We start from the raw sequence: 115,343 nt of genomic DNA on the forward strand, positions 1-115,343 counted from the left end.
CTTGCCGTTGGTGCCGACGCAGCAGAGCCCGACCACCCCTACACCCCGGGCGTTGGTCGCCCTCCGGTGGGCGCTCCCGCCTTTGGTGCCGATTTTCGTCGCACACCCCCGCCCCCCACCCGACGCCCACCGTTTTTCGCAGACCATTCCACTTCGCGGCAGCTGGCGCGCTTTCGTTGCCGCCAGAAACCCCCGACAAGAACGGCGTAGGGAGGGGACCTGAAGACGGCCCCTCCCTACTCCTCAATTCGTCATCCCCGTTGGGCACAGGGCGCTTAAGGGCACACCAAAGCCTCCGTGGGTGGGATCCCCCCTATTTCCAGGAAACCATCACTACGCCACCCACGACCAGCCCCGATGCGCGCCTGTGGAAAACCCAGCCTTACGAAGACCGCCCCACTCACGGAGACCACCGACCCGCGGAGACCATCCACTCGCAGAGACCACCGACCCACGGGGGCCACCGCCCTCCGGACCCATCCGAGTTCCTCCGAGTTCCTCCGAGCTCCTCCCGGGCCCATCCGACCCATCCGGGCCCGTCCAAGCCCACCCGAACCCACCCGAACCCATCCGGACCCGACTGAGCCCAACCGAACCTGTCCAAGCCCATCCGAACCCGACTGAGCTCATCCGGCCCGTCCGGGCTCAGTCGTGGAAGACCAGCTCGTCCGGGCCCAGGGCCGTGAAGTCGGTCTCCTCGATGGGGCCGCCCTCGCGGTCGGTCACACGGGGCTCCTGGACCATCTCGATGCTGCCGCCCGACTCGTACCGGACGACGTAGACGCCCTGGTGGCCGCCGTGGTCACCGTCTCCGGAGGCGAAGGGGACGGGGCTGGGGCCCTGCCACTCCTGGGACTCCAGGGCGTCGACGAGCGACTGGCGGGTGAGGTCCTCGCCCGCCGACCTGAGCGCCTGGGCGAACATGACGGCCTGGGTCATGCCGAAGACGTGCGTGTTGGTGATCGTGCCGCCCTCGCCGTACTCCTCGTACACGTCGATGAAGAACCGGGCCCACTCGTCGTCCTCGTCCTCCACGCGCGGCATGTAGCTCGTGATGAGCATGCCGTCGAGGAACTCGTCGGCGGGCACGCCCTCGGCGTCGGTGTCCTGCGTGAACTCCGCCAGCAGCCCCTGGAGGGTGGCGGTGTCGCCGCCGATGCTGGAGACCACCCACTGGGGCTCGTAGCCGATGCTGGCCGCCTCCAGCATGCCGAGCGCGACGAACGCCGGGATGCAGGAGCACACGACCACCTCGGCCCCGGTGCGCTCCAGTTCGGCGATCTGGGCGCTGAGGTCGGGCACCTCGGACTCGTAGTGCTCCCGGGCCACGACCTCGTCGCCGAGGTACTGGTCGAGCCCGGTCTGGGAGTCCTCGCCGACGTCGTCGTTCTGGAACAGGTAGCCGACGCTCTGGTCGGGGAAGTTCTCCGCGATGTACTCGCCCTGGATCTTCGCCTCCTTGGTGTAGTCGGTCTGCCAGCCGTAGGTCAGCGGGTGCTCGTCGGGGTTGTTCCACGCCAGGGCGCCCGAGGACGGGAAGACGTCGGGCACGCCCTCCTCGTTGAGGTAGTCGAGGACGCTGCTGTGCGTGGGTGTGCCCAGACCGCCCACCATCGCGAAGATCTCGTCCTCGATGACCAGCTGCCGGGTCACGTCGATCGTCCGCGCGGGGTCGTAGGCGTCGTCCTCGACCCGGTAGTCGATCTCGCGCCCGTTCACGCCGCCCTGGGCGTTGACGTACTCGAACACGGCGCGGGCGCCCTGGGAGACCGCGAGGTAGCCGGGGGCCGCGGGCCCGGTCAGGGGCTGGTGGGAGCCGATGACGACGGCGTCGTCGGTGACGCCGGTGGAGACGTTCAGGTCGACCTCGGAGCCCTCGGTGACCTCACCGGCGCCGGTGCAGGCCGTCGCCAGCATCGTCAGGGCCAGGGAGGCCGCCAGGGCGGCCCGGGTTCCGCTGCGGTTGCGCATGGGGTTCTCCTTCTCGGGGGTGGGGGGTGGAGCGGTGCCGGGCGGGCGGGCGCCCCGGCACCGACTAGCGGGGTCCGGACCCGGCGGGTCCGAGGCGTGCGGTCAGGCGCTGGAGCGCGCCGTGGATGCCCAGCGGCCAGAAGCGCAGGACGAGGATGAGGACCACGCCGAAGAACACGATCGGGAGGTTGTTCTCCGCGTCGCGGCTCAGGCCCAGGGTTCCGGCCAGGTCGGCGACCCAGACCTCCAGGTAGACGATGGCGACCGCGGCCCACAGCGCGCCCCACAGGCTGCCGATGCCGCCCAGGACGAGGGCCGCGAGCAGGGTCAGCGACAGCGCGAGGGTGAAGGTGCTGGGGGTCGCGGTGCCGAGCACGTAGGCCTGGAGGCCGCCCGCGAGGCCGCCCGCCGCCGAGGCGATGACGAACGCGACCACCTTCGTCGTGCCGACCGGGATCCCGGCCATGGCGGCCGCGGTCTCGTCGTCGCGGATGGCGCGCATGCGGCGGCCCAGGCGGCCGGTGGAGACGGTGGCCAGCACGGCCAGGCCGATCACCACGGCGGTCCACACGACCAGGGCCTTCCACTCGCTGTCGGTGACCAGGCCCTGGAGGAGGGGCGGCGCGCCCGCCGTGCGGATGTTGAGGCCGTTGCTGCCGCCGAGGAGCTCGTGGTAGCGGTGGGTCAGCCCGGGCAGGCCGACCGCGAGGATGAGGGTGGCCCCCGCCAGGTAGGGGCCGTGCAGGCGTGCCGTGGCCGCGCCGACCGCGATCCCGGCGACGGCGGAGACCCCCACGATGAGCAGCAGGTTCACCGCCAGGGGGAGCATGGGCTGGTACAGGACCAGCAGAGCCATCGTGTAGGCGCCGATCATCATGAACGCGCCGTGGCCGAGGGACACCTGGCCGCTGCCGCCGACGAGCAGTTGCAGACCGGCGACGGCCAGCATGGTGTAGCCGACGGCGGCCACGCGCAGCGCGGTGAGGTCTCCGGTGGCCAGCAGCAGCGCGGTGACGGCGGCGAGCCCGAGGGCGGCCAGGAGCAGGTGGCGCAGCGGCGCGGGCAGGGCGCGCCACCGGCCGCCGGAGGCGGCGGACGGGTTCGGGGGGTGGGGGGCGGCGGCGCGCTCCGCGCGCTGCCGGGTGGGTGAGGGCATCGCTACACCTTTCGCGCGGCCGGGCGGGACAGGATGCCGTCGGGGCGCACGCTCAGCACCGCGACGACGATGACGAGGGCGGCGAGGGTGGCCAGCTCGGGCCCGGCGTAGCCGGACACGTAGGACATACCGAGGCCGATGAGCATCCCCCCGAGGACGGCGCCGAACGGGTTGTCCAGGCCGCCGATGACGGCGGCGGTGATGCCGTAGACGAACACGACGTCGAACACGTTCGGGGAGATGAACGGCGGTCCGGCGAGCATGCCCGCCAGGGCGCCGATGAAGGAGGCGATCGCCCACCCCGCGGTGAGCATCAGGCCCACCCGCACGCCGCTGAGCCGGGCGGCCTCGGGGTGGAAGGCGGCGGCGCGCATGCGCAGGCCCAGGGGGGTGAACCGGTACAGGGCGAACAGGAGCAGCGCGACGGCTCCGACCGACACCAGGGCGAACACGTTGGCGGGCGAGAAGCGGCCCACGTAGCTGAACGCGTAGCCGAACCCGTGCTGCTCGTTGCCCCAGACCATCCCGACCAGCCCCTGGACGACCAGGAGGAGGCCGAGGGTGACGATGATGGCGTTGAGCTGGGAGACGCGGGCGATGGGCCGGATGACGAACCGCTCGACCAGCGCGCCCGCGGCCAGGCCCGCGGTGAGCGCGGCGGCGAAGCCGAGCCAGTACGAGCCGGTGAGCTGGGTGACGGTGTAGGCCGTGTAGACCGCGACCAGGGCGAGCGCGGGCTGGGCGAAGTTCACCAGGCGGGTGGCCTGGTAGATGATCACCAGGGACAGCGCCAGCGCCGCGTAGGCCGCCCCGGACGCCAGCCCGTTGAGGGTCAGGTTGATGAAGTGGGTCATGCGGGGACTCCTCTAAAAGCCCAGGTAGGCGTGGCGCGTGCGGTCGTCGGAGAGCAGGTCGGCGGAGGCGCCCCCGACCGCGACGCGCCCCTGGTTGAGGACGAACCCGGTCTCGGTGACCGACAGCGCCCCGGCCGCGTTCTGCTCGACCAGGACGACGGTGAGCCCGGTGCGGTCGCGCAGGTCGCGCAGGAGGGTGAAGATCTGCCTGGTGACCAGGGGCGCGAGGCCCAATGAGGGCTCGTCGAGCAGCAGCACCCGGGGCCGGGCCATGAGGGCGCGGCCGATGGCGAGCATCTGGCGCTCGCCACCGGAGAGGGTGCTGGCGGGCCTGGCGCGCCGCTCGGCCAGGGGCGGGAAGAGCTCCAGGACCTCGCCCATGGCGGAGTCGCGGCGGCGGTCGGACCGCCACAGCCCGCCCAGGCGCAGGTTCTCCTCGACGGTGAGTTCGACGATGACGCCGCCGCCCTCGGGGACGTGGGCGAGGCCGCGGGTGATGACCTTCTCGGCGGGCAGGCGGGTGATGTCCTCGCCGTCGAGCAGGACGCGCCCGGAGGCGGCCGGGTGGAGGCCGGTGAGGGTGCGCAGCAGGGTGGTCTTGCCCGCTCCGTTGGCGCCGAGGACGGCGCACACGCCCTTGGCGGGGACGGTGAGGGACACGCGGTCCAGGGCGCGGACGGCTCCGTAGGAGGCGCTGAGCTCCTCGACGGACAGCAGGGGCGGGGCGGTCATCGGGCGGCTCCGTTCGCGTCGCCGGGATCGGCGGCGGGGGTGTCCGTGGGGGCGGCGGCCGTGGCCCGGGCCGGGGTTCCCGTGTCCCGGCCGGGCGCGTCCGCGGGGGTTCCCGCGTTCCGGGCGGGTGAGTCCGCGGGTGCGTCCGCGGGGGTGCCGAGGTAGGCCTGGGTGACGAGGGGGTCGGCCTGGACCTCGGCGGGGGTGCCGGTGGAGATGACCCGGCCGAAGTTCAGCACGACGATGTGGTCGCAGACCCGCATGACCAGGTCCATGTGGTGCTCGACGAGGACGACGGCCATGTCCCGGCTGAAGCCGCGGATCCGGTCGGCGAGGGCGTCGATCTGCGCTCCGGACAGCCCGCTGGCGGGTTCGTCGAGCAGGAGGAGTTCGGGTTCGCCGACGCAGGCGCGTGCGAGGGCGACCTGCTTCTGCACGCCGTAGGGCAGGGTGGCGGGCAGCCGGTGGGCGTGCTCGGCGACCCCGAAGCGCTCCAGGGCGGCCAGGGCGCGCCCGCGCAGCTCGCGTTCGTCGCGGTGGTGCCGTCCCAGTCCGGTGAGCAGTGAGAACGGGCCTCCGGAGGCGAGGCGGTCGGCCCCGGCGACGACGTTGTCCAGGACCGTCATCATCGGGAAGAGGTTGAGGCCCTGGAAGGTCCGGGCGATGCCGGCGCGGGCGAGGTGGTGGGGGCGGCGGCCGGGCGGCGGGGCGCCCTTCCAGGTGATGGTCCCGGCGGTGGGGCGCAGGACGCCGGACAGGACGTTGAACAGGGTGGTCTTGCCCGCTCCGTTGGGGCCGATGAGGCCGACGACGGACCCGGGCGCGACCCGGAGTCCGACGCCGTCGAGCGCGGTGAGGCCCCCGAAGCGCACGGTCACCCCGTCAGCGCTCAGGAGGTGCTCCGTTGCGGTCGTCGTCATGGGCTGCCTTTCTCTTCGACCGGAGGCGTACCGACCAGTTGGTATGAGGGGGGTGTCCGGCGGCGCCTCGACCGTCGGCCCGGGGTCAGTTGAACAGGCGGGCCAGGTCCACGCGGGACCTGATGTTGAGCTTGCGGAAGATGCCGCGCAGGTGGTGCTCGACCGTGCGCGGGCTGATGAACATGTGGGCGGCCACCTCGCGGTTGGTGGCCCCCTCGGCGACCAGACGGGCGATCTGCTGCTGTTGCGCGGTCAGCTCGCTGGTGGAGACGGGGTCGGGGCCGCGTTCGGCGGTCCCGATCGCGCGCAGCTCGGCGCGGGTCTGGCGCACCCACAACCGCGCCCCGAAGCGTTCGAAGGACTCCAGCGCGTTGTACAGGTGCTCGCGGGCCCGGCCGGGCAGGCGGGCCCGGCGCAGGTGGGCGCCGAACAGCAGCTGGGTGCGCGCGTGCTCGACGTCGTCGTCGCCGCCGACCCGGTGCAGGGCCAGCGCGTTCTCGAAGTGGTCGCACGCCTCGTCGCCCGCGGCCAGCAGACCCGAGCCCCGGGCGGCCAGCGCCAGCGTGCTCGGGCTGCCCACCGACTCGGCCCAGCGCCGGTACCCGGCCAGGGAGGTGCGCGCCCACTCGGTCTCGCCCATGCGGGTCGCCGCCTCCACGAAGTGCGGGGCGGTGAGCAGCCGCATGGTGGGGTGGCCGTGCCCCGGGGCGGCGTGGACCAGGGCGCGCAGCCGGAAGAACGCCTCCGCGGCGTTGCCCCGGGACAGCTCCAGGACGGCCAGTGCCCACGCCGACAGGGCGGCGGCGAGGCCGAGGCTGTTCTCCCCCGCCTGGGCGGCGACCGCGCGCGCCCGGATGCGGCAGGTGTCCACGTCTCCCTGGATGGCGGCGATCATCGCCAGGGAGGCCAGGTGCTGGGTGGCCCACACGGTCTGGCCGGTCTCGCGGGAGATCCGCAGACCGGTCAGGGCGGTCCCCGCGGCCGAGGGGAAGCGCCCGCTCCAGAACTCGGAGAAGACCAGGAAGCCCAGCGCGGCGGGCAGGGTGGCCCGTTCGCCGCGCAGGCGGCCGACCTCGACGGCGCGCGAGGTCACCGAGCGCACGAACGGCGCGTCGCCCAGGCGCAGGCCGCTGATGCCCGCCCAGACCAGCTCGGAGGGTTTGGCGATCGCGGCCAGCCCGGTGGCCTCGCGCAGCAGCGGGGTGGAGCCGGGGTAGTCGCCGCGGAAGGAGACCGCGCACCCCTCCAGGAAGGACGCGACCATGCGCATCGGCGCCGGGTCGTCCGGGCGGACCAGGGGCAGGGCCAGTTCGGCGGCCCGGCCGTGGCGGACGGCGTCCCCGGCGAGGGAGGCGGCGTCGGCCGAGCGCACGAGGGCGCGCAGGGCCAGGAAGCGGTCGTGGGGGATGAGTTCGCGGCCTACGGTGAGCAGGCGTTCGGCGACGTCCATGGCGTTCTCGCCGCGCATGGCGATCTGGGCGTCGATGAGGTCGGAGGTCGCCCGCCGCCGGTCCGTCACCGCCAGGGGACGCGCCCGCGCGAGCAGCCGGGTGGCGCGCGCCGAGCTCCCGGCCATGTAGGCCTCGTAGGAGGCCGTGTTCAGCCGGCAGGCGCGCTCGTCGGGGTCGGGGCACAGGTCGGCGGCGCGCTCGTAGGCGTGGGAGGCGGCGAGGCGGCCCTCGATCCGCTTGACGCGCCGGGCGGCGGCGGTGGCGGCTTCGGCGAGCCCGGCGTCGGGCGCGTCGGCCCCCGAGGCGGTGTGGCGGACGAACTCCGCGGGCGAGAGTGCGGGGTCGCACGCGCGGGCCAGGGCCCGGTGCGCGGCGCGCAGCCGCCCGGCGGGGGCGTCCTGGGCGATGGCCTCGCGCGTCAGGGGGTCGGTGAAGACGACGGTGTCGCCCTCCACCCGCACCAGGCCGCGCTCCTCGGCGGGTTCGAGGTCGGTGACGGTCGGTCCGGGGCCGGTGGCGTTCGGTCCGGGATCCTCGCAGGCCTCCAGCAGCCGGTGGACGCGGGGCTCGTCGCCGAGGGCGGCGAGCAGCAGCAGGTGGCGGGTCCGCTCGGGGAGATCGCGGTAGGGGGCGAGGAAGCCGGCGCGCAGGCGGCCGGGCAGGCGCGGCGGGTCGGGGAGGGGTTCCTCGCCCAGGAGCTGGGCCCGGGACAGCCCCCGCAGGAGGCCGAGGACGGCGGCGGGGTTGCCGTGGGCGGCGCGGACCAGGGCGGAGCGCACGGCGGTGGCCGGGGTGACCGGGGCCCTGTCGGTGAGGATGTCGTGGACCGCCCGCTCCTCCAGTGGTGCGAGCGGGAGTTCGGTGACACCGGGGACGAGGGCGTCGGGAGGGGGTTCGGCGTCGGCCTCGGGCACGCGGGCCCCGGCGGGCTTGCCGCGGCCCTCGCGCGCGGTGAGGACGGCGGCGACGGGGGTTCCGGCGAGGCGCCGCGCGACGAAGGCCAGGGCGTCCAGCGAGGGCGCGTCGAGCCGGTCGGCGTCGTCCACGCACAGCAGGAGGGGGCGGTCGGCCGCGGCGCGGGAGAGCAGTTCGACCAGGCCGGTGTAGAGGGCGAGCCGGTCGGCGTCGGCGACCGCTCCCCGGGTCAGGGCGTCGCGGAGCAGGCCGCGCCGGGGCTCGGGAAGGCGCTCGGTCTCCTCCGTGAGGGGGCGGAGGAGGCGCTGGAGCCCGGCCAGGGGCAGGCCCGCCTCGTCGGCGACCCCGTCCGCGCGGAGCACGGTGAAACCACCCGCGGACCCGCTCAGGTGCTCCAGGAGCGCCGTCTTGCCGCGCCCGGGGCCTCCGGAGAGGAGCAGGGAGGCGCCCCGGCGGGACCGCGCGTCGTCCAGGGCGTCGGAGAGGGCCCGCTGCTCCGTGTCGCGACCCCGGAGGCGGGTGACGGGGGGTTGTGTGTTCCTGCCAGCCACGTGCACACATTCGCACAGCGGGCCCCCGACGCGGCAGGTGCGGGCGACCACACTGGTCGTTTCACCGATGCTCACCCGGAGTCGCACGCGACGTGCGTGACGGGCCTGGGTTGGGGTACTCGCGGTACCCACGGGACGGATGCGCGGGCAGGGCATCACGGTGCCCACCTGGGTTTCCGTGGTCGGGGAAAGTGACGGGGCTCACCCTCCCGAGGGGGTCCCGCGCCGCCCCGGCTCCCACGCGGGCCGGGAGCAGGGTTATCAAGCCGTAACGTGCGCACAACGACACACCCGCGATACCGGCAAACGGGACAAAAGATCACATGGATAGCTTTTTATCTTCTTCAGGACACTGTCGCGACCGCCCCCGACGGGGATATCCAGTCCGGGACGCCCCGTGAGGGAACGCCCCTACGGCAGGGAGGGACCGACGCCCATGGAGAACCGCTCCACGGCAGCACACGACACGCGGCGGCCGGTGTCCGCCGGCACCCGCACCGGCAACCGCACCGTGCCCCCGACCTTCGGCGTCGAGGAGGAGTTCTTCGTCGTCGACCCCGGCACCCGCCTCATCCTGTCGCGGGCGCCCGAGGTGCTCGCCAACACCCGCGTCCTGGGCGACCACCTGTGCGGTGAGTTCTCCCGCGCGCAGGTGGAGGCCAACAGCCCGGTGTGCGACGACGCGGGCGAGGCCCTGCGCTTCCTGCGCGCGGCGCGCGGGGAGCTGGACCGCGCCGCGGGCGCGGCCGGGCTCGCCGTCGTCGCCTCCGGCACCGCCGTCCTGGGTGATCCGGCCTCGGTGGGGACCAGTGAGGGGCGCCGCTACGCCGACATCACCGCGCACTTCGGCGCGCTGCGCGAGTCGCACGTGGTGTGCGGCTGCCACGTGCACGTGGGCGTCCCCGACCGGGAGACCGCCGTGGCCGTGGGCAACCACCTGCGCCGGTGGCTGCCGTTCCTGGTGGCGCTGTCGGCGAACTCGCCGTTCCACGCCGGACGCGACACCGGCTACTCCAGCTGGCGCACGGTCGCCTGGAACCGGCTGCCCTCGGCCGGTCCTCCCCCGTTCCTGCGCTCCCTCGCCGAGCACGAGCAGGCGGTGCGGGCGCTCTCCGACTCCGGGGCGATCCTGGACCGGCGGATGGTCTACTGGGACGTCCGCCTCTCCGACCACCTGCCCACGCTGGAGATCCGGGTGAGCGACGTGGCCGCCACCGCCGAGGAGGCGCTGCTGCTGGCCCTGTTGGTCCGCGGCCTGACCGGTCGCGCGCTCGCCGACGTGCTCTACGGGGTCCCCGCGCCCGCCATCCCCGACCAGGCGCTGCGGGCCGCCGTGTGGCGGGCCGCCCGGGACGGGTTGGAGGGCGTGGTGCCCGACCCGCTGACCGGTGAGGCGCTGCCCGGGCACGCGGCCTCCGAACGGCTGCTGCACGCCGCGCTGCCCGGCCTGCTGGCCAACGGCGACGCCGACCTGGCCTCCTCGCTGCTCGACCGGGTGCGGGCGGCCGGGAGCGGGGCCGCCCGCCAGCGCGCGGTGTACGCCCGGCGGGGCAGACTCGCCGACGTGGTGGACCACCTCGTGGTCCAGACCAGGGAGGGCCTCGTCTGAGGAGGGCGGGCCGTCGTTGTCCACAGGGGCTACCGCCCGCCCCGGATCCGCGGTTTCCTGGATACGGGGGGTCCCCAGGGCCCTCCCACGTCGTGCTGCCCGCATCCGGCCACCGGCTCCGGCAGCCCCGCCCGGCAGCCGCTCCCGGAGGCCGCCCGGAGCGCCCGAAGGCGGCCGGGACCACCGCTGCGCCCCGGAGCGCCCGAAGGCAGCCGGGGCTACCGCCGGGCCAGCTCCTCCGGGCCGCCGTCCCCGCCCGCCACCTCGGCCATGGTGGGCGGGTTCGCCCCCTCCCGGGTCACCGTGACCGCGGCGACCGAGACCGCGAACCCCAGCAGGGCCTCCAGGTCCGCCTTGTCCAGTCCGGCGAGGCGGGCCCGCGGGTCCTCCCCCAACCGGTCGTGGCGGTCCAGCCAGTTCAGCAGGGCCCCCATGAAGGAGTCGCCCGCGCCCACGGTGTCGGCCACCTCGGTCCTGGGCGCGGCCACCGCCACCTCCTCGCCCCGGCAGACCGCCAGGGCCCCGTCGGCGCCCATGGTCACCACCACCAGCACCGGGCCCAGCGCGGCGACGGCGTGGGCCGCCCGGACCGGGGACAGGTCCGGGTACAGGAACGCCAGGTCCTCGTCGCTCGCCTTCACCAGGTGCGCCTGCGCGGCGTGGCGCAGGGCCAGCGCCCGCGCGGTGGCGGGGTCGCCGATGACGTCGTGGCGGATGTTGGGGTCCAGGGTGAGCGTCACCCGCCCGCGCCCGTGCTCGCGGCGCAGCATCGCCTCGATCAGGGTGGCGCCGGGCTCGCGGAACAACGCTATCGACGCGGCGTGCAGGGCGCGGACCCCCGGTTCCAGCTCCTCGGGCAGCTCCCCCGTCCGCCAGCGCCAGTCGGCGGCGTCGTCCATGCGGAAGTCGTATCGGGCCGACCCGTCCTGGCCGAGCGTGGCCAGGGCCAGCGCCGTCGGCTCCCGGGCCGGGAGCAGTCCCGCCGGGTCCAGCCCCTCCCCGAGCAGGCGCTCGCGGATCAGCTCGCCGAAGCCGTCCGCGCCGATCCGCGCGAGCAGCCGGGTGGGCGTGCCCAGCCGGGCCGCCGCCACCGCCGTGTTGGCCGGACCGCCGCCGGGCGCCGCCTTGAGCACGTCGGGGCCGTGGGACGTGGGCAGCAGGTCCATGACGTTCTCGCCCACCACGACGAGGCGGGGTGAGGATCCGGCCGCCGCGGCCCCTCCGGCCGGGGCGTCCTGCGCGTCCCCTGTGTTGTCGGCGGTCACGCGTTTCCTCCGGAGTCGTGGTCAGTGCCGGGCAGGAGGGCGGCCGCGATGGAGGCCGACAGCCCGATCTGGGGCAGGAGTGCCGCCTGGTAGGCGTGGTAGACGTCCGGTTTGCCCGGCCACACGCTCGCGGCCGGGCGGTTGTCCGGGTCCAGTTCGTGGTGCCAGCTGCCGCGTTCGCGGTCCACGTGGTACCGGTCGGCGTAGGCCCACCAGCGTTCGTGCAGGTCGGCGTAGGAGGCCACGCCGGTGTGCTCCCCCAGCGCCCAGGCGGCCATGGCGGCCTCGGCCACCACCCAGTGCATGCGCTCGCGCACGACCGGCCGGTCCTGCCAGTCGAGGGTGTAGACGAACCCCTCGGCGCCGTCGACGGCCCAGCCGCGCCGGACGGCGTGGTCGAACAGCGCCTCGGCGTCGGTGCGCAGCCACGCGGGGACGGGGTCGCCCGCACGGCTCAGCGCGACCTCCAGGTGGACCAGCAGGCGCGCCCATTCGAGCAGGTGGCCGGTGGTGCTCCCGAAGGGCCGGAAGGGGTGGTCGGGCTGGTCCCGGTTGTAGTCCGGGACGGGCTTCCAGTCGGAGGTGAAGTGCTCGGGCAGGCGCCAGTCGTGCTCGGCGGCCACGCCGTGGATCAGGCGCTCGGCGATGGAGAGCGCGCGGCGGGCCCACACTGCGTCGCCAGTGGCGTCGGCCGCGGCCAGGAAGGCCTCCACGGCGTGCATGTTGCTGTTGGCGCCCCGGTAGTCCTCGGTGGCGGTCCACCCGCAGTCCCAGCTCTCGCGCAGGGCGCCCGCGGACTCCTCCCAGAAGTGCTCCTCGACGACCCGCAGCGCGTCGTCGAGCAGCTCACGCGCTCCCGGACGACCGGCGAGGGTGGCGCTGGAGGCGGCCAGGACCACGAACGCGTGCTCGTAGGCCGACTTGCGCGGCAGCTCATGGGAGCGCTCCCGGGAGGTGTTCCCCCCGGTGTCGTCCGGCACCCGGTCGAACCAGCCGCCGTCCCGGGCGTCACGCAGGGGGCCCGTCGCCAGGGCCGCCACACCGTGGTCGGCCAGCCGTCCGGCGTCGGCCTCCCCCCGCAGGTGGGCCAGGGAGAACACGTGCGTCATCCGCGCGGTGATCCAGGCGGCGGCTGGCCGGTCCCGCTCCACACGCCCGTCCGCGTCGAGCCAGCCGAAGCCGTCGGACACGGCGGATCCCGCGGCGAAGCCGTACAGCCGCCGCTCCTCCTCGCGCAGCCACTCGGGCAGGCCCGGGGCCGGTCGTGTCGATGGTGTCAATCCACTGCCTCCTCAAGGCGTCGGTGAGCGGGTCCACGGTATCCCGCGAACTCGACACCGCGGTAGACCGGGGAGCCCGGTCAACAGAACACACCATCGCTCCCGAGACAGAACATTCCGGACACACGGCTCCGGAGGGGAGGCCGAAAACCGGGTGCGCCGCCCCACCCCTTCTGCCAGAGTCGCCCCGGCGCCGCCCGGACCCACGGCGGGGCCGGCTCCCCGTCCGTCCACGGCAGAAGGCAGGCCCGCCATGGCCCACTCCGGTTCCTCCCCCGAACACCCCGACCGGGACGCCCTGTCCCGCGACCCCCTGCCCCTGCGCGGCAGGACAGCCCTGGTCACCGGCGCGAGCAGGCGCGGCGGCATCGGCTACGCCGTCGCCCGCCGCCTCGCCGCGTACGGCGCCTCGGTGATGGTCCACCACCACCAGCCGCACGACGCGGAGCTGCCCTGGGGCAGCGACGACCTCACGGCCGTGCTCGACGGCGTGCGCGAGGTGCTCGGCGACCCCGCCGCCCGCGTGGCCGACGTCGGCGCGGACATGGCCGACCCCGACGCGCCCCGGCGGGTGGTGGAGGCGACCGTGGCCGAGTTCGGGCACCTGGACGTCCTGGTGGCCAACCACGCGCGCAACGGCGGCGACGCGACGCTGGCCGAGGTGACCCTGGAGATGCTCGACGGGCACTGGGCGGTCGACGCCCGCGCGCCGATCCTGCTCGCCCAGGCCTTCGCGGCGCGGCACGACGGGCGCCCCGGCGGCCGGGTGCTGTTCATGACCTCCGGGCAGATCCGCGGGGCGATGCCCGGCGAGGTGGCGTACGCGTCGGCCAAGGCGGTCCTGGCCCAGATCACCCCGACCGTCGCCGCCGAGCTGGGCCCGCGCGGTATCACCGTGAACGCCGTCGACCCCGGCCCGGTGCAGACCGGCTACATCGACGAGGACCTCATGCGCCGCGTCCTGCCCGGCTTCCCGGCCGGGCGGGTGGGCCTGCCCGACGACCCGGCCAGGCTGCTGGCCTGGCTGACCACCGACGAGGCCTCGTGGGTGACCGGCCAGGTGATCAGCACCGACGGCGGTTTCAGCTGCTAGGGCGTGTTCGGCGGACACGTACCCTGCTGCGCGAAGGGCAGCATCCACCGGACACGCCCCGGGAACCGGGCTCAGTCCCGGGGACCGGGTTTGGTCACCCGCCCGGCCGCGTTGCGCGCGGCGGCCTTGGCGCTCCCCAGGTCGGCGGCGCGGCAGGTCCACCGGACGTGCTCGGCGGCCGTGACCGGGTCGTCGGCCATGGGGATGTGCCCGCTGCCGATCAGCGAGACCATGCGCGCGTTGGGCACCCGGCGGTGGGCGTGCGCGGCGCTGGACGGCAGCAGCGTCCGGTCGCGGTCGCCCCAGGCGATGGTGACCGGGCACTCGATCGGCCGTGCCGTGAAGGCGTACTCGGCGATGCGCGGCACGAGCCGGATGTAGGGCGAGCCCTGCTGGAGGCCCCGGACGCTGAACCGGGTCGCCTTGGCCGCGGGCGAGGAGGGGTCACCGCGCAGCGCGATCCGCGCGGCCGTCCTGGCCGGGGCGGTGTTGGCCAGGCGCTCCTTGACCGGCATCGGGACGCGCGCGGCCAGGCGGGAGAGCGCGCCGACCCCGCGTATCGCGCACCGGGCGAGCCTGTCGGAGAACCCCGCCGGGGAGAACACCGTCACGGACGCGGCCAGGCCCCGGACCCCCAGTTCGAGGGCGATCGACCCGCCGAGCGAGTTGCCCGCCAGGTGCGGGCGCTCCAGCCCGTGCAGGCGGCAGAACGCCTCGATGTCGTCGGTCAGGGTGAGGACGTCGTAGGGCTCGTCGGGGCCGGGCCCCGGTGAGGCGCCGAACCCCGGCAGGTCCACGCAGATGACGCGGTAGTCCGCGGAGAGCCGCCGCATCACGGCGGTCCAGCTCTGGCGGCGGTCTCCGAGTCCGTGGAGGAGGACCAGGGGGCGGCCGCTCCCCCGTTCTTCGAAGGCGATACGTGTCGGGTCCATGCCCTTCGGTCTACCCGATACGGGGACCGGTAGCGTCCCCGGCTCGCGGGCACCGGGGCGTGCGGCCGGGCCGGGCGCCGCGAACGGGGGCGCCCCGGCCCGGCCGCGAGGCGGTCAGCTCCTCCGGGGAGCCCGCGTCAGCACCACGCCCGACAGCACCGCGAGCAGTCCGAGCACCGGGCCCATGCCGAGCCCCAGGCCGGACACCGTCAGCAGCAGCATCCCGCCGCCGACCAGCGCCGCGGCGGCCAGGACGCGGACCATGCCCGGGGAACCGCTCAGCACCTTCGGCGGGTTCTCGAACCGCACCGCCCAGTGCGCCAGCGGCACGATCAGGGGCACCAGGACCACCAGCCCCAGCACGCCCCACAGCACCCACAGGCCCGTCAGCGGCTCGGGGGTGTCGATCCCCAGGCCGAACACCAGCACGCCCGCCACCACGCTGAGCGGCAGCATGTGCCACAGGTAGACCGTCATCAGCTGCGGGCAGATCCGGTCCAGCAGACGCGCCGGGCCCGGGCGCTCGGACCAGGCGCTGATCCGCTCGCGCAGCAGCACCGCGACGCCGATCTGCAGCGCGCCCATGGCGGCGAGCACCAGGGTGGGCGGGGACACGTTGGAGGACTCCGTGGCGAACACGCCCGTCATGTTGAGCGAGTAGGGGCCGAACATCGTCAGGGCCAGCGCGGCGGCCGCGCCGCCCGCCACCATCCCCGCGGCGTAGCGCAGGCGGATCGCCCCCGTCGCGTAGCGGAACCCCAGCTGGTGCACGCCCAGCCACACGAAGGCCACGTTGAGGTAGCCGACCCAGTCCGCGCCGGTGGAGAAGCGGGTCAGGTCCACGGCCGCGGCGGCGGCCAGCAGGGCGATCGGGACCCACCAGCCGAAGAGCTCCTGGGCCCGGAACAGCAGCGGGGTGGACACGACCACCAGCACGTACACGGCGAGGAACCACAGCACCATGCCCGCGGCCTCGGCGCCCACCAGGACGGCCTGGGCCGGTGCGCCGCCCAGGACCAGCAGGTGGGAGGCGACGATCCACAGGGCCGCCAGCGGCACCACCGGCCAGGCGAGTCTGCGCAGTCTGCGCGCGAACCAGTCCGAGGCGGACATGCCCCGGCCCGAGGCCGAGCGCCAGCTGATCAGGTTGGCCGCGCCCCCGACGAAGAAGATCAGCGGCATGACCTGGACGACCCACGTCAGCACGAAGCCGCCCTCGGTGGACAGGACGCTGCCCGCCTCGAGGGACCCGGGCTCGTGGATGAGGACCGGCAGCCACCAGTGCTGCATGACCACCAGGGCCATCACGAACAGCCGGATGACGTCCAGGAACCTGTCCCTGCCCGCCCCGGGCCGCGGTGTCCGCGGAGAGGGCAGGAGGACGGTACTGGAGGCGTACGCCGACGACGTGCCTCCGCCTTCGTTCTCGACGGTCACGGTCATCGGTCGCTCCTTGGTCTACCCCGTACGCGTGTGCGTCCCCGGACGCGGTGGTGCGCGGGGGGCCGGTGTGGCCGGGATCAGGGGGTGGCGACGCGTTCTCGAACGCGCCCGGTGGCGTGGCCGCGTCAGCTCAACTGTCGGCGACGCGTGGTAAACGAGAGTAGGTCCGGCCGGGTGGTGGCCGCGATGGATCTGGCGCCCCTCTCCGAGGGGCGGTTGGCCCGACCATGGAAGGTGGTGCCTGCACCACCGCGCGTCAGCGCACGGCGGATCGGGGACCGTTCTCCCCCGGGCGGAGGGCGCGGACGCGCCGAACGTGCTCCGGGAAGTCCGAGGGAGTTCCCGCACACGGTACCCCGCGAGACGGCGTGCACGAAACCCTTGGGGAAGGTCCGTGTGCGGAGACGGAACAGCTGTCCGGAGCGGTCGGGCCGTGCGGCACCGGCGTGAGAGCCCCGGGCACGAGCGGAAACGGCGGCTGGGGCGTCAGCGGAGCCGACGCCCTGAGCGGAGGCGGGACCGGTGCCCCGGCCGGGCCCGCTCCGGTGCTGTGACCGAGGAGTCCGCCGGCCCGGCCGCGGGTCAGAACCCCCCGCCTCGCACAGGCGGCACTTCCGGTCGCGGTGTCAGGGAGCGGTGGGCAACGCGCGCTTGTGGGCGGTGACGCGGTACCGGTCGACCAGCGCGGTCTCCACGTGCCCGGGCACCGGCAGGCCCTCCAGGAAGTCGTCGATCTGGTCGTAGGTCAGGCCGAGCGCCTCCTCGTCCGGCTTCTGCGGGGAGAGCGTCTCCAGGTCGGCGGTGGGCACCTTGCGCACCAGGTCCTCCGGAGCGCCCAGCTCGGCGGCGACCGCGCGCACCCGGCGCTTGGTCAGCCCGGTCAGCGGCACGAGGTCCGCACCGCCGTCGCCGTACTTGGTGAAGAAGCCGGTGACCGCCTCGGCCGCGTGGTCGGTGCCGACCACCAGTCCGCGCAGGCCGCCCGCGACCGCGTACTGGGCGATCATCCGCTGCCGCGCCTTGACGTTGCCGAGGACGAAGTCCGCCGAGGACTCGCTGGTGTAGGTCATCCCGGCGGCGGCCAGGGAGTCGGCCATGGCGTCGCTGGCGGGCCCGACGTCCACGGTGAGGCAGCGCTCGGGGGCCGTGAACTCGACGGAGCGGGCCGCGTCCTCCTCGTCCTTCTGCTCGCCGTAGGGCAGGCGCATGGCGACGTACTCGCACTCGTGGCCGTTCTCGCGGGCCCGGTCCACCGCCAGGCGGCACAGGCGTCCGGCGGTGAGCGAGTCCACGCCGCCGCTGATGCCCAGGACCAGCGCGGTGGAGCCGGTGCTGATCAGCCGCTCGGCGAGGAAGGCCACACGGCGTTCGATCTCGACGCGCGCGTCGAAGTGCTCGGGCACTGCGAGGTCGCGGATGATCTCGCGACGGGCCTGGCTCAGCTCGGTGTCGGTCACTGCGGTCCCCCGTGGGTGTGGTGCGTGTGCCCGCTGATTATCGCCTGTCCCGTGTTCGGGGACGAGTCCGGGGAGCGTCCGGAACCGGAAGCGGCGGTGGAGGGGCGCGGTCCCGGGGCCGGGGGTGCGCGGGGGCGGGGCTCGGGGCGGCCTCAGGTGTCCGTGCGCAGGCGGCGGGCGAAGCGCTCGTAGTCGACGACCACGCCGTCGCCGTCCACCGACAGCCGGTACTCGCCGTGCAGGGGGTCGCGGTAGGTGTAGCGCTCCAGGCCGTCCTCGGCGGGGTGGCGGGTGTAGCGCTGCCTGACCCGGCGCACCCGCAGGGAGGGGATGTCGATCCAGACCACCGCGATGTCGCGGTACTCGCCCGGGCGCAGGCCGAGGCGGCGGATGGGCAGGGTGTTGGTGAGCGGGGTGGCGGCGACGTCCACGTCCAGGCAGCCCACCAGTCCGGGCAGGGGGACGCCGTCGGGTCCGGTCCAGTGGCCTCCGTGGGCGTCGAGCGTGACCGACTCCAGGCCCTGGGAGGAGAGGACCTCGGCGTACACCCGCCGGGTCGTCCACGCCAGGTCGGCGCGGACGCTGAAACGGGTGAGGAACCGCTCCTCGCCCACGACGACGGTCTCCCCGGCCTCCAGGCGGTAGCCGTCGGGCTCGGGGAGGAGCGCGCCCAGCCCGAGCCCCTCGGGGACGTCGGTCCGGGCCCACACGGCCGGGTGTTCCGTCAGTGACGACATGTCACCGTTCTACCGTTCCGGGGTCGGGCGCGCCAGAGCGGCCCCGGGGCCCGCGCCGCGGACGCGGTGGGGCGGGGAGGCCGGGGCGGTCACCGCCCCGGCCGTCGCCGGTACGGCCGCCGGTCAGACCCGTGCGGCCTCTCCCGGAGCGGAGCCGGTCCCGCGGATCTCCGCCTCGACCCGGTCGAAGTCGCTCTCCATCTGCGGGGTGACCCTGGCCAGGCCGTTGAAGACGAGGACGGCGGCGACGCTGAGGACCACGGCCGGGACCATGGCGTACAGGCCGGTGCCGAAGAAGTTGGCGTCGAGGACGTCCCACACGATCGCGGTGGTTCCGCCCGCGATCATGCCCGCGAGCGCGCCGGACCAGCTCATGCGCTTCCAGAACACGGAGAGCACCAGGATCGGGCCGAAGCCCGCGCCGAATCCGGCCCAGGCGTAGCCGACCAGGTCCATCACCGACTGGTCGCCCCACAGGGCGATGGCCGCGGCGCCCAGGGCGACGGCGACCACGGTGACGCGGCTGATCCACAGCAGCCTCCTGGGGTCGGCGTCGCGGTCCACGAAGGCCCGGTAGCCGTCCTCGGTGAGCGCGGACGCGGCGACCAGCAGCTGGGAGTCGGCGGTGCTCATGACGGCGGCGAGGATGGCGGCGAGCAGCAGACCGGCGACCAGCGGGTGGGTCAGGGCCTCGATCAGGAGCGGGAAGACCTGCTCGGAGTTCTCCAGCGGGGTGTCGAAGTAGGCGACGCCGATGAAGCCGACCAGCACGGCCAGGGCCATGGCGGTGACCGCCCAGACCACGCTGATGACGGCGGCCTTGGGGATGTCGCGGACCGAGCGGATGCCCATGTAGCGGGACAGGATGTGCGGCTGGCCGAAGTATCCGAAGCCCCAGGCCAGGCCGGAGACGATGACCACCCAGCCGAGGGTGTCGGTGCTCACCCACTGGCCGAGCTCGGCGTCCAGGGCGGTGCCGCCGACGGCCGACAGCAGTCCGTCGCTCTTGTCGGACACGCCCTCGGTCAGCCCGGCGAAGCCGCCGAGCGCGGTGATCGCGATGACCGGGACGACCAGCAGGGCGATCCACATCATCGCGGCCTGCACCACGTCGGTGTAGGACACCGCGAGGAAGCCGCCGAGCACGGTGTAGAGCACCACGATGCCCACGCCGATGGCGATGGCGGGGCCCGGGCTCAGTCCGAAGACCTGGTCGAACAGGGCGGCCATGGCGACGAGCCCGGAGGCGACGTAGAAGAAGTAGAAGACGATGATGAGTACCGCCGAGACCCCGCGCAGCAGCCGTGTGGGGTCGTTGAAGCGGTTCTCCAGGAAGGTGGAGAGGGTCAGGGAGTCGGAGTCGCCCCCCGAGCGGGCGTCGGTCACGCGCTCGGTGTACACGCGCAGGCGGGGTGCGAGGAGGATCCAGCTTCCGGCGAAGCCGCAGGCCAGGCCGACGGCGATCCAGGCCTCGCCCAGACCGGAGACGTAGATGGCGCCGGGCAGTCCGAGCAGCAGCCACCCGCTGAAGTCGCTGGCGTTGGCGCTCAGCGCCGCCACCCAGCTGTTGAGCTGTCTGCCGCCGAGCACGAAGTCCGACTGCGAGACGGTGAGCTTGTAGGCCCACAGGCCGATGGCCACCATGGCGGCGAGGTACACGCCGAAGGTCGCGATGGACCAGAGCATGGATTCGTCCAAGATCCCGCCCTCCCTTCCCCTGAGCGCGCGGGCATGAGCCTTACGCGCTGTTTGCGAACATTGCGGGAGATCACTGCCCCGTGTTCGGCAGGACACAACGCCCGTGCGTGGAACAACACCGCTTTGAGACCTCGGCGAGTCCTCCGCCGAGAGCCGCCGCCCGCCAGGCCGTGCCCGGGTACTGGTGTTCGTCGGATCGCACAGGGGTGGGCGGCCCTCCCGCCCCGGATCTTTTGTGACGCGCGTCACGAACGCCTCGGGTGCCGGAGCCCGTGTGCCCCGGTCCCCACGCGGAGGTCCACGATTCCCTTCCGTCACACGGAACACTCACGGAACTCTGTTCCCAGCGCTCCGGTGCCTCCTGGTTCACCGCTGTCCGAGGGGGAACTGTTCCGGGCAAAGTGGATGTCAGAGAGGTCCCCGAACGTGGCCACCCCCCATACCCCGCGCGGCCTACAGCCCAACGAGCCGTCATGGCAGATGCGGGTGCTCGACCAGTACGGCACCGTGGGCGGCGCCGTGCTCCTGTCCCCCGGCCTCCTGGTCACGTGCGCGCACGTCGTCAACGCCGCGCTCGGCCTCCACGGGGAGAAGGAGGAGCACCCGGGCCCGCTCGCCACCGTGCGCCTGCGGTCCTTCGACGACCGGGTGTGGGAGGCCTCCGTCGACACCCGGCTGTGGTCGGCGGGCCCCGACAGCCGCGACCTGGCCGTGCTGCGGCTGCGGGACGCGGGCCCCGACACCTCCTTCCCCGTGCTGCGGGAGTGCGCGAGCCTGGAGCCGCAGCAGCCCCTGTACACGGCGGGTTACCCGGAGGGCATGCGTTCCCTCCAGGCCCCGCTCGTCTGCCAGGGGCCCGGCGGGCCCACCGGGGTCACCCACCAGGTCGAGACCCCCACCTCGCAGCCGGTGCGGATCACCGGCGGGTTCAGCGGCTGCGCCGTGCGCACCGGGACGGGCGAGCTGGTGGGGATCATGCAGAAGACCCACCACTACGTCTGGAACGACCCCGACCGGCCCTCCGGCATCGCGTTCATCCTCCCGGTGGAGGAGCTCGTCGGAGAGCGCGGCGACGGCGAGGTCGTCTCCGCGCAGCGCCTGGCCGACGAGTCCCTGTGCGGCCGGGAGGCCTACGACAGGCTGCACGACCTGCTGGACTCGGTCCCCCTGGAGGCGGTCCCGCCGGAGGACCTGCTGAGCCCCGCCGAGGCGCGCAAGGCCCGGCGGCACGGCGCGGGCACGACCGCCTGGCGGGTCCTCACCGCGCTGTGGGACCTGGTCCCGCCCGTCGGCGAGCCGCCGCCCCGGGTCGCCTGGGTGCACCACGTCTACCAGGAGATCCGGCACCAGCGGCCGCTCCCGCCCGCGGTGTGGTCCTGGATCCGGCAGGAGGCCGGGCCGATGGGGCGCGACTGGGAGGAGGCCCTGACCCGTGACCGGGACCGGCGGCTGCTCCGGCGCAGGGAGCCGGACGCGCCCGCGGCGCCCTCCGGCCACCACGGCGAGCGTCCGCCCGACACGGTGGTGCTCTTCGAGTTGGAGCCGGTGACCGGCGGCTACCGGCTCTCGCACCGGATCGCCCACCGGGGCGAGAGGGACGATCCGCTGCCCCAGGGCACGAGGCTGGTCGGCGAACCGCAGATCTGCGACGAGATCGCCGACCTCATGGGCGAGGCCACCATGCAGAGGCTGGTCACGCCCAACGAGGAGTCGCTGCGGCTGCGCGTCCTGCTGCCCAGGGACCTGCTGCACCTGAACCCGGGCCAGGCCAGCCCCCACCGCGACCTGCTGGAGTACGCGCCGCCGCTGTGCACCATGTACGAGATCGTGTACCACGTCCGCGAGCGGGTGCGGTTACCGCACTACCTGGGGGTTCCCCCCGACCGCTGGCGCCTGCGCTGCGAACGGCAGACGGCCAGCCCCCTGGTGGAGGACCGCAACGTGCTCGCCTCCTGGAAACAGGAGGTGAGCGAGGTGGCGATCGCCCTCTCCGACCAGAACGTGACCGTGTGCGTCACCGACTCCGACAACAGCGATGTGGAGCACGTCTACGATTCCGCCCTCTACTGGGGAATTCCCACCATCATCAGGGGGCCCAGAAAGGCGGTGACCGCCTTCCTCGAGGAACTCCTGGACCGGGAACCCGATTCGCGCGTGCGCATCTCCGGACTCGCCCGCCACCTGCGTGACAGCGCGAGAAGGAGTTCGCAGGCCAGGGAGATCGCGATCATTCATGACATTTTCGGCGACGCCCTCCTCCAGGAGGCGCCCGGGGAGCCCGCGGGCCCTGAGAGACCGGGCGTCTGAGGGATCATGGAAGGAGTCCCCGACCGGACGGCCCGCTGCGCGCCGAACGTCCGCCCACCCGGGACGCCACGATTTCCGGCGTTCCCCAGGAGAGAAAATTCCGGGAGGAGAAAACCGCTGGCAGCGGACCTATCGGCACCGAGGCGGCGCCTTCTTAGTTAGGATCGTTCTGGTCGGGCGGCTACGCCGGGGAAAACTCACCGGCGCCCCGGGGGGACGCGGTTCACCGAGCCGGATATAAGGTCCACTAGAGGACAAAAACGACATGGATGAACTGTCGCACAGGTATCGCAACGTACTCGACAACCTGACAGGCGGACCGTCCCGCCTGGCCGTCCTCGTCGACTCCTCCCCCCTGATGGGTCTGCACACGGCCGGCGTCGCGGCCCTGACCGGGGAGGCCGAGCGGGCGGGGGCCACGGTCGTCCGCTTCCACCCCGGCCACGCCGTGCGCGCGCCGCAGCTCGGCGGCGCCGAGGCGGCCGTCCTCGTCACCGACACCCTGGACCGGGGCTGGCGGCAGCCGAGGCTGCGCGCCTGGATCGCCGAACTCGCCGCCCGGCTCCCCACCGCCGTCCTGCACCTCCTGGACCGCTCCGTGTGGCCGGAGGGCCCGCTCACGCCGCGGCCGATGCGCATGACGGCCCCGTTCCCCGCCTCCCCCGCCTCGTGGGCCTTCGCGCGCGCCCCGGACGATGCCTCCGCCCCCGGCCTCCCCGCGGACGCGGCGGTGCTGCCGGTTCTGGAGTGCGAGCCGGAGGCCCTCGCGGAGTGGGCCTCGGTGGTGGACGGCCGACCGGGCGTGTGGGAGGCCGACGTGTGCGTCCTCCCGCCCGGCGGCGCGCGCCCGCCCAGCGCCGCCCCCTGGGAACCCGACCCGGTGTCGCGCTTCCTGTCCCACGCCTCGCGCGGGGCCCGCGAGCTCGCGGTACGCCTCACCCAGGCGCCCGTCAACCTCCCCGTCGCGGAGCTGATCCAGCGCAACATCCCCCACGCGCCCCGCGACGGACGCCTCGCCGTCACCGAGATCGCCGAGGTCTTCGGCGGCGAGCTGATGGACCCGACGCTGCCGCCCGGCGACCTGCACGACCCGGCCGCCACCGCCCTGGAGTTCCTGCCCGGGGTCCGCAGGGACCTGCTCGGCAGGTTCGGCGACCTCAGCGTCATGCGGTCGGTGTACTACTCGCTGGGCATCGAGTTCAAGGACTCCGCACGGATCTACCAGTGGCTGGCCCGGATCGAGACCGGAGCCCCCCTCGTGCCCTCGCTCGACGGGGAGGAGGGCCTGGCCGCGGCCGTGCTCCCCGCGCTGGCCGAGATGCCCGGCGAGTACCGCCGCTTCGCCGGGCACCTGCGCGCCGCGCTGGAGGGGGACTCCGCCCCCGCGGTCCCGGGCGGCGCCACCGCTCCCTCCGCCACCGACCGCCGCACGCCCGCCGCCCCCCGAGAGGAACCGAGTCCGACCGTGACCGACACCCGCGCCTCCGAGACCGAATCCGTCCCCTCGGAGCCCACCGCCCCGCGCTCCCGGAGGCGCCAGTCCCGGACCCGGCCCCTGGCCAAGCTCCGCGGCGTGCCTCCGCACAACCTCAACTTCACGGGGCGCGAGAAGATCCTCGAACGCGTCCACGGTCTGCTGGAGGAGTCCTCGGGCGGGATCTACCTGCTGTCGGGCGGGGGCGGCATCGGCAAGACCCAGATCGCCACCGAGTACGCGCACCGGTACCGGGACAGCTACGACCTGATCTGGTGGGTCCCCGCCAACAGCCCCGCCGACATCCAGCAGTCCTACATGCACCTGGCCAGGCACCTGGGCCTGGCCGAGGACGGCGGCAACCTGGAGAAGACCGCCCAGCGCGTCCGGGACGTGCTGGAGAACGACCCCGAGGTGGGACGCTGGCTCCTCATCCTGGACGACGTCTCCAACCTGGACCAGCTGGGCGGGGGCGAGCTCCCGACCGACGGCCCCGGCGACATCATCATCACCTCCCGCGACCAGAGCTGGATCCCCAGCGGGCGCAGCGAGGGTTCGGTCGTACCGAGCCTGACCCCGCAGGAGAGCGTCGCGCTGCTCCGCAAGGTCTGCCCCCAGGGGCTGGAGGACGACGGGGACGCCCTCCGGATCGCCGAGCGCCTGGAGCACCTGCCCCTGGCGCTGGCCCAGGTCGGCGCCTACCTGCGCGACTCCCTGATGAGCGTCGAGGACTTCCTCCAGCTGATCCAGGACAAGTTCGACGACCTGGTCACGCACGTGGAGTCGGAGGACCTGTACCCCCTGCCGCTGGCCGCCGCCTGGAACATGCAGCTCGACGACCTGAGGCGCGGCACCGGGGGCGACCGCGCGCTCAAGCGGATGGTCCGCGAGTTCGTCCAGCTGTGCTCGTTCTTCGGCCCCCGCCCGCTGGCGCGCACCCTCTTCCACCGGGCCCGGGGCCTGAGCGCCAACCCCGAGCTGGCGCAGATCCTGGGCAACGAGATGGCCCTGTCCCGGGTGCTGCGCTACGTGAGCAGGCACAGCCTCGCCGAGTTCGACCGGTCCAAGCACACCTTCCAGATGCACGTCACCTTCCAGACCGTCGTGCAGAGCACGCTCGGCGACGAGGAGCGGGTGCGCTACCGGGACCTGGCCCACCGCCTGCTGGCGCAGAGCGACCCCCTCGGCCCCGAGCTGCCGCAGAACTGGCCCGAGTACCAGCTGCTGCTGAGCCACGTGACCGCCTCCGAGGCGTGGCGCAGTCACGACCCGCAGGTCCGCGGCCTCGTCCACAACGTGATCGTGTACCTGGTGGAGACGGGCAACGACGACGCGACGCTGGAGCTGGCGGACCGCGCCATCGAGGCCTGGTACGACGACATCCCGCAGCGGTTCCAGGTCCAGCTGCTGCGCGCCAGGGTCCTGCGCCTGCGGGGCGACAACGAGGTCGCCCTCGCCGAGGCGGAGCGGATGTACGCCGAGCAGTCGGAACTGGAGGGGCCCGAGAGCGAGGAGGCCCTGGAGGCGCGGCGGGCCCGGGCCATCGCGCTGAGCAACCTCGGCCACTACGACGAGGCCCTGGCCATGTTCGAGGACATCCACCGGACCAGGACCGCGCTGTTCACCGAGGACGACGAGAACACCCTGGTCATCGCGCACGACATCGGGGACTGCCTGCGCCGTCTGGGCCGCTTCCAGGATGCCCTGGACCTGGACCGCCGCACCCTCGAACAGCGCAAGTACCTGTTCGGGTCGAACGGCATCCCGACCCTGCGCTCCCGGCTGTCGGTCGGGCTCGGCCTCATGGCCCTCGGACACCTGGAGGAGGCCCGGGAGGCCCTGGAGGACTGCCAGCGGCGCTTCGAGGCCACCGAGGCGGACGCCAGCGCGCACACCTCGGAGATCCCGATCTTCCTCTCCGTGGTCAACCGCAGGCTCGGCGCCCACGGGTCGGCCCTGGAACTGTCCCAGCGGGCGGTCGACACCAACACCTCGCGCCACCGGCCGCACTCCCGGGTGACACTGCACATCAACAGCATCCACATGGTGAACCTGGCCTTCGCCGAGCGGGTGACCGAGGCCAAGAGCCTGGCCGACGACCTCCTGGAGCACATGGACGCCGTGTACTCCGGCCGCCACCTCTTCCCATGGGCCTCGCGGGCCAACGCGGCGATCGTGCTGCGGCTGGCGGGCGAGTACGAGCGGGCGTACGCGCTCGACGTCGAGGCCCGGCAGGAGATCCTGCGGCTCTTCCCGGACGCGCGGATCACCGTCGCCGCGGTCGAGGTGAACCTGGGCAGCGACCTGTTCGCCCTGGGGCGGCTCAAGGAGGCCCGGGCCCAGGACGCGGCCAGTGTGGAGCTGTGCCGGGAAGTCCTCGGCGAGCACAACCCCTTCCTGACCACCGCCCGGCGCAACCTGCTGATCAGCCGCCGGGCACTGGGCGAGGACGTCCGGGAGGAGTGGGCGGCCTTGCGCGACCACTACACCGCCCGGTTCGGCCCGGACCACCGGTTCGTGACCACGATGGCGGAGTACGCCCGGCTGGACACCGACATCGTCCCGGTCCGGGCCTGAGGCCGGAGACCGCCGCGCGGCACCCCGGACCGCTCTCCGGGGTGCCGGGACGTGCCCGAACACGGTGCCGTCAGGGCGCCGGGGCGCGCCCCGGGGAGAGGCGGGGAATCCCTTTCCCGTGTCCGGGCCGGGAGGGAAAGGGGAGTCGGGGAACGGCGACGCCTTTGCGGCCCCGGAAATATCCGGGACCGGTTTCCGGGGTTCTCAGGACAGGGAAGCCAGCAGCGACAGCCACTCGCCGGCGCCGAACCGCAGCGTGTGCCCGTCCGGATGGTGGGAGTCGCGGAACAGGATCCGGCCCGGGTCCCCCAGGGAGGCCTCGCAGCACGCGCCCCTGTCCGAAGACATCGACGACTTGCGCCACCCGGTACCGTCGCGTCCGTCGCGCCAGCGGGCACGCGCGTCGTTTCGCCCGGTCATAACTGGTTCGCCCCACCGTTTCCTCCGCACGGACGGCAGCGGAATCTCGTCTTTTGCGGACACTTCCCAGTATTTTACTTTCCGAGCTCTCCCACAGGAATAGCTTTACCCCTCGCCAAGGAACGTATGAGGTCAAAGTGAACAAAGTGATCGACTTCGTCACCGACGACGGCACCGTGGTCAGTATCGAGTCCGTGCCCGCCCGGCGGGAGGGGGCCGCCAACGTCTCCAGGAGGTCGGAGGAGGCCACCGGCGACAGGCGGCTCGACGACGTCCTGCTGCGGATCCGCAAGGTCGCCGAGGCGGTGTCCGGGCAGTTGCGGGAACTGTCCTCCTCCTCGCTCGCCCCCTCCGAGACCGAGGTGGAGTTCGGGGTGAGCGTGACCGCCGAGGCCGGGGCCGTGGTCGTCAAGGGGAGCGCGGAGGCCACCTTCAACGTCAGGATGACCTGGTCGGACAAGGGCTGAGCGCACACGGCGGTGGCCCGGGTCGCGCGCCACGACCCGGGCCACCGCCGGTGGGGAGGAAGCCCTCCGGCCCCTGTGGTCCCGTCAGGGGACCCGGGACCCCGCTAGTCCCAGTCCAGGCCGCCGCCGGTCTGGTACTCGATGACGCGGGTCTCGAAGAAGTTCTTCTCCTTCTGGAGGTCCATCATCTCGCTCATCCACGGGAACGGGTTCTCCGTCTCACCGAAGATGGGCGCCAGGCCGATCTGCTCGGCTCGGCGGTCGGTGATGAAGTGCATGTACTTCTCGCACAGCTCCGCGTTGAGGCCGAGCACGCCGCGCGGCATGGTCTCGCGGCCGTAGGCCACCTCCAGCTCGCAGGCCTCGGTGAGCATCTGCCGGACCTCGGCCTGGAACTCCTCGCTCCACAGGTGCGGGTTCTCGATCTTGATCTGGTTGATCACGTCGATGCCGAAGTTCAGGTGGATCGACTCGTCGCGCAGGATGTACTGGTACTGCTCGGCGATGCCGACCATCTTGTTGCGGCGGCCCAGCGACAGGATCTGCGCGAAGCCGGTGTAGAACCACATGCCCTCGAAGATCACGTAGAAGGCCACGAGGTCGCGCAGGAAGGCCTGGTCGGCCTCCGGGGTGCCCGTACGGAACTCGGGGTTCTCCAGGTTCTGCGTGTACTTGAGCGCCCAGGCGTCCTTGGCGGTGATCGAGGGGACCTCGCGGTACATGTTGAAGAGCTCGCCCTCGTCCAGGCCGAGGCTCTCGCAGATGTACTGGAAGGTGTGGGTGTGCACCGCCTCCTCGAAGGCCTGGCGCAGCAGGTACTGGCGGCACTCGGGGTTGGTGAGCTGCCGGTACACGGCCAGCACGATGTTGTTGGCCACCAGCGACTCGGCGGTGGCGAAGAAGCCGAGGTTGCGCTTGAGCATGAGGCGCTCGTCCTCGGTCAGCCCGTCCCTGGACTTCCACAGCGCGATGTCGGCCTGCATGGCGACCTCGGTGGGCATCCAGTGGTTGTTGCAGCCCGCGAGGTACTTCTCCCACGCCCACGTGTACTTGAGGGGGAGCAGCTGGTTGACGTCGGCGCGGGCGTTGATCATCGCCTTGTCGTCGACGTTGACGCGCTCGGCGTCGCGCTCGATCTCACCGAGGCCGCTGGTGGCGCTCGCGCTGTTCTCGGAAACTGCGGTCATGCTGGGGTTTTTTCCGTTCTCCGGACGTACCGGAAGAGTCGTGGCTGGGTGAAGGGGACGGACGCCTCCGCGACCCGGGGCCCGCCGGAGGGCGGGGCGGCGTCATGCCGCTCCCGCCCTCCGGTCGCCGCACGGGGGTGCGCGGCCGCCGGTGCTACTGGCAGGCCTCGCACTCGGGGTCGTCGATCGAGCAGGCCTGGCCGTCGATGATCTCGAACTCGTCCTCGTCGGCCGCGCCGCCGGTGACGGGCTGCGGGTTCGGGGACGGGCTGGGCGCGGGCCCCGGGTTCGGGGCCGGGCTCGGCGCGGGCGAGGCGACCGGCGCGACCGGGGCCGCGGGGGTCGCGGCGACCGCGTTGAGGCGGCCGTCGGTGCCCTTGAGCGTGCTCTTCTCCACGTGGGTGGCGCTCTGCGAACGCAGGTAGTAGGTGGTCTTGAGACCGGAGCGCCACGCGCGGCGGTACAGCGAGTCCAGCTTCTTGCCGCTGGGGGCCGCCATGTACAGGTTCAGCGACTGGGCCTGGTCGATCCACTTCTGGCGGCGCGAACCGGCGTCCACCAGCCACTCGGGGTCGACCTCGAACGCGGTGGCGTAGAGGGCCTTGAGGTCGGCCGGGACGCGGTCGATGGCGCCGAGGCTGCCGTCGTGCATCTTCAGCGCGGAGACCATGTTGTCGTCCCACAGGCCGCGGGCCTTGAGGTCGCGCACCAGGTAGGGGTTGACCACGGTGAAGTCGCCGGACATGTTCGACTTGACGTACAGGTTGCGGTAGACCGGCTCGATCGACTGGCTCACGCCGGTGATGTTGGCGATGGTCGCGGTCGGGGCGATGGCCATGACGTTGGAGTTGCGCATGCCCGTGGTCTTGACGCGCTCGCGCAGCGAGTCCCAGTCCAGGGTCTCGCCCCGGTCCATGTCCAGGTCGCCGTCGCGCGACTCGGCCAGCAGGCGCAGCGAGTCGATCGGCAGCACGCCCCGGCTCCACAGGGAGCCCTCGAAGCTCTCGTAGGAGCCGCGCTCGGCGGCCAGCTCCATGGAGGCCTCGATGGCGTAGTAGCTGATCAGCTCCATGCTCTCGTCGGCGAAGGAGACCGCGCCGTCGGAGGCGAAGGGCGTGCGCAGCTTGAACAGCGCGTCCTGGAAGCCCATGAGGCCCAGGCCCACGGGGCGGTGGCGCATGTTCGCGCGGCGCGCCTCGGGGATCGTGTAGAAGTTCACGTCGATGACGTTGTCGAGCATGCGCACGGCGGTGCGGACGGTGCGGCGCAGGCGCTCGGCGTCCAGGCCGTCCGGGCCCGTGTGCTGGGCCAGGTTGACCGAGCCCAGGTTGCAGACCGCGACCTCGTCGGCGCTGGTGTTCAGCGTGATCTCGGTGCACAGGTTGGAGGAGTGCACCACGCCGACGTGCTGCTGCGGCGAGCGCAGGTTGGACGGGTCCTTGAAGGTGATCCACGGGTGCCCGGTCTCGAACAGCATGGTCAGCATGCGCCGCCACAGGTCGACGGCCGGGAGGGTCTTGGAGACCTTGATCCGGCCCGCCGCGGCCTCGGCCTCGTAGTGGGTGTAGGCCTCGGCGAACTCGGCGCCGTACTTGTCGTGCAGGTCGGGGACCTCGTCCGGCGAGAACAGGGTCCAGCTGCCGCCCTGCTCCACGCGCTGCATGAACAGGTCCGGAACCCAGTTCGCGGTGTTCATGTCGTGGGTGCGGCGGCGCTCGTCACCGGTGTTCTTGCGGAGGTCGAGGAACTCCTCGATGTCGATGTGCCAGGTCTCCAGGTAGGCGCACACCGCGCCCTTGCGCTTGCCGCCCTGGTTGACCGCGACGGCGGTGTCGTTGGCGATCTTCAGGAACGGCACGACGCCCTGGCTCTTGCCGTTGGTGCCGCGGATGTGCGAGCCCAGGCCGCGCACCGGGGTCCAGTCGTTGCCGAGGCCGCCGGAGTACTTGGACAGCATCGCGTTGTTGCTGATGCCGTGGAAGATGGCCTGGAGGTCGTCGCCCACGGTGGTGAGGAAGCAGGAGGACAGCTGCGCCCGCACGGTGCCCGAGTTGAACAGGGTGGGCGTGGAGGCCATGAAGTCGAACGAGGACAGCAGCTCGTAGAACTCGATGGCGCGGGCCTCGCGGTCGTCCTCGTTCAGGGCCAGACCCATGGCCACCCGCATGAAGAACGCCTGCGGCAGCTCGTAGCGCACCTCGTCGCTGTGCAGGAAGTAGCGGTCGTAGAGGGTCTGGATGCCCAGGAAGGTGAACTGCTCGTCGCGCTCGGGGCGCAGCGCGGCGCCCAGACGGGCCAGGTCGAACTTGGCCAGCGCCGGGTCGAGCTGGCCGAGGTCGATGCCGCGGCCGACGTAGGCGGCGAGGTAGGCGGCGTAGCGCTCGCCCATCTCGGACTGGCCGGCGGCGTCGGGGGCGCCGCTGATGAAGGTGAGGGCCTCGCGGCGCAGCTTGTCCAGCAGCAGGCGGGCGGCCACGTAGGAGTAGTCCGGGTCGACCTCCACGAAGCTGCGGGCGGCCATGACCAGGGCGAGTTCCACCTCGGCGTCGGAGATGCCGGGGTAGAAGCCGCGACGGGCCTCGGTGAGGACCTTCTCCGCCGAAACACCGGTGAGCCGCGCACAGGCCTCGGCTACGACGTGCTCGATCCGGTCGACGGCGGCAGGGGGGTTGCCGTCCTTGCTGGACCGAACGGATGCGGGCACGGCCTCGACGTCAAGGGTCATACAGCGGCTCCAACCTCGATAGAAGAGTCCCGGCGGGGAGGGGACGAGAAGCGAGGGTCGCGCGGCGCTCCCGGCGGACCGGCGCACTGGGTGCGCGCGGTCGTCCGGCCGGCGGGCCGCGGCGGCTCGTTCTCGAAGCCCCGTCGTCGGCACACACTCAGGTGTGCATCACCGGTGGCGGGTGGGCGGGGACCACGGCACCGGGGTTCCGCGGGGGTTCCCGGTACCTGTGACGGCCTCTTCTTCCACTCACCGCTGCGGGGACGGCCCGGCTCGTACCGGGTCCCCTCTGCCTCACCCCGAGGGGTGAACCACCAGCGGGAGAGATACTACATCTAGGGGATGGTGCGTTGGAACACCGCAAGATGATGGCGTGTCATCGATTTCTCAGGTTCTTCGACGATTGTCGAACACACCCTGGGGGCGTGGTATGAGGGGCTCCGGGAGGCCCGTCTGCGCGGGGCTGAGCGCCCCGTCGGGGCGGCCCTGAGGCGGCCCGACACAGCCTAGGTCGTCGTCGGGGCCGCCCGCACCCGACCCTGCCCGTGCCACCGCCCCAGTCGGCCCGCAACGCCCGCGCACGGGGGCCGCACGGCTCCGCGGAACCTGGCGTACCCGATCCTGCGGCCGCGGCCTCGGGGCGTCGCGGAAAAGCACTCCGGGCGGAGTCGGCCCGGGCGTGTCGCGGCCCCCGGGACGGAAACGTCGGAAACCTCACTCACCGGGGTCGGCGCGGGCCGCGGGGGCGGGCGAGCGCGGCGCGGCCCTCACCCGGCGTCGAGCCGCCGGTCCAGGGCGTCCTCGTCCAGGCCCAGGTCGACGCGGACGCGGAACCGGATCCGCAGCAGCTCCAGCAGCAGGTCGTGGACGTAGGGCGAGGCGTCCAGGCCGAGGAAGCGGTGCGCGCCGACCGTGGCCCACCGCTCGGCGCCCTCCAGGTCGTCGTGCGCGTACAGCGCCTCGGCGACGTGGATGTAGGTCTGGAGCCCCGGGGGATCCTCGCTCTCCAGGCGTTCGAGGTGGGCGTAGGCCGACCCGACCTCGTTCAGTTGCAGCAGCGCACCGGCGCTGAGGGCGCGCGCGTCGATCACCGTGGGGCCGCCGTCGTCGATCGCCCTCTGGTAGGCCGAGCAGGCGCGCTCGAACTCCTGGGCGATCTCCCACTGCTCCCCCGCGCGCACGAACAGCTCCGCGCGGGAGATCTCGCTTCCGGCGTCGACCCGGTTGGCCAGGTCCATGAGCTGGGCGGCGACCCGTCCGTGCTCACCGGACCGGACGGCGTGGAATTCCAAACGGTCGAGTTCTGCCGTCGTCACGTGGGTCAACCGCATCGCCCTCATCACCTACTCGCACTCCCCGCGCAAGGATCTCAGGGCCTGGCACGCTCCAGTGCCTGCCAGAACCCCTGGCGCAGTCCGTCCCGGACCTCGTCACGCAACAGGTGGTCGATCGGCAGCGAGGAACCCTGGAGCAGACGCGCCTCCAGGTCGGAGGGCATCCGGGGTCTGCGGGCGAGGACGGCCTCGACCCACAGGGCGGGCGCCTCGCGGGCGATCGACTCCGCGAAGTCGTTCCCTTCTTTGCGCGCAACATGCACCGCTTCGTCAACGGTATGCGTGGCGGGACGCGTCTGCTGGGGATATCCAGGACTGGGACGCGGTTCCCGGTATTCGCCGGCCGCGAACCGGCTGTCTTGTTCGGGACCAGTAGGCTGCGGTCCCCCGTAGGAGGGGGCCGCCCCACCGCGTTGGGCGGTGTCAGTTTCCGTACTGGTCCCATAGGTAGGGTTTGCGTCGTTCGCACCCCCGAAGCCGGGGTTGTCCCCCGGACCGAACCTGGGATCCTGGGGCGGTGCGCTCCTCTGCGGTGGCGCGTGCCCCGGCTGGCCGTGTCCCGGCTGCCCGCCGTGCTGGCCCGGCTGCAGGGACTGCCCCTCCTGGGAGAAGGAGCGCTGCGGCCCGGTCCCACCGGCGAAGGACTGCTGTGGCCCGGTCCCGCTGGCGAAGGACTGCTGCGGCCCCGTCATGTGCTGCTGCGGGGGCGGTGCCTGTCTCGCCGGAAGCCCGTAGCCCGTCTGGTCGGCCCCGCGCAGCGACTGGTGCCCCCCGGTGACGGGGTAGCCCCCCTGGCCGCCCGGCGCCGGGTGCCCCCCGGTCATCGAGGCGCCCGGATAGGCGCTGTTGCCGCCCACGTTCGGCGGGACCTGGCCGCCGGAGGGGAACCCGTTGGCGTCGATCGGGCCGGACTGCTGGTTGTCCGTGTTCGGCCCGGCCAGGTGGTCCCCGCCGCCGCGCTGCTGGGCGAGGGACCTGCGCATGGCGCGCAGCTGGTCCATGGCGCTGCCCTGGGGGGCGGGCTGTCCGCCGGTTCCGGCGAACATCGCCTCCAGGCCCACGGCGGACGAGGAGGCCGCCTCCACCCGGTTGCCGCCGGGCTGCGCCGTCGCGACGGGCTGCCTGGGGGTCTCGGGCGCCGAGCGGGCGCGGCCGTTGGAGAACGGCGTGGTGGTCTTGGCAGCGGTCTCCTGGGCGGCGCCGCTGCTGGAGAGCAGGTTGACGTGCGGGCGCAGGTGGCCCGCGCCGATCTCGATGAGGTCGTCGCACTCGCGGCGCAGGGCCCGGGAGATGGTCCAGTTGCCCTCGACGGAGACGTGCACGACCGTGACGCGCACGCCCATGTCCTGTACGTCGGCCACGACCGGCGCCATGTCCTCGTCCCCGCTGACCAGGACGGCGTCGCACAGGACGCCGGTACGGGCCAGCGTGGTGAGGTCGCGCTGGACGTAGCTCTCGACGCCCTCGCGGCGGCCGGGCCTTATCCGCGCGCCGCGGAACTTGATACCGGGGATGTCGGCGATGCCGTCCTGCTCCTGGGTCCGCCGGTCGTCGGCGACCGCCTCGTACCAGTAGCAGCGCAGGAGCGGCAGGCCGGTGCGGTCCCGCGCGACCTCGTTGAGGAACTGGACGAGACCGGTGTAGTCCCAGGAGACGGAGTCCCGGTTGCGGGTTCCGTGCACTGCCATCGCGCCGTCCGCGAGAAGGTACCCCGCGTCAACGAACAACGCGCAGCGGTCCACTGGCACCGACCCCCTTCCCTGTTGTCTCTGGGCCATGTCCATGACCGGGCCACAGCCTAGCCAAGTCTGTCTGGTTTTGCGTGCCCCTTCTGAACACACAGAGTTATTGGACTGCTACTCACAGGCGGTTTTCCGGGGGAGTCCGGGACTCCGAAGCGGCCGGACAGGCCCGGACGGGGCGGGTGGAAGCCCGTACCTCAACTACGCATGGGGGCCGTCAGGACCACTGCCCCCACCATCACGGCGTCCTGTTCGGTCAGGATTCGGATGTCCGTTTCTCGGCCAAGTACTGAGTCGAATCGGACCACGTCGGTACCGAACGCGAGCGGGTCGCCGACCGCGCCGCGGGCCGAGCCGGTGAACGCGTTGTCTGCCCGCCCGTGGCCGCCGACCGGCTCCGCCGCCGCGCCGTCCACGGTCACCCGGTCCCCGCCCAGGTCGGGGTCGCCCTCCCAGGCCACCACGTCGATCCGGGCGGGTACGGCGGCGGGCAGCAGGCCCGACACCGCGAAGGGGCCGCCCCCGCCGCCGTGGAAGGAGACCCGGGTGTCGTCGAGGACCATCACCTGGTTGCGGGTGCCCACCCGGGGGTCCTCCAGCACGACCACGAGGCTCCAGCCCGCGTAGTGGCCGCGGCCCTCGCGCACGGGGGCGTCGCCGACCCACCACTGGCCGCCGCCCTGGGCCCGCACCAGGTCCGTGACCTCGGCGAACGCCTGGTAGGCGGGGTAGCCGGGCAGCTCGGCGACACGGTTGCCCGTGGCCTCGACGGTGCGGTAGTCCGTCATGCCCGGACCCCTGACCCGGACGGAGGGGGCGTCGGGGGTCCCGGTCCCGGAGAAGTAGAGCCCCGCCCAGCGCACCCCGCCGCCCTCGGGGAGTTCCCAGGTCGCGGAACTGGAGGAGGTGGTGGAGGGGTCGTCGTCGGCGTCCAGCGGGACCATCGTCCAGTGGTCGTTGTCCAGGCGCGGCCCCTGGCGCAGCCTGGCCCGGGCGCAGGGGCCGTCCTGGGCCTCGGGAGCGCCGTGGAACCCGGGACCGTCCTGCGCTCCGGCAGCGCCGTGGAACCCGGGACCGTCCTGCGCCCGGGGAGCGTTCTGTGCCTCGGAGGCGCTGTGGGGCCCGGGGTCGCTGTGGGACCCGGGGGCGCCGTGGGCCACCGTCGCCGGGCCGTGGCCGCCGTGCCGCGCCACGCCCTCGGAGAACGGTCCGCGCGCCGTTTCCGTGGGCACATTGTTGTCCGGCGCATCCACCGTCCCGTCAGAAGCCCCTTCGCCCTCTTCCTGACCAGGGGGCACATCCTCCTCCGTGGTCGCCTCGGCTTCCGGCGGCTCCGGTCTCGGGGACGCGGGGGCGTCCGGAGCGGGGGAGGACTCCGTGCGCGGATCGGTCCCGGGCCCCGGCGGACGCGGGTCGGGGACGTCCGGGGCGTACGGCCAGTCCCACCACGGCCACGGCCAACGACCCCTCGGCTCCGGTTCGACGCAGGTCATCAGGGCGTTGCCGACGCTCTCCGCGCGTACCCGGCCCGCGGTGGCGTAGCGGGCCGTGACGCCCTCCGCGCTCACGCCCCGCTCCCCCGTCGCCTCGGCGGTCACGCCCGCGGCGGACACCGACACCGTCGCCGGAACCCCGACCTCGGCGTCCGGGGCCACGCGCACGTCGATGAACTGGGTGCCGTCCTCCCCCGCCGCCATCCCCGGGTGGGCGCAGCGGCCGCCCCCGCTGCCCGCGGAGCAGCTCCAGTCGCCGTGTCCCACCGCCCTGGGAAGCGCGTTGCCCGCACCGCCGGAGGAGACCATCTCCACGCCCGGCGGCAGGGTGAGCTGGGCGACGACCTCCTCGGCCGCGCCGCCGCCGATGTTGCGCACGTCCAGGACCATGATCCCCTCGCTGCCCGGGAGCAGGGAGCCGACCGGGTCGATCCCCGCGGCGAACCGCGGCCCGGGCTCCTGCGCCACCTCCTCCTCCGGCACGTCGGCGGGCGGCACCGCCGGGACCGGCTCGGCGGGCTCGGGCCGCTCGTCCGCGTCGGGGCGCGGCCGGTCGCTGGCCGGAGGGGAGGGCCGCGGCGCGTCCGGGGCGGGCTCGGGCACGTCCGGAGCGGGCGGCGCCGGAGGCTGCTCCCACGGGGCCGCCGCCGGGGGCGGCTGCTGTTCGGGAAGCGGTTCCGGCGCGCTGGTCAGGGCCAGGGCGACCGCGACCGCCACACCGGCCGCCGCCGTGCCTCCGGCCGCCGCCTGCTGCTGGCGGCGCGACATCCTCCCCCACCAGGCGCCTCCGGCGGGGGTGGCGGAGAGGTAGCCCGCCGCCCCCGCGCCCGCCACCATCGGCAGGACGACCCCGCGCAGGCCGACGTTGACGTCGGTCAGCTCGGCGTAGACCGCGCGGCAGTCGGCGCAGCCGTCCATGTGCCGGTCGACCTTGGCGGTGTCGCGCCTGGACAGCCCCTCCCTGACGTGGGCGCCGAGCAGTCCGAGGGTCGGGCGGCAGGCCTCGGCGGCGTTCCCGCCCGCCAGGTGCATCTGGAGGTAGGCCTGCCGCAGGCCCTCCCGCGCCCGGTAGGCGAGGGCGGCGACGCCGTTCGGCTTCATGCCGAGCACGTCCGCGACCTCGGCCGGTTTGGCCCCCTCGATCTCGGTGTGCCAGAGCACCGACTGCCAGCGCTCGGGGAGCGAGAGGAAGGCCCGGGCGATGAGGGAGCGCTCCAGCCCTTCGAGCGCGGGGTCGACGAAGGGCTGGCCGGGGACGAGGCTCTCCATGTCGTCGGTGACGACCTGGCGCCTCTCCCCGCGTCCCCGGTCGTAGGCGGCGTTGCGGACGGCGGTGAGCAGGTAGGGGCGGAAGGAGTCCTGCGGGCCCCCTCCTCGCTGGATGACGCTGAGCACGCGGGTGAACGCCTCGGCGGCGGCGTCCTCCACCTCCGCCTCGCCGCGCAGCAGTTGCCGGGCCAGTCCGCGCGCCGCCGCGGCATGGCGCTCGTAGAGGGTGGCGTAGGCGCCGGTGTCGCCGTCCCGCACCCACTGAATCAACTCACCGTCACCGACCAGAGTCTCTGTGTGATCGTCGGGGACGTCGTTCACCCGGCGTCCTTTCTGGGGAGTGTGCGCCGCGGTCCGGGGAGAAGCCCCGGTCCGGCGCTGGAGGACACGTGCTCGAAAAATATCCCGCATTCGCGTCACAGCCGCCACCGATCTCCGTAATCAGGGGTGAGGGAGGACGGAACGCGCCGAGCGGACGCGGACCCGCCTCCGCGACAGGACCGACGAACGGGAGCGGCGCCATGGGAGATGCCGAGGTGAGGACCGGGACGCGGGACCGTACCGCCCGTGCCCGGGAACTGCGCGCGCCGTGGGGTCGGCGGAGCCGGGAGGCGGGGTGGGACCCGCCCGAGAGCTGGTGGACGCCCGCCGTGGACGCGGTGTGCGGGGCCTTCGCGGCGGGGGACGACCTGGCCGGCCCCTGCGGGCTCCTGGGCGGGGCGCGGGCGCGTTCGGGGGTGGGGATCGGGCAGAGCCTGGACGACCTGTCGGCGTTCACGTCGGTGGCGGGGTGGCGGAGCCCGCCGCCGGTCCTGGTCCGGGCGCTGGCCGAGGGGTGGGCGGACGCGGGGCGCGGGTGGCAGACCTGCCAGGACCCGCTGACCGGCCTGGCCACCGCGGAGTACCTGCGGACCCGGCTCGGTGAGCTGTACCGGCACACCGGCGACGGGGCGCCGCCCGCCTCGGGGCACCGGCTCGTGGTCGTGGCGCTGGATCCGGGGATCGACCCGTGGCGGCGCACCGCGCGGTTGATCGTGCTCGGCCACGAACTGCGCGGGTTCTTCACGCGCGGGGAGTCGGTGTGCCTGCTGGCCCGGGGGCGGATCGCGGTGGTGGCCCCCGAGTCCGCGGACCTGGACCGCGAACTGGACGCGCTGCGCCGGGGGACCTGCTGGGAGCACGGGGCGGCCGTGTGGACGGTGCCCCTGCCCGCCAGCCACGGGGAGGCGTTGTCCCTGGTCGGGGGGTTGGAGGACAGAAGATGACCTGAAGACGCCGTCCCAGCGCCGCGAGGCCCCGGCCCGAGCGGCCCGGCGCGGGACGGCAGAGCCGACCGGACCGGTGCTTCGCCGAGGGGACGGACCCGGACGGTCGGCGCCCGCCGGACCGGGTTGTCCGGGTCCTCTGGCCCGCGGAAGGGCGGCCCGTGGACCGGACCGGCGGATGGGGGGTGCCGTACGGCGCCCCCGGAGGCGCGTCCGCAAGGGGAGGCGGGCGCGCCTCCCCCTGCCCTCACCCGACCACGGCCTCATCCCAGGTTGAGGCGTCCTCCGGTCACCGCGAAGACGGCCCGGCGCCAGGGGGAGGCCGGGACGCTCTTCACCGCGGCGATCCTCTGCTCGTATCCGCCCTGGACCGGGGTGCGCCCGTCGCCCACGGCGTCGATCCAGGACTCGATCCCCCGTGCCGGAAGGGCCTGTGCCGGGGGGTCCTGCGCGGGAGCCTCCGTGGGCGGGTGGTTCGCGGCCGGGGCGTACGGGGTCGGGGCGTACGGGGTCGGCGGGTCCGGGCGGTCCCCGGTGTGCGGGACGCCCTGATCGGGTTCCGGCTGCCCCACACCCGCGTAGGGCGCGGCCGGAATGTCCGCGAACCCGGTGGGCTCCAGTGGCCGGTCACCGTAGGCGGGGTAGGGACCGCCCTGCTCCGGCTCCCGGGCTCCGGGAGGAGCGGACTCCTTCCCGGCGCCCGGTGAGGAACGCTCGGCGGCCGCCGCGGAACCGGCCTCCCCCGGCGCGGGTCCGCTGACGGCGGTACCCGCCTCGGGGGGAGCGCCGGTGGGCTGGGCGGGGTCGGTGGGCCCGGAGTCCCCGGCAGGGGCCTCCGCCGCTCCCGTGCCCGGCACGGACGTGACGGGGCCGGGAACGCCGTGGGAGGCGGCGGCTCCACCGGTGTCGGAGGAGTCGGCCTGGTCCGCCTCCACGGGCGGCGGAGCCTGGACGCGCACGGTGTCCGTGTCGGGACGCACGGGTTCGGGGACCTCAGGGGAGGGGTCGGTCTCCTCCGGGCCGCCGGCTTCCGCGGCCTCCGGCTCGGGTGCGAACAGGGAGACGCCCTGGTACAGCGGGGAGCCGTGTTCCTGTGCGGCCTCGGGGACGGCTGGGGCGGGTGAGGTCTCCGAGGCCGTTGAGGACTCCGATGAGTCCGGTTCCTCCCCGGTCCGCGGGGTCTCCCGGCCCTCCTCCCGCATCTTGCGGGCGCGCCGGTCGGCACCCATGACCAGGAAGACGTCCGTCTCCTCCGCGTCCGGGTCCGGTGAGTCCTCCTCGCCTCCGGGGTTGACGGTCACGGGGTCCGCCGGGCGCGGCGGACCGACCCGCCGGGGCTCGCGGGTCGCGCCGGGGGGTACCGGCGGGCGCGACGCCTCGGAGGCGGAGGTCGTACCGAACCAGGCGCGGGCGGGCGGGACCTCATCGCGGGGCCGGGAGGCCGAAGGCGTGTCCTCGTGCGGCTGTGCTCCCTGTCCGCCCGGCGGTCTCCGGCTGCCCGACCGCTCCCGCTCGCCGGGCGGCTCCTGGACGCGCGGCGGCTCCGGCCGCGGGGCGGGCGACGGGTTCGCGGGAGGCGCCGGTGGCGCGGCGGGGGGAGCGGCCGACGCGCTCCGGTCCACGGGCACGGCCGGGTCCGGCTGCGGCTGCCATGGCGCCTGCTGTTCCGGAGGCTGCGGCCACTGCGGGGGCCGCGGCCACGATGCCCGCTGTTCCGGCGGGTCCTGTGCGGGACCGGGCCCGTACTGCTGGGGTCGCTGAGGCTGCTGGGGTTGCTCGGGAGGCGCCGGAGGCTGCTGGGTCGGCGGTGCGGGCATGGGCGTCCCCGACAGGAAGGCCTCGGCTACCGAGTCCTGCGCGAAGGTGCGCGGCGTCGCCGTTCCACCGGGCGGGGTGGGGGGCCGTTGCGGACCCGAGTGGCCCGCCCAGGGCGCGTTGGGGCCGGTGGGCTCGTACGGCCTCGGCGGCTCGACGGCGTAGGGCGTCGGAGGAAGCGTTCCCTGTCCCGGATAGCCCGGCGCACCGCCGGGCGGGGTGCCCTGGCCGTGTCCGGGCACGTCGGAGAACCAGCCGCCGGACGGGGCTGGTTGGGGGCCGCTGGGCCCACCCTGCTGGCCATACGCGTACTGGGGGCCGCTCGGAAAACCCTGACCAGCGGCGGGCCGCTGAGGCCCGCTGGGAGCGCCTTGCGGACCACGGGGGTGCTGCCCGCCCGGAGAGGCCTGCGGACCACTCGGCACGGCACCTCCACCCGGAAAACCCTGACCAGCGGCGGGCCGCTGAGGCCCGCTGGGAGCGCCTTGCGGACCACGGGGGTGCTGCCCACCCGGAGAGGCCTGCGGACCGCTCGGCGCCGCGTTGGCGCCCCCCTGCTGGCCGTACGGGTGCGCCGTTCCCCGACCCGGATACGGCGTGTGCGGGAAGGGTCGCTGGCCACCGGACGGCGCGCCCCGCCCCGGTTCCGGCCACCGTGCGGCCTCCTGACCGGCGGCGGACTCCGATCCGCTCGGGACGGCGCCCCCTCCCGGGAAGCCCTGACCGGCGGCGGGCCACTGCGGCCCGCTCGGCGCCGCGTCGCTCCCCCACTGCCCGGCGTCGTGGCCGCCGGACGGCGCGGGCTGGCCGTGCACCGGCCCGGGGTACCGTCCCGGTTCCCCCCACGGCGCCTGCCGCCGACCTCCCCGGTCGGGGTCCCCGTGCACGGGAGCCCCCGGTCGCCAGCCGGTCGGGTTCCCGGCGTCCGGCGGCGCGTCCGGGTTCCCCCGGCCGTCGTGCTCCTCCCGGGTCTCCTGCTCCCCGGGAGGGGTCCCCCGTTCCGGTTCGGGTCGCTGCTCCACGGCTACTCCCCTCCTTCGACGCGGGTCCGGACCGGCCCGGCGCCGTCCACCGAACGGTCCAGCGCCTCGGCGGCCACCAGCTGAACGGTCCGGTGGGTGGCCTCACCGATGAACCCGGGGCGTACGACCGTGCCCTGGGCCAGGTGCCGGTCGTGCGGCAGGACGATGACGCCCGCACCGCTCTCGGCGATGATCCCGGTCGTGCGGGCCACGTCGAACCCCGGGTCCTCACGCCGCCGCTCGTCGAAGACGACCACCACGGTCCGCCGTACCTCGTCCTGTCTGCCGTCCGCGACCAGCAGGTCCAGCTCGCGCCCGACCCGGATCGCGGCCTCCCGGGTCGCGCGGACCACGCGCACCCGTGCGTGGGCGGACCCGCCGACGGCCTCCACGAACGCACCGCCCGACTCCCCGGCCACGAGGGTCACCCCGAAGAACCGCGAGATCGGCAGCAGCCCGGACATGTAGGCCCCGGCCCCGTCCGGGGCGGCCCGCACCGTCCACAGGCGCTCGTTGGCCTCGCCGAGACTGGCGCGCACCGACTCGAAACCGGTGGGGTCCACCCCGTCCAGGTCGCCGGGCTCGTCCAGGCCCAGCCGCTCGGCCAGCGACGGCGCCCGGCCGGTGGCGTCCACGGCCAGAACCCGGTCGTGGCGGAAGTGCGCCAGCGAGCGGGCGACCAGCGCGGCCACCACCGACGCGTCGGCGCCCGACCCCAGGTCGTCCACGACGATCCGGCGCCCGGTCGAGGTGGGGCGCTGCAACCGCCTCCCCAGCTCGATGGTGTCGGCCACCTCGTCCGCCGCCCGGAACGGGCGCAGCGCTGCCCGGCCGACGCGGCGCACCCAGCCGTCACCGCGCACCGGCCGCGTCCCGGAGGCGGCCGAAGCGGCTCCGGCCGGGGAGGCCCCGCCCGGGGCCCGCGTCTGTGAGGCGTTCATCGTCCCCCCGCTCAGAAGGTCGTGAGGAGGCGCTGGAAGGTGCCGAACGCGCCGATCGCCAGGGGCACCAGCACGACGACGGCGACCGCCTCGAACCTGCTGGTGACACCGCGCAGCCGCGCCCGCACGTGCTCGGGCTGCTCGATCGACAGCACGACCGCGGGGACGGCCGACACCGCGACCGCGATCCCCAGCGCGGGCCACACCCCCCAGGGCACGGCCTCGGCCCAGGAGAGGAGGAAGGCCACCAGCACCACGAGGCTCGCGGCGATGAGCACCGACTTCTGCGCGACCAGCGGGAACAGCCGGGCCCGGCTGGCCACCACCAGGGCCAGCACCACCGACAGTCCCGCCGTCCACCAGTCGAAGTGGGTGGCCAGGCCGATCCCCGCCGTGGCCGCGGACACCGCCACCGCGATCGTGGCGATCACCAGGCTCCGGTGGGCTCCCGCCACCGAGGTGAGCACGTCGCTCCGGGTCACCGCGTCCCCGGAACTGCGCCGGTCGTCCAGGACCGCCAGTCCGGAGAACATCAGCGCCAGGCGGAGCAGCAGGCTCAGCAGCACCACGCAGGCCACCGCCATGATGACGGCGATCTGGTAGGTGGGCAGACCCAGCGCCGCGCCCACCGACCACACGACCGCCAGGGCGAGTCCGACCCCGCCACCGGTCAGGCCGCCCCGGCCCAGGCCCGACGTGAGCCCGAGCAGCAGGACCAGTCCCGCGACCAGGGCGGCGCCGCCGCCCCAGCGGGCCCACTCGGGCCAGCCGAGCTGGTCGCAGGCCAGCCACAGGGCCAGTCCGCCGACCGCGGCGCCGCTGATCGCCAGGGCCGTGCCCAGGGGCTCCCGCCAGGTCGGGCCGATCGACGCGCCCACAGCCACCAGCACGGCGGCGACCACGGCCAGGCCGACGAGGCCGCCGTTGCCGGAGAAGTACCCCTGCACGATCCAGGCCGCGCCCACGGCGAGGGCGACCAGGGAGACGGTGGCGGTCCAGCGGGCCGCCACCGGGTTCCAGCGCCCCTGGTGGTCGTCCAGGGCCATCGAGACCGCCTCGGGGACCTCGTGCACCACCGGGGCGGGCACCGGTTCCTCCGCCCGGACCAGCCGCAGCACCGCGCCGTCGGTGATCTGCCGTTCCGCGAGCGTGGTGTCGCCCTCCAGGACGATCCCGGAGGCGGTCACCAGGTGCCGCAGTTTGGCGGGGTTCTCCACCTGGTCGCCGAGGAGGTCGAGCACCTCGGGCATGAGCGCGCCCACGGGTTCGCTCGCGGGCAGGACGGCGTCGACCCTGCGCTCCTCGCCGACGAGGGTCACGCGGCTCCAAGCGGTCATTGCCTTCCCATCCTCGCTCCTGCGTCACCGGTGGCCCTGGCCACCGCTCTCGGGTCCGGGGTCCGGGCCCCGGAATTCGGTCGTGCCCTCCAGCCGGACGGTGTGGAGGCTTGCGTCGGCGCCCCTAGCCGGGCACGTCGCTGACGGCGATGCGCTCCAGGTAGCCGTTGCCGATGAGCCAGCGGATCGTCGGAACGGTGGGTACCTCGGTGAACCCGGCCGTGTCGAGGGTGAAGCGGACGCCGCCGCCGGGGTGCCCCCCGTTCGCGGGGGCGCTGGTCGCGCTCACCTGGAAGGGGTGGATGACCCGGTAGCGGTGGTAGAGGTCCTCGCCCTCGGGACCGGTGCGGGCGTGGTCGGGCAGACCGCGCTCCCCGAAGGCGGTCCCGTCGGGGAACAGGTAGCGGCCGCTCTCCTGGCCGAAGGCGTCCACGACGTCGCCGACCGCGAGTCCGTGCAGGTAGGAGCCGCCGCTGCGCTCCTGAAGGCTCTCGCGCACCGTGGTGACCAGCTCCGCCGTGGCCTCGGCGGTCTGCCGCTCCTCGGCCTGGGTGAGGACGGTCGGTTCGGGCTCGGTGGTGGCCAGTTCCTGGTAGAGCCAGCGGGCCGCCTCGTCCTCGGTGGTGAACTCGGGTCCGGGGCGGCCCTGGTCGAAGTCCATGACGGCGGCGGACAGGTAGCCCTCCGCGTCCTGGCTGAGCAGGTAGTAACTGTCGAGGGTTCCGGGCTCGGGACGGGGGTCGCCCGGGAGCACGTACAGGCTCTCGGGGACCCCGGCGGCGTCCAGCTCCCCGCGCAGGTCGTCGAGCGTGACCTGCGCGCCGACCCAGTCGCCCGGAATGGGCGGGACGGCGTTGTTGGCCGGTCCCGACGCCTGCTGTTCCTGCTCCACCCGCTGGGTGCTGAGCTGGTTGCTGACGAAGGACCAGCCGACGGTGCCGCCGCAGATGACCGCGGCGAGGCAGGCGCTGATCGCCACCTTGCCGAAGTTCTCGTCCAGGCGGCGCCTGGTGCGCTGGCCGCCGAAGAGCACCGCCTCGCGCAGGCGCTGTCGGCGCACGGCGACGGACTCCAGCAGCTGACTGTCGTAGTCGCGTGCCAACCGTGCTCCTCACTGCCTCTCGTGCGTGTCCCGTACCTCGGATGCGGTCAGATGTTCATGACCGCGCTGTTGGCGCGGCTGAGGGTCTCCTGGGCGGTGGAGTCGTTGGTGGACAGCGTCTCGCGCACGAGCCGGATGATCTCGCGGACCTCGTTACCGGCGTTGTGCCACTTGAGCTCCTTGGCGCTGTACTCCTCGGACACGCCGGTGGCCTCGAACTCGGCCATGGCCTGGCTGACGTCGGTGTCGTGCTCGCCGATCAGGGTCTCGAGGCGGTTGGTGATCGACTGGATGTTGCCCTGGACCTCCTGGGAGGCACCGAGGTCGTAGGCGTTGTTGCTCATGGATGCTCCTTACCGGGGGGTCGGGGGGTCAGCGGAACTTGGCGGCGTCGAAGTTGGCCGAGCCCATGCTCTGGTTCGCGTCGTCGGCCATGGTCTGGTCACCGGTGACGAACGCGGTGTTCATGCCGGTCTGGCCCTCCTGGATGGAGCCGAGGCCCGCGCGCAGGTCCGCGGTGATGCCGTCGGCCCTGAGCTTGAAGGAGTCGAACGCGGCCTTGCCCGCACCGTCGAACTTGCCGGACAGGGGCTCGGCGGCCTGGACGAGTTGCTGGATGAGGCTGCTCAGCTCGTCACCGGTGGTGCCGGTGCTCTGGGACAGGGTGGTCAGGGTGCTGTCGCCGATCTGCCAACGTGACAACTTTTCACCTGCTTTCCTCGGGGGTCCTCGCGAGGCTGTTCGCCTCCCGTGGGGGAGGACGCACGCGGAGTGCCCGCGGTTCGGAAGAAGATCCGCGACCGGGCAACGGACTGGATCCCCCCATAGGGGAGGATCTGCATCATACAAGTGGCCTCTGACGTAGGCACAGGGATGATCCGCGCCTGTGGACGACGGCCGGTGAACGGCGCGGACCCCTCCGGCGGACCGGCCGGGCCCGCTCACCCGCCGGGGCCTCCGGGGCGGGTGCCCGGACGCGGCCGCTCCCCTTCCCGCCGTCGGCGCGTGGCCGTATCCGGCCAATCCGAACGCGGTACCGGCACCGGCCGGAGCCCCTCCGCCTGGCCCCGGGCGCACGGCACCGCCCCGACCCGTCCCCTCCGCGCGAACCCCGGCGCCGCCCGGCCCCCACGCCCCCTACCCGTCATCCGCACACCGGTGCGCCACCGCCCCTGCCCGGTCCGCCGGGACCGCGCACCGTCCCCCCGGACGCGCGCGGCCCCGTCCCCTGCCGGATCCGGGAGCACGTGGCTGAGCCCACCCTCCACCCCGGCCTGCGAGACGTTCGTCCACGGCCTGTCGAGAAGGCCGCGGAGGGAGGTTGGCCGGGTCCGCTCGGAGCCCGTGAGGGACTGCCCCGGACCAGGGTGCCCCTCCGGTGCCGGCCGGAGCCACCCGCCCGGGAAGGAGCGGGTTCCCGTGCCACGGCGCTCCGCTCAGCGGGGTCGCCCGCCCGCCCGGGAAAACGGTGCCCGGGGGCGAACCTCGCGGACGCCCCCGGGATCCCACCCTCCGAGTACCGCCCTCCCCCGGAGTGTTGAGGAGATCCCTTGAGCCACGACGCGGTCGCCCTTCTGGCCAGCCCTCCCGACCGGCGCGCCCTGACCAAGGCCCTGGTCGCCGCCGGGCCCGACCTCCGGGTGCGGTTCGCGGCCGACGGCGCCGTGGTCGAACTGCTCGACGCCGGGGGCCGCCTGGTCGCCGCCGTGCAGGCGGCCCAGCGCCTGGCCCTGTCCGCCGAGGCCGAACGGCTCCTGTCCGCCGGCATGGTGGACGACCTGCCCGCCCAGCCCTACTGGGTGGAGGCGCGCGGCGCCGAACTCGCGGACACCGACACCGCCGGGGCCGTCGGCCGCTTCGTCCGCGACCTCGCGGACCGGCTCGGCGGCGTCGTGTGGGAGCCCGAGCCGCGGCCCTCCCGCGGCGACGCCTTCCTGGACGGCTCCACCGACCACCCCGCCGTCACCGCCCGCACCGACAGGGCCGTGGTCGTGGTGCAGGACCGCCCCCTGGTCCCCATGTCCCCCTGGCTCGTGGACACCGTCGCCGCCCACGGGCGCGAGGGCCTGCGCCTCCAGGTCGTCACCCCCTCCACCAGCCGCCTCACCCACGCACTGCACTCGGTGCTGGCCGGCCCCACCGCCCGCTGGGTGGTCCAGGCCCCCGACGGCGCCTACTACGACGGGTTCTCCGGGGTGCCCCTGGTCTGGGACGAACGGGAGGCCTTCGTCCTGGACCGGAGCGCCCGGGCCGAGGACGGGCCGCACGAGGCGTTCCGCGCCCGGGCCGGGGACGTGGAGGGGACCGGCTCCCACCTGCTCGTCGAACTGAAGGCGGAGCACCCCGCCGACAACGGCCTGGTCCTGGGCGAGGCCGCCGAACTGCTCGCCGAGCGCCTGGGCGGCCGCGCCCCCGCGCTCTGGGGCACCAGCGAACCCCTCCCCCAGGAGTGGAACCGGGCGGCGCTGACCCGGCTGTGCCGCGAACGCGCGCCCGGGCAGACCTGGTTCGTGTTCACCGGCCCTCCCGAGGGCGTGCGCGAGGAGGGCGTGCTCCCCTTCTGCGGCACCCAGCGGGTGATGCGCACCGCGCACGGGGTGCGTGAGAGCGTCTCGTTCGCGGTGGCCCGGCCCGCCGGCGAGGAGCACGACCTAGACGCGTTGTCGTCGGTGGTCCGTACACTCACCGAACGCGATGTGCTGCGGACCATGACGGTGCGGCGCGCGGCCGGGCGGCCGGACCTGACCCACGAGCCCCGCTGGTGCGGCCTCCCCCTGCCGGTCGGCCTGGCCGTGGGGGTGGAGGGCGTCTCCTCGATCGGCACCGACCGGGCGCTGTCCGCTCCGGTGCGCGGGGTGCCGTTCGGCCCGCCGCTCACGCCCTCGGTCTGGTACCGGGTCGGGGACGGCACCGAGCCGGACGGCTGGCAGCGCTTCCGCGAGCTCATGGACCACCTGCACCCCGACGGGGTCCGCGCGGGCTGACCTGCGGCCGCGGCCGGGCACGCGGCCGGGCGCCGACCGGAGCCGCCCGTACGCGAAAAGCCCCTCCGACACCGTCTTCGATAGGATTTTTCCGCCCCCGCGCAGCCCCCGCGCCCTCGTCTTCCCATCCCTGCGCCGAGAGGAAAGCCGATGAGCCTTCGCGTCGTGCACCGGCCGACACGAACCGTCCATCCCACTCCGGTGCAGGAACCGCACGAGGTGGAGGCCCCGCCGACCCTGCCCGACGGCAACGCCCAGGGCAACCCGCTGATGACCATCCTGCCGATGGTCGGCATGCTGGCGTCGATGACCATCATGATGGTCATGCGCAACCCGGCCTTCATCGCGCTGGGCGGCGTCCTCCTCGTGGTGGCCCTCCTCGCCGCCGTGGTCATGCTCTTCTCCCGTCGCGGCCAGGTCGCCCGGCAGCGCCGCAACCAGCGCGAGCTGTACCTGCAGTACCTGGAGGAACTGCGCGAGGAGCTCACCGCCTGGGAGCAGGGCACCCGCGCCCACGCCCGGCTGCTCGACCCGCCGCCCGAGGCCCTGTACGACGTCATCCGCGACCCCACCCGGCTCTGGGAGCGCCGCCGCAGGCACCGCGACTTCCTGCGGGTGCGGGTGGGCACCGGCCTGACCGAGGGCCGCCCCCTGCGGCTCGCCGAGCAGGGCACCGCCCTCATGCCCACCGACCCGTTCATGCTCTCCGAGGCGCAGGCCGCCATCCGGCGGTTCGCCTCGGTCCCCGAGATGCCGCTGACCCTGCCCCTGGACATGGCCGGGAACGTCAGCGTGATCGGCGAGCGCGAGGACGTGATGCGCGTGGTGCGCGCCCTCGCCGCCCAGTTCGGCGCCTTCCACGCCCCCGAGGACGCCGGGTTGGCGGTGTCCTACCCCGCGGACAGGGCCGAGGACTGGTCCTGGCTGCCGTGGCTGCCCCAGGTCCTGGACCCGCAGCGCCGCGAGGGCGGCGCCGCCGTCCGCCTGATCGCCCCCGACCCGGTCAAGCTGGGCGGCCTGCTCGCCGACGAGCTGCGCTCGCGCACCGACTTCGCCTCCGAGGTCCGCCGGGGCATGGGCAAGCGCGAGGCGTACCGGATGCTGCGCAGGCTCCTGGTCGTCCACGACACCCACGGCGACGTGGCCGCCGAGCTGGTCCGGCCCGACCACGCCGTGGACCCCGTCGACCTGGGCGTGACCGTGCTGCACCTGGTGTCCCGCCAGATCGACGAGCCCGGCGACGTGAACGTGCGCGTCACGGTCACCGGCGACCAGGTCCGCGTCGAGGAGCTGCGCGGCGCCGACCCCGTGGTCACCACCGGCACCGTGGACGACGTCTCCGACGCCACCCTCACCGGCCTGGCCCGCATGCTGGCCCCGCTGCGCCTGTCCCCGGAGTCGATCGAGGAGACGGCACAGGAGGGCGGCAGCGTCGACTTCCCCGCGATGATGGGCGTCCAGGACCCCGGTTCCATGGACGTGCCGCGCCTGTGGGCGCCGCGCAGCGAGCGGGCGTTCCTGCGCGTGCCCATCGGTGTGGACGACATGGGCCAGCCCGTGGTGCTGGACCTGAAGGAGTCCGCGCAGCTGGGCATGGGACCGCACGGCCTGTGCGTGGGCGCCACCGGTTCGGGCAAGAGCGAGATGCTGCGCACCCTCGTGCTGGCGCTGGCCGCCTCGCACCCGCCCGAGCGGGTGAGCATGGTCCTGGTCGACTACAAGGGCGGTGCCACGTTCGCCCCGTTCGAGGACATGCCGCACGTGGCCGGGGTGATCACCAACCTGGAGGACGACGCCGCGCTGATCGAGCGCGTGTACGCGAGCCTGTCCGGCGAGGTGCAGCGCCGCCAGCAGGTGCTGCGCGACGCCGGGAACGTGTCCAACATCGGCGACTACACCTACAAGCGCGAGCACGACCCGAGCCTGCCGCCGCTGCCGCACCTGCTGGTGATCATCGACGAGTTCGGCGAGCTGCTCACCGCACGCCCCGACTTCATCGAGCTGTTCCTGTCCATCGGCCGCATCGGGCGCAGCATCGGCGTGCACCTGCTGCTGTCCAGCCAGCGCATCGAGGGCGGCAAGCTGCGCGGCCTGGACACCTACCTGTCCTACCGGCTGGGCCTGCGCACCTTCTCCGAGGAGGAGAGCCGCACCGTCCTCAACACCCCCGACGCCTTCCACCTGCCCTCCCTGCCCGGGTTCGGCTACCTGAAGGTGGACACCAGCGTCTACCAGCGCTTCAAGGCGGGGTACGTCTCCGGCGCCTACCGCGGCCCGGTGGCGGAGGAGGAGCCCACCGAGGGCACCCCGTCGGTGCGCCGCTACACCGCCTACAACGCCGGCGCCGAGCCTGTGGAGGCCGCGGCCTCCGGGTCATCCGGCGAGGACGTGCCCATGCCCTCCCGCACGGTGGGCCCGACCCTGCTGGACGTGATGGTCGGCCAGTTCGGCAGGCACGGCGAGCGGACCCGGGAGATCTGGCTGCCGCCCCTGCCGTCCGCGACCACGCTGGACGCGGTGGCGGGCGAGCCGGAGGAGAGCGACCGCGGGCTGCGGCTGCCCGGTGAGCACGAGGCGATGCGCGTGCCGCTCGGCCTGCTGGACGACGCCACCAAGCAGTGGCAGGGCGTGTGGAAGCTCGACCTGACCGCGTCCGGCGGCCACGCCGCGATCATCGGCGGCCCGCAGAGCGGCAAGACCACCCTGCTGCGCACGCTGGTGCTGTCGCTGGCGCTCACGCACACCCCCGCACAGGCGGCCGTGTACTGCCTGGACCTCATGGGCGGCGGCATGCAGTCCCTGGCGGCGCTGCCGCACGTGGGCGGCGTTGCGGTGCGCACCGACGCCGAGCGGGTGCGCCGCACGGTGGAGGAGGTCCAGGGCATGCTCGAACACCGCCAGACGGTGTTCCGCGAGCGCGGGATCGACTCGGTCGCCCAGCTGCGCCGGATGCACGCGCGCGGCGAGGTCCCCGAGCTGGCCAGCGCCGACGTGGTGTTCGTCGTGGACGGTTTCGGCGCGCTGCGCAAGGACTTCGAGGACATCGACCCGATCGTGACCGAACTGCTCCAGCGCGGCGGCGGGTTCGGCGTCCACGTGGTGGCCGGGATGCTGCGCTGGAACGACGTGCGCATCGCCGCCCAGTCCAACTTCGGGCAGAAGGTGGAGCTGCACCTCAACGACGCCTCGGACTCCACGATCGACCGCAAGCTCTCGGAGACGATCAGCGCCAGGACCCCCGGTCGGGTGCTGACCGACGGCGAGCTGTTCGGCCAGGCGGCGCTGCCCCGGTTCGACGGGGTGGCCGACAACGACAACCTGGGCGAGGTCGTGGAGAAGGCCGTGCGCGCGGTGGACCGGGCCTGGCGGGGCACGCGTGCGCCCCAGGTGCGGATCCTGCCGCACCGGCTGTCCGCCCGGACCCTGCCCACGGCGGAGTCCGAGCCCAAGGCGGTGCCGATCGGCGTGGACGAGCGCGCCCTGGAACCGGTGCTGCTCGACCTGTTCGACCGGGACCAGAACCTGCTCGTCATGGGCGACGGGGAGTGCGGCAAGACCAACCTGCTGCGGCTGGTCGCCGAGGGCCTCGTGGCGCGCTACTCCTCCGACGAGGTGGTGTTCGCGGTGATGGACCCGCGCCGGACCCTGCGGGGCGTGGTGCCCGAGGAGTACATGGGCGGGTACGCGAGCAACCCCCGCGTGTGCGCGGGGCTGGCGGGCGGCGTGGCCAAGGAGGTCGAGGGCCGCCTGCCCGAGGACGGGGACGTGGACTCCCTGGAACCGGGCTCGTTCAAGGGCCCGCGCATCGTGGTGCTCGCCGACGACTACGACGTGCTCACCACGGCGGGCCAGAAGCCGCTGGCGCCGTTCGTCCCGTTCGTGCCCAACGGCCGCGACATCGGCCTGCACTTCGTGGTGGCGCGCCGGGTGGCCGGTGCGGGGCGCGGGATGTACGACCCGCTGGTGCAGGCCATGCGCGAGATCGGCACGAGCGCCCTGGTGATGTCCGGCGACCGGAGCGAGGGCCAGATCCTGCCCCGGGTCTACGCGGCCGGCCAGCCCCCCGGGCGCGGCAAGTGGGTGACCCGCGGCGGTTCGTCGCGGCTGGTGCAGACCGCGCTGCGCGAGCCGTACGAGGAGCGGCCGTGACGGCACCGGCCGCTGTCGGGGGACGGGAGTAGAGTACGGGTGCGCTTCGGGGGATCGCGGACAGCCGGTGTTCGCCCGAATCGCATCCGTGTCCGCGGAACCGGACGGGACACGCGCCACGGTCCCGCGCTCCGTGGCACCCCGACACCATCACCCACCGAAAGCACCTGACGACGTTCGGCAGGAGAGCCATGCAGCCCCCGCATCAGCCCGCCGGTGGACAGCCGGAGCACGGTTCCCCGTACGCGGGGTACGAAGTCCAGCCCGCCCACCAGGCCCCCTACGCCCCGTCCGGTGGGCAGGCGCCCGCCCACCCCGCGCCGTCCGGGTACCAGGCCCCGCCCGCGCCCGCGTATGCGGCGCCGCCGCAGCTCTCCGTGTACCCCCCGCCCCACCAGACCCCTTACGCGTACGGCCATCAGGGCTACTACCCGCCGCCGCAGAACTGGCTTCCGCCAGCGCTCACCGACCCGGGGCACTGGAGCCCGCACAACCCCGAGATCGGCCGCGCCGAGATGGGTGTGCGCTTCCTGGCCCGGCTTCTCGACACGGTCGTCTTCGGTTTCCTCTGGTTCGCCATGATGCTGCTGGGCACCCTCGTCAGCACAGCCATAGGCGGCGGCGAGATCGACGGCGGCCCCGGCGAGACCGCTTTCATGGTGGTCTACATCTTCAACTTCTTCCTGTTGCCCATCGTGTTGGAGTGGCTCCAGGTCCGCCTGTGGGGGCGGTCAGTCGGCAAGATGCTTCTGGGCCTGTGGGTGGTGCGTTCCGACGGCAGCGGAAGGGTCGGGGCCGGTCGCGCGTTCGTGCGTGCGCTGCTCTACGCGCCCGGGCACACCAACCTGGTCAACTGGCTCCTGCCGTGGTCGATCACCAACGTCCTGTGGCCCCTGCGTGACAAGAGGACCCGCAAGTGCCTCCACGACAAGGCGGCGGGCACGGTGGTCGTCCAGGTCCGCCGGTAGCGGTTCCGCTCCGGGCCGCACGCTCATGTGAGGGCCGGAGCAGGACCGGGCCGCGGCGTACCCCGCCGCACGAGCGCGCTGCGTGGTGCCGCGGCTCCGGGAAGGAGCAGCGGGAAGCACGGCCCGAAAACACCCTTGGGCCCGGACTCGCCCGCTGGTACCTTCGCCCGATGACGCGGTTCGTGGGATCCCTCATCGGCGCGGGTTTCGGCCTCGCCTTCGTCCTGGCCAACTCCGGGCCGCCGCTCGACCCCACCCTCGCCTTCGTGCTGCGGGTGTTCGCGGTCGCGGCGTTCGTCGGGGTGGTCGTGCTGGCGGTGGTCACGGGCCGCGGGTCCGGTCCCGCCGCGGAGTCCGAGCCCGGCCCCGAGGGGCCGCGGATGCGGTTCGACGCCTTCTACGGCGTGGTCGTGCTGCTGGAGGCGGTCCTGCTCTTCGGCGGCATCCAGGTGCTGCGCGCCCTGGACGCGCCCGTGCAGGCCAACGTCGCCTGGATCGCCCTCGCCGTCGGTCTGCACTTCCTCCCGCTGGCCCGGCACTGGCGTACCCGCTCGCTCCTGGCCGTCGCCGTCTACATGTCGGTGCTCGGCGCCGCGGGACTGGCGATGGCCCTCACCGGGCACCCCTGCTGGGTGCCCCTCGTCAGCGGCGTGGTCACCGGGCTGGGCATGCTGACCGGCCTCCTGGTCGGCCTGCTGGTCCCCCTCGTGACCGCGCGCGGGTCCGGCCCGGCCGCCGCCGACACCACGCCGACGCCCTCGCCGTAGACGCGGGGCCGACGTCCCCGCGCCCGGTGCTAGGCCTCGGACCCGTCCAGCCCGAAGAACGGCAGACACGGCTCCAGGCCCGTCACGGTGACCGGGACCGTGCGGTGCTCCGCCCAGTCCCGCCTGGTCAGCCGGTAGTGGTTCTTCACCACCCGCTCACCCCTGACCTCGATCAGGTCGAACCCGTTCCCGCGGTACCCCAGTCGCTCGCAGACCCGCTCCGAGGCGGTGTTGCCCTCGAACACCGACGACACCGCCGCCACGGCGCCCAGCCCCTCGAAGGCCAGGTGCAGCACGGCGGCGCGCATCTCGGTGCCGATCCCCCTGCCCTGGTGGGCCCTTCCCAGCCACGATCCGGTGCCGACCTGGCGCGTGACCGCGAAGTCGCGCGCCCGCATGTCCTGGATGCCCACCACGGCGCCCTCGTGGACCACGACGAGGTTGAGCCCCCAGTCCTGCGGCTTCCACGAGGCGAGGGTCCCCAGGTTGTGCTGTATCACCCCGAGGGCGAGCTCGTCCGGCGGCTGGTCGGTCCACGGTACGACGAAGGGCATGGTGTCCGGGTCGTGGACGCCCTCCACCGCGACCTCGGCCAGCTGGCCGAGGTCGTCGAAGGACGGGAGCCGCAGTTCGAGGCGGGGTGTGGTCAGCCGCAGGCCCAGAGGCGGGAAGTGGTCGGTGATCATGCGCCGATTCTCCGCAGCCCGCCCTACGGTGTCACCCGGTTTTCCCACCGCCGCGCCGTGCCCGGCCCGCCACCGTACGCCCTGTTCATGGCGCGGCCCGGGAGGCACCTGCCGCCCCGGGGGCCGAAGCGCCGATCCGGGCGACGCGGCGCCTCAGGAGCCGCCGCGCAGCTCCACCAGCAGCGCTGCCAGGGCCTCGGACGCCTCCTCCGGGGCCGCCTCGCGCACGCTCCAACCGCGCAGCCGCGCCAGGCGGGCCGCGTGGCGCAGGCCCGGATCGGTGAGCAGGTAGCCGCACGGCGCGTCCGGCCAGTCGGAGACCGTCGGCAGCGGCTCGGTCCGGTAACCGGCGGGCTCTCCGGGAGGGAGCACCGTGTCCGGGACCGCGCCCTCGGGGCTCTGCGTCCTCGCGACGTCCGCGCGGGTGGGGCTGCCCGGCTGGGGCAGGAACGCGTCCACCAGCACGTAGCCGAACACCGGCCGGTGCGCCGCCCGCTGGGCCGCGCCCACGGCGCCCAGCAGCGGTCCGGCGCCGCCCTCGGCGACGAGCGCGGTCGGCGCGTCGGGCGCGACCAGGCGGTTGACCTCCAGGCTGGCGCGGGCGACGTAGCGGGCCGCGTGCGGCGGGTGCTCGTCGCCGCCCACCTCGGGGCGGACGGCGGTGATGCCGTACCCGGCCAGGCGGTCGGCCAGGCCGGGCAGCCGCGTGGGTTCGCCGAGGGTCGGGGGGAGCAGGACGGCGATCACGCGGAGGTGCCTCCCCGGGTCTCGTCGCGCACCCACTCCAGGTAGGCGGGGTTGCCGCCGGTGACGGGCACGGCGACGACCTCGGGAACGTCGTAGGGGTGGACCTCGCCGATGTGCGCGGTGAGCTCGTCCAGCCGGTCGGCGGCGGTCTTGACCACCACCATCCACTCCTCGTCGGCCTGGACCCGGCCCTCCCAGCGGTAGAAGCTGGTGATGGGCCCGCTCACCTGCGCACAGGCCGCCAGCCTGTGCTCGACCACCGACCGCGCCAGCCGTTCGGCGCCGTCCCTGCTGTCGACGGTGGTCTCCACCCGGACCGTGTCCCCGGACTGCGGCATGGCCGTCCCTCCCACCGGGGGTGACGCGGTGCGCCCGCGTCCCGTCCGGTGTTCTAGGCTCACTGATCATGAGCGAACGTGATGAACTCCTGCGTCAGATCAACGATAAGGCGGTCGTGCGCGGCAAGGTGACCCTGTCCTCGGGCATGGAGGCCGACTACTACGTCGATCTGCGCCGGGTGACCCTGGACGGGAAGGCCGCGCCGCTGGTCGGCTCGGTCATGTTGGACAACGTCGCGGACCTGGAGTTCGACGCGGTCGGCGGCCTGACGCTGGGCGCGGACCCGGTGGCCACCGCCATGCTGCACGCCGCGCACGCGCGCGGGCGCACGCTGGACGCCTTCGTGGTGCGCAAGGCGGGCAAGGCGCACGGTCTCCAGAAGCGGATCGAGGGGGCCGACGTGCGCGGGCGGCGCGTGCTCGCCCTGGAGGACACCTCCACCACCGGCGGCTCCGTGCTGACGGCCGTGGAGGCGCTGCGCGAGGCGGGCGCCGAGGTGGTGGCGGTCGCGCTGATCCTGGACCGGGGCGCGCGCGAGCGGGTCACCGAGGAGGGTCTGGAGTACCGGGCGGTGTACGGGGTCTCCGACCTGGACGTCTAGCACGCGCGGCCACGGGGCGCCGCGGGGCGTTCCGGCGGCCCGTGCCCGGGAGGCGGGGGCGCCGCTGGGATCGGTGTCCCGGGCGGCCTCAGCCGTCCTGCGGGTCGATCGTGAAGCTGAAGCCGGGTTCGCGGTCGGAGATGTCGCGCTCGTCGCCGTTGACGAAGACCTCGACGGCGGCGGGGTCGCCGATGGTGACCTCCAGGCCCTCGGCGGCGGTCGCGTAGTTGACCGACTGGCCCTGGCTCATGTTCTGGTCCATCAGCACGTCGCCGCCGGGGATGCGGACGAAGACGTCGCTGGACTCGCCGACGACGCGGACGTACAGGACTCCCATGTTGCTCGGCTCCGTGCTCTCGCCCGCCGTCTCCGAGGCGGTGGCGCTCACGCTGGTGCCGGGGAGGGAGCGGTACAGGAAGAAACCGCCCAGGGCCAGGAGCGTCACCAGGAGCACGACGGCTCCGACGATGGCCATCACCTGGCCAACGCCGCGAGGATCATTCCTATGCCTTCCCACGGCGTTGAATGTAGCGCGTATCACGGCAAAAAGCGACAGCAGCCGCATGGAAGACCCCCGTCCCCCACAATTCCGTCACAAGGGGGATGAAGGGGTCACTCTCCGTCGTCCCGGGTGCGCGGAGCCCGGGCGCCGACCCCCGCCAGCTGCGGCTACACCGACAACCTCGGGCAATTTGGTCTAGACCTTTTCAAGGGCTCCGGGTATTCGGGATACTTGGGTGACACCTGGTGGACACACACGGACGCACGGCCCGAGGGCCGCCGCCCCCCGACGTCCGTCTCCACCGGGGCAACGCACGTGGGGTGCCGTCGGCGTGATACCGGCGGCCGCTCGCTCCAGGCCGAATCCAGGGAGAGTCAAGCATGCCCATCGCCAGCCCCGAGGTCTACACCGAGATGCTGAGCCGCGCGAAGTCCGAGGGCTTCGCCTACCCGGCCATCAACGTGACCTCCAGCCAGACGCTGCACGCCGCCCTGCGCGGCTTCGCCGAGGCCGAAAGCGACGGCATCGTCCAGATTTCCACCGGTGGCGCGGAGTTCCTGTCCGGCGCCACGGTCAAGGACATGGTCACCGGCTCGGTCGCCTTCGCCGAGTTCGCCCGCGTCGTGGCCGAGAAGTACTCGGTGAACATCGCCCTCCACACCGACCACTGCCCCAAGAACAAGCTCGACGGCTTCGTCCGCCCGCTGCTGGAGATCTCCAAGGAGCGCGTGGCCAAGGGCCAGGAGCCGCTGTTCCAGTCCCACATGTGGGACGGCTCGGCGGTCGAGCTGGAGGAGAACCTCCAGATCGCCGAGGAGCTGCTGGCCGCCTCCAAGGCCGCGCGGACGATCCTGGAGATCGAGGTGGGCGTCGTCGGCGGCGAGGAGGACGGCATCGTCGGCGAGATCAACGAGAAGCTCTACACCACGCCGAACGACGCCCTGCGCACCGCCGAGGTGCTGGGCCTGGGCGAGAAGGGCTACTACCTGACGGCCCTGACCTTCGGCAACGTGCACGGCTCCTACAAGCCGGGCTTCGTCAAGCTGCGCCCGGAGGTGCTCAAGAAGGCCCAGGAGGCCGTCGCCGAGAAGTACGGCCGGGCCAAGGCGTTCGACTTCGTCTTCCACGGCGGCTCCGGCTCCACCATGGAGGAGATCCACGAGGCCATCGAGTACGGCGTGGTGAAGATGAACGTCGACACCGACACGCAGTACGCCTACACCCGCCCCGTGGTCGACCACATCATGAAGAACTACGACGGTGTGCTGAAGATCGACGGCGAGATCGGCAACAAGAAGGCCTACGACCCCCGCGCCTACGGCAAGGCGGCCGAGGCCGGCATGGCCGCCCGCGTGGTGGAGGCCGCCCAGCACCTGAAGTCCGCGGGCAACAAGATGAAGTAGTCGCGGCCCGCCAACGGTTCGGCGGTCCGCGTACGGTGCCCGGCGGCCTCGGCCGCCGGGCACCGTGTTTTCCGGGAGCCGTGCGCGCGGCCGGACACCGCGCTCCCCCGGAGAGCGCGTTTTCCCGACCTCCCCCGCTTCGCACAACAAACCATCCCGAAATACCCGGAACACCGTTTTCCAGTTATCCACATCCCCGTTTCGCGAAGGGGAGACCGGGAGCGGGGTCGCGGCGGCCCCGTCCTCGTCAGCGTGCGTGCTCGGCGCCAGCGCGCCCACCGCCTCCGGGAACTCCGTCCACGGCCACGGTCCGCGCACCGGACGCGGCGGCGCGGTGACCCTCACCGTCCAGGTCCTCGCACACCCCCCGCCTGGCCCGACGAGGCGGTGGCCGAGGCCGGGCGCAACGGTTTCGGAAACGGCTGTCCGCGCGCCGGCGGAACCCGCGACGGCAACGGCGCCTATTTCACCGGGGCCCGCGGTTCCAGCGGCAACGAACTGTCCTCCGGGCGGGTCAGTCGACGCTGACCGAAACACGCGGATCCCGCGCCTCTCGGCCCCGCCGGTGTCCGCGGGCGCGCTGGCGGTCTCGCCCCCGGCGGCCCCGGGGGCGCACGCGGTGACGCGGGGGCGCACGCCGCGCGTCCACCGGCGCGCGGAGGCGGCGGAGGAGTGACGGGGAGCGCTGGGAGGGGCCGTGCCCGGGTGGGACGCGTCAGGGCACAGCGGGGACCGGAGCGCGGGGATCACCTGGAGGGGCGGGGGCGACGAAAGCGCGCGGAGGCGGCGGAGCGACGGAAGCACCGCGGAGGTGACGCGGAACCCTCCGGCGGACCCGGGCGTCCGGTGGCAGGATGGGGCCATGAACCTGCACCAGAACCTGCTCAACGAGCCGCCCGAGACGCGCCTGGCCGACAACCCCGAGGCCCGCGAGGCCCTCGCCTCCGCCGACGACCCCACGCCGGTCGCCGGGCGCTTCCCGGAGTACTCGGCCGCGTGGGCGCGGCTGGCCGAGCTGGCCCTGGCCGACGGCCAGCCGGTGACCGCCTACGCCTACGCCCGGACCGGCTACCACCGCGGCCTGGACCAGCTGCGCCGCTCGGGGTGGAAGGGCCACGGCCCGATCCCCTGGGAGCACGAGCCCAACCAGGGCTTCCTGCGGGCGCTGCACGCCCTGGGCAGGGCTTCGGCGGAGATCGGCGACACCGACGAGGCCGAGCGCTGCGCCACCTTCCTGCGCGAGTCCAGCGCCGAGGCCGACAAGGCGCTCAACGGCTGACACGCCCGCCTGCCGAGCGTCGGGCCGTCCGGGATCCGTACGGGTTCCGGACGGCCCGCCCACGGCTCGGAGACCCTGGGGCCGGCGGGGCCCGTGTGTCGCACGTGCCCCAGTGCCCCACTTAACCCGGATGCCCTGGTCGTGTACCCTCAATACGCAACGGCCCCTGTCGCAGCCTTGCGCCAGGGGTTTTCCGTGTTCGGGGCCGGAAAGCCCCGGGTCAGGTGTCGAGCGAAGAGGTAGAGACCAATGCCGGCGATCACGCTCGTGGGTGCCCAGTGGGGCGACGAGGGCAAGGGCAAGGCGACCGACCTTGTCGGCGACCGCGTGGACTACGTGGTGCGCTACCAGGGCGGGAACAACGCCGGGCACACCGTGGTCATCGGCGACCAGAAGTACGCCCTGCACCTGCTGCCCTCGGGCATCCTGTCCCCGAACGTGGTGCCGGTCATCGCCAACGGCGTCGTCATCGACCCGGGCGTGCTGCTGGAGGAGCTGCGCGGCCTCAACGAGCGCGGCGTGGACACGTCCCGCCTGCTCATCTCGGCGAACGCGCACCTGATCATGCCCTACCACCGGGCACTGGACAAGGTCAGCGAGCGCTTCCTCGGCAAGGGCAAGATCGGCACCACCGGGCGCGGCATCGGCCCGACCTACGCCGACAAGGTCTCCCGCCAGGGCGTGCGCGTCCAGGACATGTTCGACCCCAAGATCCTGCGCAAGAAGATCGAGCTGGCCCTGCACGACAAGAACCAGCTGCTCACCAAGGTGTACAACCGGCGCGGCCTGGAGGCCGAACCGATCATCGAGGAGTACCTGGGCTACGCCGAGCAGCTGCGCCCCTACGTCGCCGACACCTCCCTGATCCTCAACAAGGCGCTCGACGAGGGCAAGACGGTGTACCTGGAGGGCTCGCAGGGCACCCTGCTGGACATCGACCACGGCACCTACCCGTTCGTGACGTCCTCCTCCCCCACCTCGGGCGGCGCGGCGGCCGGGTCCGGCATCGGCCCCACCCGCATCACCAAGGTCGTGGGCATCCTCAAGGCCTACACCACCCGCGTGGGCTCGGGCCCCTTCCCCACCGAGCTGCTCGACGAGCAGGGCGAGTGGCTGCGCACCCAGGGCGGCGAGTACGGCGTCACCACCGGCCGCAACCGCCGCTGCGGCTGGTTCGACGCGCCCATCGCGCGCTACGCCACGCGGATCAACGGCGTCACGGACTTCTTCCTCACCAAGCTCGACGTGCTCACCGGCCTGGAGCGCATCCCCGTGTGCGTGGCCTACGAGGTCGACGGCGTCCGTCACGACGAGATCCCGATGACCCAGACCGACTTCCACCACGCGAAGCCCGTCTACGAGTACCTCGACGGCTGGTCCGAGGACATCACCGGCGTCCGGACGTTCGACGAACTTCCCAAGAACGCGCAGGCCTACGTGCGTACCCTTGAGGAGATGGCGGGGGCCCCGATCTCCGCCATCGGTGTCGGACCCGGCCGCGACGAGACGCTCCAACTGCGCTCCCTGGTCTGACCCCCCCCCGTCTGTCCGCCTTCAACACGAAGAGGCCCCCAGTAGTGAAAGCCCTCGTTCTCGGCGGCGGAGGCCGCGAGCACGCTCTGGTCCGCGCCCTGTCCCTGGACCCGGGTGTCACCAGCATCCACAGCGCCCCGGGCAACCCCGGCATCTCGGAGCTGGCCGAGAACCACGTGCTCAACGTGACCGACGGCCTGGCCGTCACCGAGCTGGCCGCGCGCATCCGCGCCGAGCTGGTCGTCATCGGACCGGAGGCCCCGCTGGTCTCCGGTGTGGCGGACGCCCTGCGCGACCGGGGCATCCCGGTGTTCGGCCCCGACCAGGAGGCCGCCCGCCTGGAGGGCTCCAAGGCCTTCGCCAAGGAGGTCATGGAGGCCGCCGGGGTGCCCACCGCCAAGGCGCGGGTGTGCAGGACCGCCAGCCAGGTGTCCGAGGCCCTCGACGAGTTCGGCACGCCCTACGTGGTCAAGAACGACGGCCTGGCCGCGGGCAAGGGCGTCGTGGTGACCGAGGACCGCGCCCTCGCCGAGCAGCACGCCCGGGAGTGCGGCCGCGTGGTCATCGAGGAGTTCCTCGACGGCCCCGAGGTGTCCCTCTTCGTGCTGAGCGACGGGCTGCACGCCCTGCCGCTGCTGCCCGCCCAGGACTTCAAGCGCGCCTACGACGGCGACCAGGGCCCCAACACGGGCGGCATGGGCGCGTACGCGCCGCTGCCGTGGGCTCCGGCGGGCCTGGTGGACGAGGTGATGGAGTCGGTCGTGCGGCCGACCCTGGTGGAGATGAACCGGCGCGGCAAGCGCTACCAGGGCCTGCTGTACGTGGGGCTGGCGCTCACGTCGCGGGGACCGCGCGTGGTGGAGTTCAACGCCCGGTTCGGCGACCCGGAGACCCAGGTGGTCCTGGACAGGCTGGCCACCCCGATCGGCGCCGTCCTCCAGGCCACCGACACCGGCGGCCTGGGGGGCGTCGGCTCCCTCCAGTGGAAGTCGGGCGCCGCGGTCACCGTGGTGGTCGCCGCCGAGAACTACCCGGGCGACCCGGTCAAGGGCGACGTCATCGGCGGCCTGGACCAGGCCAACGCGCTGGAGGGCGCGTACGTGCTGCACGCGGGCACCGACTGGGAGGGCTCGGGCGGCGTCAAGGCGAGCGGAGGCCGGGTGCTCAACGTGGTCGGCACCGGGATCGACCTGCGCCAGGCGCGCGAGCGGGCCTACGAGGCCGTGGCGCGCATCGAGCTGCGCGGCTCGTTCCACCGCACCGACATCGCCGAGCGCGCCGCGGCCGAACTGTAGCGGGGTGCGGGCACGCCTGTGGGCGGGCGTGCCCAGGGCACCCCGATGGGGAGGGGGTTCGAGGCCCCCTTTCCAAGTCCATCACGGACCGGGGCACGTTCCACAGCCCCTTCCCGAACCTGTGGACAACCCGCCCGGCGCCGCTCGGCCGCCGGTGCGTAGGAGAGGGGAAGCCATGAGCGGTTTCGTCGTCAGGCCCGAACCCGTCCGGGTCGAGGGGCTCACCCACCTGCACACCGGCAAGGTGCGCGAGCTGTACGCCGCGGCCGACGGGTCGCTGGTGATGGTCGCCAGCGACCGCGTGTCGGCCTACGACTGGGTGCTGCCCACCGAGATCCCCGGCAAGGGGCGGCTGCTCACCCAGCTGTCCCTGTGGTGGTTCGATCAGTTGGGCGGCCTGGTGCCCAACCACGTCGTGTCCGACGTCCTTCCGGAGGGAGCCCCCGCCGACTGGGCGGGGAGGACCCTGGTGTGCCGCAGGCTGGACATGGTGCCGGTGGAGTGCGTGGCGCGCGGCTACCTGACCGGTTCCGGCCTGGAGGAGTACCGGGCGGACGGCACCGTGTGCGGGATCGCGCTGCCCGACGGGCTGGTCGACGGCTCCGAGCTGCCCGAGCCGATCTTCACCCCGGCGACCAAGGCCGAGGTGGGCGACCACGACGAGAACGTCTCCTTCGAGGCCGTCGCCGCCGCGCACGGGGCCGGGCTGGCCGCCGAGCTGCGCGACCTCACCCTGCGCGTGTACGGGCGCGGCCGGGAGCTGGCGCGGGAGCGCGGCATCATCCTCGCCGACACCAAGTTCGAGTACGGGCGCGACGCTTCGGGGGAGCTGGTGCTGGCCGACGAGGTGTTCACCCCCGACTCCTCCCGCTACTGGCCCGCCGACACGTGGGCGCCGGGCGGGCCGCAGACCTCCTTCGACAAGCAGGTCCTGCGGGACTGGCTGCGCTCGCCGGAGTCCGGATGGGACCGCGCCTCGGAGACGCCGCCGCCGGAACTGCCCGAACACGTGGTGCAGCGCACTCTTGACCGTTACGTGGAGATCTACGAGCGTCTGACCGGGACGAAGCCCGCTCTGTGAGGCACCGCGCGGGAGTGATTCGACGCACGCGACCGCTGATTCGCGTCCAGGAGCACGTATGGTGGTGACGTTGTGCGGGTCACCGGAGGCGGGCGAACAACCATACGCACGGCATCCCCGGTCTTTCCCGTTGGCGGAATACCTCTTTGGCCGTTTGGCGGGACTCCATCCCCCGATCTGCGGGTATACCACGTCCTGGACCGGTACATGCGAACGGGTGCTATAGAGTTCTCGCGAACACCGGTTCACTGGCCGCGCAGGTCACACGCATGATGTCGCAACGTTCCAGGGGAAACCCGCGTCTCATACGCACACAGGCGAAGCCCGACGAGGGTGACCTTTTTTCCACATCTGCCTCACAAAGGAGCACATGAGCATGGGCCAGGAGGTTCGTTACCGCGTCCGCGGCGGACGCCCCCTCAGTGGAACGGCGTTCATCCAAGGCGCGAAGAACGCCGTCCTGCCGATGATCGGGGCCGCCCTCCTCGCGGCCAGGGGCCGTACGGTGCTGCGGAATGTTCCGGTCATCGAGGACGTCTACCGAGCTCTGGAGCTCGCCGAGCACGTGGGTGCCAAGGTCGAGTTCCACGAGGCCGAGCGCACCGTCGTCATCGACGCGTCCAACCTCAACGACCCCGAGCGGGCCGTCCTGCCCGCCGAGATCGCGGCCCGTTTCCGCGGCTCCGTGCTCTTCGTTCCGGCGCTGATGCACCGCACCGGCCGCGCCCGCATCGAGGGCGTCGGCGGATGCAACCTGGGCAGCCGCAACCTGGACTTCCACTACCGGGGCTTCGCGCGCCTGGGCGCCGAGGTCACCGAGGACCCCGAGCGCAACCACATCAACGTCGAGGCCAGCAACCTCCGCGGCGGCCGCCTGTACCTGGACACTCCGTCCCACACGGGCACCGAGAACCTCATCATGGCCGCGGTCCTGGCCCCGGGCACCACCGTGATCGAGCACGCGGCCCTGGAGCCCGAGGTCATCGACGTCATCGACTTCCTGAGCGCCATGGGCGCCAAGATCAGCGGCGGCGGCACGGGCTTCATCACCGTCGAGGGTGTCAAGGAACTCACCGCGGTCGAGCACACCATCATGTCCGACCGCATCGACGCGGGCGTGTTCGCGATGACCGTCGCCGCCACCGGCGGTGAGGTCAGCCTCGTGGGCGCCCAGCTGGACCACCTGGGCGTGGCCCGCTGGAAGATGGAGCAGATGGGCGTGGGCTTCTCCCAGGAGGGCGCCGTCCTGCACGTCCACCGGGACCCGTCGGTGCCGCTGCGGCCGATCAACGCCGTGACCTCGCCGTTCCCGGGCTTCGCCACCGACCTCCAGTCCCCGCTGATGGCCCTGGCCACCCTGGCCGAGGGTGAGAGCTACATCCACGAGGCCATCTACGACGGCCGGTTCGCCCTGGCCGACGAGCTCACCAAGATGGGCGCCAAGATCGAGGTGGAGGGCACCCGCGCGATCGTGCACGGCACCACCAACCTGCGCGGCACCGAGGTCATCGCCCACGACCTGCGCACCGGTGCGGCCCTGGTCCTCGCCGGACTGGTCGCCGAAGGTGAGACAATCGTGGCGCCCGGCTATCTGGTGGACCGCGGTCACGCTCAGTTCGCGACCCGGCTCGCTGCGCTAGGCGCTGACGTGGAGCGCGTCGTCGTCTCGTAGGGAGCCGAAAGCGCAGTTCAAGCCGGGGTGGGAGCCCGCCTCCCACCCGGGCTTTCGGCGTTGATATGGAAAACGATCTTCTTTGGCCCCGCACAATGGGTACGATCTCGGCAATCATGCCGTGACAGAGATCGGGTCGGGAAACCAGTGGGCGCACATAGTGAAGAGCGTGGAATGGTAGCGGGGAGCAACCCGAGGTGAGTGCCCAGCGTACTGGCGATTTGACGATCGGCGTCATAGGACCCCATGAGGTGGTCGAACGGGTCATGCTCATGGGTCCGGGGTCCACGGGGCCCCTCAACGCCAGACTCATCGCCGCCGCGTACCGAGATGAGCAAGAGGCGACGGACAAGGTCGTCAGGCTGGGTTCGGCGATCGACGCGTACCTGTTCGCCAGCCCTGTCCCCTACGAGTTCGCGCGCAAGGCCGGTGTGCTGACGATGCCCGCCACCTTCGTGCCCCTCGGCGGGGCGAGCCTGCACGAGGCCCTGCTCCGGGCGACCCTGGACGAGCGCTACGACCCGACCAGAGCCAGTCTGGACGTGCTCAGCCGCGCCGACGTGGTGGAGGCCTACTCCGAGGTCGACCTGCCCGTGGACGGGATCCACGTGCACGAGGAGCTCACCAACACCGCGCAGCTCACGTCCTTCCACGAGGGGCTGTGGCGCCGCAAGGCCACCAAGATGGCCATCACCTGCGTGCGCGGGGTCGCCGAGCGCCTGGAGGCCATCGGCGTGCCGGTGGTCCGGCTGCGGCCCACCAACGCGGGTGTGCGCAGCGCCCTGCAGACCGCGGGTCTGCTGGGGGCGCACCACCGCCTGGAGGAGGCCCAGCTGGGCGTCGTGGTGGTGGACGTGCCCACCCTGCGGGACTCGACACGGCGTTCGACGCCCCGGTACTGGCGGGAGGAGCTGCGGCTGTCCCTGCACCGGCTGCTGCTCCAGGAGGCCCACCGGATCAACGCCACGGCTCACCGGTTGGACGACCATTCGTTCATGGTGACCGCGACTCGCGGATCGCTCGTGACCGCGACCGAGGGTTTCCGGCAGCCGCCGTTCGTGGAGCGGATCAAGGCGGAGCTGGGGATCGCGATCGAGGTCGGCATCGGCATGGGGCGGACCACCCAGGACGCCGAGGCCCACGCCCGGGCCGCGCTGAACCGCGCCCAGGCGTCGCGGCAGAGCTTCGCGGTGGACCGCGAGGGCCGTTCCCTGGTGCCCGCCCAGCGCGCGCCCGCGCGGCAGTCCTCCGAACCGCTGCGGACCAAGGGACGCGAGACGCTGATTCGGCTTTCGGAGAAGATCGCCGAGGAGGACGGACCGCTGGTGGTCGACGCGGAGAACGCCGGGCGGATGCTCGGTGTCACCTCCCGGACCGCGCGTCGGCTGCTGCGGACCCTGGTGGAGGAGGGGCTGGCGTGGCCGCTGCCGCCCAACCGGACCCTCCAGCCGGGCCGTCCCCGCCAGCTGTACCGGCTGATCGTGGAGAAGCTCGACAAGGACGCCGCGGGCAAGTAGCCGACGGCCGGTGCCGAGCCGCACGAGCGCCTGTGAGACGCGTGGAAGCGTCGGACGGGGGTGCTCCCGACCCAGGGGGCGCCCCCGTCCGTGTGCGCGGCTGTGTGGCCGTGTGAGCGGCGCGTGAGCGTGCGCGGGTCGGCGGGCGGCGGTTCGGCGTGAGCGGGGCGGCCGGTTCGGCGTCCCCTGGAGGCCGCTCCAGCGTCCGTGGGCGAGCGGGTCCGAGCGGCGAAGGCCGGCTGGGCATGCGTGAGGCGGCGTGCGCGGACCGTGGAGGCCGGTTCGGCGTGCGCGGGTCGGCGTGCGCGCACCGTGGAGGCCGGTTCGGCGTGCGCGGGTCGGCGTGGGTGAGTAGCGGAGGCCGGTTCGGCGTGCGCGGGGGGACGGTGCGGACCGGCCGGGCGGTGGTGCGCGGTTGTCCACAGGCTGTGGAAGCCGGTTGTCCGCCGGACGGGCGCGCTGGGATCCTGGAACACGGGGGCGCCGCACTGCGGCCACGGCGGACCGCAGCGCCCCCGAATCGAGGCTAACCCCGCCCCGCCTGCCTCCACCAGCCGCCGTCCACAGGCTGTGGATAATTCCGGTGACTCGCGACCGCCCGCCTGACAGGCTTGCGCGCATGGACGACCACGAAGGCGGCGGCAGCGCTCCCGACAGCGGAAGCGGTAACGACAGCAGCGACGGCAGCGGCGACGCCGGGACCGGGCGCCAACGCCTCCTCCTCATCGGCGGCGGCTCGGGGACCGGCAAGACCACGGTCGGCTGGGAGGTCTCCGTCATCCTCCAGCGGCGCGGAACCGCCCACTGCGTCCTGGAGGGCGACTACATGGACCAGGTGCACCCGGCCCCGCCCGGCGACCCCCACCGGGGCGGGATCACCGAACGCAACGTCGCGGCGGTCTGGGCCAACTACGCGGCCCTCGGCCACCGCCGCCTCGTCTACACCAACACCGTCAGCGTGCTGGAGGAGGACATGCTCCGCCGCGCCATGGGCGGCGGGGACATCGGGGTGACCCGGATCCTGCTCACCGCGAGCGAGGCCACCGTGCGCGCACGTCTGGCGGTGCGCGAGACCGGATCACAGCTGCTCCCCCACGTCGAACGCAGCCTGAGGGCGGCCGTGCGCCTGGACGCCGAGGCGCCCGCGGGGACCGTGCGCGTGGCGACGGACGGCCGCACCGTCGAGGAGGTCGCCGCCCGGGTCGTGGCCGCCACGGGCTGGTGAGCCCCGGGCCCCGAGCACCGCGGACCGGTGAATCCCGAACCCCGCCGACCGGTGAACCCCGAGCCCGCCGCGGTCGGCCGCACGGGCCACCGGCACCCTCCGGCCGGACGCCGCGCGGCTCCCGGGCCGCCCGCGGGCCGAGCGCCTCGCGGACCCCGCCGACCGCCCCCCGGACCGCGGCCGGGAGGACGCGCATCCTCGTCCACAGCCTGTGGACAACCTGCGGCCGCGCGGCGGCAGGGCCCCGAGGACCTACACCGGGGCCTCCGGAACCCGCACGCCGGACCGTTCCGCGCACCACCGCGCGGTGTCCCGCAGGGAGGGGCGGCCCCGCGCCGTGTCGAGCCGCCGGACCACCTCGGCGAGCAGCCGCTCACAGCGCACCGACGACACCTCCCCCAGCCGGGGCAGCACGTCGCTCACCAGCACGGCCTCCGCCTCCCCCCACGACCGGGCGCGGGCCAGCGCCCACAGCAGGCTCACCGCGGCGTGGAACACGAACCGGCCGCCCCCGTCCGCCTCCTCCGCTCCCGCGGACCGTCCGTCCGCCCGGATCAGTTCCACCGTCCGGGCGAAGGACTCGGCGGCCGTGCCCGGCTCACCGGCGTCGGCGCTGACCATGGCCAGGTGCCAGGTGATCTCCGCCTCGGTCAGCCACCACGTCCATGCCGGATCGCCCCGGCGCGGCCCCTCCAGGTAACGGCTGAGGGTCTCCCCGAGCAGCTTCCGTGCCCGGGTTCGCTCGCCCTCCTGGGCCACGGCACGCGCCAGCCTCAGGGTGAACAGGGTGCGCACGCTCCCCGCCGTTCCCGCCGCCAGCGCCGCCTCGCACACCCGCCGGGCCTCGGTCGGCCGCCACAGGTGGACGTCCTGCATCGCCAGCTGGCTGAGCGCGAAGTACTCCATGGAGAGGTCGCCCGCCGCGTGCGCGGCGTCCAGCGCCGTCAGGGTCATCCGCCGGGACAGGCGCTGGCGCTCGGCGTCGAAGGCCACCCAGCCGGTGACCTGGTGCAGTTCGGCGGTCGCGGCGAGCACGTCCGCCGAGTCGGGCAGACGCGTGCGGACCGCCCCTCGGGCGCGGGCCGCGGCGCGCGCCGCGGCGTCCACGGTGTCGCGGGCGCCGTACCGGGTGTCCAGGGCGACGACGCGCGCACTGACCGAGCGGACCGCCTCGGCTGCCCGCTCCGGCGACGCCCGGAGTTCCAGCGCCTCTGCAAGCCCGACCGTCTCAGAACCCGCAGGAGTCACCACCCGGTTCCCCGCACCGCCCCTGTGGACCGTGCGGGGGACCGGCGCCGTCGGGCTAACGGCGCTTGCCGTAGGAGGTGGCCACGGCCAGGAACGCGTCGTTCTCCTCGGGGGTGCCCAGGCTCACCCGGGCGCCCTCCCCCGCGAACGGGCGCACGGAGACGCCCTCACGCGCGCACGCCTCGGCGAAGTCGAGCGTGTCCTCGTCCACCCGCAGCCACACGAAGTTGGCCTCGGTCGGCGGAACCGTCCACCCGGACGCGATGAGCGCGTCGCGCACCCGCCCGCGCTCCCCGACGGTGGCGGCCACGCGCTCCAGCAGCTCCCCCTCGGCGGCCAGGGAGGCGATCCCGGCGGCCTGGGCGAGGTGGTTCACCGCGAACGGGACGAGGGTCTTGCGGACCGCGGCGGTCACCGGGGGGTGTCCCACGAGGAAGCCCAGGCGTACGGCGGCGAGCCCGTAGGCCTTGGAGAAGGTGCGCAGCACGGCGACGTTGGGCCGGTCGCGGTACAGGGAGACGCCGTCGGGCACCCGCGGGTCGCGCACGTACTCGCGGTAGGCCTCGTCCAGGACCACCAGGACGCTCTCGGGGATCCGGTCCAGGAAGGCGACCAGCTCCTCCTCGCGCACGGTGGTGCCGGTGGGGTTGTTGGGGTTGCACACGAGCACCATGCGGGTGTTCTCGGTGACCGCGTCGGCGATCGCGTCGAGGTCGTGCGACTCGTCCCGGAGCGGGACCCGCACCGAGGTGACCCCCGCCAGTTCGGCGAGCAGCGGGTAGGCCTCGAAGGAGCGCCAGGCGTAGACGACCTCGGCGCCGGGCTCGCCGACGGCTTCGAGCAGCTGCTGGAGCAGGCCCACCGAACCGGCGCCCAGGGCGAGGTGCTCCTCGGGGACGTCGAGGCGGCGGGCGAGCGCGGAGGTGAGCTCGGCGGCGCCCGGGTCCGGGTAGCGGTTGAGTTCGGCCGCGGCCACGGCGATGGCCTCACGCACCGACGGGAGCGGCCCGTAGGGGCTCTCGTTGGAGGACAGCTTGACCGAACGCCCGTCGGGACCGACGACCTTCCTGCCCGGCTTGTAGGGCGGGATGCTCTCCAGCACCGACCGCAGATATGGCGATTTCGACTCCGACACCGTTGTCCTTCCTCAATACTTTGTGCTAACCCCGCGACACGCTCAGCGACATCGCGTCCGGGTCGGTCACCGCTCCCAGCGGAAATATCGCACAAACGAGGAGATATCACCATGCACTTGCGTCCTTGCCCCCCGAACTCGGCACGGATCGACGCTGGTCAGCTCTCCGGGCCGCGCGAGAGGCGAGGACTCGTCCGGTCATTGGCCCTTCCTGTGGCCGTGCCCGTCGCGGTCCTGCTGAGCGCGTGCGGTGGCGGCGCCGCCGAACAGCCCGCCGACCCCGGCGCCGAGGCCGCGGAGGCACTGCACGAGGCGCAGCCCCTGCACGTCCGCGACGCCACCTTCGTGTCCGAGAGCAGCGAGCGCGGCACCTACTCCGAGCTTGCCACAGTGCGCTACAGCGAGCAGGTGCGGGCCGCCGCCGAACTCGACGAGCCCGAGTGCCTGGACGCCGCCAACCAGTGGGCCGCCCTGGACGGGGTGCGCGACTCCCCCGCCTCCGTGTCGGCCTACGAGTGGCCCGAGGGCGCGGTCACGCACATGCTGGTGCGGCTGGACGAGGCCACGGCGGTGGAGGCGCTGTCCGCCACGCCGCCGCGGAGCTGCGACGAGTACACCGCCACCTACGAGGACGGCACCTCGTCCGAGTACAGCGTCAGAGACCTGGAGGACGTGCCGCGGATCGGTGACGAGTCGCGGGCCTTCGCCGTCGAGGTGGAGTCCGGGGAGGACAGGAGCCGCATGGTCAGCCTCATGTACCGCAACGGCGACCTCGTCGGCAGCACGTCCGTCCTCGGAGACGGTGAGCTGGAGGACTACGAGACGATGCTCGTGGAGTTCAGCGAGGCCGCCGTGGAGCGGCAGCGGCAGATGCTCGGGCCGGAGACCGACCGCTGACCCCCGGTCCGGCTCCCGGCCCGGATCCAAACCGGGCGCCAAGCAGGAGCCGGGGTCACGTCCGGACCGGGTTCGCGGCGGCACCGCCGACGGGCCCCGGAGGCCGGGGCCCGTCGGCGTGCCCTCATCCGGCCGGGGTCGGTTCGCGCCCGCCCCGGTCCGTCCCGCCGGTGCCCTGCTCCGCGGCGCCCTGCTCCGCCGTGTCCCGGCCGACCTCCTCGCGCCCGCTCGGACCGCGCTGTCCCGGAACGCGTTCGCCTTGGACTTCGCCCTCCCGAACGCCTTCGTCCCGAGCGCTCTCGTCGGATCCGTCCGCGACGAGGTCCCACACGGCGGAGCGTTCCCGGGCGGTCCGAAGGCTCAGCTCGGCCCTGGCCTCGTCGTGCCGCCACGCGTCCCGCCTGGCCGCCTCCCCCGGGTGGAGGAGCTTGCGCGGCGGGCCGGTCAGCTCGATACGGGTGACCGCGCCGAAGGAGGCCACCACCGCTCCGCTCTCGCGGTCGACCAGGGCCGCGCGCACCGCGGTGCCGCGCCTGCCCCCGGCCCTGACCGCGTACACCACGTCGACCCGGCGGCCGTGCCGTACGCCGTCGTAGCGCAGGAACCTCCAGCAGCCCTGGCGCCACACGTCCTCGGGTTCGGTCCCGAGCATCACCGGTTCGTTGACGCGCCACACGTCGCTGCGGCGCAGGGTCCGCACGGTGCGGCGCAGCGGAACCTCGCGCAGTGCGCAGGGCTCCTCGTGCAGGGTGCGCGCGGCCGAGGTGCGCAGTTCGGGGCTCAGCAGGGCCAGGAGCAGCAGTTCGGCGCCCAGGACCCCGGCGTGCAGCGGGGTCGGCGAGGCGACCACCTCCCAGCCCGCGGGTTCCAGGCCGAGCGTGGCCAGCGCGGCGGCCGACAGCAGTCCGGCCCGGGCCAGGGTCCGCCAGCCGATCGGCGCCTGGCTCAGCCCGCCGAAGCAGCCGCAACCCGCCTCGGGGTCGCGTCTGCGGATCACCAGCAGGACCACGACCGAGACGGCGAACACGACCGCGGTCAGCGCCCGCACCGCATCGCCCAACAGGCCGGTCAGTCCGAGCAGGCCGAGCGCCAGCGCGGCCTCCAGCAGGCCGGTGCCGACCGTGGACGCCCGGCGCAGCCGCTCGGGCGCCAGGACGGCCAGGCCCGTGGCGGCCGCCCGACTGGTGGTCTTGGCGACGGCTCCGGCCAGGAGCAGCACCGCCAGGAGCGGTAGCTGCACCTCGCGGGCCGCCTCGACGATCTCCGGGAGCATCGGTCATCCCTCCCCGTCGTGGACGGTGACGGTCGCGTTGAAGCAGCCGTCCTCCAGCCGCCCGCCGAGGGCGACGAAGCCGGTCATGGTGAGGGAGGCCAGCCGTCCCGCGCTCTGGCCTCCGCAGGAGGAGCACAGGTCGCACAGCCAGCTGTCTGCCGCGGCGCAGTCGACCACGGGAAGCGCCGCGGACTCGTGCGTGCAGTCGTTGCGCAGGCTCAGGGTCGCCCCGGTGGACAGCAGCGGAAGCGGGACGCAGGAGGTGCGCCGGTCGCAGGGCCCGTCGTGGCCGACGGGGTCGAGCGCCGGGTAGGCGATCCCGTCGACGTGGGCGCGCGGGTCCACGTGGGAGGAGCGGCCCCACGCCGGGTCGTACCAGGTGGCGACGCCGCTCAGCGTGGTGGCGCGCCGACGCGTGGGCGGCCGGTGCGGTGTGGCGCCGAGCGGGTAGGGCGGCTGGGTCGTGGCGGGGCGCACGGCCCGTACGGCCCCCTCCTCCCAGACTCCGACGGCGTCGAAGACGTAGCCGGGTTCCAGCCGCGGGTGGCGGACGGAGATCCGGCCCGAGGTCCGGTAGGGCAGGACGACGGTCTGGCGCGGACGCCCGTGCCCGGGGTCGATCTCCAGGGTGTCGCCGTCGCGGCTGACGATGACACCGGTGGCGCGGGCGGCCTGGGCCCACACGCGTGCGGCGATGGGGTGGCCGCCGGGTACGCGCAGCACCACGGCGTCGTCACCGGGGCGGAGTTCGCCCGGGCCGACCTCCCCGCCCCGCCAGAACACGGTGGAGCGGTCGTACATGAAGTGCTCCTCGCCGCCCGGCACGGCCAGGCAGAGGATGCGGGCGTTGGCGCTGACGACCACGCCGCGCGCGACGCGGTGCCCGAGCGGCGTGGGTTCGGGTGCGCTCGCGGCGCCGAGCACCGCGGCTGTGAACCTTCTGCGGTCCCGTCCGATCTCGGTGGTCACTGACATCTCGACTGAGCCCCCTCACCAGTACGACTCGTCGCTTCGTCCCCGTTGTCCAGACATGTTCTCGGTGCCGCGGCCCCGAACGACGCGTGGGGCACCCCATGGAACCAGAGAGCGGATTCCGCGCACACCGGGCTTCGCACATCGGGCGACTCGGGATCGCCCCACCACAGCCTGTCGTTATAAAGCTACGCATAGAACCCATAAATCTAGAAAGATTCATAAACACCCACAAGATCCCCCAAAACACAGGGGTTCCCGTTCGGTCGGCCCCTCTTTCCCCCGCCAGCGGGACCGGTCCGCGCGGCGAGGCCCGGCGAGCGGAACCGGCCCGTGCCGCGGGCTTGTCGGCCGTCGGCGCCGCGACTCGCCGGGGCCGGTGTTCGGACACGGAAGCAGGCCGGCCACCTGCGGTTTTCCGGCGGTCCGTTTGTCGGCGCGTGGGACACACGTGCCTGGATGTTTGCGTTGGCTGTGTGAGAGTTAGAAGGGAGGAACACGACGAAAGCCCACGCAGCGCCCGTGAAGGTCGGTGGTCGGCGTGACAGGGACGACCCGGACGCCCCGGTACGACGAGTTCAGCCACTACGTGGCCGAACGCGGACCGGTCCTGCTCCGGATGGCCCGGTCGCTGACGGGCAGCCACGCCGACGCCGAGGACCTGCTCCAGGCGGCGCTGGTCAAGACCTTCCTCGCCTGGGACCGGATCACCAACCCGAAGGCGCGCGACGGGTACGTGCGCAGGGCCATGGTGAACACGCAGATCTCCGAGTGGCGGCGCAACCGGCTGGACGTCTACCCGACCGACGAGATCCCCGAGCAGCGCGTGGACGACCCCACCTGGCGCAGCGACCTCGCGGACGTGGTGGAGCGCGCCATCGACCGCCTGCCCGACCGGCAGCGGACCACGGTGGTGCTGCGCTACTACGACGATCTCACCGAGGCGCAGATCGCCGAGCGGATGGGGGTGACGCTCGGCACGGTGAAGAGCACGCTGTCCCGCGCCGTGGACAAGCTGCGCCTGGACGCCGACCTCATCATCGAGCGCACCGTCGGCTGACCCCGTGGACCCGCCCGGCCCCAGACCGCATCAGCAGTGCGGCGCCCTTCCCGGCACCGCCTCCACCGGTCACGGGGGCACGGCGGGGCCTTCGTTTTGCGCAACCGTCCGTGGTGTCTGTAGGCTTGTCCCAGCCAGGAGGATTCGCCTAGTCAGGTCTATGGCGCCGCACTGCTAATGCGGTTTGGGTTTACGCCCATCCGGGGTTCAAATCCCCGATCCTCCGCGCTCTGACCTGGGGCTTCTCGCATCACGGAGGTGAGAGAAGCCCCAGGTTTCTTCATGTTCGGGGTCAAGTTGGTGCAAAGTTGGCAAACAGCCCCTTCCGGACACCCCGACACAGGTACCCCCAAGCCCCCCAGTGGGGCTGTTTTTGTAGCAGATCAGTGTGATCTATGGCACGCACGTGGCACGCGCGGCGATGGACACGCAGAGTGACTGCCTTCCGTCTCCCCAGAGAGCCTGCGTTCTCACCCAGCCGACCCACGTTTCGTCGCATTCCGGGGCACGATGGCCGCGGTGGCTTCAGCCGCATCTTTTTGCACTTCGGGCGTGACGTGGACGTAGGTGTCCATGGTGAAGGCGGTCCGGGAGTGGCCCAGGGTTTGGCTGATCACCTTAGGGGCGGTTCCTGCTGCCAGTTGGGCTGTGGCCGCGCCGTGCCGGAGACCGTGAAAAGTCACCGGGGGGAAGTCGTGGTGCTCGATGAGACGCAGGAAAGTATTCGCGAGCGTCTGGGGGTGCAGTTGTCGTCCGTTGGGCTTGGTGAAGACCAGTCCGGTGTCGTGCCAGGCCTCTCCCGCCTGAAGGCGCTCCATGTTCTGCGTGCGCTTCCATGACCTCAGAACGGCGATGCTGTCCTGGCTGAGGCTGACGTAGCGCTCTCCAGCTTCGCTCTTGGTGCCGAGGCGGTCGAGTTCTGCGTCATCCCACTCTTCGAGCTCTTCTTCTGGTTCGGGGGCGGTGATGGCCTCGCGGATCATCATCCAGCCTTCGTCGAGGTTGACCTCGAACCAGGACAGACCTACTACCTCTGACCTGCGCAGGCCTGTGAGCATGACGAGGTGGAGCAGGGGGTAGAGGCGGTGGCCCTCGATGAGGTCCAGGAACTGGCCAGTCTGCTGGGGAGTCCAGACCATGACCTTGGCGGGTTTTCGTCTGGTGGCTCGCCACTTGGCGACTCGGCCGTCGGTCCACAGTAGGGGCTTTCTCTTCCTGGCCTTGGGAAGAGGGAGATTTTCGGCAGGGTTTTTTTCGAGAGCTTCGAGCTGAACGGCATAGGTCATGCTGGAACGAAGCACAGCGATCACCTTGTGCACCCTGGAGAGACTGAGAGGCCTCGTCGAGTGTTTACGGACTTCCTTCCCTGGCTTGCGCTCGCGGTTGGCCCTTGCCGCCATCAGGCGGACCATCATTTCGCTTTCCCTTTCATCGCTCGGCCTATTAATCTTTCGCATTTCCGCAATTAGCTCGTTGAAGTGCGCGGCACGGAGATCTGCCACCTTCAAGTGACCGAGGCCGGGCTTGGCGTAGAGCTTGACGATCTCCTCATAGTCATCCAAGGTCTTGAGGTGCCTTTTCTCTTCCAACCACTTGTCGAGGAAATCCTTGTAGAGAAGGTTCTTGTCGAGCAGGCTTCCCCCGGCTGCCAGCCGCTTGGTTTCCTTGGCGAGCGCGGCCCTGGCATCCTGCAGGGTGGGGTAAGGTCCGTAGCGAGGCTGGCGGCGCTTGGTCCCGTCGACAGAAGGAGCCAGGAGACGGAACCAGTAGGCTCCGTGCTTCTTGGACTTGAGCTTGGGACAGGCGCCCACGGGATAGGGTCGGCCGGTTTCCTTGTCCCTGCACCAGCAGAGCTTTCTGATGGGGCTGTCTTGGTTTCGCATGGTCTTACCGATCGCTTTCTTTGCAAATGCCTAAGGTCAGATGTCTTTCAAACCCAAGGTTCGTGCGAGTTGCGCCGTTGGGACTCTCCAGGAGCGCCCGATGCGGATTACTGGGCAGGGAAATTCTCCGTTCCTTGCCGCTTCGTAGGCTTTGTTTCTCCCAAGGCCGAGCGCGATACGCGCTGCAGTGAAAGACAGAGTGTCCGGGAGTTCGATTCCCTGGTTCACCAGTGTTCGTAGAGATGTTCCTTGCGAGATGAGATCTTCGGCGCTGGTGTTGTCCTCAGGGGTTCTGCCGGTCACCTTTATCTCCTTGTGGTCACGTCCTGGTCCGGGGTGGGCCGTCAAGGAGTACAAGGTGTTTTGCCGCCAGCTTGTGACAGTCGACGACGCGGGTGAGGTGCGAGCCCACAGTTCCCGCGAGGAGCGTGCTGGTACGCGGTGGCTCTCAAGGAGCTCGGGGTGGAACCAGCGGTGGACCGGAATGGTCCGCGCGGAGCGGTGTTGGTCCAGATCTGGACCAGGGTGGCCCGTACCTGGACCGGCGTGGTTCATGGTGGCCCGGGGTGGGTGAGAACATGGTCGAGACCATAGCACACTAAGTACCTTATAGTCTCAGTTCGTTGTTGCCTTCTCCTCCCCTGTTCGGAGATCGGCGAGGTGACACCGCAGCTGCTCGTTGCTGGCCGCTGCTGTTCGCTACCGCTTAGGAGAACCATGGATCGTGTGGCAGTCGACCCGAACCTGTGGACTCGACTCATCACCTGCGCCTCAGGGCTACCCCGGACCGTGCAGGCCTCTCTCGACAAGCTCGCCTTGTTGATGTCGGACTCAGGCTCTGTGCGCCACGCGTTGAGTCGGCTCATGCTCGTCACCGCCCGTTCACGCTCAACAGTCAGTGATCATCTGGGGTCGGCACAGGCGGATGGTTGGCTCACCTGTGTACAGCGGGGTGGCTACCGATCCCAGGGAGCCCAGCCGAGTACGTATCAAGCCACGGTGCCTATGCAGGTGTGGGAACGTCGTGCCGAGTTGCTGACGATGTTGGCGGAGCAGGAGCCGGACCAGAGCGAGTTGCCGACCTTCCCGCAGGGTGCTGTTATCGCAGATCAAGGCGGTGTCGGAGTCTCGTCCAGGTTTTCTGCTGCGAAGATCAATCCATCACTCATCATCGAGAAAACAGTCGACGGCTCCACGACGCGCCGTTCTGCGGGCAGTGCTCAGGCGCAGGGGGAGACCGATCCGGTGATCGCGGCTGTGATCGAGGAGCTGGCCGCGCATACCGGCTGTGTGGTGTCTCCCGCATGGGCTGCTCGGTGCGTCAGCCAGATCATGCGCCATCGGTCCGTGCGGCACCCCATCGCCTACGTGGTCAAGTCCCTGCAAAACGCGGCGCAGGACGGCACGTTGCACGAGCGCTTCATGCCCGTTGAGTCTGAGCAGCGCACAGGCACACCTGGCACGGGCTACAAGCCCTCATCCGTCCCCGAAGTGCAGCCCAGCGCTGAAGCGGTGGATCTGCTCGGCGAGGCCCCGTGGGACACCGTGGGTCTGGAGCCCTTTGCGGGCCAAGCGGCATCCGGTGTGTCTGAAGGTCTTGCCCCGTTGCCACGGATACCTGCGTCCTGCACTGGTTCGGCGGCGGAGGCGGATAAGACGGTCTTCTCTGAGGAGCCGCCGCAGGAGATCTACCGTCCTGGCGGCCGTATCCTGGCCGGTTTGGGTCCTACAGGCGCTTTGGAGCTGGTCAAGCTCCGAGAGCAGTTCGCCCAACGCCGTAGAGACCAGAGCGCAGCGGGTGGAGCCATTCCGGGCCCTGGTGTCCTGGCCGCGTGAGCCCAGGTGCGGAGGCTAGAGGCCTCGTCCTGCTCGCGTGGGCGCCTGTGCGGGCTGTTCGGGACATCGGTAGGGGCTACCGGGCCGACCTGCCACGTCGCCAGATCCGTTTCTTCTATCGCCGAGCTTCGTTGGGTCAGGGAGGGGTGATCCGGCCGCTGCGGTCAACACGAGGACATGAAATGAAGGTGTCGGTTGCTCTTCTTCACCGATTCAACGCTCACGGCCTCTGAGTGCACGCCAAGATGTGCTCCATGAGCACGTCATCCACGCCCCCGGGCAAACACACATCACCCGCGTCACACCCTGAGCCCCTTCCGGTATGGATGTGGGCAGCCGCTGGAACCTTGGGGTTGGTGGCCGTGTGGTGGAGCGTGGCCCAAGCCGACCACCCTCAAGGGTTGGCCGGGGCACTGATCCCTCCCGGCTTCGCTGTCCTGGTCTTCTTGACCGGGTGGCTACTCGATCGCACGCCTTTGCGCCTCTTTGCCGCCCGGCGTTGGCAGTTGGTGGTGTGGGGAACTCTCGTGTTCAGTCTGGTCCAGGTGGCGGCTCCCGCGTGGGAGCGGACCGGATCAGTGGCCGCGGTACTGCTGACATGCTCGGTGACACTGGCCATGTCGCCGGCCCTGTTCCTGGTCTCCTACACCCTGCGCACCTTGTCCGTGCGTGGATGAGGTCGGCTCTTCGGCTTGCAACGTCCAGCGCAGCGGTCTGGTCGCCGCAGAGATGGTGCGCGGCTTAGAGTCCTACGCAGTGGGTTGGGCGATCAGGAGTTGGGGGAGCATGCCGAAGAGCGGGGTACCGGGGTGGAAGCCTTCTGTGCTCAGGGAGGTACGAGCCGGTAAGGAGTGGAGTCTGACCGAGGTCGGCAGGCGCACGGGGATCGACCGCGCTCTCCTTGGCCGCTATGAGAAGGAGGGCGGGAGTTTGCCCTCTCCCCAGGCCCTGAGATTGCTGGCCGAGACTTTCGGTGTTTCGCCTGCGAAGTTTGTTGATGACGCGGTGGGGCTGGCGAAGTACCGCACCGTCCTGGGGCTTTCCCAGAGTGAGCTCGTAGAGCAGCTCAAGGACCCGGACCTGACCGTGAAGACGTACGGCAACCTGGAAAACGGACGCACACGCAAGCTCCGCGCGGCTCAAGCCCGGTCCTTGGCCGCCTTCTTCGGGGTCTCCGAAGATGAGGTGCGCGCCGCCCATGAGCGCACGGTGAAGCGCCGCCAGCAAGCCAAGGCCGACCGGTCCGCAGGGGCAGAGCGGACATCGTAGGGTTGGTGGCGTCGGTGTGGCCACCGGTCGGTTGGGAAGGCGCGTCAGCCCAGTACGGACTACTGCCAGGGATCCGCAGCGCTTTCCTCATCGGTGAGGTCCACGCAGCGACAGAAGTGCATCTCGGCCTTGGCCTCGGCTCTCCCGGTGGCACCGTGGCGGTTCTTGGCCACGTGCATCGACAGTCTCAGTCCGCTTCCGCGGCGGAAGAGCGCTGCGTCGCGCAGGTCGGTCAGGATGACGAGCGAGCTGTCTTGGGCCAGGGGATAGCGATGTCCCAGCTGGCGCAGTCGCTCTTCGCCGGTGAAACCTCCGGCGTGCTCGCCCGGGGGATCCATTTGGGTGACGGCCACCACCGCAGGCGTTTCACCGGCCGGGAGTTCGCGCAGGGTAGCGGAGATGTGGAAGAAGCGTTCGGCCAAGGGCGTCTCGGGCACGCTGATCTGGTCGGTGTCGTCGACGATGACCAGGTCGTGGTTGCCCCACCCGGCCTCGTTGCGGATGGCTTCCAAGGTCCAGGCGCTGCGGTGGCGCAGGTCCAGCGGCCAGGTGCCCATGCGCTGTTGCGCCTGCTCCAGACGTTGCCGTGCCTGCGGATCCAGATCGTTGGTCCTGATCTGAGTGTTGCTGACCTCGGCCTCGGCAGCTAGCAGGCGGACGCGGATGCCCTCTTCGTTTTGGCTGCTGTGGAGGTAGAGGGTGCGGTGACCGGCTGCTGCGGCGTGTCTGAGCAGGTCCAGGGCCAAGGTGGTCTTGCCCTCACCGGTGGGGCCGGCGATCGTGGTGAGTGAGCCTTCTTCCAGGAAGGGCACCATGGCGTGCAGGCGCGTGTAGGGCAGTTGCACGCGGTGGTCCTGGGTAACGGTGCTCGGGGGCGTCTCGGGCACAGGGCCTCCGGGGTTGAGGTGTCAGGCGAAGGGAGTCGTAGCCGTCTATGCCACAGGGCTGGGGTGGCACCAGTGCTTCGAATGTACTGCCGCGTGTGGACACCGCGGTCCGTGAGGCTTGTGGTGGTGGGTGCATGGTCAAGGGTGTGGGCGCAGGGCGAACGCAGTCAGGCCCGTGGTATCCACTCCAGCCTCGGTGGCGTGATTGCGAAGCAGGGTGCGAATGGCTTCGGGGGCCATGCGGTCACTGGTGATGGTGCCTCCTCTACGCACACGGCGTAGAAGCCAACTCTCCGGTTCCGGGGCGGGTTCCAGGGTGTGGTTGAGGTGCCCGCGGGGCGCGAGCCGGTCAGGTCTGCCCAGGGTGTGGCGCAGAGTCGTGGTGCTGTCGTCGGTCAGGTCCAGGACCTGTCTCCACATCACCAGGGAGCAGGGCAGGCAGGTGCCCCAGTCGGCGGCGGGCAGGGGGTCGGCCAGTGCGAGCGGGGCCTGGCCCTGCCGGGTGAGGAACACCGTGTCCTCGGTGAGCTGCAGTTGGCCAGCGTGCAGGCTGAGAATCTCCTCGGGGCCGTCCCCGGTGGCTCGGGTCAACAGCATGATGAGGCGGTCGCGGCGGGCGATGACCAGCTCGGGCCAACCCTCCTCACGGGTGTGTGCCAGTACCCGGGTCAGCTCCAGATCGGTGAGCCAGCGCGATCCCCGGTAGCGGGGGCGGGGCTTGGTGTGGCGTAGCCAGCGCAGCAGGTCGGGTATAGGGGGTTGGTTGGTGGGTTCGGGATGGCCGTTGGCGGTGTGGGCGATGGCGATGGTGGTGGCCCACCGTTGCAGGGTCGCCGGGCTGGCCTCGTGGGTGTCGTGGGCGTGGGCCAGGTACAGGGCAACGTCGTCTGGGGCGGCGGGTAGAGGGGTGCGGTCGTTGGTGCGGCACCAGTGGACCCAGCGTTTCCAGTCGGCGAGGTAGGCACGTCGGGTCTGGGGGGCGTGCTCGGCCAGGTGTCGGCGCAGCAACTCCAGCCCGGGGACGTCTTCCTGCGGTTCGGTGGCTTGGATGGGGCGCACGGAGTCCAGTAACGGGCGGAGCCCGGGCGGCAGTGCCGTCCGGGCTCGCTGGTGTTCCGACTGGGGTTGGGGGCCCACGGTGTTACTCCTTTACCGACCAGGGGTTGAGCATGGTGCGGGTGTTCCAGACCCGCTTGGCGAGGGCGGGCTGGGGCTCTCCGGCCAGGTCGAAGACGAAGCTCTCCAGCTCGAAGTTGACCCAGGGGTGGTTGGGGGCGAGCGCTTGGCAGATGTCGGTCATGGCCGTGGCCGGATCGATGCCCAGCAGCCCAGAGTAGCGGGCGGCGGCGGTGGGGGTGCGGCTGCGACCTGCGGCGCAGTGCAGGAGCACCCGCTTACCTTCCAGTCTCAGGCCGAGCACGGCGCGGGCGGCCTGGTCGAGGGTGTAGTGGCCGTTGGCGTTGGCTCCGGGGCGGTCGATGAGCCAGATCTGCAGGTGGTCGCGGGCGGGGATGTGGGCGAAGTCGGCGGTGCCGACGCGGCACAGGGAGACGATGGCGTCCACGTCCAGGGCAGCGGGGTCGAGGTCGGCCAGGGGCAGGTTGCCCAGGATGACGCCGTCATCGTGGGGGTGGGCCACCTGGTAGGGCGTGGAAGCGTCGGTGTTGCGGGGGTGGCGGTCGGCTCGGGGCCAGCCCTGGCGGTCGGGTGCTCCGTGGTGGCTGATGCGCACGCCCAGGCCGATGAGGTCGCGTGCGGTGATGCCGGGCCAGCCGTGGATGGCGCGCTGCCAGTGCCAGGGCACGGCCGAGGCGCCCCAGCGGGCGCCGAGCAGGGATCCGGCGATGGCGGCGACGGTGTCGGTGTCGTGTCCGGCCCGCACGGCCGCTTCCAGAGCCAAGCGCAGGTGGTCGGCGGCGAAGACGCCCGTGGCCGGGTCGTCGTCGGGCACGGGGGTGCGGGTGATGGCCGACCAGGCGGCCTGTAGCGCACTCACCACGAAGCCGTTGTTGGTGAAGGTATGTGGGTCTTGGTCTTCGGCCTCGTCCAGACGAGTGTTCCACCACTCGCGCCTCTGCTCGGGCAGCAGTGCGACCCCTTCGCGGATGCCGTCGAAATCGGCGTGGAGTACGGCGTGGCGGATGCCTTCGCACCAGATCACGCAGGCGTCCCCGGCCAGGGGGTCGGCGTGGGTGAGGTCGCTGACCAGGCGTGCGGCTTCCGCGGTTTCCTGGGCGTCGAGCAGATCGTAGAGGGCGACGGGCCCGGTGCGCATCAGCGAGCCGTTGCCCGCGGCACGGTTGCCAGTTCGCCACCAGGTGCGGGCTTCACCGAGCATGACGCTGGCGACCCAGGGGGTGGCTGCGTCGTACTGGGCGGAGCTGAGCACGCTGCTGGTCTGGGCGCCGATGTCGGTGGCGCCCGAGGCGCGCCAGTTCAAGAAGTTGTCGGCGATCTCGTTGAGGATGTGGTGGTCTTGGATGGCGACGGGCTGGGTGTTGACTAGGGCCTGGGCGATGCACACGGCCATCTGGGTGTCGTCGGAGTACTCCCCCGGCGCGTAGGGGCCCAGGCCGCCGCCGATCATCTGCGGGGTCTGGTTCTGGGTGAGGCGGGGGCGGAACTCGTAGGGGACGCCAAGTGCGTCGCCGCAGGCTGCGGCGAGTAGGACTCCGGCGGCCCGGTCGTCTTGGTGGGCGGTGGGGGTGCGCTGTAGGGCCATGGGCTCTCCCGGGATGGTGGGTGGGAAGTTCGATCCCCAATAAGTTAACACCGGATAACTTGATTATCAAGCCCTAATAGTCGCCTGTCACGTTCTGGGTGCCTGAGTGGCTTGTTCCTGTTAAGCACCATCCGTCACAGGAGGACACGTTGAACAGCCAGTCCCGCAGCGCACCCAACCCGCCGTTTGCCCTGCTCACCGTGTCTAGCCATCCGGACCGCCCCGAACCCCTGGTGGGATTGTCCTTTCACACCGGCGCCAACGGTGAACAGGAAGCCGGACCCCAGGTGGTATGCCATTCCTACGAGGACCAGGACCAGGCGCCGATTCTGACAGTGAGCCAGGCCCACTCCCACGCGACCATGACCCCGGCCAACCCGCTCCAGGTCAGCGACGCCGACGTGCGCTTCGCCAAGGACCTGGCCATGGCCGCCCTGCGCTACTACGAGGGTGTACACCGAGCACGCCACAACCAGCCTCCATCACTCCAGCCCTAAAGATCCGGGCTGACTCCGCTCAGCAGACATGACCCGGACCAGGAACCTCCGACGTAGACCGAGGCTTTGCTCTCTGCGGTCGGAAGAACGCGGTGCGGCCCTGCGTGCAACTGACGCAGGGCCGCATCAAGCACAAGGCGTCACTTCGCAGCTCGCTCCCACGAGCTCTTCGGCACCGGTCTCGTGCGGATGCCGGATCTCAACAACGGGCACGGTGCTGCCCATGACCAGGGGTCTTGGAGCGACCAACGAACTGTTGCTGCCCGCCAGTGTCGCGCCCTGGCCCACCTCCTTCGCCCGAGCTTGCGCTCTGGCATCTGGTCGGCGAACGCGCGTCCAGCCACAGGGGGAAGCGTCGGCCCAATGCGCCGGGCCATGACGCCAGGCACGCATACAGACGACTGGGCTCACAGCTCCCGGCAGTCTCAACCCCTGGTTTTCACGCCCGGACCACAAGCCACCCCAGCTAGCGCATCCAACGTCTGACACGTCAACGTTTCCGCAGATGAAGAGCGCCATGCTGACCGCGCGATCGCCTTGTTCCACGCCAGCGCTTGCCAGGTTCGAGATCATAAGCTACTTTGTTCTTTATAAGCACGACCTCGGGTGGAAAGGAGTACCTTTTGCCTCGCTCACTGGAACAACGTGTCCATACGATCGCTCAGCGCGTCGACGACACCTGGCGATCCCGGTTCTCCGGCGCACCGGTCGACTTACCGGTCAGCGCCCTGGCAGCACTCGCGCAGGTTCGCGGCGATGACCCCCGGGCCGCTCGGGACGCCTTCCTCGACCTTCCCGTCGACCAAGCCGCGCACGTGCTGCGCCTGCTCTGGCACAGGTTCGCCAGCACCCGACCCGACCTGGTCTACCGGGTACTGCCACTGGCCCGGTGGTCGTACGGCACCGACGAAGGTGACCAGCAGGCCACCTTGGTTGCCGTGGCGCGCACGGCCGTTGAGGCCGGGTTGTTCGACCTGACGATGAGCGCGCAGGTGCGCACGGTGGATGTGTTCGGGCCGCTGCTTATGGCGCTGCGTCCCAAGAAGGCGTGTGAGCGCAACGGCCAGTTCTACACGCCCGCCGATGTCGCCGAGCTTCTGGCGCGCATGAATGGCGTACCAGAACCAGGCGGATGGGTCTTTGAGGGGTCGGTCGGTACCGGCGGGCTCATCCTGGCCTTCGCCGAGCACGCCCGTGCCCACGGCGTGGATCCGGCCACCCTGCGCTGGGACCTGGTCGACATCGACCCGGTCGCGACCGCGTGCTTGGCCGTCAACGTCCACCTGTGGGCGCTGGGCCCGCACGTGCTCATCGGTTGTGGCGATGCTCTGGCCGACGACTGGCGCGAGCGGGCCCTGTACGAACGCGATCTGGGCATCGCCATCCAGCGGTGGCAGCCGCTCTACCGCCTGATCACCACGCCCCACCAGTACGCCCCAGCCACCTGAGCGCGCCCTGCTGACCTGCCCTTTTGTCCGTCGACACCACAGGAGCCACATGAACCCAACCGACTTCGCCGACGCCATCGCCGACCAGTGGCACGAGATCTTCGGGCCCAGCCGTCTGGAAGTGCCCATGAGCGTGCTCGCGACTGCTGTGCTGCGCCAGCACCTGGTCATCCCCGCCGAGGAAACCAGCGAACCCCGTGGCTTCCTGTCCGGTCAGCACCGGGTGTGGGAAGCGGCCACGCAGCGGTGGCCCTACCTGCACCACCGCTGGGAGTGCTTCACCGACTGGCCCACCTGGCCCGACCACCACCGCACCACCCACGACGCGACCACCTTCGCGCTGCGTCTGCGCACTCTGGGTGTGATCGAGCACCTGCGCGCGCTCACCCACGGGCGCGACTTCCTGGGCGGGGTGCTGCACCGCCTGCGCGCACCCCTGATGGCCGGGTCCGTGGACCCGCTGGGCCCGGAGCGCGCGGTGCGGCTGCAGCCGGACATGCCGGTGCAGACCCTGACCTTGGACCGCATCGGGACCGGGCAGCAGATCCTGGGCGTGGTGGCCGCGCTGAACACCGCAGGAGTCGATCCCCAGGCGGTGACCTGGCGTCTGCGCGAGATCGACGAGCTGGCCGCCGCCACGGCGTGCGTGAACCTGGCCGTGTGGCGAGTGGCCGCCCCCGAGCGGGCGAACGTGCTGATGTCCACCAGCGAGGACGAGGACTGGATTCAGGCTGAGCTGGAGGAGCGGGCCGAGGCGCTGCGAGCCCTGCTCGATCCGCCGTTCGGGTTCTGACCTCTCCCCCACCGGGGCCCCTGAGGCGCCCCGCCCCTTGAGGGGCGCCGCCGCCCCCTTCCCCTCTTCTTCTTTCTGTTCGTGTCGACCTGGAGGTCAGCCATGCCCGCTGCCTGGCGCACCACACCCATGCCCGAACCCATCAAGGCTCTGCCCCGCACTGCCGCCGGGATGCCCGTGCCCTTCACCGTCTCGCGTGGGGCCGACCCCGAACGCATCGCCTACCGCGAGGAAACCGGTCTGACGGTGGTGTGCGCGTGCGATGCGGACACCGACGCTCCGGTGTTCGCCGCCCAGTGCCCCGAGCGCCAGCGCCAGTGCGCCAAGGACCGGGTGTGCTCGGTGTGCGGCCAGCCCATCAGCGACCAGGACTTCCTCGCCTTCGGTGGGCTGCCCCTGCCTGGAACGGACCTGTACATGGAGGCCGGGGCGCACCCGGCATGTTTGGCCTACGCCTTGCAGGTGTGCCCAGTGCTGGCCCGTCAGGCCGGGCCCGACCATCCGGTGGTGCTGGCCGAGCGGGCGCGCACCTATGAGGCACGCCGGTTCTACGCCCCAGATGGGGATGCGTTGATCGTCTTTCAGCACGGCGACCGCCGAGGCCGTGAGGTGCCGTTGCATCTGTACCTGTCCCAGCCGGTCCTGACGTGCGTGCTGGACCGGGACGCCTTCCTGGGCCGCTTCGGGCTGCCGAACTGACACCCGCCCCCGCCCACCAGCCCCGTGCCCGCTCTCTCTGCAGGAGGTTCTTGTGCGCTTTGACGTGCCCCAACCCCCATCCATTCATCGTCTGCCCACCACTCGGTCCGGCTACCCGATCCCTGTTGTCACTCCGCGCGGGGATATGAGCGAGACCTTCACCATCGCTGAACTCCCCGACACCGGGCTGACCGCGGTGTGCCCGTGCCAGGACACGGACCGTCCCCACAAGCTCGGTTTGATGTGCCATGACCTGCAGCGGCGCACGATGCGCCTGCACCGGTGCGGGGTGTGCGGCAAGCGCCTGGACCCGCGCACCGGTCTGGCCTTCATCCGCTCCGACTCCCATACCTGGGACTTCATCGAGCCGCCGTTGCATCCGCGGTGCATGGCCTACTCCGTCCAGGTCTGCCCCATGCTGGCCCGCCACGCCGCCAGGTCCGAGGTGCTCATCGCCCACAGCATGAGGCTGCGCGAGCGCCGCGTGCTGGCCTTCCCGGACGGCAGGAGCGGGGTGTCCCGGTACTTCCCGTTGGGTGATCCGCGGGCCCGCCACGCCGGAGCCCTGGACTACCTGGTGGCCACCCCGGTGAATCCGGACATCTACTCCTGCCCGGTGTGGCTCGAACACGATGCTCCGCCTCTTTCCTGAACGCCCACGACCTTGTGAAGAACGTGGTTCACATGGACACCACTCCACTCATTATTGCCGCCGTTTCCGGTCTGATCGCCTTCGGCATTCTGCTGTATCCGTCGATCAAGCTCACCGGCATCCTTTTCGCATGGCATCGGCGCCTGTCCGCCCAGGAAAGGGCGAACCTGACGGAGAACACCATTGTGCTGTTCTTCGCCGCCGTGACCAGCGGCCTGATCATGCAAGGGCTGATTGGGTTCGCTCGGACGGAAATGGGTCTGTCCGGTCCTTGGCCCTACCTGCTTTTCGCCGCGTTGGACGGCATGGCTGCATTCTTCGCACTCATTTCGTACCGGTGGGCGAAGCTCGGTGCCAGCGCCTTGGGGCCCCGGGTGATGGTGCTGCTCATCGTGGCGGGCTCGGCGTGGTTTCAGTGGTCGCACTCGGCCGCCGCAGGCCAAGGGCTCTCGGCGCGGGTGGCGTGGTCGCTGATGCCCGTCATCGCCGCTGCACTGTGGGAGACCGTGCTGCGCCACCGCCGCAAGCAGTGGACCGACACCCGCAGTGAAGTCCTGGCCGGGCCGCTGATCGCGGGGGCGCGGTGGTGGTGGGATCCGTGGGGGTCGCTGCGCATCGCCCGTCTGGCCGCGATGGGACACATCACCGATCCCACCGAGGCGCTGGATCTGTACGCGATGAAGGTCGAGACCCAGCGCCGTCTGGCCGATGCCCTGGGGCGGCGGTGGCGGCGTCGGGTTCCGGCCGAGATCTCGGTGCGCCTGCGCCAGGGTTTGCACATCCGTGAGGCCAAAGAACTCACCGACGCTTTTCTATCCCAGTTGGAGCGTGAGAACGGGACCGCCCCCGAGGTGGATCCACAGGTGTTCTTCAATGCCGTGGAGTACTACATCCAGATGACCCAGGCGGATATGACGCCTTCTGAACGGAGCCTGTGCGAACAGTTCGGGATCTCGCCGAAGAAGCGCCGATGGGCGCAGAAGGTCATCGCCAAGTCCAAGGAACTCAGCGAGGAACAGAACACCCTTGTTCCCGCTCTCGAACAGCGCAACGGAGCACGCTTTTAGCGGCCCCTGCCTCTATGCATCAAGGAGAAGGATTCATGGTTTTTACTCCCCCGGCGCAGATGCGGCGCCTGCTCGATCCCGGAATACGCCATGAGTGGAACGTGGCCCTGGTCCACGGCGCCACCCCTGAGCACCGGCCGGTCGTCGATCTGCGTCTGGTCTATGACGTCTTCGGGGTGCGTACCCGGTGGGTCCACACCCCGCGCGGGCTGGAGTGGGACAGCAGTGCCGTACGCCTGCCCGGGGCCGGGTGGACGCGCACCCGCCTGTCGCAGGCGGTGCGTCTGGCCTCGCAGCAGCCCGCGGTGCACCACCTGGTGCGGGGCCAGCAGCGGTGCGCGCTCTACCTGTGGAGCGACCGCGGTGCCCTGCGCCTGCTGCTGGCCGGGGGCGGGGTGAGCCCGGTCAGCGAGATCTACCCCGACCGCGACGCGGGCCGCGGTGCCGCTGCCGACCACTTCACCCACCTGATCGCCCACGGCTGGCAGCCCGCCTCGCCTCTGCGCCAGCAGGCGCAGGGTGGCCGCGACCTGGACGGGAGGGCGTCCCATGGATGAGCACGCCCGTCACCTGGGCCAGGTGATCGCCGCCGCCTGGCGTCAGGCCTACGGGGCCGGTCGGATCGAGGTGCCCATGAGCATGGTCGCCAGCCTGGCGTTGTTCGACACCCCCACACCCGAGCACGCCCCACAGCCCTTAGACGAGGTGGTGGAGATGGACGATCACGCGTTCCTGCGCGAGCTCTACGCCCGGTGGAACCTGGGCGCCTACACCTGGCCGCGCCTGCACCACCTGTGGCTGCCTTGGTTTGAGTGGACGGGCGCCCTGCTGATGTTCCCGAGCCGTGAACGGACTGATGGGCGCATCATCGCCGCTGCCCGCCGCATCGGTGCTTTGGCCGTGCGGGAAGGCCTGGCCGACCTGATCACGAGCGGGCACACCGAGGCTCGGTGTGACGTGCTCGGCCACATCCTCAACCCGCTGCACACCCAGCTCCAAGCCGAGGAGCCCACCGCCGACCCCACACCGGTGTTGGTGGGGCCGGACCACGACGCCGCGTGGGCGCGGCAGCTGCGTCCCGGCGCGGTGGTCCATGACCCCGCGGCCTGGACTGGGACCCGCATCATGCACCTGGTCCGCGACCTGGGCCAGCGTGGTATCGATCCGCGCACCCTGACCTGGCGGCTGCGCGCCACCGACACCGTGGCGGCGGCCACCTTGGCCACCTCATGCGCCCTGTGGGGGTTGGGCGGGGCCGTGGTGATCGGCACCAGCCCCGATGAGGCCACCTGGGTGCGCACCGCGGAAAAACAGATCCGGGCCGCGACGAACCGTCGTCGCCTGGGCCTGTGCTGACATCCCCACCCCAGCCCGTCTTCCATCCCGTCCAGGAGGTTCCTCATGACGACCTATCCCATGCCCGAGCAGATGGCTCACCTGCCCCGCGTCCATGGCACTCCGGTGCCGTGGACTGCGCAGTGGAGCAGCGGTACCGAACACGTCGTGGAGCGCGAGAACGGCCCGGTGCTGGTATGCACCTGCCGGATCGGCAAGGGCCGTCCCCGCTTCGGCAACCCGTGCGCCAACCGCCAGCGCCAGGCCGTGGCCGAGCGGCGCTGCAGCGTCTGCGGCACCCCCATCAGCGCGAAGGCGACGTGTGCTTGGACGGTGGCCGACACCGCCACCCGCTACTACGTCGAACCCCCCGCCCACCTGCACTGTCTGCTCTTCGCGTTGCAGGCCTGCCCCAAGCTGGCCTCGATCGCCCACCGCACCCACGTGGTCCAAGCCGTCAACTACACCGTCTTCGAACGCCGAGCTGTCAGCGCCAGCCCTGAGGGGGGCGTCTTCGAGCTGGTCCCGTTCGGTGAACCCTCTGCCGGGGTGGTCGAGCTCTACGCTCTGGCCCCCGTCGACCCCCTGTTCACTACGGCGGCCGTCTGGTTGGCCGACCAGACCGAGAACCCCTGGTGAGACCACCCATATCCCTAAGGAAAGGAGGCACCGCTATGGAGGTGTACTTCGCCCACATTCCCGCCGTCGGCACCGGGCCTGACCAGGCCCATGAACTGCTCGCGCTGGCCTGTGACGCGCAGGGGCGTCCCGGTGCGGGGGTGGTGATGAAGACGAGCGCGTCCGCCGTACATCAGATCGCCGAGGAACAGATCGGTGCGATCCGCTGGCACCAGGCCAGCGGGGAGGTCAGCGAGATCTACGTGACCCCACGGATGCGCCGCCAGGGGGTGGCGACCGCGCTGTGGAGGACCGCGCGCAACCTGCACACCATGGCCACCGGGTGCCCTCTGCGAATCTCGGGGCGCCGTACGGTCCTGGGTGACCTGCTGGCCCAGCGGGTGTGCGACCCGCCGCCCCTGGACGAACTCGTGCTGCCGATGACTCCCCGCGAGGAGACTGAGGGCGCCGGGCAGCACCAGTTGGCGCCCGACGACATCGACGCGGCCCTGGACCGGTACCGCTACCTGGGCGTATCCGCGCGCCTGCTGCGCGCCTACTGCGCGCCCACCGCCGAACAGGCCTGGGCCCAGCACGCCCGCGCCCGACGCCGATAACCCCCTCGCGCCCTGTCGTTCTCACTCCTGTGTGGGAGGCAGCGGCGCGCTTGCAAGCACGCCGCCCGCCAGTACTGGAAGCGCACCCTGCGCGCGGAAGCGGCTCCGTATCTGTAGATCCCACCAGGGAAAAGACGCTCGCCCTCGGCGAGGCCTCGCGGCGAGCCGCACCGTGGGCTGCCTCGCCCCGGCTCCGGCCCAGGGCTGTACCGCCACCAGCTCTCCAAGGAACACTGATGCACGTCCAGCACACATCCCCCATCGACCTGTCGGACCTACCGGGTTTTCACCGCGTGGACCACCGTCCGCGCCGGAGCGCGTTCTTGGGTCGGGTGTCCACGAAGGATCAGCAGGATCCGCGCTCGTCCATTCCGCGGCAGGTGCTGCTCGCCTCGGCGCTGTTGGAGGAGGGTGAGCAGTTCGCCAGCCACTGGTGGGACGTGGAGTCAGGCATGCTGCCACCGCAGCTACGCGGGCTGGGCGATGAGGACACCTACACCGCTCTGGGCGTCAATGTGCCCAGAAACGGCGGGCTGGGCGACCTGTTGGAACAGGCACCGCGGCTGGGCATCACCCGGGTCATCGCCGAGCGCTCTGATCGTGTGGCTCGGGCGATGCTCACCAGTCTGACCGTGGAGTACCAGTTGGACCGGGATGGCATCGACGTGCTCTATGCCAACGAGCCCCGCGGGGGAACGAAGTCCGGCCAGCTGCGAACCCGACGGTATTCCCAGGTTGACGCTGAGATTCTCCGGCACTCGCTGATGGAGATGTCCACGGGCGGGCAGGTCCAGCATGCCCTGAACGGCTTTCAGCACGGCCCACCGTGTTATGGCTATGTCACCGTGGTGGACGAGGAGGCCACCGCGACGCTGAAGAAGACCCGGTTTGGTCTGGCGCGCCCCAAGCGGCGGCTGGCCCTGCACCCTGACCCACGCCAGCAGGAGACCGTGCGGGAAGTGTTCCGGCTGCGGCGCGAGGAGAAGCTGGGCAACGGACACATCCGTGCGCTGCTGGCCTCAGCCCCTGAGCTGCACCCTTTGGAGCAGGGCGCATGGACGAACCAGCGGGTGCTGTCGATGCTCGCGCAACCCAAGTACACCGGCTACCAGGTCTACAACCGCACGGCCAAACGCACCGATGGCGAACGCCCCAATCCGATCTGTGAGTGGGTGTGGTCGACCGAACCCGCCCATCCGGCGATCATCACCCCGCAGGAGTGGTACGACACGCAGCTGGTGACCGCTCGCCTGCGGCAGCTGCGCGCGGACACCTCGGGGTTGCAACGGATACGCCAGGCCGCCCAAGCGCGGGGGTTGGGCATGGCGTTGGTGCGGTCCTCACACACGCACGTGGTCTACGCCTTGGGTGGTCGCGAGGTCGTGGTGCCTCGGGGCAAGCTGCCCGCACCCGTGGTCGATCAGATCGTGCATGAGCTGGAGGGGGTGGCGTGAAGTTGATCGTGGAGCGTGCTGCTGGTCGATGGTTCGGCACGCTCACCGTGGACAGTACGCGTGTGCACGCTCACGGGCGCACCTTGAAGGAAGTCGCGCGCTGCGCCCAGGGGGCTTTGGACATCGTTCCCGGTGCGGACGCCGCTGGGGTGGAGGTGACGCCGTCCTCACCGGAGTTGACGGTGTTGGCTCAGGCACGGACCGAGTACGAAGGGGCGCTGCGCGAAGCGGTCCGGCAACTGCGCGCTCGGGGGGCCTCGTGGGCAGATGTCGCCAAGGCCACCGGGGTGAGCCAAGGCCGTGCCCGGGCGGCTCTGACCAAACCGGTGGAAGCCGACGGTGCCACAGAGTAGCCTTCTGTGAGGCCCTGCGTTCAGCAGGGATGGAGCGGCTTCTGCAGCTCTTTTACCGCAGGCTTCCGCGTTTCCCCGCACACGCGGGGATGGTCCCTGCTAGTGCAAATCGGCGTTGACACGAAAAACATGCTCCCCGCTCACGCGGGGGTGAGCTTCCCGTGCCCCGCACCGAACTGGTCGGTGCGGGGCACGGTGGTGTCCGCCCTTGGGACATCGGGGAGCGTACCCTCAGACGGCGACGTGCTGGGACAACCAGGGCGGGTACCAACCTCTGTGAGCCGGGTGGATGAGCGCATCCGAGGGTGCAAGCACCATTTCCACCATTTGAGTGATTCGGACTATTCGGTTCGCCGTTAAGAGGAAATCGTCACATTAATCCGCACTGCTCGGTCGCGAAAATGAAGGGAGCGTGCCGCGCTCGCGCTGTCCCCTCAGTGCCGCGTGCACGATCGCGAGCCGAGGGTCCTTGGCTTCGGCAATAACGGCAGGGTCCAGGTCGATGAACTGCTCCCGCATGTTTTCCATATCCGCCTCGGACAAACCGTACTCCTCAGCGAATTTGGCCATCATCTTATGTGCATCCCTGAATTCTGACCTCATGCGTTCCTGTCGAACCAGATGCTTCTCGACGAGCGGAGCATAATTCCTTCGCGCCTGGCGCTCGAAGCAGGGGTAGCAACCATCTCCGCCATGCCCACATGAAACACGTAGGAGACGCTTGGCCTCGCTTCGCCCTTGGCTTTCCATGAGCTGAAATTCCTCGGATGTCATATCGTCATCCAAACACTGGATTTCCATACTGCGGGCGGAGCGCTGGAGGGCGGGGTGCACAGGGCCCCGCAGTGCAACGGGGTGGGGTGATTTTTGTTGGACTTGCACTAGGACTTCGCGGGACAGGCCGCGTCCGCGCCAGCGGGGGGCAAGGTAGATGGTTTCGACCTCAACTCGGGGATCGGTGTCTGCTGGCATGCTCGTCATGGCGGACACCAAACCCACGGTCCTGTTGTGCAGCGTAACTACAGCGGTCGATATTTCCTCACCTATCAGGTCCCCGCGCGAAGGGTACCCGTTTTCACGCACCCCTTCCACCCACATGGTGACCATGGCCTCGACGATAAAACGGCGATGCTCAGGGGAATTCCGGGCGTCATCGATCCGAACCTGACTGTTCTTCCTCGTCATGGGAAAACCCTACCGAATTCGAGCACAGCATGCTCATCTTTGGCCTCCACAACCTCTGATAACTTCCCGTGATGAAGAAATAACGCTACCAGGGCGTCAGGCTCAGGAATTTGTAGTTGGTAGGACTGTCATGCCTGGGGTGTGAGACGCAGCTATTCCAGCAGGTCGTTCGCTCCTTCGAGCAGGGCGTCGACGGCCTGTGTCCTGAGGTCTTCGGGGACATGTCGGCGCCCAGCCCTTTCGGTTCATACCATCCCGTGGCTGTCAACGGTGGTGACCTGGCCCAACTGCCCCAGCCCCGGCTCCTCCAGAGCCGCTGTCGCCTCGATGGACACGTAGCAACCGCCGTCCAGCACGGCGAGCAGAGCGCGTTCAGCACGCCCTGCAGCGTCGGTGGCCCCATCGCGCGCGATCGACAACAGCCCCTGGAGCCAGGTGTCTTCGGCTCCGGTGCGGATTTGCACCCCGAGCGTTCCTGGGGCGGGCCAGGGCGAGCACTCCCTTGGGGGCTAGAACCCGAGTGATCCGGTCGGTCAGGCCCAGCCTGCGCAGCCCTGCAGCGGCCAAGAGCAGCCCTGGCCAGCCCTTCTGGCTCATCTGGTGCAGGCGCGAGAGCACGTTGGCGCAGGCGGGTGCGGCGGAGTTGGCCGCCAGGGCTTTCCCGTCGGTCGTGGTTCCGGGTGCGGACTCAAGGGACAGCATTCAGCTGTGGCTGCGCCTATCGTCAACGGCTCTTATCGGTGCCGACGTAGACTTTCGCCAGGGCTCGCAGGGCATCGGCAACCTGTGGGTGCCGACTCAGCGGGTGGAGTCCGGGTTTGAGGGCCACGACGCGGTCCAACGCCGCGTCGATGGTGGCCCGGTTCTGCGTCACGACGGCACGGTCCAGGTGGTGCAGGGCGTTGTAGGTGGCTGCGCGGCCCAGCACTCCTTTGCCCACGAGGGGCATGGCGACTTCCAGGAGTGCGGCGGTCGCAGCCGCCAGGCTCGGGTTCGCAGGGAGCACCTCAGCCGCCAGAAGTGACCAGTCCGACGGCTCTTCGTCCAGAGCGGTCCTTCGTGTGTCGAAGGCGTGGTCCGCGCTGGTTCGCGTGTGTGTTTCCAGGGCAACCTGGACACGCCCCAAAGGGTTGGCGATCCCGGCCAGTGCGCGGCCACCAGTCCGGTCCCTCTCTGTTGCTGCCAGCCGGGAGACCGCGGTGGCCAGCCCGCGTGGATCGGCATCGGTGATGGCCTGGCCCAGGGCGGCCAAGGCGTTGAGGAGCGCGGTGTGTTCGGGGGTGGCGGGGCTCCTCAGGTGGGGAGCTGCGGCCGTGTGCAGTTCCAGGAGCGGTCCGGCTAGGTCGGCAGGAAGGTCGGCAGTGGTCACCAGGTGTGTCAGGTCCTGCAGCAGGGCACCGAACCAGGACCTACGGACCTGGTGCCACAACACTTCGCCCTCCGGTCCCAGGGCACGGGCGCGTTCGGTGCCCTCCAGTGCGGCCACGGTCTGTATCGGATCGTCCAACAAGGCCGGAGCGCCGGTGTCGATGGCTGTGGCCAGCCCGCGCAGGGCGTCGGTGATCTTACCTGGGGTCAGGTCGGGAAGGCGCCGCTGGATTACCTCGGCCAGCTCCAGCAGGTGTTCCACGGGGGTGTGGGGTCCGCGTGGAACCGATACCACGGTGCTCTCCATGGGCGGAGTCGGGTCGGTCGGTGCGGTGCTGGCGGAGCTCGGCGCCCAGGGAGTGTCGAGGAGCGCCTCTCGCAGCAGGCCCAGTAGTGCGGTGCGGATTCCAGGCCGTTCCTCGGCGAAGGCTTCCAGTGGTGTGGAGGCTCCGGATCGAGGATGGGCGGCGGCGACCTTAGTGACCGTGGTCAGGTCGGGTTCGGTCAGCCAGTGACCGGCTAGCCCGGGGTTCTGCTCCAACGTGGCGGTGAGCAGGATCGCGCCCAGTAGGCGGGTGGCCGCATCCGCGGTGAGTGGGCCGGGCGGGTCGGTGATGGCGGCCAAGAGTACACCAGCATGGGTGATGTGCGCGTCCAGGGTGGGGGCTGGCGGGGCGATGTAGTCGGGGTGGCGCGCACACGAGTCGTCGAACCTGCGTTGGGCGGACTCGGCGCTCAGGCCCAGGGCCGTACCGATGCGGCTCCAGGGCCAGTCCCGGCCGCGCGCGGCTCCGATCATTATCAGCGCTGCCCGCTCCAAGGCCACTTCAGCAGGGACGATGCGGGCCAGCAGTTGGGAGAGGTCGGTGTCACTCGTAGATGCGTCGGCGCGCCCGCCGGTGAACTCCATGTTCTTGGCGGCGCCCAGGAGTGTGCGGACCGGCTCCTGAGACGGAGGTTGAACCGCTTCGGCCACCAAGGGTGTTCTGGGGGCCTGTGGCTCGCTGTTGTGTGCAGAGGTTCTTGGTGGGACGGTGCCTTCCGTGCTCATGGACCCGACGTTATAGCTCCGAGCACACACGACGCAGGGAAACCGTGTTCAAGGCCTCAGCGGTATCTGGCGGGGTCGAGCGGGGTGAATGGGTATGGCACGGGTGGCGGTGATGGTGGCCAGCGCTCCCGGAGCGGAGCGGCGCACCCGCCCGCTCACCACGACCAGGCGCTCACGCATCAGCACCGCCGCCGAGTGCTCCTGAACATCGGGGAACATCGCGACCTCCACAACGCCGGTGCGGTCCTCGATGCTGGCGAAGAGGGTTCTGCGCCCGGACCGGGTGGGCGGGGTCTGCACGTTGAGCTTGAGCCCGGCGATGGTGACCGGTGCGCCGGTGGGGACGTGGTGCAGGTCGGCGGCGTGCACCAGGTTCCGGCGGGCGGCCAGGTCGGCGAGGAGTTCGGCGTGGTGGTCCAGGACGTGCCCCGACAGTTCGTAGCCCAGCACCCGCACCTCCTCGTCGATACGGTCGAGGTGGCCCAGGGACGCAGTCCGATGCGTCGGGGTCGGGGCCTGGTCGGTGTCCAAAGAGAGTTGGCCGGTGGTGGTGGCCTGCCGGGTGCGGGCGCGTGTGAGGGTGTGGGCGTGCAGGAGCACGTCGCGGCGGCCGGGCCCTCCGGGCCGGCCGGTTCCGGTGAGGGTGTCCAGGGCGCCGACGAGGATCAGATCGTCCAGGGCCGGGGTGGACAGGCGGGCGCGGACGATGAGGTCGCGCAGGTCGGTGTAGGGGCGTTGGGTCAGGATCCGTTCGCGTTCGGCCGCGGTGAGGCTGCCGACGTCCGACAGTGGCGGGCGCAGCCCCCAGTGCAGGTCGTCGACGCGTTCGACCAGCCAGTGGTGGTCGGAGGTGTGCAGGTCCAGCGGCAGGACGGTCACGCCGAAGCGGCGTGCGTCGTGGAGCAGGGTTCGGCGTGGGTACATGCCCGGTTGGTAGGTGAGGACACCGGCGAAGAAGGCGGCGGGGAAGTGCCTTTTGAGCCAGGCGGACTGGTAGCTCACCAGCGCGAAGGCCGCGGCGTGGGCGCGGCAGAAGCCGAAGGCCGAGAACGACTCCACCTGCTCCCACACCTGGTCGATGGTGTCGGGGGTGTGGCCGCGCTCAGCGGCCCGGGTGTAGAACTCGGTGCGCACCTGCTGCCTGCCCGGGGCGTTGCCCAGGGCGCGGCGCATGTTCTCGGCCTGTTCCAGGCCGCATCCGGTCATGGCATCCAGCAGGTGCAGGAGTTGCTCGTGCCAGAGCAGTGCCCCTCCCGTGGGCTCCAGGATCGGGGCCAGGTCGGGGTGCGGGGCTCGGGTGGCGGTGCCGGCGCGTCCGGCGAGGTAGGCCCCGACCACATCGACGCCCATCGGTCCGGGCCGGACCAGGCTGATGTCGGCCACCAGGTCGTCGACGGTGGCCGGGCGCAGCCGCGACACCAGCTCCCGCTGGCCCCCTGACTCGGTCTGAAAGCAGCCCAGGGTGTGGCTGCGCGCCATCATGTGCGCGGTGGCCGCGTCGCCGTCGGGAAGGGCTTCCAGGTCCAGGCGGCGGCCGGTGGTGCGCTCCACCTCTCCCAAGGTGTGGGCCAGGGACGACTGCATCCGCACCCCCAACACGTCCAGCTTCAGTAGGCCCCAGGTCTGCACGGCGTGCTTGTCGGCCTGGACCATGGGATAGCCCGCCCCGGAGGGTTGGGTGGGCAGCCGGTCGCCCAGGGCGTGGTCGGAGAGCACCAGTCCGCAGGGGTGCATGGCCACGTGCCGGGGCAGGTCCGACAGGCGCTGGGCCAGGTCCACCAGCTGGCGCACCGGCGCGGTGTCCATCCCTTCCAGTGCGCGCAGCTCGGGCAGGTCCTGGATCGTCTGCGTGATGCGTGAGGCTCGTACTCGGGGGAAGGCCTGGACGATCCGTTCGACCTCGGCCGCGGGCATCGACAGGGCGGTTCCGGCGTCGCGCAGTGCCGAGCGGGCTCGGTAGGTGTCGGTCATGGCCACCGCGGCGCTGGCCCCGGCGTGGGAGGCGATCACCGCGTCGTAGGCCTGCAGTCGTCTGGCGGATTCGACGTCCAGGTCGATGTCGGGGGCTGGGCGGCTGGGGGTGCAGAACCGTTCGAACACCAAGTGGTGCTCCAGCGGGTTGATGGCGGAGATGCCGAGTTGGTGGACGAGGATGCTGCCGACCGCGGACCCGCGGGCGAAGCAGCGGATCCCCTGGGCGCGGATGGCATCGGCGGCATCGGCGATGGTGAGCAGGTAGGTCCACAACCCCATGCGGTCGACGGTGGCCAGCTCGTGCTCGGTGCGCTCGCGCGCGGCCCGGGAGCGGTCCAGTCCCAGGCGGGCGGCTCCGTCGAATACGCGGGCACGCAGTTCAGCGCGCGCGTCGGTCCTGGCGGGCAGGTGGGTGCGGCCCATGCCCAGGTCCGCGGTCGGGTCCAGGGCGCAGCTGGCGGCCAGGGCCAGGGTGTGGGCGACCAAGCGGCGGGCCCGCACCTGGTCGCCCGCGCACACCCCCAGGGCGGTCTGCAGCATCTGCTCCCCCGTGGCCAGATGCGCAGTGTTGGTGCGGGGTTGGGGGGTGTGGGAGCCGGGGGCGTGCTGGCGGATGCGGTCCAGGGCGTGCGCGACCACCGCCCCGTCTGGGTTCGGGTAGCGCACCGTGTTGGTGAGCACCGCCATCAGGCGTTCGGCGTCGGCCAGTGCGACCATGGCGCGCGCGGTGCGGCGCTGCCCCGGGGCGCCGTGGTCGTGTGGGGCCAGCACCAGCTCGGCGCCGGTTGCGCGCCAGGCGGCCAGCAGGGTCCGGGCGTGGGTGGGGCGGCTTTGGGCCAGGGCGCGGCCCACGTCGGAGTCGGAGCCCAGCAGCACCACCAGGCCCGTGTGGTGCTCGGCGATCTGTTCGCGGGTGACGGCGACCGGGCCGGGGCGGTGGTGGGCGGCGGTGACCAGGTGGCACAGGGAGGTCCACCCTCGGGCGCCGCGGGCCAGGGCCACGACGCGGCCACCGTCGGGGACGGCCAGGGTCAGGTCCACGCCCAGGGCCGGACTCAGCCCGGTCTCCTGGCAGGCGCTCACGTGCTCGGCCGCGCCGTGCAGGCCGTCGCGGTCAGTCAAGGCCAGTACGGGCTGGCCGTCGTCGGCGGCTTGCTCCACGAGCCGGGCCGGGGCCGCGATGCCGTGTCGGAAGGAGTACCAGGACGCCGACCGCAGGTGGGCGAACACCGGATACACCCCTTCCCCTGTGCGTCACCGTTCGGGGAGGAAGGCACCGAATTCGAACTGTCGTACGAAGACTGTAGCGTAGAGGCGACCCCCGTGCAGCCACGACCTGGGACGACGCCAGAGGCAGCGGCGCAAGAACCCCCAGGGGGCAGATCATGGAGCTGCTTCGGTTCGTTGCAGTACTAGCGCCGTTCAGGGACAAATAGGGGTGCGCGGAACCTGGGGTCGGCCGTCCGGTCCCGCTGGACGGCCGACCGTAGGTTTAGGAGGTCTGCTCGCAGTGGACGCCCTTAACCCTTGTCCGTCAGGGCCAGGGCGCGAAACAATCCGCCGTATGGGACCCAACAAGGCCTGGGTGTTGAGCCTGGGTGGGGTCGGCAGCGCCACCCGCCCCAGCACAGCGGGAGGCGAGGAGCGCCCATGAGCGAGGCCGCCCCCCAGCCCCCGCCCAGGGATGTGCGCAACACCATCACCGGTAACCCCTCGGGGCTCACCGTGCAAGCCCAAGCTGTGTACGGCGGGGTCGGCAACACCACCCACATCCACCAGAGCCCGGTCGCGCCCATGGCGTTGGACGCCGTACCCGGCCCGCCCGACGGGTTCACCGGCCGGGGCGAGGCCCTGCGCGAGGTCACCGCCCGCCTGGATCCCGCGGCCGCACATGGGCCGGGGGCGGTGGTGGTCTCGGCCCTGTCCGGGATGGGCGGGGTGGGCAAGACCGCGCTGGCGCTCAAGGCCGCCCAGACAGCCTGGGAGAAAGGGTGGTTCTGCGCCCATCTGTTCGTGGACCTGCACGGCTACACCCCCCACACCCCGCCCGTGGAAGCCCTGGCCGCTCTGGACGCCCTGCTGCGCCAGGTCGGCGTGGACCCCGACGACATCCCCGTGGAGGTAGGTGAGCGCGCCGGGTTCTACCGGGCCGCCCTCCAGTCCCTGTCCCGGGCTGACGAGCGCGGTCGTCCGGTACTGGTGGTGGCCGACAACGCCCACCACCTCGACCAGGTCGAACCCCTGCTGCCCGGCCCCGGCGGACACCGGCTCCTGGTCACCTCCCGCGCCCGGCTGGCCGTGGGCGGCCACCAGCCCCTGTCCCTGGACACCCTGCCCACCGGTGAGGCCGTTGAGCTGATCACCGCCCGGCTGGGAACGGGTGACCCGCGCAGCGGCGACACCGAGGGGCTGGCCGCGCTGACGCAGCGGTGTGGTCGGCTGCCGTTGGCGCTCAAGATCGCCGCCGCCCTGCTGGCCCGCGCACCGCACCTGCGACCCGGCGAGATGGCCCAACGCCTGGACGAGACCGCGCGCTTCACTGACGGGCGCGACGACCTGACCGCGGTCTTCGCCGCGTCCCTGGACCACCTGTCCCCAGAGTGGGTGCAGGTGTTCGCGCTGGTGGGCTCCCACCCAGGCCCCGACATCTCCACCGCAGCAGCCGCAGCCCTGACCGGTCTGGAGGACGAAGAGGTGGAGGAGGTGTTGGAGGAGCTGGCCGCCGCCCACCTGCTCACCGCCTACCCCAGCGGACGGTGGGCCATGCACGACCTGCTCGCCAACCACGCCCGCCACCACCCCCTACCCGCACAGGGCACCGAGCAGACAGGGCAGGAGGATCCCCGGCAGCGGGCCCTGGTTCGGTTGCTGGACTTCTACACGACCACGGCCGCCGCGGCCGACGACCACCTGCGGGCCCTCAACGGCGACACCCCGCCCGCAGTGTTCACCGGGCGGGCCCAGGCTCTGGCGTGGCTGGAGGCCGAGCACGACAACCTCATCGCCGCCGCGCACACCGCCCACCGGATCGGCCACACCACCACCGCCATTCGCCTGCCCGCGACCCTGGCCGGATACCTGGGCCTGCGGCGCCGATTCGAGGAGGCCATCGCCGTGCACACCCTGGCCCGCGACACCGCCCACCAACACGACGACACCCGCGGCGAGGCGACGGCATGGACCAACCTCGGCAACGCCCTGCGCCAGGCCCGCAGGTTCGAGGAGGCCATCAGCGCCCACACCCGCGCACGCGACCTTCACCAGCAGGTGGGCGGCGCCCGCAGCGAGGCGACGGCGTGGAACAACCTCGGTGGTGCTCTGCGCGAGGTGCGCAGATTCGAGGAGGCGATCGAGGCCCACACCCGCGCACGCGAGGCCTTCCAGCAGGTGGGCGCCGCCCACCGCGAGGCGACGGCGTGGAACAACCTCGGTAACGCCTTGGCCGAGGTGCGCCAGTTCGATGAGGCGATCGACGCCCACACCCGCGCACGCGACCTTTACCAGCAAGTGGGCGACGCCCACGGCGAGGCGACGGCGTGGAACAACCTCGGCCTCGCCCTGCGCCAGGTGCGCCAGTTCGATGAGGCGATCGACGCCCACACCCGCGCACGCGACCTTTACCAGCAAGTGGGCGACGCCCACGGCGAGGCGACGGCGTGGAACAACCTCGGCCTCGCCCTGCGCCAGGTGCGCCAGTTCGATGAGGCGATCGACGCCCACATCCACGACCTGGCCTACTGCCAGCAGATAGGTGACGTCCACGGCGAGGCGACGGCGTGGAACAACCTCGGCGGTGCCCTGCGCGAGGTGCGCAGATTCGAGGAGGCGATCCAGGCCCACACCCGCGCACGCGACCTTCACCAGCAGGTGGGCGGCGCCCGCGGCGAGGCGACGGCGTGGAACAACCTCGGCGGTGCCCTGGCCGAGGTACGGCGAGAGCAAGAAGCTCGCGAGGCATTCGAGCGGGCCGTACAGGGGTTTCGCGCTACCGGGGACGAACACAGCCTCGCTATCGCCCAAGGCAACCTGGCTCGGCTGCATCAGCGGCCACGACGGTGGTGGCAGTTCTGGGAGCGCTAACCGTCCCAGCTGCCCTCTGGGGTGGTCGTGTCCGTCGACATTGACCAGGGGTGAGGAACATCCAAGCAGGTTCTAGTGGCCCGCGTTTGGGCGTTCAAGCAGATCAGTGACCAGGTGCCCAGTGAGCATCTGGCCGCGGTCTAGTCGTTGGCCGAGTACCCCGATGCGTCTCTGCCTCACCGTGTGTGGCGGCGGCTGTTCGACGCAGCCAGGTACACCGTCGGCGGGATACGCGCTGACCGCCCCGTCGGGGATGTGGTGTTGTGGCGCGGGTCGGTCCCGGAGCAGCGTACGGATTCCTCAGCGAGTTCCCCGGACTCGACGTCGATTCCGGCGTGGCGCAGCACTGCCGTGCCACCTTCGCCTCGCGAGGTGGCACGACATTCGTGCATGCTGGGAACGTTGTCGTTCCCGCCGATTCGGCCGGCGGAGACGGTTTCGTCTCAGGGCTTCTTCAGTGAGACAAGGACAGCGTTCCACTCACCAGCGGGCACCTCCAGCGTCCCCAAGGATCGATGGGCTGTATCACGTACCGCACACCTCTCCCCCTCTCTGGCCTCCACGCAGTTGCCCCCGGAACTGCCGCTGTAACTGCTCTTGTGCCAGGTCGACAGGTCTTCGGACTCACGTTCGTTCACGCATCGCTCCTCATATAGCGCTCATCCATCACACGTTGGATGAGCTGGACCGACTCCGCGGGGCCGAGTGCCTGTTGACGCAGGTTCTCGTGTACCTCGCTGAATTCGGTGGCGGCTTCCTCTTCGAGGTAGACGGCGCCGAGTTTGTACTCGATGTAGCAGACGTCGCGCACTTCGACCCCTTGCAAGGGGCTGGGAAAGCGCATGAGGGTGAAGGCGGTCTCGCTGCTGGTGTGCACACCGGCATCGAAAGGTAGGACCCGTAGGTCGATGTTGTCGCGTGCCGACCATTCGATGAGGGTGGCGAGTTGGTCGCGCATGGTCTGGGCGTCACCGCCGGGACGGTGCAGGGCGGCCTCGCCCAGGACGACGTGGAGATGCAGGGGTTCTTCCGTAGCCAGGCGGGCTTGTCGTTGGATGCGCACGTCCACTTGGGCCGTGATCTCTTCGGGGGTACCTGCCCGCAGGTCGGCTCCCAGGAGCGCCCTGGCGTACTCCGGCGTTTGCAGCAGACCAGGAATGACCGCGTCCTCGAAGGTCACAATGACCCCGGCCTCGTCTTCGAAGGCGACGTAGCTGGCGAACCACGCGGGGATCTGCTCGTTGCTCTGCCACCACCCGAGCGCCTTGCGTCCAGCAAGCTCCACGAGCTGGTCACGTGCGTCCGAGTCCATCCCGTAGTAGTCGGCGAGCCGGTAGACGATCGCCTTCGGGAAGGGGTTCTCGGCCTTCTCGTACTTGGTGAGAGTGCCTTGGGCCAGACCTGCGATCGCGGCTGATTCGGTGACCGTCTTGCCAGCTCGTTTGCGCGCGTCGCGCATGGCGTAGGCGACGACACGACGGGGGACGGACGCGACCGTTCCGCTAGTGCGGCTCATGGATGGGGACCTTCCGGTGGTGGACGCCTCCAGTGTGTCCCATTCCCCCAGCTCGATCCAACTTGTCGCATACTTGCTCAGGGAATTATTCCCTGGGAGTCTTGCGCAAAGTGATGATTCCGATGCAGACTCTGATTCTAGCGGGAACTCCTCCGGAATACCGGGGGTTCAGCATCATTCCGTCACTCGTCGACCCAAGCAGGTGACTGTCATGCCTCCCTCACAACACCAGCTCCTCGCACTGCCCGGCTGTGCTGCGTTGCGGTGCGATGCCGGATCTGTGGCGGTGAGCCGCCTGTACACCGCTCGGCACCTCCCCCCGAACACCCCTCAGACGGTGAGCGACGACGCTGTGCTCGTGGTCAGCGAACTGGTGTCCAACGCGATCCGCGAAGGCATCACATCCAACTCCCCCGGGCTGGTCGGTTTGAGCGCTGACCTGGTCGAGGACGGCCTGATGACCCTCACCCTGGAAGTCACCAACCCCCACAGCCGGGCGGTCGACCCCCTCCAGGAACAGGACCCGGACCCGGACGCCGAACACGGGCGCGGTCTGCTGATCGTCGACGCGTTCGCCGACTCCTGGGGCACCCGGCTCGACGAGACGGGCCGCCTGGTCGTGTGGGCGACGTGGTCCTGGCTCTCCCCCACCCTGTGCGACCGAGGGTGGCTGGCCGGATGGGAGCCGACCCGCGACACGGCCGGACGAGTGCTGGCCCACCACGACGACGAAGCCTTGACCCTGCGCGGCGAGACGACGCTCGCGTCCCTGCACCAGCCCATCACCTCCGTCAACCAGGTCCTCGCCCTGCGGGCGGGCTACCCGGGGTGGGAGATCACCTACGACCGCACCGAGACCGGACCTATCTGGTTCACAGCGCGTCGCCGCACCCCCGCCACCAACCGCACCCACGGCGTGCTCGACACCCTCACCGCCCGCACCTCCGCCGAGCTGGGCGACCGGCTCGCCGCCCAGCGCTACGCCACCAGTCGCGCCGACCGCCACCGCGCCCACCGCGCCGTCGGCTGACTCACCACACCCCTGAACGGAGACCCCCGCGATGACCACCACCGCGCTGCCCCAAGAGCCCACGTCTCCCCAGCGGCTGATCCTGGACCGGGAACGCTGCGGCCCCACCCGGTCCTTCTCCCCCGCTCTCCTGCCCGGGGCGGTACAGACCCGGGAGTATGCCCGCGCCGTGATCACCGCCTGCGTCCACGATGCCGACCGGGCGATGGTGCGACGCACGGTGGAGATGCGGATGCGGCGCCACGACGAACTGCTCCACGGGGCGGGCCACCAGCGGACCTACGTCATCACCGAGCTGGCTCTGGTGTGCGGGGTGGAGGAGACGGTGATGGAGGCCCAGCTCGCGCACCTGCGCCGTGTGGCGGGGCTGGGGCATGTGGACCTGAGGCTGTTGCCCGCCGATGCCGTCGAACCGTGAACCCTGGGTTTCGTGCTCCGCGATGGGCAGGTCAGCCTGGAAGGCCCTTCCGGGCTGATCGCGCTGGCCCCCACGGCCGTCCCGTTGTACGAGGCCCCCTTCGAGCGGCTGGTGGCGGCCTCCCAGACGCTCACCCCCAGCTCCTTCTGAGGGGGCCTTCAGTGACTGGTCGTCCGTCGCCTGCCCGGTCGGACGACCCCCACGCCACAGCCCGCGGACAGGGGGAAGACGCGGGCCTTCCCAGGGGCGAAGTCGTCCTTCGCCCCCAGGTGTGGGGCCTGGCCCGCAGCCGGGCCCCACACCCTCCCCGTCTCTCGCTCTCCGCGGACAGGAACCCCGCCATGCGACTGCGCCCCGACCATCCCCGCGTCCACCACCTGCTCCATACCTCGCGCGCCGTGTTCCGGTTGCAGACCCGCCCCCACTGCCCCAAGCCCCGGGCCGGGCTCACCAGGGCCCCCGCCCCTCACCGGTCGGTAAGCCTCGCCGTCCCCGGGACAGTGGTGCGCTCGCGCACCCTTACCCGGGTCGTGGTGGTGGATGAGGCGTGGGGCGGCCCCCTACCGGTTCACCGGGTAGCCGGAATCCACGCCTGCGGTGTGGTGCCCGGGGAGGTCCTGCGTGTGCTGCACACCGGACCGCAACGCGCCTTGGTCGAGGGGATGGACGACTTCGTGCTGTGCGAGGACGCCCTCCTGGCCCTGGACTTCGACGGCTTCGCCCCCGAGGGCCTGGCGGTAGAGGTGCTGACCTCCCCGGCCCTGGTGGCAGCGGCCCGGCGTGATGCCGACCGGCTGCGCTCGGCGGCCACCCCTTACGCCACCTACCTGGCGCGGAGCCCGGCCCTGTGCTCTTGAGCCGGTGCGGTGCGGGCGAGGCCCACCCAGACGCGCGGCCAGAGCGCCATGGGGAGGAGACTCCCGCACCGCACCACCCACTCCCTACGACACCCCACGACCTGAGGACCCCTTTTGCCGACCACCACGCCCACCCTCGTCCAGACCCTGACCGAGCGCACCCTGGCGCTGGCCGCCGCCGGAGAGGACATCCCCCGCGCCACCGCCGTGAAGCTGACCGGTCTGAAGCCGCGGCGCCTAGGGTTGCTGATCGACGAGGGCACCCTGCACCCCAGCCCACACCGCGCCCGCACCCACGTCCTCACCCGCAGCCTGGTGGACCACCTGGTGCGCACCACCGACGGCCTCGTCACGCTCTTCGACCTCCTCCACCACACAACGGAGCAGGCAGGCGTGGCTTCGCGGTTGCAGGGCAAACAGGTCTCCTCGGCCCGCTCCCGCCTCACCACGGCCGCCGACCAGCACGGGCTCCCCCGGTGCCTGCTGCGCCTGACCTCCATGCCCCCCATCACCCCCGCATGGGAGAAGTGGTACCGGGGCGAGCAGGGGCAGGCGTTGGCCGACATGCACACCTGGCACCAGCGGCTCCGCGACCGCGAGCGCCGTGTCGCACGGCACGCCCCCCAGGGCGCGGACCGCACCCGGGTGGTGTGGGTGGCGCCCACCACCCCCACCCCCTACACCCGCTACCTGCGCGAACAGTTGGCCTACCGCGCGAACGCCGGCCAGCAGGTGCGTGTGATGAACTGCGCGCACGTCGCCTCCTTGGAGCGCACCGGCCCCCTCCCCGAGATCGAGGTGTACGTCTCCGGAGTCATCCTCGTGCACCACCACACGATGCTCGGGGCCCCTGACGGCACCACACACCTGACCGACCCCGAGCTGGCGCGCGGGCTGATCGCGGTGATCGACGAGCTTGCCTCCACCGGCCGAGCGCTGCGCGACCACTCCTTCCGCCTCGCGGGGAGGGACACATGAGCAGTGACGCCAACTCTTCGCGCCATGACGTCTGGACTCGTCCAGGCGATACCCCAGGGCCCATGCACCCACCCGACACCTGCCGGGGGTACGTGGAGCGCGTGTTCACTCCCTGCGAGGACACCTCGGCCACCGAGGTGCACAGGGGCCGCGCGCCCCACCCTGGCTTCCCCCGTTGGGTCCTGTCCTTCCTCACCCGCCCCTGACCGCCACCGAACCGAATCGAGTCCTCCCATGCCCGCTACCACCCCTTCCTCCCTCAGGGAGCTCGCCCAACGCCTTCAGGGCCAAGGCGAACTCGTTGAGGCCGAACACGTACTCCAGCAAGCCGAGCACCTGCTCGCCTCCACCGGGGACCGCGCCGCCCGCGCCCAAGTCCATGAGGAACTCGGCGTCTTGGCGCTGCACCGAGGGGATACCGCTCTGGCGCAGAAGCGGTTCCTGCGGGTCCTGGACACGGCCGGGGACGTGGGATGGGAGGAGCGGGTGTGGCGGGTGCGCAGAAGGATGGGGGAGGTCGCCCTCGCCGTCGGTAACCATGCCAAGGCGGTCACAGACCTCACCGCAGCCTGGGATCGGGCCACCGACTACCAGGACCTGGACCAGATCGTGGGGATCTCCGCCCCTTTGACCCGGGCCCTACTGGCGGTAGGAGAGACCGACCGGGCCCGCCAGGTAGTGGAGATCGCCCTGCCCCACGCGCAACGCCAGCACCTGGACGCGCACGTGGAAGAGCTGTGCGCTCTTCAGCCGCTCACGCTCGGGGGTGACCGGTGCGGGTGAACGTGGGTGCGGTGATCCGAACCAGGCGAGACCACCGCGGATGGTCGCTCACCGACCTGGCCGACATGGTAGGCGTTGGCCAGGCACTCATCGAACAGTTGGAGGCAGGGCGGCCTCTGCCGGATCGCCCTGACGTGGTGCACGCGGTCCTGGACGTCTTGGACATCACCGCGCAGGTGATGTGGCGGCAGGTACTGGAGGCGGCTGGCGCCCGCACCACCCAGGTCGATGTCGGCTGGGTACCGATGACGTTGGAGATGGCGGCCATAGCCGACGTCGCGACCCCAGAGCGCATGGAGGAGGCGTGCGAGAGCGTGTACGGGACGAGCCACCGCCCGCCGGGTCTCGTGGTCGCCTCCCACAGCAACGGAGAAGAGGGGGAGGGTGAGGAGGAGTCGTTGGGCCTCGCCGCCACCATGGGTGAGTGGTTCGGCCCCGCCTACCAGGTGAGGAATGGAGTGGGGTTCTCTCTGTTCTGGGATCCGAGCCTGCTCACCCTCCAACGATGGGACAGCGGGAACAGCGGTGCTCCGGCCGCGATGGTGCGGACAGCTGCGGGAACGGCCCTGACCATCACCCCTCAAGCCGGGGCTGTGACGCACGGCCAGGCCACTCTGGTGTGCCCCATGGACCCGCTTTCCGAACGGGTGGCGTTGCGACCGCTGAGCACACACCTGTGGGCCACACCCGACCTCCACACCGCCGTCATACCCGACAGCACACGCCAGAGCGGTCCCATCACCTCGACGGCCTTTCTCCTCCCCCTGATGCGGGGGAACTCCTTCTCCTCGGCGAACTAATCAGGTCCCAGGCCGTGGCTGCGGACTCCACCTGAACATCCCGGGGACCGCGCACGGACCCGTATCTAGACATTCCGTGCTGTTCTGCCTTCCAGCCCAAAGCGCAGGCAGGGGAGTTGTCCGGATGCGAAAAACACTGGTGTTCACTGTGGTTGAGAGATCGCCCAGGGCTACCGCTCTCCGCAAGGGGAAGAAGGGGGAGAGACGGGTAAGCCCGCGTCCAAGCCGCACGTCGGAGTACGGAAACGCTGCATGGATCGGTTCTCGCACTTCCTCGCGAAGGAGCGTGTCCGCTTGGTCGAGTGTGTGCCAAAGACGACAATCACGAAGGACACGCATGCCTGTTACGCCAACGACGAGTCCCGACCAGGCCCGCCACGACATGGTCGACACCTTGATCCGGCTCCAGGGAGAGTGGGGCATGACCCCGATCTCGCCGCGGGTCGAGCAGACGTTGCGGGAGGTTCCCCGGCACGTGTTCGTGCCCGAGGTGGCTCTGGAGGAGGCCTACGCGACCGACTACGCACCGCCCATCCAGCGCGCCGAGGACGGGCTCATCACCAGCTCGATGTCCGCGGTACGGGTGCAGGCCATGATGCTCGACCAGGCCGGTCTCGAACCCGGCATGCGGGTGCTGGAGATCGGCTCCGGTGGCTACAACGCCGCGCTGATCGCTGAACTCGTCGGCGTCGAGGGTGAGGTCACCACCATCGACATCGACCCGGCGGTCACCGACCGGGCACGCCGCTACCTGGACGAGGCCGGGTACAAGGCCGTGCGGGTGGTGACCGGTGACGCCGAGTTCGGGGTGGCCGCGTTCGCTCCCTATGACCGCATCATCGTCACCGTCCGGGCGTGGGACCTGCCCCCGGCCTGGATTCGGCAGCTCACCGACACCGGCCGTCTGGTCACCCCGATGCGGTTGCGGGGGGTGAACCGCACCGTGGCGCTCGACCGCACGGGCGACCACCTGGTCAGTCGCCCCGACCACCACCTGACCGTGTTCGTGCCCATGCAGGGCGCCGGAGCGCACGAGGAGCGCGGGATCGCCGTGCAGGGGGAGGACATCGCCCTGTACGGCGCGGAGGAGCCGGTGGACGTGGTTGTGCTGCGCGAGGCCCTGCACGGTCCCCGTACGGAGTTCTGGCCAGGGATCGAGTTCACGCACCCCGACCGGCTGCACCTGTGGATCGCGGGCCACGCCGACAGGTACGCGATGTTGCACGTGGCCGGTGACGTCCTCGAACACGGCCCTGCCGGGCCGCTGGCCCGCCAACCGGTCCCGGTGGTGCTCGCCGATGGGGGAAGCGTGGCGGTGCGCACCAAGCGACCCCTGGGCGAAGGCCGGTTCGAGGTCGGGGTGTTCGCCTACGGACCCCACGGTGAGCGCGCCGCCCAGGACTACATCGACATCCTCCGAGCCTGGGACCGCCATGACGGCTCCATGGCGCGGATCGAGGTCTGGCCCAGCGGGACGCCCGACGCCCATCTGCCCACCGACCGAGTCCGGGTCTTGGACAAGCCGCACACGCGCACGGTCCTGGTTTGGTGAGCAACCTCGCCCGCGGTATCGACCGATGGCAAGCGCGGTGAAGGATCTCGATGGTGGGCCGTTGAGAGCAGACACTGCGGTCGCCCGCGCCTGGGCTATGTCCACCCTTCGTCCATGGGTCATCGAAGTTGTGTCTTCGAGGTGGCTTCAGCGGTGTAGTAGGCGGCCAGGGCAGCCTCGCTGCCCGATCCCATGGCGGTCGTGATGCGTTGGAAGCGTGCCGAGCGCAAATCACCGGCGATGCGGATACGCGGATGTTGACCCTCGGGTGGGCAGTAACCGTCCGGAGCGCTGATGACTCCCCTAGCGGGCGGGTTGGGCCGTCCACCGATGTTGGTGAAGGCGGCATCAGCCGACCAGGAGGTCACCTGCCCACGGTGGTCGGTGATGTCGACCCGCAGACGGTCTGTCTCGTTCAAGGCCACATGGTGTGCTGGCAGCAGGTGGACCCGGGGGTCGTCACGGATCTCGTCGGTCTTGTAGATATCAGCGGGCGGGTAGACGACAAGGAAGCGGTCGCGGGTGTGGGGGTGGGCCCTCAGGTGGGTGCCCAGAGGGCGGTCAGCACCGAGCACGAGGACATCACGGGGGGCGTCTCCTGCGGCGGTGGGGTGGGCCTCCCACAGGGGTGGCGGGGTCAAGCCGGGCGGTGTGGTGATCCAGTCGGCCTCATGCACAGGGCGTGGAGCGACACCGGTACAGACCACAGTGTGCGGCGCGGTAATGCTTGTTCCGGTGGTGACCGTGGCGGTGACATGGCTGTCGGTTCCCTGCAGACAGTCCACCCGTTGCCCTAGGAGAGCAACGCAGTGACGGGTGCGGTCGATGTCGCGGGTGATCGCCTCAGCTAAGGCGTGGCCGGTGGTGTGGCCACCAGGAACGTTGACCAGGTCGCCGATGTGGCGGAGTTTGTGGCACAGCACGGTGTGCTCTTCGACCAGGACGGTGCGCAAACCCAAGCTGTCGGCCATGAGAGCGGCGGCGCAACCAGCGGGACCGCCACCAATGATGAGCAGATCAGCGTCAACAGCGGACGTGAGAGTCATGACACCACCTCCGCCCCCGGGGCCGTGGAGGAAACGAGTTCGGACACCACCTGGTCGGTGGTGACCAGGTGGTGGGCGCCGATGAAGCGTCGGGCGACGGTGAGCCCGGCCTGGTGCACGTCGGCTCCGGCGTCGCTGGCCGAGGCGTCAGTGACGATCCAGGGGTTCAGGTCCAGCTCGAAGGCATCCACCGCCGATTTGAGGACGCAGCTCTCCGTGGCCACGCCGCAGAAGTACAGGTCCTGCCAGCCTCGTTGTTCCACCAGGGTGCGAAAGTCGTCGGTGAAGCACGAGTACCCACTCTTGTCGATCACCGCGGCGGCGCCGGTGGCGTGGTGGGCGATCTCGGCGGCGATGTCGGTCTCCGGTGGCTCTTGGAGCCGTGTCCAGTTCAGGAGCCGGTCGAAGGAGCTGCCCGGGTAGTTGAAGTAACGGGTGAACACCACGGGGCGCCCTGCAGGGGCCCAGGCGGTCAGGAGCCGTGACAGCGTCGCCAGCATGGGGCGGCTGTGGTGGTTGAGGAAGCCGTTCTGGACGTCGACGACGATGAGCGCCTGGTGTGTGGTGTCCATGCCGTTACTGCCTTTCCACGGTGTCGGTGTGAGTGTCCCGCAGGGCCTCCTGCGCTGCTCGCAATCGTTCGGTGAGACCACTGGTTGCCATGACCGCCTCGCGCATCAGACGGTACTGGGCGGTCTCTTGGGCGCGTGCGGTGACCAGCCGGGAGTGCGCCGCGCGCAGGAAACGCCATCCGTAGGGTTCGGGCATGACCGGGTCCTGGCCCTGTTCGATCATCGCTTCGACCCTGCGGCAAAAGCACCACAGGGCCTGCACAGTGAGTTCGCAGGTGAGGAGTTCATCGATCATTAGGGCGCGTTCGGGCGCGTGGGCGTGGTAGGCCACGCCGGACCAGCTCGCGTGGCCGAGGGCGACGTTGGGCACTCCGAAGGAGACGATGTCCTGGTGGTCGAAGCCGCGGTCGAGCAGGTCCTTCTCCACGGACGGGTCGGCCGGGTGCGGGCCTCCAGGGGATTGCCGGTCGACCAGGACCGAGGGTGTAGACATCAGGCGCAGGGCGGTGTCCAGCCGCTCGCCTTCCCAGGGGCCGTGGTGCAAGCGGTAGAGGGAGAGAACGTATTCGGCAGCTGGCGGTGGGTCGGGGGAGGCGTGGTGAAGGGCCTGGTGAAGGGTCTGTTCGGCCCAGGGAAGGTCGTGGGCGTAGGTGCGGTAGCGCCACAGCGCTAGTTCGGTGAGGTCGCGCGGTGTGCGGTCCTGCACCAGGTGGAAGAGGGCAACGCCGCAGGAGAAGACGTACAGAGTGCAGCTGCGCGCTTGGGGGTGGTCCAGCAAGGTGTGTACGTGCTGCAGCCACAGAGTCGGTCGAGGCACTGAGGCCGGGTAGGCGGCCGTGAGCGCGGCTGCGGCGTCCGTGCCGATGAACACCGGAATGAACTTGTGGGATTCCACGGCGATCGCTCCTGAGCGCCGTGGCGAGGGGACTTGGGGGCGCAGGGGCGCGGTGAGCGTGTGCTCGAAGATGCGTCGGGCTTCTGGTGAGGCGCGGGCTAGGGCGGTGTCGAGCAGGGCCTGGCTGTGCGGTCGGGGCACCACGCCTGCACCGCCCGCCTCCCACTTGGAGATGGTGCGGTCGCTGATGCCTAGGTAGTGGGCGAACTCGCACAGCGTCATCCTCAAGGCTGTGCGCAGCAGCCCTGCTTCGCGACCGGTCCACCTGCTCACTGTGGTCATCCCAGGGCACCTCCTCTCCTCTTCCCTTCCGATGCGGGCTCAGCGTAACCAACCCGGTTCGGTGACGGTGCGGTGTTGGTTCGGTGGATCGTCATTCTCCTGCGGACGGGAACGCGCGACTCTGGTCACAGCGGATCGATCACATGCTGCGAACGAAACGTCACACAGCTGAAGGTCGGCGTCCCAGCGATCCAGCAGTGGGGCGTTGCGAGGACCTGGCGGTGAAGGGTGTGGAGTGCCTGCGGCTCGCGTGTGGTCTCTGCCATGGTCGTTGCACCTGTCCACGACGAACGCTTGGAGAGTGTCCGTGCCCCCAACATCCGCCCTGACCCCGGAGCAGGCGCGCCAGAGCATGGTTGATGCGCTGGTCAAGGAGCGAGCCGACCTGGATATGGAGAGGCTGCCTGACCGGGTCGAAGAGGCGCTGCGTACCGTGCCGCGCGAGGTGTTCGTGCCCGGTCTGCCGTTGGCCGAGGCCTACGACCAGCACCAGGCGATCGTCACCAAACACGACAAGGCCACGCAGGTCGCGCTCAGCTCAGTGTCAGCTCCCAGCATCATCGCGCTCATGCTCCAGCGCGCCGACATCCGCCCCGGACACCGGGTGCTGGAGATCGGCAGCGGCGGCTACAACGCCGCTCTGATCGCCCACCTGGTCGGCGAGACGGGGCAGGTGACCTCCATCGACATCGACCCTGAGGTCATCGCGCGCGCCGAAGAGTGCCTGATGGAAGCTGGCATCGGTCAGGTGCACCTGGCGGTCACCGACGGAGAACACGGCTTTGCCGCCCGCGCCCCCTATGACCGCATCGTCGTCACCGCCGGCGCCTGGGATCTGGCCCCGGCCTGGGAGGAGCAGTTGGCGGTGGGCGGGCGTGTGGTGGTGCCCATGCGCATCCGCGGCCTGACCCGCTGTTTGACGCTGGAGCGAGGCGAGGAACCGGGCCGGTGGCGTTGCCTGGCCGCGGACATGTGCGGGTTCGTGCGCATGCAGGGCGCGGGGGAGCACTGGGAGCACATGCCGCTGCTGCACCAGCAGGAGGGGGCCCAGGTCGGGCTGCGGTTGGAGGACGGCCCACAGGTGGACGTCGAGGCGCTGCGCCAGGCCCTGGCTCAGGAAGGGGTGACCGTTTGGTCGGGGGTGTGCGTGGGCGCCAACGAACCCACCGATGCCCTGGACCTGTACCTGGCGTCGGCCGCCGACGGGTGGGCGCTGCTGACTGCTCAGCGCGGTGCGATCACCTCCAATCTGCTCCGTCCGGTCGTGCTCATGGGCACCCCGGCCCTGGTCAGCGAAGACGGGGCCAGTTTCGCCTACCGGGCTCTGCGCCCCAGCACTGAGGACCCCGAGCTCTACGAGTTCGGAGCCGTCGGCCACGGCGCCCAGGCCCGCCAGGCCGCCCAGAACATGGTCGAACTGATCGGTGTGTGGGACCGCGACCACCGCGGTGGACCGGGCCCGCGCATCGACCTGGTGCCCGCCGACACCTCAGCCGAAGACCTTCCCGCAGGGCGTGTCGTGTCCAAACGGCACACCCACACGGTCCTGAACTGGACCACCAACCCCTTCGAATAAAGGAGTCACCGTGAGCGCACTCACCGCAACCCCCACCCCCGCCGGGCTGGTGCCCACCAGCCGCGACCGCGCCCCGGCCTCGACTTCCGATGACCTCTTCGACCTGGACCTGCGAGTCCAGGTCCCGGTCATCGACGAGTCGCTGTGGTCGATGACCAACGACGGCTGCGGGCAGACCTGCGAGTCCGCCTGCACCCCGAGCTGCACCCAGAACGGATAGCACCCCGTGCCTGGCTGGGTGTTCGCCGTTTCCGGCGAGCACCCGGCCCCCGGTTGGCGCCTTGAGCAGAACGGATCGTGGTGTACACCCCCCTGACATCCCTTACCGCCTCACTGCGCGCCGCGACCCGACCCACCAGGGCCGGGCAGCAGTGGCCGGATCCCTCCACCGCTTCACCCGAGGAGCTGAGATCCTGGATCGGCGAGCACTTCCTTGACGACCACGCCTTGCGGGCGGCGGTAGAAACCGCCAGCCCCTCTCTGGCCCGATACCTGGCTGGAGTGATCCGCGCCGACGTAGCGCTTGCGGACAAGAGGGTTCGGCGTGCCACGTGCGCGCTGATGCGCTACCTGCTGCGCGCTCACGGGCGAGCCACGCCCTTCGGACTGTTCGCCGGGGTGGCCCCCCTGGATCTGGCCACCTCCACCAGCGTGTCCTGGACCGACACACACCAGGAGATCGCCCACCCCGCCCCTCGCTGGTTGGCAGCCCACACCTGCGCGAACCACGCCCCCACGGGGCCTATCACCGTGGTGGCCTCACAGACGGCACGCGTTCACGGCGATCGGCTCGTCCTGGCGCACGCACCGCACCGCGATGACCCGCGCCAGGCCGCCACAGTGTCCATCCGCCACACCCGCGCCGTCGCTCTAGCCTTGGAGCACGCCCGCGCCCCCACACCCGTGGAAGAACTCCACGCTGTTCTCACCCGGGAGTTCCCCACCACCGATCCCAACACGGTCACCGCCCTGGTCGCCCATCTGGTCGACCACCGCCTCCTGATCAGCTCCGCACCAGCGCCCGTGTGGCACCCCCGCCCTCTGGCCCACCTGGCCGCACACCACGCCGACCTGGCCATGGCCGCCCAGGCCCTGGAGCGTCACAACCACCCCGCCACCAACGCTGCCGAACGCCCGCCACTGCGCGACCAGGTCCGCGAACACCTGGCCTCAGTCAACCTCGACACCGGCCCGGAGGTGGCGGTAGACACCCGGCTGGGGGCACAGGCCAGCGTGCACCACAACGTGGCACGGGAGGCGGCCCGCGCGGCCGGTGTGGCGGCCTGCCTGGCCCCTCACCCGTCGGGCCCCCCGGCGTGGGTGGACTACCACCGGCGCTGCCTGGACACCTACGGCCAAGGCTCGATCGTGGACCT

Annotated in this window: 97 protein-coding genes and 1 tRNA gene (1 of these 98 running past the window's edge); 50 read left to right on the forward strand and 48 right to left on the reverse strand. The window is 71.5% G+C overall.

Translation table 11 applies throughout. From position 1 onward, the window contains the following. Nucleotides 1-645: 645 nt before the first annotated feature. The 6 genes from G011_RS0112710 to G011_RS0112735 form a co-directional block, all read right to left on the reverse strand. Nucleotides 646-1,971, reverse strand: coding sequence for an ABC transporter substrate-binding protein (locus G011_RS0112710; RefSeq protein WP_019608786.1), 1,326 nt, complete (start codon nt 1,969-1,971; stop codon nt 646-648). Nucleotides 1,972-2,035: 64 nt separating this feature from the next. Then, complete coding sequence (locus G011_RS0112715) at nt 2,036-3,127, reverse strand: branched-chain amino acid ABC transporter permease (protein WP_019608787.1); 1,092 nt, start codon at nt 3,125-3,127, stop codon at nt 2,036-2,038. 2 nt (nt 3,128-3,129) lie between these two features. Beyond that, complete coding sequence (locus tag G011_RS0112720; protein WP_017562488.1) at nt 3,130-3,981, reverse strand: branched-chain amino acid ABC transporter permease; 852 nt, start codon at nt 3,979-3,981, stop codon at nt 3,130-3,132. A gap of 12 nt (nt 3,982-3,993) precedes the next feature. Beyond that, complete coding sequence (locus G011_RS0112725; RefSeq protein WP_019608788.1) at nt 3,994-4,713, reverse strand: ABC transporter ATP-binding protein; 720 nt, start codon at nt 4,711-4,713, stop codon at nt 3,994-3,996. Further along, complete coding sequence (locus tag G011_RS0112730) at nt 4,710-5,633, reverse strand: ABC transporter ATP-binding protein (protein ID WP_026338255.1); 924 nt, start codon at nt 5,631-5,633, stop codon at nt 4,710-4,712. The genes G011_RS0112725 and G011_RS0112730 overlap by 4 nt, the downstream gene beginning before the upstream one ends. Nucleotides 5,634-5,718: 85 nt before the next feature. After that, a complete protein-coding gene (locus tag G011_RS0112735; protein WP_019608790.1) occupies nt 5,719-8,601 on the reverse strand; it encodes a LuxR family transcriptional regulator in 2,883 nt (960 codons plus the stop codon). A gap of 385 nt (nt 8,602-8,986) precedes the next feature. Between G011_RS0112735 and G011_RS0112740 the strand changes: the two genes are divergently transcribed. Further along, complete coding sequence (locus tag G011_RS0112740; RefSeq protein ID WP_019608791.1) at nt 8,987-10,159, forward strand: glutamate--cysteine ligase; 1,173 nt, start codon at nt 8,987-8,989, stop codon at nt 10,157-10,159. 218 nt (nt 10,160-10,377) lie between these two features. On the opposite strand, the gene G011_RS0112745 is transcribed toward G011_RS0112740, so the two are convergent. Then, nucleotides 10,378-11,424 (reverse strand): PfkB family carbohydrate kinase, encoded by a 1,047-nt coding sequence (locus G011_RS0112745; RefSeq protein WP_019608792.1) that lies wholly within the window; start codon nt 11,422-11,424, stop codon nt 10,378-10,380. Then, nucleotides 11,421-12,704: an AGE family epimerase/isomerase gene (locus G011_RS0112750; RefSeq protein ID WP_019608793.1), complete on the reverse strand. Its 1,284-nt coding sequence runs from the start codon at nt 12,702-12,704 to the stop codon at nt 11,421-11,423. Before G011_RS0112750 ends, G011_RS0112745 begins: the two co-directional genes overlap by 4 nt. 253 nt (nt 12,705-12,957) lie before the next feature. On the opposite strand from G011_RS0112750, the gene G011_RS0112755 reads away from it, so the two are divergent. Beyond that, nucleotides 12,958-13,797: an SDR family oxidoreductase gene (locus G011_RS0112755; protein WP_019608794.1), complete on the forward strand. Its 840-nt coding sequence runs from the start codon at nt 12,958-12,960 to the stop codon at nt 13,795-13,797. A 71-nt stretch (nt 13,798-13,868) separates the two neighbouring features. Here G011_RS0112755 and G011_RS0112760 read toward each other — a convergent pair whose 3' ends face one another. The 5 genes from G011_RS0112760 to putP all read right to left on the reverse strand — a co-directional run bounded on the left by G011_RS0112760 (nt 13,869) and on the right by putP (nt 20,052). Further along, nucleotides 13,869-14,729: an alpha/beta fold hydrolase gene (locus G011_RS0112760; RefSeq protein ID WP_019608795.1), complete on the reverse strand. Its 861-nt coding sequence runs from the start codon at nt 14,727-14,729 to the stop codon at nt 13,869-13,871. A 114-nt stretch (nt 14,730-14,843) separates the two neighbouring features. Then, nucleotides 14,844-16,172, reverse strand: a complete 1,329-nt coding sequence (locus G011_RS0112765) for an acyltransferase (protein WP_019608796.1) — start codon at nt 16,170-16,172, stop codon at nt 14,844-14,846. A 626-nt stretch (nt 16,173-16,798) separates the two neighbouring features. Next, the gene (nadE, locus tag G011_RS0112770; protein WP_019608797.1) at nt 16,799-17,629 is read right to left on the reverse strand and encodes an ammonia-dependent NAD(+) synthetase; all 831 of its coding nucleotides are present in this window, start codon (nt 17,627-17,629) and stop codon (nt 16,799-16,801) included. Between the two features lie 152 nt (nt 17,630-17,781). Beyond that, the gene (locus G011_RS0112775) at nt 17,782-18,366 is read right to left on the reverse strand and encodes a putative glycolipid-binding domain-containing protein (protein ID WP_019608798.1); all 585 of its coding nucleotides are present in this window, start codon (nt 18,364-18,366) and stop codon (nt 17,782-17,784) included. Between the two features lie 123 nt (nt 18,367-18,489). Then, nucleotides 18,490-20,052: a sodium/proline symporter PutP gene (gene putP, locus G011_RS0112780; RefSeq protein ID WP_019608799.1), complete on the reverse strand. Its 1,563-nt coding sequence runs from the start codon at nt 20,050-20,052 to the stop codon at nt 18,490-18,492. 438 nt (nt 20,053-20,490) lie between these two features. On the opposite strand from putP, the gene G011_RS0112785 reads away from it, so the two are divergent. Continuing rightward, complete coding sequence (locus G011_RS0112785) at nt 20,491-22,371, forward strand: serine protease (RefSeq protein ID WP_231391434.1); 1,881 nt, start codon at nt 20,491-20,493, stop codon at nt 22,369-22,371. Between the two features lie 265 nt (nt 22,372-22,636). Then, nucleotides 22,637-26,422, forward strand: coding sequence for an FxSxx-COOH system tetratricopeptide repeat protein (gene fxsT / locus G011_RS0112790; protein ID WP_019608801.1), 3,786 nt, complete (start codon nt 22,637-22,639; stop codon nt 26,420-26,422). A 204-nt stretch (nt 26,423-26,626) separates the two neighbouring features. Here fxsT and G011_RS0112795 read toward each other — a convergent pair whose 3' ends face one another. Beyond that, nucleotides 26,627-26,842: a DUF397 domain-containing protein gene (locus tag G011_RS0112795; RefSeq protein ID WP_019608802.1), complete on the reverse strand. Its 216-nt coding sequence runs from the start codon at nt 26,840-26,842 to the stop codon at nt 26,627-26,629. A 146-nt stretch (nt 26,843-26,988) separates the two neighbouring features. Between G011_RS0112795 and G011_RS0112800 the strand changes: the two genes are divergently transcribed. Further along, complete coding sequence (locus G011_RS0112800; RefSeq protein WP_019608803.1) at nt 26,989-27,309, forward strand: CU044_2847 family protein; 321 nt, start codon at nt 26,989-26,991, stop codon at nt 27,307-27,309. Between the two features lie 104 nt (nt 27,310-27,413). Here the strand turns inward: G011_RS0112800 and G011_RS0112805 are convergent, their stop codons facing one another. The 5 genes from G011_RS0112805 to G011_RS0112825 form a co-directional block, all read right to left on the reverse strand. Then, nucleotides 27,414-28,496, reverse strand: a complete 1,083-nt coding sequence (locus tag G011_RS0112805) for a ribonucleotide-diphosphate reductase subunit beta (RefSeq protein WP_013155602.1) — start codon at nt 28,494-28,496, stop codon at nt 27,414-27,416. A gap of 154 nt (nt 28,497-28,650) precedes the next feature. Continuing rightward, nucleotides 28,651-31,221, reverse strand: coding sequence for a ribonucleoside-diphosphate reductase subunit alpha (locus G011_RS0112810; RefSeq protein WP_019608804.1), 2,571 nt, complete (start codon nt 31,219-31,221; stop codon nt 28,651-28,653). A gap of 767 nt (nt 31,222-31,988) precedes the next feature. Beyond that, the gene (locus G011_RS0112815; RefSeq protein WP_026338257.1) at nt 31,989-32,561 is read right to left on the reverse strand and encodes a hypothetical protein; all 573 of its coding nucleotides are present in this window, start codon (nt 32,559-32,561) and stop codon (nt 31,989-31,991) included. Nucleotides 32,562-32,590: 29 nt separating this feature from the next. After that, the gene (locus tag G011_RS0112820) at nt 32,591-34,297 is read right to left on the reverse strand and encodes an NYN domain-containing protein (protein ID WP_019608806.1); all 1,707 of its coding nucleotides are present in this window, start codon (nt 34,295-34,297) and stop codon (nt 32,591-32,593) included. A 197-nt stretch (nt 34,298-34,494) separates the two neighbouring features. Next, nucleotides 34,495-37,380: a sigma-70 family RNA polymerase sigma factor gene (locus G011_RS0112825; RefSeq protein ID WP_026338258.1), complete on the reverse strand. Its 2,886-nt coding sequence runs from the start codon at nt 37,378-37,380 to the stop codon at nt 34,495-34,497. Nucleotides 37,381-37,580: 200 nt separating this feature from the next. On the opposite strand from G011_RS0112825, the gene G011_RS0112830 reads away from it, so the two are divergent. Then, nucleotides 37,581-38,324 carry a hypothetical protein gene (locus G011_RS0112830; protein ID WP_019608807.1) on the forward strand — a complete coding sequence of 248 codons (744 nt, stop codon included), beginning with the start codon at nt 37,581-37,583 and terminating at the stop codon, nt 38,322-38,324. Between the two features lie 263 nt (nt 38,325-38,587). Here G011_RS0112830 and G011_RS0112835 read toward each other — a convergent pair whose 3' ends face one another. From G011_RS0112835 to G011_RS0112860, 6 genes are all read right to left on the reverse strand, one after another. Further along, entirely contained in the window at nt 38,588-39,625 is a 1,038-nt protein-coding gene (locus G011_RS0112835) for a hypothetical protein (protein WP_026338259.1), read from the reverse strand. 1,538 nt (nt 39,626-41,163) lie between these two features. Continuing rightward, nucleotides 41,164-42,102: a hypothetical protein gene (locus tag G011_RS0112840; RefSeq protein WP_019608808.1), complete on the reverse strand. Its 939-nt coding sequence runs from the start codon at nt 42,100-42,102 to the stop codon at nt 41,164-41,166. 11 nt (nt 42,103-42,113) lie between these two features. Then, nucleotides 42,114-43,439 (reverse strand): type VII secretion integral membrane protein EccD, encoded by a 1,326-nt coding sequence (gene eccD, locus G011_RS0112845; protein WP_026338260.1) that lies wholly within the window; start codon nt 43,437-43,439, stop codon nt 42,114-42,116. A 124-nt stretch (nt 43,440-43,563) separates the two neighbouring features. After that, nucleotides 43,564-44,541 (reverse strand): TNT domain-containing protein, encoded by a 978-nt coding sequence (locus G011_RS0112850; RefSeq protein ID WP_019608810.1) that lies wholly within the window; start codon nt 44,539-44,541, stop codon nt 43,564-43,566. Nucleotides 44,542-44,588: 47 nt separating this feature from the next. After that, the gene (locus G011_RS0112855; protein ID WP_013155612.1) at nt 44,589-44,885 is read right to left on the reverse strand and encodes a pore-forming ESAT-6 family protein; all 297 of its coding nucleotides are present in this window, start codon (nt 44,883-44,885) and stop codon (nt 44,589-44,591) included. 28 nt (nt 44,886-44,913) lie between these two features. Then, nucleotides 44,914-45,243, reverse strand: coding sequence for a hypothetical protein (locus G011_RS0112860; protein ID WP_013155613.1), 330 nt, complete (start codon nt 45,241-45,243; stop codon nt 44,914-44,916). An 848-nt stretch (nt 45,244-46,091) separates the two neighbouring features. Between G011_RS0112860 and G011_RS0112865 the strand changes: the two genes are divergently transcribed. The 4 genes from G011_RS0112865 to G011_RS0112880 all read left to right on the forward strand — a co-directional run bounded on the left by G011_RS0112865 (nt 46,092) and on the right by G011_RS0112880 (nt 53,409). Continuing rightward, a complete protein-coding gene (locus G011_RS0112865) occupies nt 46,092-47,525 on the forward strand; it encodes a DUF6177 family protein (RefSeq protein WP_019608811.1) in 1,434 nt (477 codons plus the stop codon). A gap of 150 nt (nt 47,526-47,675) precedes the next feature. After that, a complete protein-coding gene (locus G011_RS0112870; protein WP_026338261.1) occupies nt 47,676-51,674 on the forward strand; it encodes a type VII secretion protein EccC in 3,999 nt (1,332 codons plus the stop codon). Nucleotides 51,675-51,865: 191 nt separating this feature from the next. After that, the gene (locus G011_RS0112875; protein WP_019608813.1) at nt 51,866-52,642 is read left to right on the forward strand and encodes an RDD family protein; all 777 of its coding nucleotides are present in this window, start codon (nt 51,866-51,868) and stop codon (nt 52,640-52,642) included. Nucleotides 52,643-52,812: 170 nt separating this feature from the next. Then, nucleotides 52,813-53,409 carry a hypothetical protein gene (locus G011_RS0112880; RefSeq protein ID WP_019608814.1) on the forward strand — a complete coding sequence of 199 codons (597 nt, stop codon included), beginning with the start codon at nt 52,813-52,815 and terminating at the stop codon, nt 53,407-53,409. A gap of 29 nt (nt 53,410-53,438) precedes the next feature. On the opposite strand, the gene G011_RS0112885 is transcribed toward G011_RS0112880, so the two are convergent. From G011_RS0112885 to cutA, 3 genes are all read right to left on the reverse strand, one after another. Then, on the reverse strand, nt 53,439-54,095 hold the full coding sequence (locus tag G011_RS0112885; RefSeq protein WP_019608815.1) for a GNAT family N-acetyltransferase: 657 nt from the start codon (nt 54,093-54,095) through the stop codon (nt 53,439-53,441). Between the two features lie 153 nt (nt 54,096-54,248). Continuing rightward, nucleotides 54,249-54,842, reverse strand: coding sequence for a hypothetical protein (locus tag G011_RS0112890; protein WP_019608816.1), 594 nt, complete (start codon nt 54,840-54,842; stop codon nt 54,249-54,251). Further along, nucleotides 54,839-55,180, reverse strand: coding sequence for a divalent-cation tolerance protein CutA (cutA, locus tag G011_RS0112895; protein ID WP_019608817.1), 342 nt, complete (start codon nt 55,178-55,180; stop codon nt 54,839-54,841). Before cutA ends, G011_RS0112890 begins: the two co-directional genes overlap by 4 nt. A 68-nt stretch (nt 55,181-55,248) precedes the next feature. Between cutA and pyrE the strand changes: the two genes are divergently transcribed. Next, complete coding sequence (gene pyrE / locus G011_RS0112900) at nt 55,249-55,782, forward strand: orotate phosphoribosyltransferase (protein WP_013155624.1); 534 nt, start codon at nt 55,249-55,251, stop codon at nt 55,780-55,782. Between the two features lie 88 nt (nt 55,783-55,870). On the opposite strand, the gene G011_RS0112905 is transcribed toward pyrE, so the two are convergent. After that, complete coding sequence (locus G011_RS0112905; RefSeq protein ID WP_019608819.1) at nt 55,871-56,257, reverse strand: DUF4115 domain-containing protein; 387 nt, start codon at nt 56,255-56,257, stop codon at nt 55,871-55,873. Nucleotides 56,258-56,664: 407 nt separating this feature from the next. Here G011_RS0112905 and fbaA point away from each other — a divergent pair, with 407 nt between their 5' ends. From fbaA to G011_RS0112950, 8 genes are all read left to right on the forward strand, one after another. Continuing rightward, nucleotides 56,665-57,687 (forward strand): class II fructose-bisphosphate aldolase, encoded by a 1,023-nt coding sequence (gene fbaA, locus G011_RS0112910; protein ID WP_019608820.1) that lies wholly within the window; start codon nt 56,665-56,667, stop codon nt 57,685-57,687. An 862-nt stretch (nt 57,688-58,549) separates the two neighbouring features. After that, nucleotides 58,550-58,966 carry a DUF3151 domain-containing protein gene (locus tag G011_RS0112920; RefSeq protein WP_013155627.1) on the forward strand — a complete coding sequence of 139 codons (417 nt, stop codon included), beginning with the start codon at nt 58,550-58,552 and terminating at the stop codon, nt 58,964-58,966. A 249-nt stretch (nt 58,967-59,215) separates the two neighbouring features. Further along, nucleotides 59,216-60,499: an adenylosuccinate synthase gene (locus G011_RS0112925; protein WP_013155628.1), complete on the forward strand. Its 1,284-nt coding sequence runs from the start codon at nt 59,216-59,218 to the stop codon at nt 60,497-60,499. 44 nt (nt 60,500-60,543) lie between these two features. Then, nucleotides 60,544-61,794, forward strand: a complete 1,251-nt coding sequence (gene purD, locus G011_RS0112930; protein ID WP_019608823.1) for a phosphoribosylamine--glycine ligase — start codon at nt 60,544-60,546, stop codon at nt 61,792-61,794. Nucleotides 61,795-61,969: 175 nt separating this feature from the next. After that, nucleotides 61,970-62,875 (forward strand): phosphoribosylaminoimidazolesuccinocarboxamide synthase, encoded by a 906-nt coding sequence (locus tag G011_RS0112935; RefSeq protein WP_013155630.1) that lies wholly within the window; start codon nt 61,970-61,972, stop codon nt 62,873-62,875. A 376-nt stretch (nt 62,876-63,251) separates the two neighbouring features. Beyond that, entirely contained in the window at nt 63,252-64,547 is a 1,296-nt protein-coding gene (gene murA, locus G011_RS0112940) for a UDP-N-acetylglucosamine 1-carboxyvinyltransferase (protein WP_013155631.1), read from the forward strand. A 251-nt stretch (nt 64,548-64,798) separates the two neighbouring features. Next, complete coding sequence (locus tag G011_RS0112945) at nt 64,799-66,064, forward strand: hypothetical protein (protein WP_013155632.1); 1,266 nt, start codon at nt 64,799-64,801, stop codon at nt 66,062-66,064. A 619-nt stretch (nt 66,065-66,683) separates the two neighbouring features. Further along, nucleotides 66,684-67,289, forward strand: coding sequence for a hypothetical protein (locus G011_RS0112950; RefSeq protein WP_019608825.1), 606 nt, complete (start codon nt 66,684-66,686; stop codon nt 67,287-67,289). A gap of 252 nt (nt 67,290-67,541) precedes the next feature. Here the strand turns inward: G011_RS0112950 and G011_RS0112955 are convergent, their stop codons facing one another. Together G011_RS0112955 and hisC are read right to left on the reverse strand one after the other, a co-directional pair. Next, nucleotides 67,542-68,537 carry a DNA-binding protein gene (locus G011_RS0112955; RefSeq protein ID WP_155979756.1) on the reverse strand — a complete coding sequence of 332 codons (996 nt, stop codon included), beginning with the start codon at nt 68,535-68,537 and terminating at the stop codon, nt 67,542-67,544. Between the two features lie 55 nt (nt 68,538-68,592). After that, entirely contained in the window at nt 68,593-69,672 is a 1,080-nt protein-coding gene (hisC, locus tag G011_RS0112960; RefSeq protein ID WP_026338262.1) for a histidinol-phosphate transaminase, read from the reverse strand. A 213-nt stretch (nt 69,673-69,885) separates the two neighbouring features. On the opposite strand from hisC, the gene G011_RS0112965 reads away from it, so the two are divergent. Continuing rightward, entirely contained in the window at nt 69,886-70,569 is a 684-nt protein-coding gene (locus tag G011_RS0112965; RefSeq protein ID WP_019608828.1) for a hypothetical protein, read from the forward strand. Between the two features lie 124 nt (nt 70,570-70,693). Here the strand turns inward: G011_RS0112965 and G011_RS0112970 are convergent, their stop codons facing one another. Continuing rightward, the gene (locus tag G011_RS0112970; RefSeq protein ID WP_019608829.1) at nt 70,694-71,842 is read right to left on the reverse strand and encodes a MauE/DoxX family redox-associated membrane protein; all 1,149 of its coding nucleotides are present in this window, start codon (nt 71,840-71,842) and stop codon (nt 70,694-70,696) included. Between the two features lie 3 nt (nt 71,843-71,845). Next, nucleotides 71,846-72,817 (reverse strand): hypothetical protein, encoded by a 972-nt coding sequence (locus G011_RS0112975; protein WP_036552661.1) that lies wholly within the window; start codon nt 72,815-72,817, stop codon nt 71,846-71,848. Between the two features lie 529 nt (nt 72,818-73,346). Here G011_RS0112975 and G011_RS0112980 point away from each other — a divergent pair. Together G011_RS0112980 and G011_RS0112985 are read left to right on the forward strand one after the other, a co-directional pair. Next, nucleotides 73,347-73,874: a SigE family RNA polymerase sigma factor gene (locus tag G011_RS0112980; RefSeq protein WP_019608831.1), complete on the forward strand. Its 528-nt coding sequence runs from the start codon at nt 73,347-73,349 to the stop codon at nt 73,872-73,874. 137 nt (nt 73,875-74,011) lie between these two features. After that, nucleotides 74,012-74,100 (forward strand) — tRNA-Ser (locus tag G011_RS0112985). 244 nt (nt 74,101-74,344) lie between these two features. On the opposite strand, the gene G011_RS0112990 is transcribed toward G011_RS0112985, so the two are convergent. Next, entirely contained in the window at nt 74,345-75,757 is a 1,413-nt protein-coding gene (locus G011_RS0112990) for a site-specific integrase (RefSeq protein WP_231391437.1), read from the reverse strand. Between the two features lie 36 nt (nt 75,758-75,793). Beyond that, complete coding sequence (locus G011_RS31100; RefSeq protein ID WP_196808509.1) at nt 75,794-76,060, reverse strand: helix-turn-helix domain-containing protein; 267 nt, start codon at nt 76,058-76,060, stop codon at nt 75,794-75,796. A gap of 414 nt (nt 76,061-76,474) precedes the next feature. Here G011_RS31100 and G011_RS0112995 point away from each other — a divergent pair, with 414 nt between their 5' ends. From G011_RS0112995 to G011_RS0113005, 3 genes are all read left to right on the forward strand, one after another. After that, the gene (locus G011_RS0112995; RefSeq protein ID WP_231391438.1) at nt 76,475-77,593 is read left to right on the forward strand and encodes a hypothetical protein; all 1,119 of its coding nucleotides are present in this window, start codon (nt 76,475-76,477) and stop codon (nt 77,591-77,593) included. Nucleotides 77,594-78,120: 527 nt separating this feature from the next. Then, nucleotides 78,121-78,270 carry a hypothetical protein gene (locus tag G011_RS32430; protein ID WP_231391439.1) on the forward strand — a complete coding sequence of 50 codons (150 nt, stop codon included), beginning with the start codon at nt 78,121-78,123 and terminating at the stop codon, nt 78,268-78,270. Nucleotides 78,271-78,379: 109 nt separating this feature from the next. Next, nucleotides 78,380-78,862: a helix-turn-helix transcriptional regulator gene (locus tag G011_RS0113005; protein ID WP_255342127.1), complete on the forward strand. Its 483-nt coding sequence runs from the start codon at nt 78,380-78,382 to the stop codon at nt 78,860-78,862. A 59-nt stretch (nt 78,863-78,921) separates the two neighbouring features. On the opposite strand, the gene G011_RS0113010 is transcribed toward G011_RS0113005, so the two are convergent. The 3 genes from G011_RS0113010 to G011_RS32970 form a co-directional block, all read right to left on the reverse strand. After that, complete coding sequence (locus tag G011_RS0113010) at nt 78,922-79,749, reverse strand: DnaB-like helicase C-terminal domain-containing protein (RefSeq protein ID WP_019608835.1); 828 nt, start codon at nt 79,747-79,749, stop codon at nt 78,922-78,924. Between the two features lie 138 nt (nt 79,750-79,887). After that, on the reverse strand, nt 79,888-80,808 hold the full coding sequence (locus G011_RS0113015) for a hypothetical protein (RefSeq protein ID WP_019608836.1): 921 nt from the start codon (nt 80,806-80,808) through the stop codon (nt 79,888-79,890). Nucleotides 80,809-80,890: 82 nt separating this feature from the next. Further along, on the reverse strand, nt 80,891-82,471 hold the full coding sequence (locus G011_RS32970) for an ADP-ribosylglycohydrolase family protein (protein WP_019608837.1): 1,581 nt from the start codon (nt 82,469-82,471) through the stop codon (nt 80,891-80,893). 335 nt (nt 82,472-82,806) lie between these two features. Between G011_RS32970 and G011_RS0113025 the strand changes: the two genes are divergently transcribed. The 12 genes from G011_RS0113025 (at nt 82,807) to G011_RS0113080 (ending at nt 92,004) form a co-directional block, all read left to right on the forward strand. After that, nucleotides 82,807-82,968 (forward strand): hypothetical protein, encoded by a 162-nt coding sequence (locus G011_RS0113025; RefSeq protein ID WP_231391441.1) that lies wholly within the window; start codon nt 82,807-82,809, stop codon nt 82,966-82,968. A 623-nt stretch (nt 82,969-83,591) separates the two neighbouring features. After that, a complete protein-coding gene (locus tag G011_RS0113030; RefSeq protein WP_019608838.1) occupies nt 83,592-84,416 on the forward strand; it encodes an N-6 DNA methylase in 825 nt (274 codons plus the stop codon). A 49-nt stretch (nt 84,417-84,465) separates the two neighbouring features. After that, on the forward strand, nt 84,466-85,209 hold the full coding sequence (locus G011_RS0113035; RefSeq protein ID WP_019608839.1) for a hypothetical protein: 744 nt from the start codon (nt 84,466-84,468) through the stop codon (nt 85,207-85,209). Between the two features lie 102 nt (nt 85,210-85,311). Then, on the forward strand, nt 85,312-85,908 hold the full coding sequence (locus G011_RS0113040) for a hypothetical protein (RefSeq protein ID WP_019608840.1): 597 nt from the start codon (nt 85,312-85,314) through the stop codon (nt 85,906-85,908). Between the two features lie 145 nt (nt 85,909-86,053). Further along, a complete protein-coding gene (locus G011_RS0113045) occupies nt 86,054-86,560 on the forward strand; it encodes a hypothetical protein (RefSeq protein ID WP_019608841.1) in 507 nt (168 codons plus the stop codon). Nucleotides 86,561-86,592: 32 nt separating this feature from the next. Then, the gene (locus G011_RS0113050; protein ID WP_019608842.1) at nt 86,593-87,627 is read left to right on the forward strand and encodes a DUF2637 domain-containing protein; all 1,035 of its coding nucleotides are present in this window, start codon (nt 86,593-86,595) and stop codon (nt 87,625-87,627) included. A 35-nt stretch (nt 87,628-87,662) separates the two neighbouring features. Further along, complete coding sequence (locus G011_RS0113055) at nt 87,663-88,184, forward strand: hypothetical protein (RefSeq protein ID WP_231391442.1); 522 nt, start codon at nt 87,663-87,665, stop codon at nt 88,182-88,184. After that, entirely contained in the window at nt 88,177-88,983 is an 807-nt protein-coding gene (locus G011_RS0113060) for a hypothetical protein (RefSeq protein WP_019608844.1), read from the forward strand. Before G011_RS0113055 ends, G011_RS0113060 begins: the two co-directional genes overlap by 8 nt. Before the next feature lie 45 nt (nt 88,984-89,028). Further along, complete coding sequence (locus G011_RS0113065; RefSeq protein WP_019608845.1) at nt 89,029-89,601, forward strand: hypothetical protein; 573 nt, start codon at nt 89,029-89,031, stop codon at nt 89,599-89,601. Between the two features lie 35 nt (nt 89,602-89,636). Beyond that, nucleotides 89,637-90,197, forward strand: a complete 561-nt coding sequence (locus tag G011_RS0113070) for a hypothetical protein (RefSeq protein WP_019608846.1) — start codon at nt 89,637-89,639, stop codon at nt 90,195-90,197. A gap of 236 nt (nt 90,198-90,433) precedes the next feature. Beyond that, nucleotides 90,434-91,651: a recombinase family protein gene (locus G011_RS0113075; protein ID WP_019608847.1), complete on the forward strand. Its 1,218-nt coding sequence runs from the start codon at nt 90,434-90,436 to the stop codon at nt 91,649-91,651. Beyond that, a complete protein-coding gene (locus tag G011_RS0113080) occupies nt 91,648-92,004 on the forward strand; it encodes a hypothetical protein (protein WP_019608848.1) in 357 nt (118 codons plus the stop codon). Before G011_RS0113075 ends, G011_RS0113080 begins: the two co-directional genes overlap by 4 nt. A 375-nt stretch (nt 92,005-92,379) precedes the next feature. Here G011_RS0113080 and G011_RS31690 read toward each other — a convergent pair whose 3' ends face one another. The 5 genes from G011_RS31690 to dnaE all read right to left on the reverse strand — a co-directional run bounded on the left by G011_RS31690 (nt 92,380) and on the right by dnaE (nt 98,812). Continuing rightward, complete coding sequence (locus G011_RS31690) at nt 92,380-93,189, reverse strand: hypothetical protein (protein ID WP_155979757.1); 810 nt, start codon at nt 93,187-93,189, stop codon at nt 92,380-92,382. 245 nt (nt 93,190-93,434) lie between these two features. Beyond that, nucleotides 93,435-93,653, reverse strand: coding sequence for a hypothetical protein (locus G011_RS32445; protein ID WP_019608850.1), 219 nt, complete (start codon nt 93,651-93,653; stop codon nt 93,435-93,437). Further along, nucleotides 93,562-93,891, reverse strand: coding sequence for a hypothetical protein (locus G011_RS32975; RefSeq protein ID WP_155979758.1), 330 nt, complete (start codon nt 93,889-93,891; stop codon nt 93,562-93,564). The genes G011_RS32445 and G011_RS32975 overlap by 92 nt, the downstream gene beginning before the upstream one ends. Before the next feature lie 22 nt (nt 93,892-93,913). Further along, a complete protein-coding gene (locus tag G011_RS0113095; protein WP_155979759.1) occupies nt 93,914-95,533 on the reverse strand; it encodes a hypothetical protein in 1,620 nt (539 codons plus the stop codon). A gap of 123 nt (nt 95,534-95,656) precedes the next feature. Beyond that, a complete protein-coding gene (dnaE, locus tag G011_RS0113100; RefSeq protein ID WP_019608852.1) occupies nt 95,657-98,812 on the reverse strand; it encodes a DNA polymerase III subunit alpha in 3,156 nt (1,051 codons plus the stop codon). Between the two features lie 420 nt (nt 98,813-99,232). Between dnaE and G011_RS29790 the strand changes: the two genes are divergently transcribed. Continuing rightward, on the forward strand, nt 99,233-101,662 hold the full coding sequence (locus G011_RS29790; RefSeq protein WP_019608853.1) for a tetratricopeptide repeat protein: 2,430 nt from the start codon (nt 99,233-99,235) through the stop codon (nt 101,660-101,662). Nucleotides 101,663-102,105: 443 nt separating this feature from the next. On the opposite strand, the gene G011_RS31105 is transcribed toward G011_RS29790, so the two are convergent. Both G011_RS31105 and G011_RS0113110 read right to left on the reverse strand, forming a co-directional pair. Next, a complete protein-coding gene (locus G011_RS31105; RefSeq protein ID WP_231391443.1) occupies nt 102,106-102,300 on the reverse strand; it encodes a DUF397 domain-containing protein in 195 nt (64 codons plus the stop codon). Further along, complete coding sequence (locus G011_RS0113110; RefSeq protein ID WP_019608854.1) at nt 102,297-103,178, reverse strand: helix-turn-helix transcriptional regulator; 882 nt, start codon at nt 103,176-103,178, stop codon at nt 102,297-102,299. The genes G011_RS31105 and G011_RS0113110 overlap by 4 nt, the downstream gene beginning before the upstream one ends. A gap of 211 nt (nt 103,179-103,389) precedes the next feature. Between G011_RS0113110 and G011_RS0113115 the strand changes: the two genes are divergently transcribed. The 9 genes from G011_RS0113115 (at nt 103,390) to fxlM (G011_RS0113165) (ending at nt 109,596) form a co-directional block, all read left to right on the forward strand. Then, entirely contained in the window at nt 103,390-104,208 is an 819-nt protein-coding gene (locus G011_RS0113115) for an ATP-binding protein (protein ID WP_255342128.1), read from the forward strand. Between the two features lie 31 nt (nt 104,209-104,239). After that, the gene (locus G011_RS29795) at nt 104,240-104,626 is read left to right on the forward strand and encodes a Scr1 family TA system antitoxin-like transcriptional regulator (RefSeq protein WP_019608856.1); all 387 of its coding nucleotides are present in this window, start codon (nt 104,240-104,242) and stop codon (nt 104,624-104,626) included. 12 nt (nt 104,627-104,638) lie between these two features. Then, a complete protein-coding gene (locus tag G011_RS31700) occupies nt 104,639-104,776 on the forward strand; it encodes a hypothetical protein (protein ID WP_019608857.1) in 138 nt (45 codons plus the stop codon). A 191-nt stretch (nt 104,777-104,967) separates the two neighbouring features. Further along, nucleotides 104,968-105,483 carry a DUF6879 family protein gene (locus tag G011_RS31705; RefSeq protein WP_155979760.1) on the forward strand — a complete coding sequence of 172 codons (516 nt, stop codon included), beginning with the start codon at nt 104,968-104,970 and terminating at the stop codon, nt 105,481-105,483. 114 nt (nt 105,484-105,597) lie between these two features. Then, complete coding sequence (locus G011_RS0113140) at nt 105,598-106,461, forward strand: DUF6879 family protein (RefSeq protein ID WP_019608860.1); 864 nt, start codon at nt 105,598-105,600, stop codon at nt 106,459-106,461. A gap of 62 nt (nt 106,462-106,523) precedes the next feature. Further along, entirely contained in the window at nt 106,524-106,667 is a 144-nt protein-coding gene (locus G011_RS31710) for a hypothetical protein (RefSeq protein ID WP_019608861.1), read from the forward strand. Between the two features lie 28 nt (nt 106,668-106,695). Continuing rightward, the gene (locus G011_RS0113155; RefSeq protein ID WP_231391444.1) at nt 106,696-107,244 is read left to right on the forward strand and encodes a lipopolysaccharide assembly protein LapB; all 549 of its coding nucleotides are present in this window, start codon (nt 106,696-106,698) and stop codon (nt 107,242-107,244) included. An 11-nt stretch (nt 107,245-107,255) separates the two neighbouring features. Further along, nucleotides 107,256-108,044: a helix-turn-helix transcriptional regulator gene (locus tag G011_RS0113160; protein WP_231391445.1), complete on the forward strand. Its 789-nt coding sequence runs from the start codon at nt 107,256-107,258 to the stop codon at nt 108,042-108,044. A gap of 337 nt (nt 108,045-108,381) precedes the next feature. Further along, nucleotides 108,382-109,596: a methyltransferase, FxLD system gene (gene fxlM / locus G011_RS0113165; protein ID WP_026338264.1), complete on the forward strand. Its 1,215-nt coding sequence runs from the start codon at nt 108,382-108,384 to the stop codon at nt 109,594-109,596. Nucleotides 109,597-109,715: 119 nt separating this feature from the next. Here fxlM (G011_RS0113165) and G011_RS0113170 read toward each other — a convergent pair whose 3' ends face one another. From G011_RS0113170 to G011_RS0113180, 3 genes are read right to left on the reverse strand one after another with little or no spacing between them, the layout of a single operon-like run. Then, a complete protein-coding gene (locus G011_RS0113170) occupies nt 109,716-110,642 on the reverse strand; it encodes an FAD-dependent oxidoreductase (protein ID WP_019608866.1) in 927 nt (308 codons plus the stop codon). Next, entirely contained in the window at nt 110,639-111,214 is a 576-nt protein-coding gene (locus tag G011_RS0113175; RefSeq protein WP_019608867.1) for an isochorismatase family cysteine hydrolase, read from the reverse strand. Before G011_RS0113175 ends, G011_RS0113170 begins: the two co-directional genes overlap by 4 nt. Before the next feature lie 4 nt (nt 111,215-111,218). After that, complete coding sequence (locus G011_RS0113180) at nt 111,219-112,391, reverse strand: DNA-binding transcriptional regulator (RefSeq protein ID WP_019608868.1); 1,173 nt, start codon at nt 112,389-112,391, stop codon at nt 111,219-111,221. Nucleotides 112,392-112,698: 307 nt separating this feature from the next. Between G011_RS0113180 and fxlM (G011_RS0113185) the strand changes: the two genes are divergently transcribed. The 3 genes from fxlM (G011_RS0113185) to G011_RS0113195 all read left to right on the forward strand — a co-directional run. Further along, nucleotides 112,699-113,967 carry a methyltransferase, FxLD system gene (gene fxlM / locus G011_RS0113185; protein ID WP_026338265.1) on the forward strand — a complete coding sequence of 423 codons (1,269 nt, stop codon included), beginning with the start codon at nt 112,699-112,701 and terminating at the stop codon, nt 113,965-113,967. A 10-nt stretch (nt 113,968-113,977) separates the two neighbouring features. Continuing rightward, a complete protein-coding gene (locus tag G011_RS0113190; RefSeq protein WP_019608870.1) occupies nt 113,978-114,187 on the forward strand; it encodes an FxLD family lanthipeptide in 210 nt (69 codons plus the stop codon). 80 nt (nt 114,188-114,267) lie between these two features. Then, nucleotides 114,268-115,343, forward strand: the beginning of a protein-coding gene (locus G011_RS0113195) for a lantibiotic dehydratase (RefSeq protein WP_231391472.1). It continues 1,870 nt past the right edge of the window; 1,076 of the gene's 2,946 nt are visible here — the first part of the coding sequence; it begins with the start codon at nt 114,268-114,270; its stop codon lies off the right edge, out of view.

This window comes from Nocardiopsis sp. CNS-639 (assembly GCF_000381685.1).
Lineage (GTDB): Bacteria > Actinomycetota > Actinomycetes > Streptosporangiales > Streptosporangiaceae > Nocardiopsis > Nocardiopsis dassonvillei.

What these genes read in the sequence shown, in the direction of transcription:
- fbaA (WP_019608820.1), top strand. Translation starts at nt 56,665, where the DNA reads ATGCCCATCGCCAGCCCCGAGGTCTACACCGAGATGCTGAGCCGCGCG.
- G011_RS31690 (WP_155979757.1), bottom strand. Translation starts at nt 93,189, where the DNA reads ATGACGAGGAAGAACAGTCAGGTTCGGATCGATGACGCCCGGAATTCC.
- pyrE (WP_013155624.1), top strand. Translation starts at nt 55,249, where the DNA reads ATGAGCGAACGTGATGAACTCCTGCGTCAGATCAACGATAAGGCGGTC.
- G011_RS0113040 (WP_019608840.1), top strand. Translation starts at nt 85,312, where the DNA reads ATGCCCGCTGCCTGGCGCACCACACCCATGCCCGAACCCATCAAGGCT.
- G011_RS0112975 (WP_036552661.1), bottom strand. Translation starts at nt 72,817, where the DNA reads ATGTCAGTGACCACCGAGATCGGACGGGACCGCAGAAGGTTCACAGCC.
- G011_RS0113065 (WP_019608845.1), top strand. Translation starts at nt 89,029, where the DNA reads ATGACGACCTATCCCATGCCCGAGCAGATGGCTCACCTGCCCCGCGTC.
- G011_RS0113045 (WP_019608841.1), top strand. Translation starts at nt 86,054, where the DNA reads ATGAGCGAGACCTTCACCATCGCTGAACTCCCCGACACCGGGCTGACC.
- G011_RS0112775 (WP_019608798.1), bottom strand. Translation starts at nt 18,366, where the DNA reads ATGTCGTCACTGACGGAACACCCGGCCGTGTGGGCCCGGACCGACGTC.
- G011_RS0113155 (WP_231391444.1), top strand. Translation starts at nt 106,696, where the DNA reads ATGCCCGCTACCACCCCTTCCTCCCTCAGGGAGCTCGCCCAACGCCTT.
- G011_RS0112920 (WP_013155627.1), top strand. Translation starts at nt 58,550, where the DNA reads ATGAACCTGCACCAGAACCTGCTCAACGAGCCGCCCGAGACGCGCCTG.
- G011_RS0113050 (WP_019608842.1), top strand. Translation starts at nt 86,593, where the DNA reads ATGGACACCACTCCACTCATTATTGCCGCCGTTTCCGGTCTGATCGCC.
- G011_RS0113035 (WP_019608839.1), top strand. Translation starts at nt 84,466, where the DNA reads ATGAACCCAACCGACTTCGCCGACGCCATCGCCGACCAGTGGCACGAG.
- G011_RS0112935 (WP_013155630.1), top strand. Translation starts at nt 61,970, where the DNA reads ATGAGCGGTTTCGTCGTCAGGCCCGAACCCGTCCGGGTCGAGGGGCTC.
- G011_RS0113070 (WP_019608846.1), top strand. Translation starts at nt 89,637, where the DNA reads ATGGAGGTGTACTTCGCCCACATTCCCGCCGTCGGCACCGGGCCTGAC.
- G011_RS0112740 (WP_019608791.1), top strand. Translation starts at nt 8,987, where the DNA reads ATGGAGAACCGCTCCACGGCAGCACACGACACGCGGCGGCCGGTGTCC.
- G011_RS0112990 (WP_231391437.1), bottom strand. Translation starts at nt 75,757, where the DNA reads ATGCGAAACCAAGACAGCCCCATCAGAAAGCTCTGCTGGTGCAGGGAC.
- putP (WP_019608799.1), bottom strand. Translation starts at nt 20,052, where the DNA reads ATGCTCTGGTCCATCGCGACCTTCGGCGTGTACCTCGCCGCCATGGTG.
- G011_RS0112710 (WP_019608786.1), bottom strand. Translation starts at nt 1,971, where the DNA reads ATGCGCAACCGCAGCGGAACCCGGGCCGCCCTGGCGGCCTCCCTGGCC.
- G011_RS0112720 (WP_017562488.1), bottom strand. Translation starts at nt 3,981, where the DNA reads ATGACCCACTTCATCAACCTGACCCTCAACGGGCTGGCGTCCGGGGCG.
- G011_RS0112755 (WP_019608794.1), top strand. Translation starts at nt 12,958, where the DNA reads ATGGCCCACTCCGGTTCCTCCCCCGAACACCCCGACCGGGACGCCCTG.
- G011_RS0112855 (WP_013155612.1), bottom strand. Translation starts at nt 44,885, where the DNA reads ATGAGCAACAACGCCTACGACCTCGGTGCCTCCCAGGAGGTCCAGGGC.
- G011_RS0113060 (WP_019608844.1), top strand. Translation starts at nt 88,177, where the DNA reads ATGGATGAGCACGCCCGTCACCTGGGCCAGGTGATCGCCGCCGCCTGG.
- fxlM (WP_026338264.1), top strand. Translation starts at nt 108,382, where the DNA reads ATGCCTGTTACGCCAACGACGAGTCCCGACCAGGCCCGCCACGACATG.
- G011_RS0113115 (WP_255342128.1), top strand. Translation starts at nt 103,390, where the DNA reads ATGCCTCCCTCACAACACCAGCTCCTCGCACTGCCCGGCTGTGCTGCG.
- G011_RS0113175 (WP_019608867.1), bottom strand. Translation starts at nt 111,214, where the DNA reads ATGGACACCACACACCAGGCGCTCATCGTCGTCGACGTCCAGAACGGC.
- G011_RS0112805 (WP_013155602.1), bottom strand. Translation starts at nt 28,496, where the DNA reads ATGACCGCAGTTTCCGAGAACAGCGCGAGCGCCACCAGCGGCCTCGGT.
- G011_RS0113055 (WP_231391442.1), top strand. Translation starts at nt 87,663, where the DNA reads ATGGTTTTTACTCCCCCGGCGCAGATGCGGCGCCTGCTCGATCCCGGA.
- G011_RS0112970 (WP_019608829.1), bottom strand. Translation starts at nt 71,842, where the DNA reads ATGCTCCCGGAGATCGTCGAGGCGGCCCGCGAGGTGCAGCTACCGCTC.
- G011_RS0112730 (WP_026338255.1), bottom strand. Translation starts at nt 5,633, where the DNA reads ATGACGACGACCGCAACGGAGCACCTCCTGAGCGCTGACGGGGTGACC.
- G011_RS0112870 (WP_026338261.1), top strand. Translation starts at nt 47,676, where the DNA reads ATGAGCCTTCGCGTCGTGCACCGGCCGACACGAACCGTCCATCCCACT.
- G011_RS0113005 (WP_255342127.1), top strand. Translation starts at nt 78,380, where the DNA reads ATGCCGAAGAGCGGGGTACCGGGGTGGAAGCCTTCTGTGCTCAGGGAG.
- G011_RS0113180 (WP_019608868.1), bottom strand. Translation starts at nt 112,391, where the DNA reads ATGACCACAGTGAGCAGGTGGACCGGTCGCGAAGCAGGGCTGCTGCGC.
- G011_RS0112950 (WP_019608825.1), top strand. Translation starts at nt 66,684, where the DNA reads ATGGACGACCACGAAGGCGGCGGCAGCGCTCCCGACAGCGGAAGCGGT.
- G011_RS0112715 (WP_019608787.1), bottom strand. Translation starts at nt 3,127, where the DNA reads ATGCCCTCACCCACCCGGCAGCGCGCGGAGCGCGCCGCCGCCCCCCAC.
- G011_RS31710 (WP_019608861.1), top strand. Translation starts at nt 106,524, where the DNA reads ATGCACCCACCCGACACCTGCCGGGGGTACGTGGAGCGCGTGTTCACT.
- fxsT (WP_019608801.1), top strand. Translation starts at nt 22,637, where the DNA reads ATGGATGAACTGTCGCACAGGTATCGCAACGTACTCGACAACCTGACA.
- G011_RS0113170 (WP_019608866.1), bottom strand. Translation starts at nt 110,642, where the DNA reads ATGACTCTCACGTCCGCTGTTGACGCTGATCTGCTCATCATTGGTGGC.
- G011_RS0113110 (WP_019608854.1), bottom strand. Translation starts at nt 103,178, where the DNA reads ATGAGCCGCACTAGCGGAACGGTCGCGTCCGTCCCCCGTCGTGTCGTC.
- G011_RS0112810 (WP_019608804.1), bottom strand. Translation starts at nt 31,221, where the DNA reads ATGACCCTTGACGTCGAGGCCGTGCCCGCATCCGTTCGGTCCAGCAAG.
- G011_RS0113075 (WP_019608847.1), top strand. Translation starts at nt 90,434, where the DNA reads ATGCACGTCCAGCACACATCCCCCATCGACCTGTCGGACCTACCGGGT.
- G011_RS29790 (WP_019608853.1), top strand. Translation starts at nt 99,233, where the DNA reads ATGAGCGAGGCCGCCCCCCAGCCCCCGCCCAGGGATGTGCGCAACACC.
- G011_RS0112840 (WP_019608808.1), bottom strand. Translation starts at nt 42,102, where the DNA reads ATGAACGCCTCACAGACGCGGGCCCCGGGCGGGGCCTCCCCGGCCGGA.
- G011_RS0112760 (WP_019608795.1), bottom strand. Translation starts at nt 14,729, where the DNA reads ATGGACCCGACACGTATCGCCTTCGAAGAACGGGGGAGCGGCCGCCCC.
- G011_RS0112725 (WP_019608788.1), bottom strand. Translation starts at nt 4,713, where the DNA reads ATGACCGCCCCGCCCCTGCTGTCCGTCGAGGAGCTCAGCGCCTCCTAC.
- G011_RS32975 (WP_155979758.1), bottom strand. Translation starts at nt 93,891, where the DNA reads ATGCTGTCCCTTGAGTCCGCACCCGGAACCACGACCGACGGGAAAGCC.
- G011_RS0112995 (WP_231391438.1), top strand. Translation starts at nt 76,475, where the DNA reads ATGGATCGTGTGGCAGTCGACCCGAACCTGTGGACTCGACTCATCACC.
- cutA (WP_019608817.1), bottom strand. Translation starts at nt 55,180, where the DNA reads ATGCCGCAGTCCGGGGACACGGTCCGGGTGGAGACCACCGTCGACAGC.
- G011_RS0112765 (WP_019608796.1), bottom strand. Translation starts at nt 16,172, where the DNA reads ATGACCGTGACCGTCGAGAACGAAGGCGGAGGCACGTCGTCGGCGTAC.
- G011_RS0112795 (WP_019608802.1), bottom strand. Translation starts at nt 26,842, where the DNA reads ATGACCGGGCGAAACGACGCGCGTGCCCGCTGGCGCGACGGACGCGAC.
- G011_RS0112880 (WP_019608814.1), top strand. Translation starts at nt 52,813, where the DNA reads ATGACGCGGTTCGTGGGATCCCTCATCGGCGCGGGTTTCGGCCTCGCC.
- G011_RS0112815 (WP_026338257.1), bottom strand. Translation starts at nt 32,561, where the DNA reads ATGAGGGCGATGCGGTTGACCCACGTGACGACGGCAGAACTCGACCGT.
- G011_RS32970 (WP_019608837.1), bottom strand. Translation starts at nt 82,471, where the DNA reads ATGGCCCTACAGCGCACCCCCACCGCCCACCAAGACGACCGGGCCGCC.
- G011_RS0112830 (WP_019608807.1), top strand. Translation starts at nt 37,581, where the DNA reads ATGGGAGATGCCGAGGTGAGGACCGGGACGCGGGACCGTACCGCCCGT.
- eccD (WP_026338260.1), bottom strand. Translation starts at nt 43,439, where the DNA reads ATGACCGCTTGGAGCCGCGTGACCCTCGTCGGCGAGGAGCGCAGGGTC.
- G011_RS0112925 (WP_013155628.1), top strand. Translation starts at nt 59,216, where the DNA reads ATGCCGGCGATCACGCTCGTGGGTGCCCAGTGGGGCGACGAGGGCAAG.
- G011_RS0112885 (WP_019608815.1), bottom strand. Translation starts at nt 54,095, where the DNA reads ATGATCACCGACCACTTCCCGCCTCTGGGCCTGCGGCTGACCACACCC.
- murA (WP_013155631.1), top strand. Translation starts at nt 63,252, where the DNA reads ATGGGCCAGGAGGTTCGTTACCGCGTCCGCGGCGGACGCCCCCTCAGT.
- G011_RS0112905 (WP_019608819.1), bottom strand. Translation starts at nt 56,257, where the DNA reads ATGGCCATCGTCGGAGCCGTCGTGCTCCTGGTGACGCTCCTGGCCCTG.
- G011_RS29795 (WP_019608856.1), top strand. Translation starts at nt 104,240, where the DNA reads ATGACCACCACCGCGCTGCCCCAAGAGCCCACGTCTCCCCAGCGGCTG.
- G011_RS31705 (WP_155979760.1), top strand. Translation starts at nt 104,968, where the DNA reads ATGCGACTGCGCCCCGACCATCCCCGCGTCCACCACCTGCTCCATACC.
- G011_RS0112875 (WP_019608813.1), top strand. Translation starts at nt 51,866, where the DNA reads ATGCAGCCCCCGCATCAGCCCGCCGGTGGACAGCCGGAGCACGGTTCC.